Annotated in this window: 76 protein-coding genes and 1 tRNA gene; 55 read left to right on the top strand and 22 right to left on the bottom strand. The window is 71.9% G+C overall.

Annotated elements, in window-relative coordinates; genetic code table 11:
- Positions 1-530: 530 nt before the first annotated feature.
- The 8 genes from HMPREF2863_RS07435 (at position 531) to xerD (ending at position 9,325) form a co-directional block, all read left to right on the top strand.
- Positions 531-1,373, top strand: a complete 843-nt coding sequence (locus tag HMPREF2863_RS07435; RefSeq protein WP_070639169.1) for a tetratricopeptide repeat protein — start codon at positions 531-533, stop codon at positions 1,371-1,373.
- Positions 1,373-2,179 (top strand): HAD-IIA family hydrolase, encoded by an 807-nt coding sequence (locus HMPREF2863_RS07440; protein ID WP_067191105.1) that lies wholly within the window; start codon positions 1,373-1,375, stop codon positions 2,177-2,179. The genes HMPREF2863_RS07435 and HMPREF2863_RS07440 overlap by 1 nt, the downstream gene beginning before the upstream one ends.
- Positions 2,176-2,970 carry a TlyA family RNA methyltransferase gene (locus HMPREF2863_RS07445; protein WP_070639171.1) on the top strand — a complete coding sequence of 265 codons (795 nt, stop codon included), beginning with the start codon at positions 2,176-2,178 and terminating at the stop codon, positions 2,968-2,970. Before HMPREF2863_RS07440 ends, HMPREF2863_RS07445 begins: the two co-directional genes overlap by 4 nt.
- A gap of 81 nt (positions 2,971-3,051) precedes the next feature.
- Complete coding sequence (locus tag HMPREF2863_RS07450; protein WP_070639173.1) at positions 3,052-4,131, top strand: NAD kinase; 1,080 nt, start codon at positions 3,052-3,054, stop codon at positions 4,129-4,131.
- Positions 4,128-5,882, top strand: a complete 1,755-nt coding sequence (gene recN / locus HMPREF2863_RS07455) for a DNA repair protein RecN (protein ID WP_070639174.1) — start codon at positions 4,128-4,130, stop codon at positions 5,880-5,882. Before HMPREF2863_RS07450 ends, recN begins: the two co-directional genes overlap by 4 nt.
- A gap of 14 nt (positions 5,883-5,896) precedes the next feature.
- On the top strand, positions 5,897-7,594 hold the full coding sequence (locus HMPREF2863_RS07460; protein ID WP_070639293.1) for a CTP synthase: 1,698 nt from the start codon (positions 5,897-5,899) through the stop codon (positions 7,592-7,594).
- Position 7,595: 1 nt separating this feature from the next.
- Positions 7,596-8,321 (top strand): NUDIX domain-containing protein, encoded by a 726-nt coding sequence (locus HMPREF2863_RS07465; protein ID WP_083315305.1) that lies wholly within the window; start codon positions 7,596-7,598, stop codon positions 8,319-8,321.
- A complete protein-coding gene (gene xerD / locus HMPREF2863_RS07470; protein ID WP_070639176.1) occupies positions 8,318-9,325 on the top strand; it encodes a site-specific tyrosine recombinase XerD in 1,008 nt (335 codons plus the stop codon). The genes HMPREF2863_RS07465 and xerD overlap by 4 nt, the downstream gene beginning before the upstream one ends.
- 305 nt (positions 9,326-9,630) lie before the next feature.
- Here the strand turns inward: xerD and HMPREF2863_RS07480 are convergent, their stop codons facing one another.
- The 4 genes from HMPREF2863_RS07480 to HMPREF2863_RS07495 form a co-directional block, all read right to left on the bottom strand.
- Entirely contained in the window at positions 9,631-10,773 is a 1,143-nt protein-coding gene (locus tag HMPREF2863_RS07480; RefSeq protein ID WP_070639180.1) for a bifunctional 2-methylcitrate synthase/citrate synthase, read from the bottom strand.
- A 67-nt stretch (positions 10,774-10,840) separates the two neighbouring features.
- Positions 10,841-11,779 (bottom strand): methylisocitrate lyase, encoded by a 939-nt coding sequence (gene prpB, locus HMPREF2863_RS07485; protein ID WP_070639182.1) that lies wholly within the window; start codon positions 11,777-11,779, stop codon positions 10,841-10,843.
- A complete protein-coding gene (locus HMPREF2863_RS07490) occupies positions 11,779-13,305 on the bottom strand; it encodes an MmgE/PrpD family protein (RefSeq protein WP_070639184.1) in 1,527 nt (508 codons plus the stop codon). Before HMPREF2863_RS07490 ends, prpB begins: the two co-directional genes overlap by 1 nt.
- Positions 13,302-13,991 (bottom strand): GntR family transcriptional regulator, encoded by a 690-nt coding sequence (locus HMPREF2863_RS07495; RefSeq protein WP_067191123.1) that lies wholly within the window; start codon positions 13,989-13,991, stop codon positions 13,302-13,304. Before HMPREF2863_RS07495 ends, HMPREF2863_RS07490 begins: the two co-directional genes overlap by 4 nt.
- A 123-nt stretch (positions 13,992-14,114) precedes the next feature.
- On the opposite strand from HMPREF2863_RS07495, the gene HMPREF2863_RS07500 reads away from it, so the two are divergent.
- The 8 genes from HMPREF2863_RS07500 (at position 14,115) to HMPREF2863_RS07535 (ending at position 22,620) form a co-directional block, all read left to right on the top strand.
- On the top strand, positions 14,115-16,067 hold the full coding sequence (locus tag HMPREF2863_RS07500) for an AMP-binding protein (protein WP_070639186.1): 1,953 nt from the start codon (positions 14,115-14,117) through the stop codon (positions 16,065-16,067).
- Positions 16,068-16,327: 260 nt separating this feature from the next.
- A complete protein-coding gene (locus HMPREF2863_RS07505) occupies positions 16,328-17,188 on the top strand; it encodes a ParA family protein (RefSeq protein ID WP_067191142.1) in 861 nt (286 codons plus the stop codon).
- 235 nt (positions 17,189-17,423) lie between these two features.
- Positions 17,424-18,401 carry a pseudouridine synthase gene (locus HMPREF2863_RS07510; RefSeq protein ID WP_067191127.1) on the top strand — a complete coding sequence of 326 codons (978 nt, stop codon included), beginning with the start codon at positions 17,424-17,426 and terminating at the stop codon, positions 18,399-18,401.
- Positions 18,398-19,552, top strand: a complete 1,155-nt coding sequence (locus tag HMPREF2863_RS07515) for a prephenate dehydrogenase (RefSeq protein WP_067191128.1) — start codon at positions 18,398-18,400, stop codon at positions 19,550-19,552. Before HMPREF2863_RS07510 ends, HMPREF2863_RS07515 begins: the two co-directional genes overlap by 4 nt.
- 1 nt (position 19,553) lies before the next feature.
- Positions 19,554-20,342: a (d)CMP kinase gene (gene cmk / locus HMPREF2863_RS07520; protein ID WP_082739981.1), complete on the top strand. Its 789-nt coding sequence runs from the start codon at positions 19,554-19,556 to the stop codon at positions 20,340-20,342.
- 83 nt (positions 20,343-20,425) lie between these two features.
- A complete protein-coding gene (gene der / locus HMPREF2863_RS07525) occupies positions 20,426-21,877 on the top strand; it encodes a ribosome biogenesis GTPase Der (protein ID WP_082739983.1) in 1,452 nt (483 codons plus the stop codon).
- A gap of 73 nt (positions 21,878-21,950) precedes the next feature.
- Positions 21,951-22,406, top strand: a complete 456-nt coding sequence (locus HMPREF2863_RS07530) for a DUF4825 domain-containing protein (RefSeq protein WP_141756390.1) — start codon at positions 21,951-21,953, stop codon at positions 22,404-22,406.
- A gap of 140 nt (positions 22,407-22,546) precedes the next feature.
- Positions 22,547-22,620, top strand: a tRNA-Pro gene (locus HMPREF2863_RS07535).
- Between the two features lie 95 nt (positions 22,621-22,715).
- Here the strand turns inward: HMPREF2863_RS07535 and HMPREF2863_RS07540 are convergent.
- Positions 22,716-23,237, bottom strand: a complete 522-nt coding sequence (locus HMPREF2863_RS07540; RefSeq protein WP_070639191.1) for an adenine phosphoribosyltransferase — start codon at positions 23,235-23,237, stop codon at positions 22,716-22,718.
- Positions 23,238-23,362: 125 nt separating this feature from the next.
- Between HMPREF2863_RS07540 and HMPREF2863_RS07545 the strand changes: the two genes are divergently transcribed.
- From HMPREF2863_RS07545 to HMPREF2863_RS07580, 8 genes are all read left to right on the top strand, one after another.
- On the top strand, positions 23,363-24,856 hold the full coding sequence (locus HMPREF2863_RS07545; RefSeq protein ID WP_070639193.1) for a peptide MFS transporter: 1,494 nt from the start codon (positions 23,363-23,365) through the stop codon (positions 24,854-24,856).
- A gap of 173 nt (positions 24,857-25,029) precedes the next feature.
- Positions 25,030-25,416: a glycine cleavage system protein GcvH gene (gcvH, locus tag HMPREF2863_RS07550; RefSeq protein ID WP_070639195.1), complete on the top strand. Its 387-nt coding sequence runs from the start codon at positions 25,030-25,032 to the stop codon at positions 25,414-25,416.
- 84 nt (positions 25,417-25,500) lie between these two features.
- Positions 25,501-25,944 carry an FHA domain-containing protein gene (locus HMPREF2863_RS07555; RefSeq protein ID WP_067188717.1) on the top strand — a complete coding sequence of 148 codons (444 nt, stop codon included), beginning with the start codon at positions 25,501-25,503 and terminating at the stop codon, positions 25,942-25,944.
- A 94-nt stretch (positions 25,945-26,038) separates the two neighbouring features.
- Complete coding sequence (locus HMPREF2863_RS07560) at positions 26,039-26,716, top strand: transcriptional regulator FtsR (protein WP_245232090.1); 678 nt, start codon at positions 26,039-26,041, stop codon at positions 26,714-26,716.
- Positions 26,713-27,189, top strand: a complete 477-nt coding sequence (locus HMPREF2863_RS07565) for a bifunctional nuclease family protein (RefSeq protein ID WP_067188715.1) — start codon at positions 26,713-26,715, stop codon at positions 27,187-27,189. The genes HMPREF2863_RS07560 and HMPREF2863_RS07565 overlap by 4 nt, the downstream gene beginning before the upstream one ends.
- 260 nt (positions 27,190-27,449) lie before the next feature.
- Positions 27,450-28,031: a MerR family transcriptional regulator gene (locus HMPREF2863_RS07570; RefSeq protein ID WP_067188714.1), complete on the top strand. Its 582-nt coding sequence runs from the start codon at positions 27,450-27,452 to the stop codon at positions 28,029-28,031.
- A gap of 130 nt (positions 28,032-28,161) precedes the next feature.
- Positions 28,162-31,686 (top strand): pyruvate carboxylase, encoded by a 3,525-nt coding sequence (locus HMPREF2863_RS07575; protein ID WP_070639298.1) that lies wholly within the window; start codon positions 28,162-28,164, stop codon positions 31,684-31,686.
- 96 nt (positions 31,687-31,782) lie between these two features.
- On the top strand, positions 31,783-33,306 hold the full coding sequence (locus tag HMPREF2863_RS07580; protein WP_070639197.1) for a mycothione reductase: 1,524 nt from the start codon (positions 31,783-31,785) through the stop codon (positions 33,304-33,306).
- A 79-nt stretch (positions 33,307-33,385) separates the two neighbouring features.
- On the opposite strand, the gene HMPREF2863_RS07585 is transcribed toward HMPREF2863_RS07580, so the two are convergent.
- The 3 genes from HMPREF2863_RS07585 to HMPREF2863_RS07595 form a co-directional block, all read right to left on the bottom strand.
- Complete coding sequence (locus tag HMPREF2863_RS07585; protein WP_070639199.1) at positions 33,386-35,212, bottom strand: AMP-dependent synthetase/ligase; 1,827 nt, start codon at positions 35,210-35,212, stop codon at positions 33,386-33,388.
- 162 nt (positions 35,213-35,374) lie between these two features.
- Positions 35,375-35,878, bottom strand: coding sequence for a hypothetical protein (locus HMPREF2863_RS07590; RefSeq protein WP_141756391.1), 504 nt, complete (start codon positions 35,876-35,878; stop codon positions 35,375-35,377).
- Positions 35,875-36,690, bottom strand: a complete 816-nt coding sequence (locus tag HMPREF2863_RS07595; RefSeq protein WP_083315307.1) for an alpha/beta hydrolase — start codon at positions 36,688-36,690, stop codon at positions 35,875-35,877. Before HMPREF2863_RS07595 ends, HMPREF2863_RS07590 begins: the two co-directional genes overlap by 4 nt.
- A gap of 74 nt (positions 36,691-36,764) precedes the next feature.
- Between HMPREF2863_RS07595 and HMPREF2863_RS07600 the strand changes: the two genes are divergently transcribed.
- Together HMPREF2863_RS07600 and HMPREF2863_RS07605 are read left to right on the top strand one after the other, a co-directional pair.
- Positions 36,765-37,475 carry a lysophospholipid acyltransferase family protein gene (locus HMPREF2863_RS07600; protein WP_070639205.1) on the top strand — a complete coding sequence of 237 codons (711 nt, stop codon included), beginning with the start codon at positions 36,765-36,767 and terminating at the stop codon, positions 37,473-37,475.
- A 207-nt stretch (positions 37,476-37,682) separates the two neighbouring features.
- On the top strand, positions 37,683-39,086 hold the full coding sequence (locus HMPREF2863_RS07605) for a class II 3-deoxy-7-phosphoheptulonate synthase (protein WP_070639206.1): 1,404 nt from the start codon (positions 37,683-37,685) through the stop codon (positions 39,084-39,086).
- 67 nt (positions 39,087-39,153) lie between these two features.
- Here HMPREF2863_RS07605 and HMPREF2863_RS07610 read toward each other — a convergent pair whose 3' ends face one another.
- Both HMPREF2863_RS07610 and HMPREF2863_RS07615 read right to left on the bottom strand, forming a co-directional pair.
- Entirely contained in the window at positions 39,154-41,172 is a 2,019-nt protein-coding gene (locus HMPREF2863_RS07610) for a protein kinase domain-containing protein (RefSeq protein ID WP_070639208.1), read from the bottom strand.
- 46 nt (positions 41,173-41,218) lie between these two features.
- On the bottom strand, positions 41,219-42,547 hold the full coding sequence (locus HMPREF2863_RS07615; protein ID WP_083315308.1) for a LysM peptidoglycan-binding domain-containing protein: 1,329 nt from the start codon (positions 42,545-42,547) through the stop codon (positions 41,219-41,221).
- A gap of 329 nt (positions 42,548-42,876) precedes the next feature.
- Here HMPREF2863_RS07615 and HMPREF2863_RS07620 point away from each other — a divergent pair, with 329 nt between their 5' ends.
- Positions 42,877-43,260 (top strand): Rv2175c family DNA-binding protein, encoded by a 384-nt coding sequence (locus tag HMPREF2863_RS07620; RefSeq protein WP_070639210.1) that lies wholly within the window; start codon positions 42,877-42,879, stop codon positions 43,258-43,260.
- Positions 43,261-43,439: 179 nt separating this feature from the next.
- Here the strand turns inward: HMPREF2863_RS07620 and HMPREF2863_RS07625 are convergent, their stop codons facing one another.
- Complete coding sequence (locus HMPREF2863_RS07625) at positions 43,440-44,546, bottom strand: polyprenyl synthetase family protein (protein ID WP_070639212.1); 1,107 nt, start codon at positions 44,544-44,546, stop codon at positions 43,440-43,442.
- 43 nt (positions 44,547-44,589) lie between these two features.
- Here HMPREF2863_RS07625 and dinB point away from each other — a divergent pair, with 43 nt between their 5' ends.
- From dinB to nrdR, 23 genes are all read left to right on the top strand, one after another.
- On the top strand, positions 44,590-45,831 hold the full coding sequence (gene dinB, locus HMPREF2863_RS07630) for a DNA polymerase IV (protein ID WP_070639214.1): 1,242 nt from the start codon (positions 44,590-44,592) through the stop codon (positions 45,829-45,831).
- A gap of 222 nt (positions 45,832-46,053) precedes the next feature.
- On the top strand, positions 46,054-46,443 hold the full coding sequence (locus tag HMPREF2863_RS07635; protein ID WP_070639216.1) for a DUF3040 domain-containing protein: 390 nt from the start codon (positions 46,054-46,056) through the stop codon (positions 46,441-46,443).
- A gap of 432 nt (positions 46,444-46,875) precedes the next feature.
- The gene (gene mraZ / locus HMPREF2863_RS07640; protein ID WP_067188692.1) at positions 46,876-47,307 is read left to right on the top strand and encodes a division/cell wall cluster transcriptional repressor MraZ; all 432 of its coding nucleotides are present in this window, start codon (positions 46,876-46,878) and stop codon (positions 47,305-47,307) included.
- A gap of 246 nt (positions 47,308-47,553) precedes the next feature.
- Positions 47,554-48,564, top strand: a complete 1,011-nt coding sequence (gene rsmH / locus HMPREF2863_RS07645) for a 16S rRNA (cytosine(1402)-N(4))-methyltransferase RsmH (RefSeq protein WP_070639218.1) — start codon at positions 47,554-47,556, stop codon at positions 48,562-48,564.
- A 20-nt stretch (positions 48,565-48,584) separates the two neighbouring features.
- On the top strand, positions 48,585-49,259 hold the full coding sequence (locus HMPREF2863_RS07650; RefSeq protein ID WP_141756392.1) for a cell division protein FtsL: 675 nt from the start codon (positions 48,585-48,587) through the stop codon (positions 49,257-49,259).
- Positions 49,259-51,061 carry a peptidoglycan D,D-transpeptidase FtsI family protein gene (locus HMPREF2863_RS07655; protein WP_070639221.1) on the top strand — a complete coding sequence of 601 codons (1,803 nt, stop codon included), beginning with the start codon at positions 49,259-49,261 and terminating at the stop codon, positions 51,059-51,061. The genes HMPREF2863_RS07650 and HMPREF2863_RS07655 overlap by 1 nt, the downstream gene beginning before the upstream one ends.
- Positions 51,062-51,122: 61 nt before the next feature.
- The gene (locus HMPREF2863_RS07660) at positions 51,123-52,844 is read left to right on the top strand and encodes a Mur ligase family protein (RefSeq protein ID WP_070639223.1); all 1,722 of its coding nucleotides are present in this window, start codon (positions 51,123-51,125) and stop codon (positions 52,842-52,844) included.
- A gap of 12 nt (positions 52,845-52,856) precedes the next feature.
- The gene (gene murF, locus HMPREF2863_RS07665) at positions 52,857-54,374 is read left to right on the top strand and encodes a UDP-N-acetylmuramoyl-tripeptide--D-alanyl-D-alanine ligase (protein ID WP_070639225.1); all 1,518 of its coding nucleotides are present in this window, start codon (positions 52,857-52,859) and stop codon (positions 54,372-54,374) included.
- Positions 54,371-55,498 (top strand): phospho-N-acetylmuramoyl-pentapeptide-transferase, encoded by a 1,128-nt coding sequence (mraY, locus tag HMPREF2863_RS07670; protein WP_070639227.1) that lies wholly within the window; start codon positions 54,371-54,373, stop codon positions 55,496-55,498. The genes murF and mraY overlap by 4 nt, the downstream gene beginning before the upstream one ends.
- Positions 55,495-57,075: a UDP-N-acetylmuramoyl-L-alanine--D-glutamate ligase gene (gene murD / locus HMPREF2863_RS07675; RefSeq protein ID WP_070639228.1), complete on the top strand. Its 1,581-nt coding sequence runs from the start codon at positions 55,495-55,497 to the stop codon at positions 57,073-57,075. Before mraY ends, murD begins: the two co-directional genes overlap by 4 nt.
- Before the next feature lie 51 nt (positions 57,076-57,126).
- Positions 57,127-58,392 carry an FtsW/RodA/SpoVE family cell cycle protein gene (locus tag HMPREF2863_RS07680; protein WP_070639229.1) on the top strand — a complete coding sequence of 422 codons (1,266 nt, stop codon included), beginning with the start codon at positions 57,127-57,129 and terminating at the stop codon, positions 58,390-58,392.
- Between the two features lie 2 nt (positions 58,393-58,394).
- Positions 58,395-59,543, top strand: a complete 1,149-nt coding sequence (gene murG / locus HMPREF2863_RS07685; RefSeq protein WP_070639235.1) for an undecaprenyldiphospho-muramoylpentapeptide beta-N-acetylglucosaminyltransferase — start codon at positions 58,395-58,397, stop codon at positions 59,541-59,543.
- The gene (gene murC / locus HMPREF2863_RS07690; RefSeq protein WP_070639237.1) at positions 59,540-61,006 is read left to right on the top strand and encodes a UDP-N-acetylmuramate--L-alanine ligase; all 1,467 of its coding nucleotides are present in this window, start codon (positions 59,540-59,542) and stop codon (positions 61,004-61,006) included. The genes murG and murC overlap by 4 nt, the downstream gene beginning before the upstream one ends.
- A 68-nt stretch (positions 61,007-61,074) precedes the next feature.
- Positions 61,075-61,809, top strand: coding sequence for a cell division protein FtsQ/DivIB (locus HMPREF2863_RS07695; protein ID WP_168165773.1), 735 nt, complete (start codon positions 61,075-61,077; stop codon positions 61,807-61,809).
- Positions 61,810-62,183: 374 nt separating this feature from the next.
- On the top strand, positions 62,184-63,491 hold the full coding sequence (gene ftsZ, locus HMPREF2863_RS07700) for a cell division protein FtsZ (protein ID WP_070639241.1): 1,308 nt from the start codon (positions 62,184-62,186) through the stop codon (positions 63,489-63,491).
- 8 nt (positions 63,492-63,499) lie between these two features.
- Positions 63,500-64,303: a purine nucleoside phosphorylase YfiH/LACC1 family protein gene (locus HMPREF2863_RS07705; protein ID WP_083315309.1), complete on the top strand. Its 804-nt coding sequence runs from the start codon at positions 63,500-63,502 to the stop codon at positions 64,301-64,303.
- Positions 64,300-65,094, top strand: coding sequence for a YggS family pyridoxal phosphate-dependent enzyme (locus tag HMPREF2863_RS07710; RefSeq protein WP_067188671.1), 795 nt, complete (start codon positions 64,300-64,302; stop codon positions 65,092-65,094). The genes HMPREF2863_RS07705 and HMPREF2863_RS07710 overlap by 4 nt, the downstream gene beginning before the upstream one ends.
- Before the next feature lie 132 nt (positions 65,095-65,226).
- The gene (locus HMPREF2863_RS07715) at positions 65,227-65,862 is read left to right on the top strand and encodes a cell division protein SepF (protein WP_070639243.1); all 636 of its coding nucleotides are present in this window, start codon (positions 65,227-65,229) and stop codon (positions 65,860-65,862) included.
- 9 nt (positions 65,863-65,871) lie between these two features.
- Positions 65,872-66,159, top strand: coding sequence for a YggT family protein (locus HMPREF2863_RS07720; protein ID WP_067188667.1), 288 nt, complete (start codon positions 65,872-65,874; stop codon positions 66,157-66,159).
- A 235-nt stretch (positions 66,160-66,394) separates the two neighbouring features.
- Positions 66,395-66,913, top strand: coding sequence for a signal peptidase II (gene lspA, locus HMPREF2863_RS07725; protein WP_070639244.1), 519 nt, complete (start codon positions 66,395-66,397; stop codon positions 66,911-66,913).
- A gap of 2 nt (positions 66,914-66,915) precedes the next feature.
- Positions 66,916-67,875: an RluA family pseudouridine synthase gene (locus HMPREF2863_RS07730; RefSeq protein ID WP_067188664.1), complete on the top strand. Its 960-nt coding sequence runs from the start codon at positions 66,916-66,918 to the stop codon at positions 67,873-67,875.
- Between the two features lie 129 nt (positions 67,876-68,004).
- Entirely contained in the window at positions 68,005-71,601 is a 3,597-nt protein-coding gene (dnaE, locus tag HMPREF2863_RS07735; RefSeq protein WP_070639246.1) for a DNA polymerase III subunit alpha, read from the top strand.
- A 51-nt stretch (positions 71,602-71,652) separates the two neighbouring features.
- Complete coding sequence (gene nrdR / locus HMPREF2863_RS07740) at positions 71,653-72,144, top strand: transcriptional regulator NrdR (protein ID WP_067188660.1); 492 nt, start codon at positions 71,653-71,655, stop codon at positions 72,142-72,144.
- 179 nt (positions 72,145-72,323) lie between these two features.
- On the opposite strand, the gene HMPREF2863_RS07745 is transcribed toward nrdR, so the two are convergent.
- The 3 genes from HMPREF2863_RS07745 to map all read right to left on the bottom strand — a co-directional run bounded on the left by HMPREF2863_RS07745 (position 72,324) and on the right by map (position 75,415).
- Positions 72,324-73,577, bottom strand: a complete 1,254-nt coding sequence (locus HMPREF2863_RS07745) for an ATP-grasp fold amidoligase family protein (RefSeq protein WP_067188658.1) — start codon at positions 73,575-73,577, stop codon at positions 72,324-72,326.
- An 18-nt stretch (positions 73,578-73,595) separates the two neighbouring features.
- Positions 73,596-74,405 carry a polyphosphate--glucose phosphotransferase gene (gene ppgK, locus HMPREF2863_RS07750; RefSeq protein ID WP_067188656.1) on the bottom strand — a complete coding sequence of 270 codons (810 nt, stop codon included), beginning with the start codon at positions 74,403-74,405 and terminating at the stop codon, positions 73,596-73,598.
- A 68-nt stretch (positions 74,406-74,473) separates the two neighbouring features.
- Positions 74,474-75,415 (bottom strand): type I methionyl aminopeptidase, encoded by a 942-nt coding sequence (gene map / locus HMPREF2863_RS07755; RefSeq protein ID WP_082739510.1) that lies wholly within the window; start codon positions 75,413-75,415, stop codon positions 74,474-74,476.
- Positions 75,416-75,450: 35 nt separating this feature from the next.
- Here map and HMPREF2863_RS07760 point away from each other — a divergent pair, with 35 nt between their 5' ends.
- The gene (locus tag HMPREF2863_RS07760; RefSeq protein ID WP_070639247.1) at positions 75,451-75,660 is read left to right on the top strand and encodes a hypothetical protein; all 210 of its coding nucleotides are present in this window, start codon (positions 75,451-75,453) and stop codon (positions 75,658-75,660) included.
- A gap of 64 nt (positions 75,661-75,724) precedes the next feature.
- Here the strand turns inward: HMPREF2863_RS07760 and panB are convergent, their stop codons facing one another.
- Entirely contained in the window at positions 75,725-76,621 is an 897-nt protein-coding gene (gene panB, locus HMPREF2863_RS07765; protein ID WP_082739509.1) for a 3-methyl-2-oxobutanoate hydroxymethyltransferase, read from the bottom strand.
- A 50-nt stretch (positions 76,622-76,671) separates the two neighbouring features.
- On the opposite strand from panB, the gene glnA (HMPREF2863_RS07770) reads away from it, so the two are divergent.
- Both glnA (HMPREF2863_RS07770) and HMPREF2863_RS07775 read left to right on the top strand, forming a co-directional pair.
- A complete protein-coding gene (gene glnA, locus HMPREF2863_RS07770) occupies positions 76,672-78,012 on the top strand; it encodes a type I glutamate--ammonia ligase (RefSeq protein ID WP_067188652.1) in 1,341 nt (446 codons plus the stop codon).
- Positions 78,013-78,028: 16 nt separating this feature from the next.
- Entirely contained in the window at positions 78,029-81,124 is a 3,096-nt protein-coding gene (locus HMPREF2863_RS07775; protein WP_070639249.1) for a bifunctional [glutamine synthetase] adenylyltransferase/[glutamine synthetase]-adenylyl-L-tyrosine phosphorylase, read from the top strand.
- Positions 81,125-81,190: 66 nt separating this feature from the next.
- Here HMPREF2863_RS07775 and HMPREF2863_RS07780 read toward each other — a convergent pair whose 3' ends face one another.
- Positions 81,191-82,177, bottom strand: coding sequence for an LLM class flavin-dependent oxidoreductase (locus HMPREF2863_RS07780; RefSeq protein ID WP_070639251.1), 987 nt, complete (start codon positions 82,175-82,177; stop codon positions 81,191-81,193).
- 181 nt (positions 82,178-82,358) lie between these two features.
- Positions 82,359-83,783, bottom strand: coding sequence for a type I glutamate--ammonia ligase (glnA, locus tag HMPREF2863_RS07785; RefSeq protein ID WP_070639254.1), 1,425 nt, complete (start codon positions 83,781-83,783; stop codon positions 82,359-82,361).
- Positions 83,784-83,946: 163 nt separating this feature from the next.
- On the opposite strand from glnA (HMPREF2863_RS07785), the gene HMPREF2863_RS07790 reads away from it, so the two are divergent.
- Positions 83,947-84,450: an RDD family protein gene (locus tag HMPREF2863_RS07790; protein WP_067188645.1), complete on the top strand. Its 504-nt coding sequence runs from the start codon at positions 83,947-83,949 to the stop codon at positions 84,448-84,450.
- A gap of 135 nt (positions 84,451-84,585) precedes the next feature.
- Here the strand turns inward: HMPREF2863_RS07790 and HMPREF2863_RS07795 are convergent, their stop codons facing one another.
- The 3 genes from HMPREF2863_RS07795 to lipB are packed head-to-tail and all read right to left on the bottom strand — an operon-like array spanning position 84,586 to position 87,129.
- Positions 84,586-85,398, bottom strand: coding sequence for a DUF4191 domain-containing protein (locus HMPREF2863_RS07795; protein ID WP_067188643.1), 813 nt, complete (start codon positions 85,396-85,398; stop codon positions 84,586-84,588).
- Positions 85,399-85,423: 25 nt separating this feature from the next.
- Positions 85,424-86,431: a lipoyl synthase gene (lipA, locus tag HMPREF2863_RS07800; RefSeq protein WP_067188640.1), complete on the bottom strand. Its 1,008-nt coding sequence runs from the start codon at positions 86,429-86,431 to the stop codon at positions 85,424-85,426.
- On the bottom strand, positions 86,428-87,129 hold the full coding sequence (lipB, locus tag HMPREF2863_RS07805; RefSeq protein WP_070639256.1) for a lipoyl(octanoyl) transferase LipB: 702 nt from the start codon (positions 87,127-87,129) through the stop codon (positions 86,428-86,430). Before lipB ends, lipA begins: the two co-directional genes overlap by 4 nt.
- Positions 87,130-87,370: 241 nt before the next feature.
- Between lipB and HMPREF2863_RS07810 the strand changes: the two genes are divergently transcribed.
- On the top strand, positions 87,371-88,924 hold the full coding sequence (locus HMPREF2863_RS07810) for a serine/threonine-protein kinase (protein ID WP_070639258.1): 1,554 nt from the start codon (positions 87,371-87,373) through the stop codon (positions 88,922-88,924).
- A 152-nt stretch (positions 88,925-89,076) separates the two neighbouring features.
- Here HMPREF2863_RS07810 and HMPREF2863_RS07815 read toward each other — a convergent pair whose 3' ends face one another.
- The gene (locus HMPREF2863_RS07815) at positions 89,077-89,430 is read right to left on the bottom strand and encodes a hypothetical protein (protein ID WP_067188633.1); all 354 of its coding nucleotides are present in this window, start codon (positions 89,428-89,430) and stop codon (positions 89,077-89,079) included.
- Between the two features lie 22 nt (positions 89,431-89,452).
- A partial coding sequence (gene sucB, locus HMPREF2863_RS07820) for a 2-oxoglutarate dehydrogenase, E2 component, dihydrolipoamide succinyltransferase (protein ID WP_246828855.1) occupies positions 89,453-90,784 on the bottom strand: 1,332 nt, incomplete at its 5' end.

Genomic DNA, 90,784 nt, shown 5'->3' on the forward strand with positions numbered 1-90,784 from the left:
CTCTTGTCGGTGCCGGCTGGACCAGTGCCCAGCGCTGTCTCTGGCGGAGGCTGCCCTGGCCTTCTCGTCGTACGATGGGAAGTCGATCCGCTGTGTTCGTGGGCGGCTCCAGCATTCTTCCCTCGAGTAGTAAGGACCCCTGTATGAGCGACTCCCGTGACCGGGACCACCGATCCGAGCACCGTCATGAGGATCGTGACGGGGGAGGGGCCCAGAACGGGCGGCGCCGTGGTTCGGGCCAGGGCCGTCCCCTGCGTTCGGGTCGTCCTCATCGTGGTGGTCGCGGGCAGGGCGGTGAGGGTCGTCTCGACGGCGATGGCGGCCCCCGCCGCGGATCAGGTGCCCGTGCCGGCGGAGAGCGTCGTCGTGACGACGAGCGCCGTGGGGGACGTCCTGGGCGCCACGGTCGCGCCGGCGCAGGGAGGGACCGTGTTGAGAAGTCCACGTCCGGCAAGCCGCCGCACAATCCCAAGGACCTGCGCGCCTCCAACCGTGTGGACCAGGGGCGTTCTCCTGACATCGACGAGGATGTGACCGGCAAGGAACTCGACCGAGCCACGCTCAAGCAGGTCCAGGGTCTTGACGAGAAGCAGGCAGCCTGGGTCTCCAAGCACCTCGTGATGGCCGGCCGTCTCATGTACGACGACCCTGCCCAGGCCTTCCAGCATGCGCTGGCCGCCAGCCGCCGCGGCGGTCGGCTGGCCTGTGTCCGCGAGGCGGTCGCACTGACCGCGTATGCCGCCGGCGAATGGCACGAAGCGCTCCGTGAGTTCCGGACCTACCGCCGCATCACCGGCGACGAGACCCACATCGCTGCGCAGCTCGACTGCGAGCGCGCCCTCGGCCGCTCCGAGAAGGCCGTGAAGCTGGCGTCCGAGATCGACATGGCCACGCTGGACCGGGACGCCCGCGTCGAACTGGTCATGGTGCTCTCCGGAGCCTACGAGGACATCGGCGACCTCGACGCCGCGCGCAAGGCGCTGGAGATTCCTGAGCTCGACCGTCGCCGCGGGTACCCCTTCTCTCCGCGCCTGTTCCAGCGCTACGCTGACGTGCTCTCCGCCCTCGGCCAGGAGAAGGAGTCCCGTCAGTGGCAGCACTACGTGCGCGTCGCAGAGAAGGCCCTCGGCATGGGAAGCTTTGCCGACCCTGACATCGTGGACATCGACACCGGCCCGTCCGAGGAGGAGCGAGCCGAGCGCCGTGCCGCCCGGGACGCCGAGCGCGCCGCCCGTGCAGAACCCGTGGCGGCAGGCAAGGAAGCCGTCTCAGACACCGACGCGGACGTCGCTGAGGATGGCACCGACGCGGACGCCGCTGAGGATGCCGTGCCCGCGCAGGACGGCGCCGTGGACCCGTCGGAGCGTGACTGATGTCCACTGCGCGGTTCTTCCACGGTCACGACGGCCTGCTCTGCGACCTCGACGGCGTGGTCTACGCCGGCGCCGGTGCCATCCCCGGGGCCGTCGAGTCCCTGGCCGCGCTCATCGAGGCAGGCATCCCGGTCGCCTTCGTCACGAACAACGCCTCGCGGTCCCCGCAGACCGTGGCGGACCACCTGCGAGACCTCGGCGTCCCCACCGACGCCGAGCACGTCTTCGGCTCGGCCCAGGCCGGTGTCGCGCTGCTGCGGCAGCACGTGGCGGCCGGCGCGAGCGTGCTGGCGGTCGGCTCGGACTACCTGGCCGGCCTGCTCGGGGAGTCGGGATACCGCGTCGTCTGCTCGGCATCCGACCGTCCCGACGCGGTCGTCCAGGGGTTCGACCCGTCGGTCGGATGGGCACAGCTGGCGGAAGCCGCCTACGCCGTCAACGCCGGGGCCGTGTGGATCGCCACGAACCTGGACCTGTCCATCCCGCGCGCCGAAGGCGTGGCACCCGGCAACGGCGCCCTCGTCGGAGCGGTCTCCCACGCGACGGGCACCTGCCCGGTGGCGGCCGGCAAGCCGGAGCCCCACCTGTTCCAGACCGCTGCCCGTGAGCTCGGGCTGGTGAATCCGCTGGTCGTGGGGGACCGCCTGGACACGGACATCCGCGGCGGAAACGCCGCGGGCTTCGACACGGTCATGGTGCTCACCGGCATCGACACCCGCCAGTCGGCGGAACAGGCCCGGGAGGCCGACCGCCCCGGCTGGATCGTCGACGACATGACGGCACTGGCCGCCGAGATCGACCGGTGAGGGTCCGCGCAGACGTGGCGCTGGCCGAGCGCGGTCTCGCCCGATCCCGCACCGAGGCGGCCGCCCTCATCAAGTCCGGCCTCGTCCTCGCCGATGGCAGACCCGTCGCCCGGGCCTCCCAGCGCGTCCTGCCGACGACGGCACTCACCGTGGCCGACGACGGTCCACGGTACGTCTCCCGGGCCGCGCACAAGCTCGTCAGCGCCCTGGACGCCTTTCCGGACGTCGCCGTGGCCGGGCGCCGCTGTCTCGACGCCGGCGCCTGCACCGGCGGCTTCACCCACGTCCTCCTGGAACGGGACGCCGCCCACGTCGCGGCGGTGGACGTCGGCCACGGCCAGCTCCATGAGGTGCTGCGCACCGATGACCGCGTCCTCGTCCGGGAAGGGCTGAACGTGCGCACCCTCGTGCCGGAGGACGTCGACGGTCCCGTGGAGCTGGTCGTCTCCGATCTGTCGTTCATCTCCCTGCGCCTGGTGGTGGACGCCCTTGCCGGCGTCTGCGTCGACGGCGCGGACCTGCTGCTCATGGTCAAGCCGCAGTTCGAGGTGGGCAAGGCCGCCCTGCCGAAGTCGGGCGTCGTGACGAACCCGGCCGACCGTCGTCGTGCGGTGGCGGGGGTGCTGGAGGCGGCCGCGGCCGCCGGACTGGCCCCGCGGGGACTGGCCCGCTCCGGGCTGCCCGGGCAGGACGGCAACGTCGAGTTCTTCCTGCACCTGCGGCGCACGGACGCGCCCGCCTCCGCCGTCCTCGAAGACGTCCCGGGTCATGCCGATGTGGACTGGGCCTGAGGGGTCAGCCCCGCTGACTATGCTGGGACGACCGCGCCGTCGGCCCGCCGGCCGTCGGTGAGACACGTCCGGGAGGAACCCATGTCCGCCACCGCGCCGCGCCGCGCCCTCGTGCTCGCCCACACCGGCCGCCAGGACGCGATCGCCGCCGCCCTGCAGGCCGTCGACATGCTGGAGGGCGCCGGGCTGCGCGCCGTCCTCCTCGACACCGACGAGGCCGCCGTCCGCGAGCTCGCCCCCGGCGCCGAGGACTTCGCCCCCGAGATCCTCGGGCGGGACTGCACCCTCGCGGACATCAGCATCGGCCTCGTTTTGGGCGGCGACGGCTCCGTGCTCCGCGCCGCCGAGCTCGTGCGCGGCTCGCAGGTTCCGCTGGTCGCGGTGAACCTCGGGCACGTCGGCTTCCTGGCCGAGGCCGAGCGCACCGACCTGCAGCACACCGTCGAGGCCGTCGCGGCCGAGCGGTACACCGTGGACGAACGCATGGCCCTGGACGTGGTCGTCAAGGTCGCAGGGCGCCAGGTCGCCCGCACCTGGGCCCTCAACGAGGCCTCCGTGGAGAAGTCCAGCCGCGAGCGCATGCTCGAGGTGGTGGTCTCCGTGGACGATCACGCGCTGTCCTCCTACGGCTGTGACGGCGTCGTCATGGCCACGCCCACCGGCTCCACCGCCTACGCCTTCTCCGGCGGCGGGCCCGTCGTCTGGCCCGGAGTGGAGGCCCTGCTCTGCGTGCCGATCAGCGCCCACACGCTCTTCTCCCGCCCACTTGTGGTGGGTCCGGCGTCCACGCTCACCGTGGACGTGCTCACACGGACGAACGAGAACGGCGTCCTCTGGTGCGACGGCCGCCGCACGGTCGAGCTGCCGCCGGAGGCGCGCATCGAGGTCTCCCGCTCCGCTGAACCGGTGCGCCTGGCCCGTCTGTCCCTGACCCCGTTCTCCGAACGCCTCGTGCGCAAGTTCCAGCTGCCCACCGAGGGCTGGCGCGGTCCCGTCACCGGTGAGGACCGTGCGGAGGCGACCCGCACCGCCGTCGAGACCGTCGAGCCACGTCACGCGGCCCCCCGTCCGGTCGTCGTGCCGCCGGCCACCGCGGCGCTGCCGGTGGTCGACCTGCGCGGGCAGAGGGGGCCGTCGTCATCCACGGAGGACCGCCCGTGATCGAGTACCTGCGCATCGCCGACCTCGGCGTCATCTCCGCCGCGGACGTGGAGCTGGACCCCGGCTTCACCGTCGTCACGGGGGAGACCGGCGCCGGCAAGACGATGGTCGTCACCGCCCTCGGCCTGCTGCTGGGCCGCCGCGCCGACGCGGGCACCGTCCGCCACGGCGCTCGGCGCGCCGTCGTGGACGCAGGCCTGCGCGTGTCCGCCGACAGCCGTGCGCTCAGCCTCGCCGAGGCGGCCGGCGCCGTGGTGGAGGCGGAGGACGACGACGGCCCGGTGGACCTGGTCCTGAACCGCACCGTGGCCACGACCTCCGACGGGGGCGGCACCCGCTCCCGGGCGGCCGTCGGCGGCCGTTCGGCCCCCGTGAGCCTGCTCAGCGAGGTGGGCGCCCACCTGGTGGCCGTGCACGGCCAGGCCGACCAGCTGCGTCTGCGGTCCGCCGGAGCCCAGCGCCGGGCCCTGGACGCGTTCGCGGGGGAGGAGCTCGCCGCCGAGCTTGCCGCCTACCGCACCGCGCACGCGCGCTGGAAGGGCGCGACCGCGGAGCACGCCGAGCTCACCGCGGCCCTCCAGGAACGCGCCCGTCAGGCGGACGCCCTGCAGCGCAGCCTCGAGGAGATCGACGAGGCCGCCGTGGAACCGGGAGAGGACGAGGCCGTCCGTGCCAGGATCCGCCGGCTGGAGGACCACGAGCAGCTGCGGGCCACCGCCGCCGGTGCCTACGGCCGCCTCTCCGGCGCCGACCCGGACGCGGGGCAGGAGGTGCCCGGGGCGATCGCCCTCGTGGAGTCCGCCCGCCAGGAGCTGCTGGCCGCCCCCGGCGAGGAGGCGGAGCTGGACGAGGCCGCCCGCCGGCTCGGCGAGGCAGCCGTGGTGCTCAACGACATCGCCGGCGACATCGCCCGGTACCAGGCCGACCTGGACGCGGATGCCGAAGGCGACCTCGACGCGGCCCAGGCGCGCCTGGCCGAGCTCACCCGGCTGCAGCGACTCTACGGCCCGGAGCTGTCCGACGTGATCGCCTGGGCCGAGCGGGAGCGTCCGCGCCTCGACGAGCTGCAGGGGGACACCGACCGCCTGGACGGGCTCGCCGCGCTCATCGAGTCCTCCGGCGCCGAGGTCGCCGAACGTGCCGCCGCCCTGCGGCGGTTGCGCAGCCAGGCCGCCGCGCGCCTGGAGGAACAGGTCACCGAGGAGCTGCACGCGCTGTTCATGCCGGACGCCTCCTTCCATGTGGGGCTCATCCCGCTGCCGGAGGGGGAGTACGGCCCGCACGGCGCGGACGAGGTGGCCCTGCTGCTGCGCCCCCATGCCGGCGCCGAGCCGCGACCCCTGGGCAAGGGCGCCTCCGGAGGCGAGCTCTCCCGCGTGATGCTCGCCCTCGAGGTGGTCCTGGCCGCCACCGACCCCGTCCCGACCTTCGTCTTCGACGAGGTGGACGCCGGCGTGGGCGGCGAGGCCGCCGTGGCCATCGGCGCCCGGCTGGCCCGGCTCGCCGAACACGTGCAGGTCATCTGCGTCACCCACCTGCCGCAGGTCGCCGCCTGCGCGGACCGCCACGTGCACGTGCGCAAGAACTCGGACCCGGACGCCGGCGTCACCACCTCGGACGTGGCGGTCCTGGACACTCAGGGGCGGATCGAGGAGCTGGCGCGCATGCTGGCCGGGCACGCGGACTCCACCGCCGCCCGCGCGCACGCCCGGGAGCTGCTGGCCCAGGGTCCACAGGGACACCAGAGGTGAACGGGCCGCGCCCGGTGGTACGCTCGAATTCCGTGGTGCAACGTCATTCTCGTCTTCAGAAGTCCAGCCCGGTCACCCGCCAGATCTTCGTCACCGGTGGCGTGGCGTCCTCTCTCGGCAAGGGCCTCACCGCGTCGTCGCTCGGCCACCTGCTCCGCGCTCGCGGCCTCCGCGTGGTGATGCAGAAGCTCGACCCGTACCTCAACGTCGATCCCGGGACCATGAACCCGTTCCAGCACGGCGAGGTGTTCGTCACCGAGGACGGGGCCGAGACGGACCTCGACATCGGCCACTACGAGCGCTTCCTCGACGAGGACCTCGACGGTGTCAACAACGTCACCACCGGCCAGGTCTACTCCACCGTGATCGCCAAGGAGCGCCGCGGCGAGTACCTCGGCGACACCGTCCAGGTCATCCCGCACATCACGGACGAGATCTGCCGCCGGATGCGCCTTCCCGCCGCCCCGGCGGAGGGGAAGCAGGCACCGGATGTGATCATCACCGAGATCGGCGGCACCGTCGGCGACATCGAATCCCAGCCGTTCCTCGAGGCCGCCCGCCAGGTCCGCCAGGACATCGGCCGGGAGAACGTCTTCTTCCTGCACGTGTCCCTGGTGCCGTACATCGGCCCGTCGCACGAGCTGAAGACCAAGCCGACCCAGCACTCCGTGGCCTCCCTGCGCAGCATCGGCATCCAGCCGGACGCGATCGTCCTCCGCTCGGACCGCGAGGTCCCGGAGGATGTACGCGGCAAGATCGCTCGCATGTGCGACGTGCCCGCCGACGCCGTCATCAACTGCCCCGACGCGCCGTCGATCTACGACATCCCGAAGACCATCCACGCCCAGGGCCTGGACGCCTACGCCGTGCAGGCCCTGGACATGAAGTTCAAGGACGTGGACTGGACCCAGTGGGACGTTCTCATGCAGGCCGTCCACGAGCCCAGGCACCAGGTCGAGATCGCCCTGGTCGGCAAGTACATCGACCTGCCGGACGCGTACCTGTCCGTCACCGAGGCCCTGCGTGCCGGCGGCTTCGCCCACCAGGCCCGCGTCACCATCCGCTGGGTCCCCTCGGACGAGTGCGAGACCGCGGAGGGCGCCGCCCAGGCGCTGGCCGGTGTGGACGCGATCTGCGTCCCCGGCGGCTTCGGCATCCGCGGCGTGGACGGCAAGGTCGGCGCCCTGCGACACGCCCGCGAGCACGGCCTGCCGGCCCTCGGCCTCTGCCTCGGCCTGCAGGCCATGGTGATCGAGTACGCCCGCACCGTGCTCGGCTGGGCCGACGCACAGTCCACCGAGTTCGACCAGGACACCGACCACCCCGTGATCGCCACCATGGCCGAGCAGAAGGACATCGTGGCCGGCGAGGGCGACCTCGGCGGCACCATGCGCCTGGGCTCCTACCCGGCGACCCTGGTCCCCGGCTCCGTCGCCGCCGAGGCCTACGGCACCAGCGAGGTCACCGAACGCCACCGCCACCGCTACGAGGTGAACAACCGCTACCGCGGGGAGCTCGAGGAGGCCGGGCTGGTCTTCTCCGGCACCTCCCCGGACGGCTCCCTCGTGGAGTTCGTGGAGCTGCCCAGGGACCAGCACCCGTACTACATCGCCACCCAGGCGCATCCGGAGTTCAAGTCTCGCCCGACGAACGCCCACCCGCTGTTCGCCGGACTGGTCCAGGCCGTCCTCGACAACCGGCAGGACGCCTGAGATGGCACCGAAGCCGCAGCCGGACGCGGCCGCTGACGAGAACCGCCGCCGCGGGCGCGCGCCGCTGCGCGACGTCCACGCACCGCGCAGGGTCAAGAAGGCCAAGACCGTCTTCGAGGGCAGGGTGTGGGACGTGGAGCGGGAGACGTTCCGCATGGACCCCAAGGACAAGGACGCCGATCCGATCGTCCGCGAGGTCCTGATCCATCCCGGTGCCGTCGCCGTCCTGGCCACCCGCACCGCCATGACCTCCGCCGGTCCGCAGGAGCAGGTCGCGCTTCTCCGCCAGTACCGCCACCCGGTCGGCATGGAGCTCTGGGAGATCCCCGCCGGGCTGCGGGACAAGAAGGGCGAAGACCTGCACCAGGTGGCCGTCCGCGAGCTGTGGGAGGAGGCCGACCTGCGCGCCCGAGAATGGCACACCCTGGTCGACTTCTTCACCACCCCCGGCGGCTCCACCGAGGCCATCCGCGTCTTCCTGGCCCGCCAGGTGGAGGAGGTCCCGGAGGGCGAGCGGTTCACCCGCACGGAGGAGGAGGCCCATATGCCGCTGGCCTGGATCGCCGTGGACGAGGTGACCGACGCCGTCCTGGACGGGCGCATCCACAACCCGCAGGCCGTCGTCGCGGTCCTGGCCCTGCACGCCCACCGCGCCCGCGGCTGGCGGCGGCTGCGTCCCGCCGACGCGCCCTTCGTGCCCGGCCGCCAGGACGACCCACTGGGATGAGCACCGAGGACGCCGCGGCACCCTCCGCCGAGCTGACCGACGCCGTCCGGAGGTTCCTCGACCACCTCACGGTCGAGAAGGGCAGGTCCGCGAACACCCTCGCCGCCTACCGCCGTGACCTGGACCGCTACCTGCGCTGGCTGACGGCCTCCGGAGTGACCGCGCCGGAGGACGTGGCCACCGGCCACGTCACCGGCTTCCTGCAGGCGCTGTCCACCGGCGGGGACGGCGGCGCCGCGCTGGCCGTCCGCTCCGCCGCCCGGGTGCTCGTGGCCGTCCGCGGCCTCCATCGGTTCTGGGCCCTCGAGGGCCTTGCCGCGGACGACCCCGCCCGCGCCGTCTCCCCGCCGAAGCCCGGCCGCCGGCTGCCCAAGGCGCTGAGCATCGAGGAGACCACCGCGCTGCTCGAGGCCTGCTCCGTGGACACCCCCACGGGCCTGCGGGACCGCGCGCTGCTGGAGTTCCTCTACGGCACCGGCGCCCGCGTCTCCGAGGCCGTGGGCCTGGACGTGGACGACGTCGTGGGCATCACCGCCGCCCTGTCCGAGAGCACCGGATCCGCCCACCACGACGACGGCCCCGCGCCGGGCCAGCCCGTCGTCCGTCTGTTCGGCAAGGGCTCGAAGGAGCGCGTGGTCCCGGTCGGCCGCTACGCCGCGTCCGCCCTGGACGCCTACCTCGTCCGTGGCCGCCCCGCACTGCTGGCCGGGGCGACGACGTCCACGCCGGCCCTGTTCCTGAATACCCGCGGCGGCCGGCTGTCCCGGCAGTCCGCCTGGGCCGTCATCCGCAGCGCCGCCGAGCGCGCCGGGATCACCGCCGAGGTCTCCCCGCACACCCTGCGCCACTGCTTCGCCACCCACCTGCTCTCCGGCGGCGCCGATGTCCGGGTGGTCCAGGAGCTGCTCGGCCACGCCTCGGTGACCACCACGCAGGTCTACACGCTCGTCACCGTGGACACCCTTCGGGAGGTCTACGCCTCGGCCCACCCGCGGGCCCGGTGAGCCGGATGGGGCGTCGGGCGATGACGGGGCACGACGGGCACGTCCTGCTCGCGGTGTTCGCCGTGCACAACGTGGAGGAACTGGTCACGGGCAGCAGGATCCCACTCGTCGAGGAGACACTGCTGCGCCGGACGGGGCAAGGGCGGCCAGGAGCCTGTGTCCTGGCCGCCCTCACCGGCGCTGCGGCGTCAGTGCCGGCAACCGTCCTCGCACTCCGCGCCGCCCGCGCCGTGCGTCCCTGACGACGAACCGCCCGCAGTCGGCGCTCCAGGGGGCCGACCGCGGGCGGTCCGAGATGCGAGCGGTCAGCCGTTCGGCAGCTCGCGCTGGTCCGGACCGTTGTACTCGGACAGGGGGCGGATCAGGGCGTTGGAGGCACGCTGCTCCATGATGTGCGCGGTCCAGCCGGTGATGCGGGAGGCGATGAAGATCGGCGTGAACATCTCGGTGTCGAAGCCCATCAGGTGATAGGTCGGACCGGCCGGATAGTCCAGGTTCGGCTTGATGTCCTTGGCCTCGCCCATGGCGGCCTCGAGGCCGTCGTACAGGCCGAGCATCTCGTCGCGGCCGTAGTGGGCGATCATGCGGTCCAGGGCGGCCTTCATGGTCGGTACACGGGAGTCGCCGTTCTTGTAGACGCGGTGGCCGAAGCCCATGATCTTCTTCTTCTGGGCCAGGGCGTCCTCCATCCAGGCCTTCGCGCGGCCGGCGGCGTCCTCGCGGGACTCCTCCTTGCGGATGCCGATCTCGTCGAAGGTGTGCATGACCGCCTCGTTCGCGCCGCCGTGCAGCGGGCCCTTGAGGGCGCCGATGGCGCCGGTCACGGCCGAGTGCAGGTCGGACAGGGTCGAGGTGATCACACGGGCGGTGAAGGTCGACGCGTTGAAGGAGTGCTCCGCGTAGAGGACCATCGACACGCGGAACGCGTCGACGACCTCCTCCGGCTGCTCCTCACCGAAGGTCATCCACAGGAAGTTCGCGGAGTAGTCCAGATCCGCGTTCGGCTCCACGACGTCCTGGCCGCGGCGCCGGCGCTGGTCGTAGGCAACGACCGCCGGGAACGCGGCGAAGAGGGCCTTGGCCTTCTCCAGCTCGGCCTCCGGGGAGGAGTCCTCCGCCTTCGGATGGTTCGCGCCCAGCACGGAGACCGCGGTGCGGCCCACGTCCATCGGGTGGCAGTCGGTCGGCAGCAGGTCGATGGCCTGCTTCACGTTCGGGTCCAGGGCGCGGTGTGCGCGCTCGAACTCCTGGAACTGCTTGAGCTCTTCCTCGGTGGGCAGGTCACCGGTCCACAGCAGCAGGGCGACGGCCTCGAACGGCAGGTTCGCGGCGAGGTCCTGCACCGGGTAGCCGCGGTAGAGCAGGGAGTTGGTCTCCGGGTTCACCTTGGAGATCGCCGTGTAGTCCACGACGACGCCGGCAAGGCCCTTCTTGATCTCGTCAGACATGGTGTCCCTCCTTGGGGGAACGGCCGGCGGCGCGGCGTGGGGGTGCTGCGCCGCCGGCGGGGGTGGTTCAGAGGTTGGCGTTGTTGGACTCGATGTCGAGCGTCGGGACCTCGAAGTTGAAGATCCCGGTGTCGAACTGGTTGTACGCCTCGTAGTCCACGAGCTCGTAGAGACGCGCACGGGTGAGCATCTGGTCCACCTGCGACTGCTGGGTGCCCTCGGTGCGGATCGCGTCGAGCACGCGCTCGGAGGCGCCCATCGAGGAACGCAGCAGGGTCACGGGGTAGATCACCATGGCCACGCCGACGCCGGCGAGCTGGTCACGGGTGAACAGCTCCGACTTGCCGAACTCGGTCATGTTCGCCAGGACCGGGACGCCGAGGGGCTTCAGCTCCCTGCAGACGGTCTCGAACTCGCCGAGGTCCTTGAGGGCCTCGGGGAAGATCGCGTCGGCGCCGGCTTCCACAAGGGCCTTCATGCGGGCGATGGCCGCGTCCAGGCCCTCCACGGCGCGCAGGTCGGTGCGCGCCATGATGAGGAAGTTCGGATCACGGCGGGCATCCACGGCGGCGCGGATGCGCTTGACCGCGGTCTCCAGGTCCACCATGTTCTTGCCGTCCAGGTGGCCGCAGCGCTTCGGATTGAACTGGTCCTCGATGTGGCAGCCGGCCAGGCCGGCGTCCTCGAGCTCCTGGACGGTGCGCGCCACGTTCATCGGCTCGCCGAACCCGGTGTCCGCATCGATGATGCAGGGCAGGTCCGTGAGGCGGGCGATCTGGCCGCCGCGGGCGGCGACCTCGGTGAGGGTGGTCAGGCCGACGTCCGGCAGGCCCAGCTCGTTCGCCAGGACGGCACCGGAGATGTAGACACCGGGGAAGCCCTTCTCCTCGATCAGCCGCGCGGTGAGCGGGGTGAACGCGCCCGGGAACTGGGCGGCGCCGCCCTCGGCGAGCGTCGCGCGCAGGTTCTTGCGCTTCTGCTCGGCGGTGAGCGTGGAGTACAGCATCAGAACAGTCCCTTCGGGGCGTCGGCCAGGTCCTGCTCCGTCAGCCAGGCCGGGTCGGCCTTGACGTTGAGCTGGTCCAGCTCGCCGGCCTTGAGCTCGGACAGGCGCTGCACGGCGTCCAGGAACCGGTCCTGCTCCTCCGGGGTCACGATGCCCTCGGCCAGGGTGCGGAACTTCTGGATGTACTGCTCACGGGCGAACGGACGGGCGCCCAGCGGGTGGGCGTCGGCCACGGCGATCTCGTCGGTGATGACGGTGCCGTCGGCGAGCGTGATCTCCACGGCGCCGCCGAAGGCCTTCTCGTCCAGGTCCATCGAGTGGTAGCGGCGGGTCCACTCCGGGTCCTCCACGGTGGTCACCTTGTGCCACAGGGCGACGGTGTCCTCGCGGCCGGCGCGCTCCGGGGCGTAGGAGTCCACGTGGTGCCAGGTGCCGTCCTGCAGGGCCACGGTGAAGATGTACGGGATCGAGTGGTCGAGGGTCTCGCGGGAGGCCGTCGGGTCGTACTTCTGCGGATCGTTCGCGCCCGAGCCGATCACATAGTGGGTGTGGTGCGAGGTCTTGATGAGCACCGACTCCACGTTCTTCGGGTCGGTGGCCTCCGGGTGCTCCTTGTGGAGCTTGCGGGCCAGATCGATCCAGGCCTGGGCCTGGTACTCGGCGGAGTGCTCCTTGGTGTAGGTGTCCAGGATGCCGCGCTTGGGCTCGCCCTTCTCCGGCAGCGGGACCTCGTAGCGGGCGTCCGGGCCGTCGAGCATCCAGGCGATGACGCCGTCCTCGCCCTCGTAGATCGGGACCGGGGAGGTCTGGCCGCGCATGGCGCGGTCGGCGGCCTCGACGGCCATCTTTCCGGCGAACGCCGGGGCGTGGGCCTTCCACGTCGAGATCTCGCCCTTGCGCGACTGGCGGGGGGCGGTGGTGGTGTGCAGGCCCTGGCCGATCGCCTGGAAGATGGTCTCGGTGTCCAGGCCGAGCAGGGTGCCGATGCCGGCGGAGGCCGACGGGCCGATGTGGGCCACGTGGTCGATCTTGTGCTTGTGCAGGCAGATCGACTTGACGAGGTCGACCTGGACCTCGTAGCCCGTGGCGATGCCGCGGACCAGGTCCTTGCCGGAGCGGCCGGCGTGCTGGGCGACGGCCAGGATCGGCGGGATGTTGTCGCCCGGGTGCGAGTACTCGGCGGCGAGGAAGGTGTCGTGGTAGTCCAGCTCGCGGACGGCGACCCCGTTGGCCCAGGCGGCCCACTCCGGGGAGACCTTCTGGCCGATGCCGAAGACGGTGGCGCCCTCGCCGTTGGCGGACACCGGGTGGCACATGGCCTGCGCCCGGGCGGCAACGATCGGGCCGCGCTTCAGGGAGGCGACGGCGACGGAGGCGTTGTCGATGATGCGGTTGATGATCATCTCCTCCACCTCGGCCTCCACCTCGACGGGGTCGACGGCGACCTCGGCGAGCTTCCAGGCGAGCTGGTCCTCACGGGGGAGGTTCTCCTCCGAGCGGTAGACGCGGACTTCGTGGTTCTTCATCGGTTCTCCTTCGACGACGCGGTCAAGAGTGTGTCGGTGTGGTCGGGGGTCGTGTGGCTGGTCAGGTGGCGGAAGGCGTGGTGCAGGTGCACCCGCGTGGTGGCCTCGGCCAGGTCCCCGGCGCCGGAGGCGACCGCGGAGGCGATGTCCGCGTGTTCGGCCGCGGAGGCGGCCAGACGGGCCGGGTCGTTGGCGGAGAGTCGGCGCAGTCGGGCCAGGTGCAGCCTCAGGGTGCGCAGCGCCGAGACGAGGTAGGGATTGGCCGCCGCTTCGTCGAGGGCGACGTCCAGGTCGCCGGCCATGTCGTAGTAGTCCGAGGGGTCGGCCCCGGCGTCGAGGGCGTCGGCCACCGTGGCGAAGCGCTCGGCCAGGGCGCGGAAGCGGTCGGCGGTCTCGCCCCGGGCGCGCTCGGCGGCGCGGCGGGCGAGCAGGGACTCGAGGGCGATGCGCAGGTCGAACAGCTGGTCGGCCTGTTCGAGAGAGAGGTCTGCGACGAGGACGCCGCGGCCGCCGCCCTGCTCGGCCAGACCGTCGGCGACCAGCTTGGAGAGGGCCTCCCGCACAGGCGTGCGGGAGATGCCGAGGCGCTCGGCCTGCTCCACCTCTCCGAGCACGGTGCCGGGCGGCAGCGTCCAGTCCAGGATCTCGGACCGGAGCGTGTGGTACGCCCTCTCACTTGCTCGCATGACTCCAGTGTATACAGAACGAACGGAAGTAAGGGAGGCCACCGGGGTCATTTCCCTGTCGCATGGAGAAAATGTATACATCGAACCTTGTTCGTGTGTGAGTGGGGACACTACGATCAGGGTATGGCGACTCATGATGCTTCCACCACCCCCACGGCCGGCGCGTACGCCGAGGCGCACGCCCGGTCTCTGTCCGATCCGGACGGCTTCTGGCTGGAGGCCGCCCAGGCCATCGACTGGACGACCCCGCCCACCTCGGCCGTCGACGACTCCGACGCGCCCCTGTACCGCTGGTTCCCCGACGGCGTGATGAACACCGCCTACAACTGCCTGGACCGCCACGTCGCAGCCGGCCGCGGGGACGCCGTCGCGCTCGTCCACGACTCCGCCATGACCGGCGAGGTCACCGAGTACACCTACGCGCAGCTCACCGAGAAGGTCGCCGCGGTCGCCGGTGCGCTGGCCGCCGAGGGGGTCGGCAAGGGGGACCGCGTCCTGGTCTATCTGCCGATGATCGCCGAGGCTCCCATCGCCATGCTGGCCTGTGCCCGCCTGGGCGCCGTCCATTCCGTGGTGTTCGGCGGCTTCGCCCCCAAGGAGCTGGCCGCCCGCATCGACGACGCCGCCCCGGACGTGGTCCTCACCTGCTCCGGCGGCATCGAGCCCCGCCGCCGTGTGGAGTACCTGCCGGCCGTGGCCGAGGCCCTCGAGGAGGCGGGGCACACCGTCCGCACCGTGCTGGTGCACCACCGCGACGGCTTCCAGACCGCTCTGGCCGACGTCGCCGACCGCGGCGGCGCCGCCTGGAAGGACTGGGGCGAGGCCGTGGACGCCGCCGAGCCGGCCGCCCCCGTGGACGTGAAGGCCACCGACCCGCTCTACGTGCTCTACACCTCCGGCACCACCGGCAAGCCCAAGGGCGTCGTCCGGGACAACGGCGGCCACGCCGTGGCGCTGCGCTGGACCATGGAGAACATCTACGACGTGGGCCCGGGCGAGGTCATGTTCACGGCCTCGGACGTGGGCTGGGTCGTGGGCCACTCGTACATCGTGTACGCCCCGCTGCTGGCCGGTGCCACCACCGTCCTCTACGAGGGCAAGCCGGTGGGCACCCCGGACGCCGGCGCGTTCTGGCGCGTGATCTCCCAGCACGGGGTGAAGTCCTTCTTCACCGCCCCCACCGCTCTGCGCGCCATCCGCCGCGCGGACCCGGACGGCGAGCTGAAGGACCAGTACGACATCTCCTGCCTGAAGACCCTCTACGCGGCGGGCGAGCGGCTGGACCCCGAGACCCAGAAGTGGGCGGAAGGGCTGCTGCAGATCCCGGTGGTCGACCACTGGTGGCAGACCGAGACGGGCTGGGCCATCGCCGCCAACCCGGTGGGCCTTGAGCTGCTGCCGGTGAAGACCGGTTCGGCCTCGGTCCCGTCACCGGGCTACGACCTGGTCGTGCTGGACGGCATGGGCGAACCGGTGGAGGCAGGGGTGGAGGGCAACATCGCCGTCCGCCTGCCGATGCCCCCGGGCGCCCTGCAGAGCCTGTGGGGCGACGACCAGCGCTTCATCGACTCCTACCTGTCCGCGTTCGAAGGCCACTACGCCACCGGTGACTCCGGCATCGTGGACGACGACGGCTACGTGTTCGTCCTGGGCCGCACGGACGACGTCATCAACGTCTCCGGCCACCGTCTGTCCACCGGCGTGCTCGAAGCCGCACTCGCCACGCACCCGGCGGTCGCCGAGTGCTGCGTGATCGGTGTTGCCGACGACTTCAAGGGACAGCGTCCCTCCGGCTACGTGGTCCTCAAGTCCGGCGTGGCAGCTCCCGACCCCGGATCACAGGAGGAGACCAGGCTCTTCGACGAGCTCACAGCGGCCGTCCGCCGCGGCGTGGGCCCCGTGGCCGACTTCCGCGACGTGGCGATCGTGGATGCCCTGCCGAAGACCCGCTCCGGCAAGATCCTGCGCAAGACCATGCGGCAGATGGCCGACGGCGAGGAGTACACCGTGCCCTCGACCATCGAGGACGCCTCGGTGCTCGAGGACCTGAAGTCGTTGCTCTCTCCGCGCGGCTGACAGGCCACCGGCTCGTCGGGGAGCGTGGGGGACGCGGCCGGCGGAGGCGAGGGTCGTCGTCGTGGCCTGCGGCTTCGGCACGATCCGCGAGCAGGGTCTACTGTGGAGTCCGAGCAGAACGGCTCCGACCGCCCCCGGCACCGCACCGGTGCAGGAGGTGCGGAGGACGCCGCCCCAGCCACCCGCCCCGGACCGCGGCCGCGCGCCGTTCCGGGCAGAAGGAGTCGCAGCCCGTGTCGACGTACGACCCGATCCCCGTGATGACCATCAAGGGCGAGCCGGTCCTGGGCCCCACCGGACGGCCCAAGCACGACTTCCCCGAGCCGCGCCCGCTCGAGGGCCATGGTCCGGCCCGCATCATCTCGATGGTGAACCAGAAGGGCGGCGTCGGGAAGACGACCTCCACCATCAACCTCGGTGCGGCCCTGGCCGGCTACGGCCGCCGCGTGCTCATGGTGGACTTCGACCCCCAGGGAGCCCTCTCCGCAGGGCTCGGCACCAGCCCCCACGAGCTCGACGTCACCGTCTACAACGTGCTCATGGAGCGGAAGACCTCGGCCAAGGATGCGATCCTCGAGACCGAGTTCGAGAACATGGACCTGCTGCCGGCGAACATCGACCTGTCCGCCGCCGAGGTGCAGCTCGTCAACGAGGTCGCCCGCGAGCAGGTGCTCGAGCGAGCCCTGCGCCAGGTGCGGGACGAGTACGACGTCATCCTCATCGACTGCCAGCCGTCCCTCGGCCTGCTCACCGTCAACGCCCTGACCGCCTCCCACGGCGTGATCATCCCGCTGACCGCCGAGTTCTTCGCCCTGCGCGCCGTGGCGCTGCTGGTGGAGACCATCGAGAAGGTCCAGGACCGCCTCAACCCGGACCTGGAGATCGACGGCGTGCTGGCCACCATGTTCGACCAGCGCACCCTCCACTCCAAGGAAGTCGTGGGCTCGCTCGTGGCCGGCTTCGGGGACAAGGTCTTCGAGACCGTCATCAAGCGCTCCATCAAGTTCGCCGACGCCACCGTGGCCGCCGCCCCGATCACGCAGTTCGCCGAGAACCACGACGGCGCCAAGGCCTACCGGCAGCTCGCCCGCGAGCTCATCTGCCGCGGCGGGGCGCCGTGACCGGCTGAGCCGCCGCCGGGCGGGCCGAAGCTCACACCGGCGAGACCGCGACGGGCGCGCGACGATCTGCGAGAATGGCAGTTCGACGTGCGCCCGACGCGCGTCCGGGGCCCGGCGGCCGACGCCGCGGCGCCCCCACCGACACCACCGCCCGCAGCCTGTGCCCACGGCCGACGAGACCGGCCGACTGCGCCGCGCCGAGCGAGCGGACGAACCAGGAAGGACCACGACTCCCATGAACTCCCGCAAGCCGCGAGGCTCCGGACGAACCCCTGCCGTCGGCAAGCGCGGCGGCCCGTTCCAGGAGCGTGACTTCCAGCGTCAGATCGGCGCCCGCAAGGGCGCGGGGAGGAAGGGCGGTCCCCGTCGCCGCGACGAGCCGACCCCGGACTTCTACGACGAGGCTCCGCGCACCCGCCGCACCCGCCGCGGCAAGGGCGCCGGCGCCGCCCGCGCGGCGGAGCAGAACCTCGGCCGCATCCACCACGAGGACGGGGAGCGCCTGCAGAAGGTCATGGCGGCCGCCGGAGTCGCCTCCCGCCGCGTCTGCGAGGACCTCATCGCCGAGGGCCGCGTGGAGGTGGACGGCGTCATCGTCACCGAACCCGGCCTGCGCGTGGACCCCAAGACCTCCGTGATCCGCGTGGACGGCATCTCCGTGCAGACCGACGTGGCCAAGCAGTACCTCGTCTTCAACAAGCCGCGCGGCGTCATCTCCACCATGGTGGACCCGGACGGCCGGCCGTCCATCGCCACCTACCTCAAGTCCGGCCAGGAGCACCTCTTCCACGTGGGACGCCTGGACAACGACACCGAGGGCCTGCTGGTCCTCACCAACGACGGCGAGCTCGCCAACCGCCTGCTGCACCCCTCCTACGAGGTGCCGAAGACCTACCTGGTCCAGGTCAAGGGGCCGCTGCCCAAGGGCGTCTCCAACCAGCTGCGGGCCGGAGTGGAGCTGGAGGACGGACCGGCCAAGGTCGACTCGTTCAAGCTCGTGGACTCCACCCCGGGCCACGTGCTCGTGGAGGTCGTCCTGCACTCCGGCAAGAACCGCATCGTCCGCCGCATGTTCGACGCCGTCGGCCACCCGGTCGAGCGCCTCGTGCGTGTGAAGATCGGCCCGATCCTGCTCGGCGACCAGAAGCAGGGCTCCGTCCGCGTCATGAACGCCCAGGAGCTCGGCCACCTCAAGGCGATGGTGGGCCTGTGAGCACGGCCGGTCCTGCGGCGCTGCCGCAGCCGGTGCTGGTGCGCGGCACCGGCCTGCTCGGCACCTCGATCGGCCTCGCCCTGCGCGGCAGCGGCGTCGAGGTGCTCCTGCACGACCCGTCCCCGTCCGCGCTCGCCGTGGCCCGGGACATCGGCGCCGGTCGGGCCGTGGAGCTCGAGGGGGACGTCGCCGGGGCCGGTGCTGGCGAGGGCACGGACGTGACGACGCCGGGCACGGTCGTCGTCGCCGCGCCGCCGGACGTGGCCGGCCGTGTGGCCGTGGACTCGCTGCTCCGCTGGCCCGAGGCCGTGGTCATGGACATCGCGTCCGTGAAGGCGAGCGTGCAGACGGACGTGCGTGCCGCCGTCGAGAAGGGGCTGCTCTCCGCGGAGTCGGCGAGCCGCTACGTGGGCACCCACCCGATGGCCGGACGAGAGCGGTCCGGCCCCGTCGCCGCCCGCGGCACCCTGTTCACCGCCGCGCCCTGGGTCGTCTGCGCCGAACCGGACACCGCTGCCGAGGCGGTCGCGGCCGCTGAGGCGCTCGCGGCCTTGACCGGCGCCACGGTGCACACGATGGACGCGGGGGAGCACGACGCCTCCGTCGCCCTGATCTCGCACCTGCCCCAGGTGGCGGCCTCGCTCGTGGCCTCCCGGCTGCAGCAGACCCCGGCCGCCTCGCTGGCCCTGGCGGGCAACGGCCTGCGGGACACCACGCGCATCGCGGCCTCCGACCCGCAGCTGTGGGTGCAGATCCTCGCCGGCAACGCCACGCGCCTGGTGGAGATCCTCCACGGGGTCCGCGCGGACCTGGACCGGCTGATCGGCACCCTCGAGGCCCCGGACGCCCCCGGTGCGCGGCTCGACATCGCCCAGCTGATCGCCGAGGGCAACGCGGGCCAGGCCCGGATCCCCGGCAAGCACGGCGCCCCTCCGCAGGCCTTCGCCGTGGTGACGGTCGTCGTGGACGACACCCCCGGACAGATCGCCGCGGTCCTGCAGGCCACCGGCGACGCCGGAGTCAACGTGGAGGACCTGCGCATGGACCACGCCTCGGGACACGAGGTGGGCATGCTGGAGATCTCCGTGCTGCCCGGCCGCCGCGAGGAGCTGACGGCCGCCCTGACCGAACGCGGATGGAAGGTGGTCTGAGATGACCGAGAACCCGAACCCCACCCCGAGCCCGGCCGTGGACGGCGTCGTCGACGTCACCGGGACTCCGACCGACGTCGCGCCCGTGGCCTCCGGCCGCCTGGTGGTGGCCGTGGACGGCCCGTCCGGCTCCGGCAAGTCCTCGGTGTCCAAGCAGGTGGCCCGCTCCCTCGGGGCCGTCTACCTGGACACCGGCGCCATGTACCGCGCCGCAGCCTGGCACTGCGTCAACGAGGGCGTGGACCTCGACGACGCCGACGCCGTCACCGAGGCCGTGCGCGGCATGGAGCTGACCCAGTCCACCGATCCGGACTCCGAGCACATCGCCGTCGGCGGCCACGACGTCACCGAGGCCATCCGCACCCCCGAGGTCACCGCCGTCGTGTCCCGCGTCGCCGGCGTCATCCCCGTGCGCGAGATCCTGCAGGGCCGCCAGCGCGCGGAGATCGAGCGCGCCGGCCGCATCGTGGCCGAGGGCCGCGACGTCACCACGGTGGTGGCCCCGGACGCCGAGGCCCGCGTGCTGCTGACCGCCTCCGAACAGGTCCGCATGGCCCGCCGCTCCGGACAGCTCGCCGCAGCCGCCTCCGGCGTGGACGCTGAGACCCTCAAGGCGCAGGTCGCCGGACGCGACCGCACCGACTCCGCCCACTCCAGCTTCGAGCGCCCCGCCGACGGTGTGACCCTTGTGGACTCCTCGGAGCTGGACTTCGACCAGACCGTCGCGGCCGTCCTGGCCGCCGTGCAGCTGCAGGCCGGAGCCCCGGCCGTGGAAGGACACCGCCCGTGAGAGAGAACGACAGGACCCTGCCCGACGAGGGCCAGGACTACATCCCCGAGCACGAGGACCAGGTCGCCGAGCGCCTGGCCTCCATGACCGAGGAGGAGACCGACGCCCGCGCCGCCTCCCTGCGCGCCGGCCTCGAGGACTACGACCTGGACGAGGACGACGCCTCCCTCCTCACCGGCTGGGACGACGAGACCGACGACGTCACGGACGCGCCGGTTCCGCCGGTCCTGGCGATCGTGGGCCGCCCGAACGTCGGCAAGTCCACGCTGGTCAACCGCATCATCGGCCGCCGCGAGGCCGTGGTGGAGGACGTCCCCGGCGTCACCCGTGACCGCGTCTCCTACGAGGCCGAGTGGAACGGCCGCGTGTTCACCGTGGTGGACACCGGTGGCTGGGAGCACGACGCCAAGGGCATCCACAAGCGCGTGGCCGAGCAGGCCGAGCTCGCCGTGGACGTCGCCGACGCCGTGGTCTTCGTCGTGGACGCCACGGTGGGCATGACCGCCACCGACGAGGCCGTGGTGACCATGCTCCGCCGCAAGGCACGCCCGGTGATCGTGGCCGCCAACAAGGTGGACGACGCCATGCAGGAGGCCGACGCCGCCGAGCTGTGGTCCCTGGGCTTCGGCTACCCGTACCCGGTGTCGGCCATCCACGGCCGCGGCACCGCAGACCTGCTGGACGCCGCCCTGGAGGAGCTTCCGGAGCAGTCCGCCTACGGTGGCCTCGTGCCGCGCGGCGGCCCACGCCGGATCGCGCTGATCGGCCGTCCGAACGTGGGCAAGTCCTCCCTGCTGAACAAGCTGGCAGGCTCCGATCGCGTGGTGGTGGACGACCTGGCCGGCACCACCCGCGACCCGGTGGACGAGCTCGTGGAGCTCGGCGGCCGCCTGTGGCGCTTCGTTGACACCGCGGGCATCCGCCGCCGCCAGCACATGGCCCACGGCTCGGACTACTACGCCTCCCTGCGCACCGCGTCCGCCCTGGACCGCGCCGAGGTGGCCGTGGTGCTCCTCGAGGCGAACCAGGTGATCTCCGAGCAGGACGTGCGCATCGTCCAGATGGCGCTGGAGTCCGGCCGTGCCCTTGTGCTGGCCTACAACAAGTGGGACCAGGTGGACGAGGACCGCCGCCACGACCTCGAGCGGGAGATCGAGCGGGACCTGGCCCACGTGGCCTGGGCCCCGCGCGTGAACATCTCGGCGAAGACCGGCTGGCACAAGGACCGCCTGGTCCCGGCGCTGGAGACCGCCCTGGAGTCCTGGGAGACCCGCATTCCGACCGGCAAGCTCAACGCTTTCCTCGGTGAGCTGGTGGCGGCCCACCCGCATCCGCTGCGCGGCGGCAAGCAGCCCCGCATCCTGTTCGCCACCCAGGTCTCCTCCCGCCCGCCGAAGTTCGTGCTCTTCACCACCGGCTTCCTGGACCCGGGCTACCGCCGCTTCATCATCCGCCGCCTGCGCGAGACCTTCGGCTTCGAGGGCACCCCGGTCGAGATCGGCATGCGCGTGCGGGAGAAGCGCGGCCGCCGCTGAGCCGGCGCCGGACCGGGCCCGAAGGCCCGGTGGCTTCCCGACGACGGCCAGGATGTCCGCCTACGATGTCGCCATGACCGCTGCCCACCGCCGACACCGTCCCGCCGTCCTCCTCGCCGCTGCGGCGCTCGCCGTGGGCGGCGGGCTGACCGGCTGCGCCCAGATCGATCAGCTGACCGACAGGGCGGACGAGGCCCGGGCCTCGCTGCAGGGCCTGGAGGAGATGAGCCGGCAGACGCTGGAGCAGTTCGACTGGTCGAGCCTGGACGAGTACAGGGGCACCTGGCTGGGAGACGCCAGCGAGGTCACCGAGATGTTCCGTCGGATGCCCGGTGCCGAGGACATCCAGGACTTCCATATCAAGGGCGACCAGGGCGTCCTCGAGGTCCGGTACAAGGACGAGGCGTTGAAGGCCGACCCGGCCGTGCTGGAGCAGACGCTGCGCGAGCAGGCGGAGCAGGCGAGGCAGCGCATCAGGAACCTGGAACAGGTCGAGTTCAAGGTCGGGGACGAGACGTACACGTTCTGAGCCCGGCCCGAGGCTGCGCCGCGGGCGACGCCTCTTCCCGGCGGGCGACGGGCAGTGGCCTGAACGTGATTCCTGGGACGGCGCGCTCATGCTGTATGGTGTTCCAGTGCCGTTCCGGCAGCGATGCCGGTACGACATCTCGGGCATTGGCGCAGCTTGGTAGCGCGCTTGACTGGGGGTCAAGAGGTCGTGGGTTCAAATCCCGCATGCCCGACCCGCTGAAACCCGCGAGATCATCATGATCTCGCGGGTTTCGTCGTCTCGGAGGCGGTGCGGCGCGACCGCCGGGCGCGGCCAACCGTGCCGGTCTCAGCCGGCGAAGACGGCGTGCACGTCTGGCACGCGGGACCGGCCGCCGAGGGAGGGGATCTCCAGCAGCACGGCGCTGCCGGCCACCTCGCAGCCGATCGAGCGCAGCACCTCGTGGGCGGCGCTGAGGGTGCCGCCGGTGGCGAGCACGTCGTCCAGGACGAGCACCCGGCTGCCGGGGGCCACGTCCGCCTGGACCTCGACGGTCGCCTGCCCGTACTCGAGGTCGTAGGAGGCCTCGGCGGCCGGGCGGGGGAGCTTGCCGGCCTTCCGGATCGGGACCATGCCGACGTCGGCGACCATCGCGGCCGCGCCGGCGAGCAGGAAGCCGCGGGCCTCGAGCCCGGCGACCACGTCGAACCGGCCCATGAACGGCGCGAGCATCTCCTTCACGCAGGAGCGCAGGGCCACCGGGTCGGTGAGCAGCGGCATGACGTCCTGGAACACGACCCCCTCTTCGGGAAAGTCCGGGACAGGGGCGATCAGGCTGCGGGCGCGGGTGAGGTCTCGGTACTGCGGCACTCGGACACCCTACGTGCGCGGGCGCGGACCCTGAACGGAGTGTGGGAATTCTCACCGACGGATCTGCGACACTCCGGCCGAGGCCGTTGCCCCGGAACGTGAAGGAGAGCACACTGCGGCCGGTGATGACACCGAACGACAGTGCGACGACCCCGTCGCCAGAGTCCCCGACCGCCGCCGGCACGACCGGCGAGACCAAGACCTTCCTCGGCCAGCCGCGCCAGCTGGCCAACCTGTTCTCCGTGGAGATGTGGGAGCGTTTCTCCTTCTACGGCATGCAGGTCATGCTCGTGTACTACATGAGCTGGGAGTTCACCCGCGGCGGCCTGGGCATGGACGAGGCCGTCGCCACCGGCATCGTGGGCGCCTACGGCGGCCTCGTGTACGTGTTCTGCATCCTCGGCGGCTGGGTGGCCGACCGCCTGCTGGGCTCCGAGCGGACCATGTTCTACTCCGCCGTGCTCATCATGTTCGGCCACATCGCCCTGGCCCTCGTGCCGGGCTACGCCGGACTGGCGCTCGGCCTGGCCCTCGTGGCCGTCGGCTCCGGCGGCCTGAAGGCGAACGCCGCCAACCTGGTGGGCGCCCTGTACTCCCGTGAGGACCCGCGCCGCGACGCCGGCTTCTCCATCTTCTACATGGGTGTGAACGTCGGCGCCCTCATCGGCCCGCTCGTCACCGGCGCCGCCCGCGAGGCCTGGGGCTTCCACGTCGGCTTCGGCCTGGCCGCCGTCGGCATGGCGATCGGCCTGGTCCAGTACGCCGTCGCCCGCCGCTCCCTGCCGCGCGAGGTGCACGCCGTCCCGGACCGCCTGCCCCGCTCCGCCTACGGCCGCACCGCCCTGGTCGCGGTGATCGCCCTGGCCGTGGTGGCCGTCCTCTTCGCCACCGGTGTGCTGAACATCGGGAACCTCGCCGACGCCGTGGTCGTGGTGGCCGCCGTCGCCGCCGTGGCGATCTTCGCGGTGATGCTGCGCTCGGACAAGGTCAGCGCGGCCGAGCGCTCCCGCGTGAAGGCGTTCATCCCGCTGTTCATCGGCTCCGCCGTCTTCTTCGCCCTGTTCCAGCAGCAGTTCACTGTGATCGCCATCTATTCGGAGCAGCGCCTGGACCGCAGCGTGTTCGGCTGGGACATCCCGATGGAGTGGGTGAACTCGATCAACCCGATCTTCATCATCGTGTTCGCCCCGCTGTTCGCCGCCCTGTGGACGAAGCTGGGCCGCCGCCAGCCGGTCACCCCGGCCAAGTTCGGCCTGGGCCTGATCGCCATCGGCGTGGCCTTCCTGCTGTTCATCCCGATGGCCCCGGTGGCCGCGGTCCCGCTGCTGTGGCTGACCCTGATCCTGTTCGTGGCCACGGTCGGCGAGCTGCTGGTCTCCCCGGTGGGCCTGTCCCTGTCCACGAAGCTGGCCCCGGCCGCGTTCCCGGTGCTCATGGTGGCCCTCTACAACCTCTCCGTGGCGCTCGGCACCGCCGCGGCCGGCTCGCTGGCCGGCTCCTACTCGCCGGACAACGAGGCCGCCTACTTCGGCGTCATCGGCGCCGTGACCGTGGGTGTGGGCGTGCTGATGCTCCTGGTGGTCAAGCCGGTCCACCGCGCCATGCGCGGCATCGACTGACCCGGTCGGAGCCGTCTTCCGTCCGTCCTTCCCGACGACGGCCCCGTGCCCCCGGTGCGCCGCGCACCGGGGGCGCGGTGCGTCCGGGGGAGACCGAGGCGTGGAACGCGTCACATCTCCGTTAGTATGTGCAGTGACATCGCCGTCCGTCGACTGAGACAGGAGACACCGCCATGACCGCCATTCCCGAGGGCCTGAAGTACTCCGCCGAGCACGAGTGGATCGCCGAGGCCTCAGCCACCGGCACCGTGCGCATCGGCATCACCGACTTCGCGCAGGACGCCCTGGGCGACGTCGTCTACGTCGACCTGCCGGAGGTCGGCTCGGACGTGGAGTCCGGGTCCGCCGTGGGGGAGGTCGAGTCCACCAAGTCCGTCTCGGACATCTTCGCCCCGGTGTCCGGCAAGGTCACCGCCGTCAACGAGGATCTCGACGGCGAGCCGGGCCTGGTCAACACCGCCCCGTATGAGGGCGGCTGGCTGTTCGAGGTCGAGCTGTCCGACGCGTCCGAGATGGACGCCCTCATGGACGCCGCCGCCTACACCGCACAGGTCGGCTGACGACGGCGACCACGTCATCCGCCGCAGGAAGCGGCCGTCCCGCCCCGAGCGACTCGGGGCCTTCATCAGGAGTCGAGACACACCATGCAGGAGCACCACTCTCCGGCCGGGGCCGGCCGCGAGCCTGAGGCCCACACCACGAGCATCAGCCTCCCGGACCTGGCTCCGGTGACCGATCACAGCCTGTCCGGTGAGGAGCGCGAGGCGATCGCCGCGCTGCCCATGGACTCGGCGCTGCTGGTCGCCCACGAGGGCCCGGACCACGGGGCACGCTTCCTGCTGGACGAAGACGTCGTGCGGGTCGGCCGCCATCCGGATGCCGACATCTTCCTGGACGACGTCACCGTGTCCCGACGCCACGCGGAATTCCGCCGCTCCGAGCAGGGCTACGAGCTGGTGGACAGCAATTCGCTGAACGGCACGTTCGTGAACCAGGACCGTGTGGACCAGGTGCAGATGCGCACTGGAATGCAGGTCCAGATCGGCAAGTTCCGGATGACCTACTACACGGCCCCCGGCCGCGCCTGAGGCCACGGACGCCGTGCAGGCAGACGTCCCGCGCACGTCACGACGCCCCCGAGAGGACTCGGGGGCGTCGCCGTCCACGCTCACGATCGGCGAGGTGCTGACGGAGCTGCAGGACGAGTTCCCCCGGGTGGCGGCCTCCAAGCTGCGCTTCCTCGAGGAGCGCGGCCTGGTCCACCCGGCGCGCACCCCGGCCGGGTACCGTAAGTTCACGGCAGACGACGTGGCGCGGCTCCGCTTCGTCCTCACCGTCCAGAGGGACCAGTTCCTCCCGCTGAAGGTGATCCGCGAACACCTGGACGCCCTGGACCGGGGCGAGCGGCCGGAGCCGCTGCCCGGCGGGCACACCCTGGACGCCCGGCGAGCCGGCGCCACACCCTCCGAGCCGACCGCCCGCCGGCTCACCGGGGACGAGCTCTGCGCCGCCCACGGGCTGACCCCGGCCGCCCTGGCCGAGATGGAGCGGTACGCGCTGCTCCCGGCGCCGGATGCCGAGGGCCGCTACCCGGAGAACGCCTCGGACGTGGTGGCCGCCGTGGCCACCCTCGCCGAGCACGGCCTGGAACCGCGCCACCTCCGGCCCGTCCGTGCCGCCGCAGACCGCGAGCTCGGCCTCGTGCAGCAGGTCGTGGCCCCGCTGGCCACGCGCCGGGACGAGGACTCCCGCGCCCGCACCGCAGAGACGGCCCGCCGGCTCGGCGAGGCCATGCTCTCCCTGCACTCCGCGCTCGTGGAGGACGGGGTCTCCGCCCTCGCCGAGGGGCCGCGCCGATGAGTGCTCCCGACGACGTCCCCCTCACTGTCCTGGGAGTCCGGGTGGACCTGCCCGCCCAGAACCACGCCCTGCTGCTGCTCACTCCGGCGGGGGACCGGGTGGTCCCCGTGTGGGTGGGAGCCGCTGAGGCCACCGCGGTGGCGCTCGTCCTGGACGACGTCCCCCCGCCGCGTCCGCTCACCCACGACCTGTTGCTGTCCGCCGTGCGGGCACTGGGCGGCACCGTCTCCTGCGCCCGCCTCACCGGAACCGAGGGCGAAACCGTGCTCGGCGAGCTCGTGCTCGCCGACGGCACCGTGCTGGACGCGCGCCCCTCGGACGCCGTGGCCGTGGCGCTGCGGGCCGAGGCCCCCGTGCTCGCCCCGCCGGCCGTGGTCGAGGAGCTGGGCGTGCCCGCGCAGGAGCATGACACCGACGACCTGGAGTCCTTCCGCCGCTTCCTCGACGACGTGGACCCGGAGGACTTCGCCTGAGCCGAGCCCGTGTGCACAGGGCGGGGACGGCGGAGGCACGGGCCGTCGTCGTGCCCCTGCGGGCGGCCGCCGGCCGGCGACACGCCGGTTCGTGCGGGCGGCAGGTCTTTGACCGGGGACGCCCGGGACCGTACCTTCATGGAGAAGGGTTCCGCGCCGCCGGCGGCCCACCCTGTCCCTCCACGGTCACCGGAGGGCGGGGCCCGAGACGTCGGCACCCACTTCCCCCGAAGCGGAACCGAGACCAGGAGGGCTCACTCGTGACACCCCATGCAGGTTCTGGTCGGCCCGCACCGGTCGGCTCCCACCAAGGCATCCTCTTCACCGACGACATGCCGCAGCTGGACGAAGAGGCCGGCTACCGCGGCCCGACCGCGTGCAAGGCCGCCGGCATCACCTACCGGCAGCTCGACTACTGGGCGCGCACCGACCTCGTCGTGCCCACGGTGCGCACGGCCGCCGGCTCCGGCTCCCAACGCCTCTACTCGTTCCGCGACATCCTCGTGCTCAAGGTCGTCAAGCGGCTGCTGGACACCGGCGTCTCGCTGCAGCAGATCCGCACCGCCGTCGGCCACCTGCGCGAGCGCGGTGTGGAGGACCTCGCCCAGATCACCCTGATGAGCGACGGTGCCTCCGTGTACGAGTGCACCTCCGCCGACGAGGTCATCGACCTGGTCCAGGGCGGTCAGGGCGTCTTCGGCATCGCCGTGGGCCGGGTGTGGCGCGAGGTCGAGGGCACCCTCGCCGAGCTGCCCAGCGAGCACCTCCCGCAGGCCGAGCAGTTCCCCGGCGACGAGCTCTCCGCCCGCCGTCGCGCACGCCGCCAGCAGAGCGCCTCCTGACCCGCTGAGGCCGGGTGCGTCCGGCCCTGTCGCCCACGTCACCGCGCGAACGTGACGGGGCAGTCTCATGCCCGCGTGAACCCAGCGAGACATGCAGATGCACGTCCAGATGTTGTGGCACACTGCCAGCATGAGCGACTCTGCCGAGAACACCTCCGGCCGCAACGACGCGGCCCCCACAGCCGACACCGCACCCGTCTTCTCGAAGGTCCTCGTCGCCAACCGCGGCGAGATCGCCGTCCGCGCCTTCCGCGCCTGCTACGAGCTGGGCGCCAAGACCGTGGGCGTCTTCCCCTACGAGGACCGCAACTCGATCCACCGTCAGAAGGCCGACGAAGCCTACCGCATCGGCGAGGAGGGGCACCCGGTCCGCGCCTACCTGGACGTGGACGAGATCATCCGCGTCGCCAAAGACGCCGGCGCAGAGGCCATCTACCCGGGCTACGGCTTCCTCTCCGAGAACGCGGACCTGGCCCGCGCCGCCGCGGACAACGGCATCACCTTCGTGGGCCCGCCGGCCGACGTGCTCGAGCTGACCGGCAACAAGGTGGAGGCCCTGCGTGCCGCCAAGCGCGCCGGCATCCCGACCTTGGCCTCCTCGGAGCCCTCCGCGGACGTGGACTGGCTCCTGGAACAGGCCGAGGAGATCGGCTTCCCGATCTTCGTCAAGGCCGTGGCCGGCGGTGGCGGACGCGGCATGCGCCGCGTGGAGAGGCGTGAGGACCTCAAGGGGTCCCTCGAAGCCGCCATGCGTGAGGCCGACACCGCCTTCGGCGACCCCACCGTCTTCCTCGAGCAGGCCGTGTTGCGCCCGCGCCACATCGAGGTCCAGGTCCTCGCCGACGGCGCCGGCAACGTGGTCCACCTCTTCGAGCGCGACTGCTCCCTGCAGCGTCGCCACCAGAAGGTCGTGGAGATGGCCCCGGCCCCGCATCTGGACGAGGAGATCCCCGAGGCGCTCTACCGGGATGCCGTGGCCTTCGCCAAGGAGATGGGCTACGTCAACGCCGGCACCGTGGAGTTCCTCGTGGACACTGCGGGCGAGCGCGCCGGCCAGCACGTGTTCATCGAGATGAACCCGCGCATCCAGGTGGAGCACACCGTGACCGAGGAGGTCACCGACGTGGACCTGGTGGGCGCCCAGCTGCGCATCGCCGCCGGCGCCACCCTCCCGGAGCTCGGAATCACCCAGGAGTCCCTGCGCCTGCGCGGCTTCGCCATGCAGTGCCGCATCACCACCGAGGACCCGGCCAACGGCTTCCGCCCGGACACCGGGACCATCACCGCGTACCGCTCCGCCGGCGGCTCCGGCGTGCGCCTGGACGGCGGCACGATCTACGCCGGCGCCGAAGTCTCCCCGCACTTCGACTCCATGCTGGTGAAGCTCACCTGCCGCGGTCGCGACTACCTCACCGCCGTGCACCGTGCCCGCCGTGCGCTGGCGGAGTTCCGCATCCGCGGCGTGGCCACCAACATCCCGTTCCTGATGAACGTGCTGGACGACCCGCAGTTCCTCGCCGGCGACGTGGCCACGGACTTCATCGACACCCACCCGGAGCTGGTCCAGGTCAACCGGTCCCGGGACCGCGGCACCAAGGTGCTGCAGTACCTGGCCGACGTCACCGTGAACAGGCCCCACGGCGATCGCATCGACGGCATCGACCCGCGCGACCGCCTGCCGGCCCACCCGGGCGACAAGTCCCAGGAGCCGGACCGTTCGCCGTTCGACGGCCCGTCCCGCAACCCGGACGCCGTGCCGCCGACAGGCTGGCGCCAGGTGCTCCAGGAGAAGGGCCCCGAGGGCTTCGCCACGGCGCTGCGTGAGCAGACCGCGCTGGCCGTCACGGACACCACGTTCCGCGACGCCCACCAGTCCCTGCTGGCCACCCGCGTCCGCACCCGTGACCTGCTGGCCGCCGCGCCGGCGGTCGCCCACACCCTGCCGGGGCTGTTCTCCGTCGAGGCCTGGGGCGGCGCCACCTACGACGTGGCCCTGCGCTTCCTTTCCGAGGACCCGTGGAAGCGCCTCGAGCTGCTCCGCGCCGAGATGCCGAACATCCCGATCCAGATGCTGCTGCGCGGCCGCAACACCGTGGGCTACACCCCGTACCCGACCGAGGTGACCGACGCCTTCGTGGCCGAGGCCGCCGAGGCCGGCGTGGACATCTTCCGCATCTTCGACGCGCTGAACGACGTCTCGCAGATCACCCCGGCGATCGAGGCCGTCCGCGCCACCGGCACCGCCGTGGCCGAGGCCGCCCTCTGCTACACCGGAAACATGTCCGACCCGGACGAGAAGCTGTACACCCTCGACTACTACATGGGCCTGGCCCGCCAGATGGTCGACGCCGGTGCGCACATCCTCGCCATCAAGGACATGGCCGGCCTGCTGCGTCCGGCCGCCGCCCGCGAGCTCGTCACCGCCCTGCGCGCCGAGTTCGACCTGCCCGTGCACCTGCACACCCACGACACCGCCGGCGGCCAGCTGGCAGCCCTCCTCGCCGCCGCCGAGGCCGGGGTGGACGCCGTGGACGTGGCGACCGCCTCCATGGCGGGCACCACCAGCCAGGTGCCGATGTCCGCCCTCGTCGCCGCGCTCGAGCACACCGAGCGGGACACCGGCCTCACCCTGGACGCCGCCGCGGCCATGGAGCCCTACTGGGAGTCCGTGCGCTCGATCTACGCGCCGTTCGAGGCCGGCCTCAAGGCCCCCACCGGCCGGGTGTACCAGCACGAGATCCCGGGCGGTCAGCTGTCCAACCTGCGCACGCAGGCGATCGCCCTCGGCCTGGGCGAGCGCTTCGAGCAGATCGAGTCCATGTACGCCGCCGCGGACGACATGCTCGGCCACCTGGTGAAGGTGACCCCGTCCTCCAAGGTCGTCGGCGACCTCGCCCTGCAGCTCGTGGGCCGGGACGTGGACCCGAAGGAGTTCGCCGAGCGCCCGCAGGACTTCGACATCCCGGACTCGGTGGTCGGCTTCCTCCGCGGCGAGCTGGGCGACCCGCCCGGCGGCTGGCCGGAGCCGTTCCGCACGAAGGCCCTGCAGGGCCGCCGTGAGGGCACCGGCATGACCGAGATCCCCGAGGAGGACAAGGCCGTGCTGGCCGAGTCCGGCGAGCAGCGCCGCGCCACGTTGAACCGCCTGCTCTTCCCGGCCCCGACCAAGGAGTACGAGGCCCACCGCGATGAGTTCGGCGACACCTCGACGCTGCACACCCGCGACTTCCTCTACGGCCTCGTGCCGGGCCGCGAGCACGTCATCTCCCTGGGCCGCGGCGTCCGCCTCCTGGCGGTCCTGCAGTCCGTGTCCGAGCCGGACGAGAAGGGCATGCGCACCGTCATGCTCACCCTCAACGGCCAGATGCGCCACGTGATGGTCCGCGACCGCTCGGTGGAGTCCTCCGTCCGCACCGCGGAGAAGGCCGACTCGTCCGTGGCCGGCCAGATCCCGGCACCGTTCGCCGGCTCCGTGACCGTCCAGGTCGCCGAGGGCGACACGGTGGAGGCCGGCGACCCGGTCGCCACCATCGAGGCGATGAAGATGGAGGCGGCGATCACCACGCCGGTGGGCGGCACCGTCAAGCGAGTCGTCCTCGAGGGCGTCACCCCGGTCAACGGCGGCGACCTCATCGTGGTCATCGACGAGGCCTGACCTTCCCTGCCCCGCGCAGGGGCGCAGCGTCCGCTGGGGCGGGCACCGCAGCTGCGGTGCCCGCCCCAGCGCTGCGTCCGGCCTATGCTGGCTGGCATGTCGACCAGCACCTCCACCTTCGACCACCCCGGGACTGCGGCCGCCGAGCACTTCGACCTGATCATCATCGGCTCCGGCTCCGGCAACTCCCTGATCAGTGAGGCCTGGGAGGGCCGCCGGGTCGCCGTCGTGGACGGTGGGACCTTCGGCGGCACCTGCCTCAACGTGGGCTGCATCCCCACGAAGATGTACGCCTACCCCGCCTCGCTGGGCGGCTCCGAGCAGGAGGCGGCCCGGGTGAACGTGGACCTGCGCCGCGAGGGTGTGGACTTCCCGGCGCTGCGGGACCGCATCTTCGGCCGCATCGACGCCATCAGCGACAGCGGGCTGCGGTACCGTCGCGACGAGCTGGACTACACCACCGTGGTCGAGGAACGTGTGCGCTTCACCGGCCCCAAGCAGCTCACCACGGATTCCGGGCGGGTGCTCACCGCGGACCAGATCGTGGTGGCCGCCGGCTCCCGGCCGTCGCTGCCGGACATTCCCGGCGTGGACCTGCCCGCCGTGCACACCTCGGACACCGTCATGCGACTGCCTGAGCTGCCGCGCCGCGTGGTGGTGGTCGGCGGAGGGTTCATCGCCGTGGAGTTCGCCGCCGTGTTCGACGGCCTCGGCTCCGAGGTGGTCCAGGTGATCCGCGGCGAACGGCTGCTGACCTCCCACGACGACTCCGTCTCCGCCCGCTTCACCGAGATCGCCTCCCGCACATGGGACGTGCGCACCGGCTGGGAGCCGCGAAAGATCGTCCCCGGGCACGACGACGGCCCCGTCACCGTCCGCTTCGCCCGCAGCTGGCGCGGTGCCGCGCAGGAGGGCACGGCCGCCGGGATGGGGGAGCAGGCCGCCGGGACGGCCGAGGCGTTCCTCGAGCTCGAGGCCGACGTGGTGCTCATGGCGACCGGCCGCACCCCGAACGTGGACACCCTGGACGTGGCGGCGGCCGGCCTGGACGTCACCCACCGCGGCGTCCTTGCCGTGGACGCCTACCAGCGGCTGCTCTCCGGCGGAGAGCCGGTCGAGGGGATGTGGGGCCTGGGAGACGTGGTCAACTCCTGGCAGCTCAAGCACGTGGCGAACCACGAGGCGCGTGTGGTGGCGCACAACCTGGTGCATCCGGAGGACCTGCGCGAGAACCGACTGGCCCCGGTGCCGTCCGCTGTGTTCTCCCGCCCGCAGGTGGCCTCCGCCGGACTGACCGAGCAGCAGGCGGTGGACCAGATCGGCGCCGAGAACGTGACGGTGAAGGAGCAGGAGTTCGGCGATGTCGCCTACGGCTGGGCGATGAACGACGCCGTCGGCCTGTGCAAGCTGGTCGCGGACCGCCGCACCGGGCGACTCCTGGGCGCGCACCTGGTGGGCCACGAGGCGGCGAATCTCATCCAGCCGCTGGTGCAGGCCATGTCCTTCGGCCTGGATGCGCACACCGTGGCCCGCGGGCAGTACTGGATCCATCCGGCCCTGTCCGAGGTGGTGGAGAACGCCCTGCTCGGCCTCGACGTCCCGGACTCCGGCCTGCTCTGAGCCGGACGCACGCGGGCCCCGGACCTGGGGTGGTCCGGGGCCCGCAGGCGCCTGCGGCGGCCGGTGCCGCCGGCGCGGATCAGCCGCCGTTGTAGATCGAGTCGATCTCCGTCTGGAAGTCCTTCATGATCGCTGCGCGCCGCATCTTCAGGGACGGGGTCATGTGGCCGTCCTCGAGGGTGAAGTCGCGGTCGAGGATGCGGAACTCGCGGATCGACTCGGCGCGGGACACGGTCTGGTTGGTGCGCTCGACGATCTCGGCGATGTGGGCGCGGACCTTCTCGTTCTTCGCGGCCTCCGGCACGGACATGCCCGAGTCCAGGCCGTGGGCGGAGAGCCAGCCGGGGAGGGTGTCCGCGTCGAGCGTGACGACCGCGGCGACGAACGGCTTGCCGTCGCCCACGACCATGACCTGGGAGACCACCGCGTCGGAGCGGATGAGGTCCTCCATCTGCGCCGGGGCGACGTTCTTGCCGCCGGCGGTCACGAGGAGCTCCTTCTTGCGGCCGGTGATCTTGAGGAATCCGTCCTCGTCCAGGGAGCCGAGGTCTCCGGTGCGGAACCAGCCCTCGGCGTCGAAGGCCTCGGCGTTGGCGTCGTCGCGCTGGTGGTACCCGGCCATCACGCAGACGCCCTTGGCGAGGATCTCGCCGTCCTCGGCGATCTTCACCGCGTTGCCGCCCAGGGGCAGGCCCACGGTGCCGATCTTCAGGTCGTCCGGGGTGTTCACGGTGATCGGCGCGGTGGTCTCGGTCAGGCCGTAGCCCTCGAGGACGGTCAGGCCGATGCCGCGGAAGAAGTGGGCCAGCTCGGTGGACAGCGGGCCGCCGCCGGAGACGGCGTACTGCAGCTCGCCGCCCATGGCTGCGCGGATCTTGCCGTAGAGCAGCCTGGAGAACAGGGCGCGCTTGGCCTTGAGGGCCAGCGGCACCTTCCCGGTGTCCAGGGCCTTGGAGTAGGCGATAGCGACCTGTGCGCCCTTCTCGAAGATCTCGCCCTTGCCGCCGTCCTGGGCCTTGAGCAGGGCGGCGTTGTAGACCTTCTCGAACACGCGGGGGACGGCCAGGAGGAACGAGGGTTTGAAGGACTGCAGGGCCGTGGTGAGCTTGGTGAGGTCCGAGGTGTGGCCGCAGCGGGCGCCGGCGGCGACCGTCAGCACGGACACGAAGCGGGCGAACACGTGCGCCAGCGGGATGAAGAGCACGGTGGACTCGCGCTCGTTCACGATGTCCCCGAGCGAGCTCTCGAGGGCCTGGTGGCACAGCTCGGCGAAGTTGCCGTGGGTGAGCCGGCAGCCCTTGGGCTTGCCGGTGGTGCCAGAGGTGTAGATGATCGTCGCGGGGTCCTCGAGCCCGGCGTGCGAGCGGCGGGCCTCGACGTCCTCGTCGGCGACGTCGCGGCCGGCCGCGGCGAGCTCGTCCAGGCCGGTGCCCGGCAGGCCGGAGTCCGGATCGATGACCCACAGGCCCTTGAGCTCGGGCAGGGACTCGCGGTGAACGGCGTCGGTGACCGTCTTGCGCCGGTCGGCGTTCTCCACCACGACCGCCTTGATCGCGGCGTCCTCGACGATCCAGGCGGCCTGGGAGGCCGAGGAGGTCTCATAGATCGGCACGGTCACGGCGCCGGCGTACCAGATGGCGAAGTCGACGAGGGTCCACTCGTAGCGGGTGGCGGCCATGAGGCCGACGCGGTCGCCCTGGCCGATGCCGGAGGCGATGAGGCCCTTGGCCAGCTCGACGGCGCGGTCACGGAACTCCTTGGCGGTGACGTCGCGCCACGAGGTCTCGCCCACCGGCACCGAGAAGAGGATGCCGTGGCTGCGCTCGCGCACCTGGCGCTCGAGCAGGTCCGTGATGTTGGACTCGGCGGGCAGCGCCGGTGCGGGCGGGGTGCTGATCTGCTGCATAGAGGCTCCTGGTGCACGTGAGGGGACCAGATCCGCCGCCGAGTCCGTGGCGGGGATCACATTGCTGAAGTCTACGATACCCGCAGTCTCGGATTTTTCCGTATCCGTCCAGGCGGCAGCGTGGTGGTCGGGTCCGGGCCCGGGAGGGCAGGTGCCCGACGGTCAGACCTGGGCCCCGCGGTCGAGGCGGTCTCCGCGGCCGTCGCCGCGTCGGGGCAGCTGCAGGAACAGGCCCACGCCGCCGCCGGAGGCGACCAGGACGAGGGCGAACAGCGCCCAGCCGGGCAGGGACACCACCGGCAGGACCGCCAGGATCAGGAGGGCGAGGATCGGCAGCAGCAGGGCGCTTGCGGCGAGCACGAGGGAGGGGCGCCCGCTGAGCACCGGCGGCGGCTCCGGCGGCACGAACTCGCCGGGCAGCTCCTCGTCCTCGTCGGGCTCGGGGTGCAGCACCGGCCACGGCGCAGCCGGCGCGGCAGGCTCGTGCGGCGGCGCGGGACGGCCGCCCTCGGCTGAGGTCCGACGCCCCTCCTCGGCCGGCGGGGCCGCGGGCATGTCCGGGCGGAGGCGGGCGACGATGTCGTCCCACACCTGGTCGTCCGAGGGGTGACGGCGCTCGGAGCCCTCGTGGTCCTCGGGGCCGTCCGGGAAGCGGTCCGGCGTCATCGGCGGGCCGCCTTCCGGCACACGCTGTCCACGAAGGCGGCGCTGTGCTCCACGATCAGCGGCAGGTCGCGGTCCATGGTGGCCACGTGGTAGCTGCGCTCCAGGCGCACCTGCTCGAAGGCGGCCGCACGCAGCCCGGCCCGCAGACGATCCTGGGAGGACGGCGGCACCACATGGTCCTGCGGGGACCAGTACGAGACGACGTCTGCGGTGATCCGGGGCAGCCCGCGGACTGCGGCTCGCTGGATGCGGCCGAGCGCGGCGACGCCGCCGACCGGGGTGCGCTCGTACGCGTGCTCGCTGACCGGGGCCGCGACGTCGTCGGCCACCGGGGCCGTGGACGCGACCACCCAGCGCAGCAGGGGAGCGGCATGGGCGAGCGGCTGTCCGAAGGACAGGGCCGGGTTCACCACGGCCACCCCCGCCACCGGGCGGTGTGCCGCCGCGTCCAGGGCGAGCGCCCCGCCCATGGACAGGCCGGCCACCACCACGTGGCGGTGCTCGGTCAGGGCGCGGTCCACGTGTGCGCGCACGGCGCTGCGCAGGTCATCGGCGCTGACCCTGTTGAGGTCCTGCCAACAGGTGCCGTGTCCCGGCAGCAGCGGCACGATCACCCTGCTGCCGCGTTCGGCCAGGGCGTGGGCCCAGTCCTTGACCGAGTGCGGGCCGGAGGTGAAGCCGTGCACCATCACGACGGCGCGGTCGCCGGCGCCGCGTGCCGGCGGCAGGTCCAGCGGGCGATGAACAGGGTCGACCGGGACGGTCCCGGCCGCAGTCGGCGGCACAGGGCAGGTGCGTCGCGTGTGGGGCATGGCCACCACCCTAGCGGCGCCGCTCGGACTACGATGGAGCCACAGCACCGTCCGTCCGCCGTCCCAGGAGAGGCATGTCCACCTTCTACCGGTCCGCCCGCACGTTCGTGGTCCGCCCCGTGGTGAGGGCGCTGTTCAGCCCCTGGGTGAAGGGCCGTGCCCATGTGCCCGAGACCGGCGGGGCGATCCTCGCCAGCAACCACCTCTCCGTCTCGGACTCCGTGTTCATGCCGGCGAGCCTGGACCGCCAGGTCCACTTCCTCGCCAAGATGGAGTACTTCACCGGCACCGGCCTGAAGGGCTGGATCACCAGGAAGTTCTTCGTGGCGATCAACCAGCTGCCGATGGACCGCTCCGGTGGCGCCGCCTCCCTGCGCTCCCTGCAGGCGGGCCTGGAGGCCCTCCAGGAGGGCAAGCTGCTCGGCATCTACCCGGAGGGCACCCGAAGCCCCGACGGTCGCCTGCACCGCGGCAAGATCGGCGTGGCCAAGCTCGCGCTCGCCGCGGACGTGCCGGTGGTGCCGATCGCCATGATCGGCACGGACAAGGTCCAGCCCATCGGCCAGTCGCTCCCGCGTCCGGGCCGCGTGGGGGTCATCTTCGGCGAGCCGCTCACGTTCTCCCACCTGAAGGACCGCAAGGACGAGATCGCCGTCCTGCGCCAGGTGACCGACGAGATCATGGAGGCCATCCGCCGCCTCTCCGGCCAGGAGTACGTGGACGTCTACGCGGCGGACGTGAAGTCCGGCCACGTCCAGGCCCCGTCGCACGCTGCGCGCACCTGACCTCGCCCCGTCTGTCGGGCCGGTCGCCGGCGGCGGGCTGCCGCATGCACGTCCCACGACGACGGCCGCCCGCTTCGGTCTGCCGTCGCGCCTGCGGCGTCCGCCCGCTCCCGTGAAGAGGCGCTCTGTGAGACGTGCATGTCCACATGTCGGCCACCGGCCGTGTGCTCGCCCCTGGCCGAGGATCGCGCACCTAGGGTGGAGCGCATGACTGCACACTCCCGCGACGAGATCCTGGCCTTCGGCACCGCCACCTCCGAGGGTGCCGCCACCACTGCCGGCCTGGACCACTGGCGCAGCCTGCCCATCAGCCAGGCGCCGCAGTGGGCGGACCAGGAGGACTATGAGGCCGCCGTCGCCGAGCTGAGCCAGGTGCCGCCGCTCGTGTTCGCCGGCGAGGTGGACGTGCTGCGCACCCGGCTGGCGGAAGCCGCCCGCGGCGAGGCCTTCGTCCTGCAGGGAGGTGACTGCGCCGAGACCTTCGCCGGATCCACCGCGAACCGCATCAGCGCCCGGGTGAAGACGATCCTGCAGATGGCGGCCGTGCTCACCTACGGCGCGTCGGTGCCCGTGGTGAAGATGGGCCGCATCGCCGGACAGTTCGCCAAGCCCCGCTCCTCGGACACCGAGACCCGTGACGGGGTGACCCTGCCGTCCTTCCGCGGGGAGATCGTCAACGGCTACGAGTTCACCGAAGAGGCCCGTCGGCACGACGCCCGCCGCATGGTGCAGGCGTACCACACCTCCGCCTCCACCCTGAACCTGGTCCGTGCCTTCACCCAGGGAGGCTTCGCCGACCTGCGCAGCGTCCACGCCTGGAACCAGGGCTTCCTCGCCAATCCGGCGTACGCGAAGTACGAGGAGATGGCCGCCGAGATCGACCGCGCGGTCCGCTTCATGGGGGCGGCCGGCGTGGACTTCGAGGCGATGCGCCGCACCGAGTTCTACTCCGCCCACGAGGCGCTGCTGCTCGACTACGAGCGCGCCCTCACCCGTGAGGACTCGCGTACCGGGAACCCCTACGCCACCTCTGCGCACTTCCTCTGGATCGGTGAGCGCACCCGCCAGGTGGACGGGGCCCATGTGGACTTCCTCTCCCGCGTGCGCAACCCGATCGGCGTCAAGCTGGGCCCGTCCACGAAGGTCGACGACGTGCTGGCCCTGGCAGAGAAGATCGACCCGACACGCGAGCCGGGCCGCCTGACCTTCATCACCCGCATGGGCGCCGGCGTCATCCGCGACGTCCTGCCGGACATCGTCTCCGGGGTGAAGGATGCGGGCCTGGAGCCGGTCTGGGTCACCGACCCGATGCACGGCAACACCGTCACGGCCAAGAACGGCTACAAGACGCGCCGCTTCGAGGACGTCATGGACGAGGTCGCCGGATTCTTCGACGTGCACCGCGAGCTCGGCTCCCACCCGGGCGGCATGCACGTCGAGCTCACCGGAGACGACGTGGCCGAGTGCCTCGGCGGCGCCAACCTCGTGGACGAGTCCGCCTTCGAGGAGCACTACGAGTCGCTCTGCGACCCTCGGCTGAACCACGAGCAGTCCCTCGAGATGGCCTTCCTGGTCACGGAGGCGCTGACGCACCCGGACCGCCGCGCCTGAGGGCACGGGGGCCGCACGCAGGACGGGGCCGGACCCTCCACCGCGGAGGATCCGGCCCCGTCAGCCCTCAAAAAGCACGGGCGCGGAAGATCGAGCCCTCATCGAGCTGGGCGCCGCCGCGGGGCTGCTGCTCCGCGATGCGCGGTTCACGCAGACCGAAGATGCCGCCGCCCGGGGTGGTCTCGACCTCCAGCCGCAGGCCGGCCTCGGCGGCCCGGTCCCGGGCCTGTTGGACGGTCAGACCGGACACGTCCGGCACCGCGACTCGGCGGGGTCCCTCGGAGACGGTCAGGCGCACCAGAGCGTTGCGGCTCGTGGTCGAGCCCGGCGCGGGCACCTGGGAGATGACCTGACCTTCGGGGACGTCGGGATCGTGGCGCGTGTGCTCGACCTTGACGAGCAGGCCGGCGTCCTGGGCGGCCAGCCGGGCGTCGGCGGCGTCGCGGCCCACGAGGTCCGGGGCCAGCACGGGGGCCGGGCCGGAGGAGACGGTGAGCTCGATCCGGTCCCCGGTGCGCACCTCGGTGCCGGCCGCCGGGGCGGAGGCCACCACGGCGCCGGCGGAGTAGACCTCGTCGTGTCTGCTGGAGACGTCGACCTGCAGACCTGCCTCGTGCAGGCGCGCCACGGCGGTCTCACGATCCGTGCCGCCGAGGTCCGGGACGGTGGAGGACGCCCCGGAGAACGGGACGTTGCCGGCGCCGAGCGTCCAGCCCAGCAGCAGGGCCATGCCGGTGAGCAGCAGGGTCACCGCGATGCCGGTGGCCAGGGTGCGCCCGTTGCCCTGCCCGACGTCCAGGGTCGGGCGCTGGGCGGCGCGGCGGCGCTGACGCTTCGAGACCGGGCGGGGGCCTGGAGCGGCGGAGCCTGCCGGGGGTCCGGAGGGCCGGTCCGCCGAGAGGCGGCCCGCCGATCCACGGTCCAGCACCCGGGTCTGGTCCGAGGACGCGGTCGGGCCGGGTGCGGCCGCAGGGGTGTCCGGGGCGCGGTCCGGGACGTCACGACCGTCCGGCTGCGGCTCCGTGCGGTGGTCGCCGTGCCGGCCCCGGCCCGCGGGGGAGGCGACGTCCCCCGTGCCGGGTGAGGGACCGTCGTCGGGAACGGACGGATACGGCACCACGGAGGTCGGCTGGTGCCCGGCTCCGCCCGGCTCGATGACGACGGCGGCGTTCTCGAGGCTCTCCTCCTCGGCCGCCGTCGAGTGCGGCTCGCGGTCCAGCAGGGAGTCCGGGGTGGAGGAGAGCAGGCGGCGCACCTCGGCGGCCACCTCGGCCGCGTCCTCGGGGCGGTCTGCAGGGACGGGCTCGGTGCACCACAGCACCAGGTCGCTCACCGCGTCCGGCACCTCCGGCACCACGACGGTCGGCGCCGGCACCCGGCTGCGGATGTGCTCGTAGGCCACCTGCACCGGGCTGTCCGCGGTGTACGGCTGACGGCCGGTGAGCAGTTCGAAGAGCATGATGCCGGCCGCATAGACGTCCGAACGCGCGTCCGCCTCCTCGCCGGAGACGAGCTCGGGCGAGAGGTAGGCGACCGTGCCCACCAGGGCCTTGCCGCCCGAGGTGTGGGACGTGGTGGCACGGGAGAGGCCGAAGTCGGCGACGCGGATGCGGCCGTCCTCTCCGACGAGCACGTTCTCCGGCTTCACGTCCCGGTGCATCAGCCCGGCCTCGTGCGCGGCGGCGAGGCCGTCCAGCACCGGAAGGAGCAGGGTCAGCGCGCGGCGGGAGGTCAGCGGGGCCTCGTCCCGGACGATCCGACGCAGCGTGCAGCCGGGGACGTACTCCATGACCAGATAGGCGACGACCTCGCCGTCCGGGCCGTCCGCATGTCCCTGGTCCAGCACCCCCACCACATGGGGATGCGCCAGCCGGGCGGCCGTCTTGGCCTCGCCCTCGAAGCGCGCCACGAGGGCGGGGTCCTCCGCCAGGTGCGGAAGCATCGCCTTGACGGCGACCTGTCGGTCCAGGCGCGTGTCCACGGCCAGGTACACGGTGGACATGCCGCCGCGGGCCAGGCGCGCGCGGATGAGGTAGCGGCCGTCGAGGGTCGCTCCCACCAGGGGGTCCGTGCGCGGGGACGTCATTCCACCAGGGTAGATCACGCCCCGGAAAGGACACGGGCGGAGAAGATCAGAACATGGCCATCGCTGCCTTCACGCGGGCGACGTAGGCGGCGGTGTCGGGCTTCAGGCCGTGGCGCATCACGCCGCTGTGCCCCTGGTAGTAGGCGCCGATGCCCAAGTCACGGGTGGGAGTGTTCTGCTGCATGTAGCGGATGATGGCGACGCCCGCGGTCACGTTGTCCTGCGGATCCAGCAGGTTCAGCTCCCGGCCCACCAGCTGGGACGCGAACTCGCCGGCCACCGGGATGACCTGCATGGTGCCGATCGCGTTCGCGGGGGAGACGGAGCGGTGCTGGAAGCGGGACTCGGTGTACGCGTGCGCCAGGGCCAGGCGTGGGTCCACGCCCATGCTGCGGGCGGTCTCGCGGATCAGCTGCTGCGTCTCGGCCGGCGACGGGGCCGGCGCGGCCTGCAGGCGGGCGTAGTTCTCGTTCGCCGAGGCGGTCACGTGCTCCGGGTAGGTGTAGTGGAGGAACGTGTTGCCGATCGGGCGGTTCTGCGGGGCCGGGGCGGAGGACTTCGGGCTGCCGTCGTCTACGACCAGCACGTCGCCGACGTACATCGGCGAGTCCACGCTCAGGCCGTTCAGGTCGCGCAGCCTCTTCACGGAGATGCCGAACTTCTGGGCCACCCGCCACGGGGAGTCGCCGGCGACGACGGTGTACCGGACGGCTTCCCCGGAGGTCGAGCCGGTGCGCTCGAGCGCAGTGGACCGGCCTGCGGACCGCGTCGGGGCCGGGTCGGCCTGCTCCGCCGGTGCGGAGGAGGCGGCACCGGGGACCTTCAGCACCATGCCCGGATGGAGCGTGGTGGTGGCGGACATGCCGTTGGCCTTCTGGAGCGCCGCCATGGTGCTGCCGGTGCGCTGGGCGATGATCCACCAGCCGTCGTTGCGGCGGACGGTGTAGGTGGAGGCGGCCTGGCCGGAACGCTTCGAGGAGGTCGAGGCCTTGCGCTCGCCGGAGGACGTCGGCGCTGCGGTGCCGGTGGGCAGGGTGATCTTCTGGCCGGCGTAGATGACCGTGCTGTAGTCCATGCCGTTGAGGCGGAACACCTCCTTGAGCGGCACCCTGTGGGCCCAGGCGATCTCGGAGAGCGTGTCGCCGCGCCGGACGGTGTAGGTGCTGGTGGCGGGCGCGACGGTGCCGTCGGAGCCGGAGCCGGAGCCGGAGCCCGTGGGCCGCTGCTCGGCCGGGCGTGTGGCCTCCTCGGCCTGGGCCGCCGGAGCGGTGCCGAGGAGCATCAGAGGGAGCACGGAGGTGGTCAGGGCCGAGCGGACGAGACGCTGACCGGAAGCGCGCGGCGCGGGGGCCGTCTGCTGCTGGGAAGCGGACATGGAACGGGTACCTCACGAGGAGTCGTCGACGGTGATGACAAGCCGCGGCGGCCACCCGCCGCGTGATCACACAACGATCTCGTCAACAGCGGCGTGTCGCGTTGACGAGATCGTTCTGTGACCTTCGTGAGCCTAGTGCGGGGAGGGGGTGAGGGCCAGCCGGGACCAATGAATGCGCTGTGAGTACGGGGCGATGCAGGTCAGTGCGGCGTGTCGCACGCAGGACAAGGTTGTCACGTGGGGAAAGGTGCGGGCCGTGCCGGTCGTGATGTCACCGTGACCGCACCCGTGAGGGAACGACCAGTCCGCCGGGGAACTATCGTGGAGCCGTGAACACCAGCGACGCCTCCGATCAGATCCCCGCCGACCTCGACGCCCTCGTGGGCCAGTGGCTGACCCTTCCCGAGGTCGCCGAGCGCCTCGACGTCGTCGTCTCCCGTGTCCACAACCTCGTGAAGGACCGGAGGCTCGTGGCCGTCCGCCGCGGCGAGCGCGCCGTGCGCAGCGTCCCGGCCCTGTTCCTCTCCGCGACCGAGGTCGTCGAGCCCGTGCACGGCACGCTGGTCCTCCTCAACGACGCTGGCTTCTCCGACGAGGAGGCCCTGCGCTGGCTCTTCACCGAGGACGAGTCCCTGCCGGGGCGTCCGATCGACGCACTGCGCGACGGCCGCAAGACGGAGGTCCGCCGCCGCGCCCAGGCCCTCGCCTGGTGAGCCCGGCCCGGCGCTCGCCGGATGCCTCCCGACGACGTCCCCTCGCCTGACACGGCCCGGTCCGCCCGGGTCGGGGCGGACCGGGCCGTGTCCCGGGCGCCCCCGTGACCGTCAGGTAGCCCTCCGTGCCCGTCGGATCACCCACCGCGTCTGACGGGTCACCCACCCTGCCCGTCGGGTCAGGCGGTGCGGTGCAGAAGCGTGTCCATCAGGCCGCGCAGGTCCGCCAGCGCCGACGGCTCGGCGCCCGAGCCCTCGAGGCGGCCGGCGGCCTCCTGGGCCTGGGCGACCAGGTCGTCGATCTCGGCGCGGACGCGCTTCTCGGCGCCGCACTTGCGCAGGGCCTGCTGCCAGTGGGCCACGCGCTGCGCGCTCAGGTCGGCCCGGCCCAGCTCGTCCTCGAGTGCGGCCGCAGTGTCCGCCTCCAGCAGGTCGAGGGCGTGGGCGATCAGCACGGTCCGCTTGCCCTCGCGCAGGTCGTCGCCGGCAGGCTTGCCGGTCAGCTCCGGGTCGCCGAAGACGCCCAGCAGGTCGTCCTGGTACTGGAAGGCGAGTCCGAAGGGGAGGGTGACGGGCTCGAAGGAGGCGACGAGGCCGTCGTCGCCGCCGGCCAGGACGGCGCCGAGGGCCATCGGGTGCACGGCGGAGTAGCGCGCGGACTTGTACTCCACCACCGTCTCCGCCCGCTGCGCGGCCACGGCGGGGTCCTCCGCCGGCGGGGCCATCTCGGCGAGGACGTCCAGGTACTGGCCGAGCATCACCTCGAAGCGCATGGTCTCCATCTCCTGGCGGGCACGGTCCGCCCGCGGCGAGCCTGCGAACGCGTCGTGGAAGGCGGCGTCGGACAGGGAGAGGCAGACGTCTCCGGCGAGGATCGCGGCGGAGACGCCGAAGTGCTCCGGGTCGTGGCGCCATCCTGACGAGCGGTGCATGGCCTCGAAGGCGCGGTGGACCGCAGGCATGCCCCGGCGGGTGTCCGAGCGGTCGAGGATGTCATCGTGGATCAGGGCCGCCGCCTGGAACAGCTCGAAGGCCGCTCCCGCCGTGATGATCCTCGGGTCGTCCGCAGCGCCTCCGGCCGCGCGCCAGCCGAGCCAGCAGAGGGTGGCACGCAGGCGCTTGCCGCCCGCGGTCAGCCGGGAGATCGCGTCCACGACCGCCGCCGCCTCCGGGTGGACCTGCTCGGCGCGGGCGCGGTGGGAGCCCAGCAGCTCGGTCAGACGGTCCGCCACGGCGGCGCGGAACTGCTCCGGGGCCAGGCGGTCATGCGGGATGTTCTGCGACATGCGCCCACCCTATGCCGTCCGTGCCGTGGGTAGGGTCGAAGACATGCAGCAGCCGGCGCCCGTGGACCCCGGGGACGACGCCACCGTCCTCCATGTGGACATGGACGCGTTCTTCCTCTCCGTGGAGCTGCGCGAGCGGCCGGACCTACGGGGCGTCCCCGCCGCGGTGGCCGGCCGGTCGCTGCGCTCGGTCATCCTCTCCGCCTCCTATGAGGCCAGGGCGTTCGGGGTGCGCTCGGCGATGCCCGTGGGACAGGCGCTGCGCCTGTGCCCCCAGCTGCGCCTCGTGGAGCCGCGGCAGAGCGTCTACCGTTCCGTGTCCGCCGAGGTCATGGCCCTGCTCGACCGGGTCACCCCGGTGCGCGAGCAGCTCAGCGTGGACGAGGCGTTCCTGGACGTGGCCGGCTCCCGGCGTCGTCTGGGCCCGCCGGCCCGGATCGGTGCCGCGATCCGCGAACGCGTGCGTGCCGAGCTCGGCCTGCCCTGCTCCGTGGGTGCGGCGCCCGTGAAGTTCGTGGCCAAGATGGCCTCCACGGCCGCCAAGCCCGACGGCCTGGTGGTCGTCCCCGGGGAGCGGCTCCTCGAGTTCCTGCATCCCCGCCCCATCGACCACCTGTGGGGCGTCGGCCCCGTGCTGGCCCTGCGGCTGCGCACCCGCGGCATCGACACGATCGGTGACGCCGCCGCTCTGCCGGAGGGGCGCCTGCGCCAGTGGTTCGGCGAGGTCGGGGCACGCGTCGAGGACCTGTCCCGAGGCCTCGACCCCCGTCCGGTGCACCAGGAGACAGGGCACCAGAGCATCGGCGCGGATCACACGTTCGACGACGACCCGACCGACCCGGAGGAGATCGACCGCCACGTGCTCCGGCTCTGCCACCACGTCGCCGGACGGTTGCGCGCCGAGGGTGTGCTCGCCGGCGGCGTCACCGTCCGGGTGAAGTCCCCGGAGGCCCGGGTCCGTTCGCGGGCCGCCCGGCTGCCGGACCCCACGGACTCCGGCCACGACCTCTTCGCTCCGGCGCGCCGTGCCGTCAGGGAGCTGCTCGCGGACAGGCCCCATCCGCTGCGTCTGGTCGGGGTGCGGGCCGAACGGCTGACGGACGAGCAGGCGCCGCGGCAGCAGAGCCTCTTCGACGACGAGGCAGGCGGCCGGGCCGCCGACTGGGGCGCAGCCGAGCGTGCGGTGGACGCCGTCCGCCGTCGCTTTCCGGGCCTCGGACCCGCCCCGGCCTCGCTGCTCGGCGACGCCGACCCTGCGGCCGACGGCCGCGACCGCCGGCAGTGACGGTCTGCTCCGACGCCGGCTGAACGGCGTGCCGCGGCGATGTCCGGACCGGGGCGGCGAGCCGTCTCCTGGGAGGTTGCCGTGCGCGGCCGTCACCCACTGGCCCGGCGGCGTCGCCGTCACTAGACTGATAGGTCAGACGACCTGTACGGCGTCGCAGGTCGGGAACGGATCCGACGCACCGGAAGATAGCACGGACCGGAAGAAAGCAGAGGTGCGGCCATGCCGCTGTCAGAGCGCGAGCAGCGCATGCTCGACGAGCTCGAGGCCCAGCTGCGCACGGAGGACCCCCGGCTCGACACCCACCTCAGGGACAGCCGCCCCGGCGGCGTCTCCGTCCGGCGCGTCGTCCTCGGTGTCGCGATCGCCGTCGCCGGCCTCGCGGTCGTGCTCCTCGGCGTCTCCCTCCAGAACGTGATCGTGGGCGTCGTGGGCGTCGCCGTCATGGGCGCCGGCGTCTACGTGCTCACCAGCCGCGGCTCCGGCGACTCCTCCGAGGCCGGCCGTGCCGACGCCGGCGCCCGCGCGGCAGCCGGCGGGAAGAAGAAGGAGAGCGACTTCATGTCCCGCCTCGAACAGCAGTGGGACGAACGCCGAGGCCAGGGGCGCTGAGCCCCCGGAGGGCACCGCCGGCCACCCACCACTCCACGAAGGCCCCGACCGCGATGCGGTCGGGGCCTTCGTCATGTGCGCCCTCGGACGGTGAGGGGGCGCCCTGAGGGAGGCGGCCGCCGTCGGGGTGGGCGGCCGAGGCCCCCACTTCCCTCCACCGGTCCCTCCACACCCCTCCCCGAGCCCCTCCACCGGGACTGCCCTGCCCTCCACCGGGCCTTCGGCGAGGGGTGTCGCGGGGGCGGGCGGCCGGCCCCTCCACTGTCCTCCACTGTGAAGCATCCGCATGAATCCGCGGATTCTGGCGAGTGCCGGGGCGTCGTCGTGAATGTGGTGGTTGGAGAGTGGGGGGAAGTGGGGTAAAGTGGAGTCCAGAAGAGAGCAGAGGCGATGCATCGGCCGGTGCGGAGCTCGGCGAGACAGGGGGTGCCCGTGTTCCTCGGGACCTACACCCCGCGTCTGGACGACAAGTTCCGGCTGATCCTCCCGGCGAAGTTCCGTGAGGAGCTGTCGGACGGACTGGTCCTGACCCGCGGTCAGGAGCGATGCATCTACGTCTTCTCTGAGCGTGAGTTCGCAAGGGTCCACGAGCAGATGAGGTCGGCTCCGCTCTCCTCGAAGCAGGCGCGCGACTACATCCGCGTGTTCCTGTCCGGAGCCTCGGACGAGACGCCGGACAAGCAGGGCCGCATCACCGTGCCCGCTCCGCTGCGGCAGTACGCCGGGCTGGAGAGGGAGGTCGCGGTGATCGGCGCGGGGACACGAGCGGAGATCTGGGACCTCGAGTCCTGGAACGCGTACCTGCAGGAGCAGGAGACCTCCTTCTCCGACACCGACGAGGACGTCCTGCCGGGCATCTTCTGACCCGTCCCCGGGCGGGTCCACAACAGAACATCCACGGATCCCTGAGCGTGGCCTCCAGCCGACGCGAGCCACCTGACCTGACTTCCCCTGGGCCAGGCGGAACGCGGTCGGATGGGGATCAGGCCCAGGGATCCGTGTCGTCTCCGGGGGAACCGCCCCCGGCGTGACACGCTGAAGCGCGACGGCGTCGCTCCGAGCCCGGGGCGCCCCGACGCGGCCCACCCACAGCAGGGGAGGAGGACCCCGATGCAGCACAGCGAGAGCGGACAGACGCCGCTGCGCCCCGAGGACCGTCACCTGCCCGTCATGCGGGACCGCGTCATCGACCTCCTCGCCCCCGCCGTGCAGGCGGCCCGGGACGCCGGTCGCACTCCGATCGCCGTCGACGGCACCCTCGGGATGGGCGGGCACACCCAGCAGATGCTGCGCCGTTTCGAGGACCTCGTGGTGGTGGGCATCGACCGTGACCCGCACGCCCTGCGGATGGCGGGCGAACGGCTGGAGGGCCTCGCGGACAGGCTCATCCCCTTCCACGGCACCTACGACCAGGTCCCCGAGGCCCTCGCGGCCGCCGGCGTGAACCTCATGGACGCCGCGCTCTACGACCTCGGCGTCTCCTCCTATCAGCTGGACGCACGGGAGCGCGGCTTCGCCTACTCCTACGACGCCCCGCTGGACATGCGCATGGACACCGACGCCGCGTACACCGCCGCCGACCTCGTGGCGGAGGCCGAGGAGTCCGAGCTGCGCAGCCTCATCCGCCGCTACGGCGAGGAGAAGTTCGCCGGCCCCATCGCACGGGCGATCGTCCGGGCCCGTGCCGAGCGCGCCCTGACCACCACCGGCCAGCTGGTCGACGTCATCCGCTCGGCCGTCCCCGCCGCGGCCGGCGCGAAGGGCGGCCACCCTGCCAAGCGCACCTTCCAGGCGCTGCGCATCGCGGTCAACGACGAGCTCGACCTACTCGAGGCCGCCGTGCCCGCCGTGCTGGACCGCCTGCACGTCGGCGGCCGCGTCGTCGTCATGAGCTACCACTCGCTCGAGGACCGCATCGCCAAGCGGCACCTGGGGGAGTGGGCGACATCGACGGCGCCGCCGAACTTCCCGGTGGTGCTCGAGGAGCACGAACCCGTGGTGAAGATCCTGACCCGCGGCACGGAGAAGCCGACTTCCGGGGAAATCGCTGAGAACCCGCGCGCCTCCTCCGTAAAGGTGCGCGCAGCAGAGAAGATCAGGAAGTCACGAGGAACCCGATGACGGCACTGGAGGACCATCGCATGGCCGCAACCGCAGAGGCACGGAGCGTCGAGCCCCGTCCCGAGCGCGCCCTCGAGCACGTCGCAGGCGCCTCCGAGCGCGTCCGCACCCCGCTGTCCGTGGTGCCCGCCCCGCTGCCCCGCACCGGCCGCGGCATCACCGTGCTCTGCCTGGGCATCCTGATGGTCGCCCTCGCCGTCGTCCTCGTCGCCAACATCACCGTCTCCAACCGTCAGTACCAGATGTTGGAACTGCGCGCCCAGCAGACCGAGCTGTCCGAGGCCAACGAGCTGCTGTCCCAGCGCGTCGGCTACCTCGAGGCTCCGCAGAACCTGGCCGCCCGCGCCGACGCGCTGGGCATGGTCGACCCGGCCGGCAGCGCCACCGTCGACGTCGCCACCGGCCGCGTTTCGGGCGAGGCCGTCGCGGCCGACGAGGGTGAGCGGGGCGCGTCCTACGTCAACCCGCCCTCCTCCCTGGACCAGCCTCTGGGCGTGAACAGCCTCGAGGGCGACGCCCTCCCGCCGGGCCACATCGCCGGGCCGGAGCTGAAGGACCCCGCGGAGGAGAAGAAGGCGGCCGAGGAGCGGACGGCCGAGCGCAAGGCCGAGGAGCGCGCGGCGTCCGAGGACGCCGAGGACGCGGCCGATGCCGAGAACGGCTCCGCCGACGACGCGGAATCCGGCCGGGACTGATGTCCGCGACCTCCGACCCCACCGGAGCCGAGGCGGGCACGGGGGCGCGGCGTCGCGCACGCACCCTCCTGCTCGTCTGCCTCGTCCTGCTCGCCGCCGTCGCCCTGCGGCTGCTCTACGTGCAGGGCATCGACCCGACCGACCAGGCCTCCGCCGCCCTCGACGAGCGGCTCCGCAGCCAAGTGCTGACCCCGGAGCGCGGTGCGATCAAGGACCGCAACGGCGAGGTGCTCGCCACCAGCGTGCGCCGCTACGACCTGGTGGTCGACCAGCGGCTGGTCAAGGACTTCAAGGAGTGGAACTCCGAGACGGAGCAGAACGAGATGGTCTCGATCGACGACCGCATCGCGCAGCTGTCCACCGTGATCGGCGTCTCCGTCGACGACCTGGACGACCGGATGAAGGGCGACCGCCCGTACTCGGTGGTCAAGCGCTCGGTCACACCCCAGGTCCGCGACCTCGCCATGGACCTGCGCGTGCCCGGACTCATCGCCGAGCCCGTCGACCGCCGCAGCTACCCGAACGGCCCCGTGGCCGGCTCCGTCCTCGGGTTCGTCTCCGCGGACGGCACCGCCCGCGAGGGACTCGAGCTGAGCCAGAACGAGGCCCTGGCCGGCAAGGCCGGCCGCCGCGAGTACGAGGTCGCCGCCAACGGCCTGCGCATCCCCAACGCCGTGTACAACGAGACCCCCGCCGTGGACGGCTCGGACGTGGAGCTGACGATCGACCGGGACATCCAGTGGTACGCGCAGGAGCTCATCGCCGCCAAGGCCGCCGACTACGACGCCGAATGGGCCAACATCGTGGTCCTCGACGCCAAGACCGGCGAGATCCTGGCGATGGCCGACTCCACCACCGTCGACCCCGCCGACCCGAACGCCACCGACCAGCTGTTCTGGCGCCCGACCGCCATGACCCAGGCGGTCGAGCCGGGCTCCACCGGCAAGGCCGTCACCATGGCCGCCGCGCTCGACGCCACCGACCTGACCCCGCTCAGCGAGTTCACCGTGCCCAGCAGCGAAGAGTTCCACGGGCAGAGGATCAACGACGCCAACGCGCACGCCGAGTACGACATGACCCTCGCCGGCATCTTCGCCCGTTCCTACAACGTCGGCACCGTCAAGGCGGCCGAGGAGATGTCCCTGCAGGAGCGCTTCGAGTACATGAAGTCCTTCGGCATCGGCGAGGCCAACGACATCGGCCTTCCCGCCGCGGCCGCGGGCACCCTCGTGCCGCCGGAGGAATGGGACAACCGTCAGAGGTCGACCACGACCTTCGGCCAGGCCTACACGCAGACGACCCTCCACACCGCGCAGATCTACCAGGCCCTCGCCAACGGCGGAGAGATGGTCCCCGCCTCGGTCATCAAGTCGATCGTCGACCCGGACGGCGCCGAGCACGCCTACCCCCACCGCGAGAAGCACCGGGTCGTGTCCGAGCAGACCGCCGCGGAGATGATCCGCATGATGGAGACCGTGGTCACCCGGGGCACCTCCAAGCGCGCGGCCGTCGAGGGGTACCGCGTCGGCGGCAAGTCCTCCACCGCCCAGGCCGCCGGCCCCTCCGGCCGCTACGACGGCTACAACATCGGCTTCACCTCGGTGGCGCCGCTGGACGACCCGCGATTCGTCGTCTCCGTCTCCATGCACCGGCCCGCGGAGAACTACCAGGGAGCGCACCTGGACGCCCTGTCCGCCGATCTGATGGAGCACCTGCTGCGCAAGTACAACGTCCCGGCCACCGGCGACAAGCCCGACGACTACAAGGTCTTCGCCGAGGACCCGCAGGACCGTCCCTGGTGACGGCCGCCTGCCCGCAGCCCCCGAACCCGCACTCCGAACCGAAAGACCAGGAGCACCCGTCATGACCGAGTCCTCGACCCTGACCCCCGCGGAGCAGGACCGCGCCTTCCGCCCGGACCGGGTGGACGGGGTCGCCTGGTCCACGCTGGTGGAGGTGCTCCACGGCGCCGGCATCGAGGCGGTCGAGTCCGGGACGGCACCGCGCGGCCGGGTCACCGGTGCCTGCCTGAACTCCCGTGTGGTGCAGCCGGGCGACCTGTACGTCGCCCTGCCCGGAGCCCGTGTCCACGGCGCCTCCTTCGCCTCCGAGGCCGTCGCGGCGGGAGCGGTCGGCGTGCTCACCGACGCCGAGGGCGCGGCCCTCGTCGCCGAGCAGGGCCTGGCCGACCTCGCCGTCCTGAAGACCGGCACCCCGCGCACGGCGGCGGGTGCGGCGGCCGCTGCCGTCTACGGCGAGGGACTGGACGCCGGACCCCGGCTGATCGGCGTGACCGGCACCAACGGCAAGACCACCACCAGCTTCTTGGCCTGCTCGCTGCTCGAGGCGATCGGCCGCCGGACCGGCGTCATCGGCACGATCCTCACACGGGCGGCAGAGCGCACCGTGCCCTCCTCGCTCACCACGCCGGAGTCCACGCAGCTGCACGCACTGATGGCCCTGATGCGCCAGGAGGACGTGGACACCGCCGTGATGGAGGTCTCCTCCCACGCGGTATCCTTCGAGCGCATCGCCGGCCTGCGCTACGCCGTCGCCGGATTCACCAACCTGACCCAGGACCACCTGGACCTCCACGGCTCCATGGAGGAGTACTTCGAGGCCAAGCTCGGCCTGTTCGACGCCGCACGCACCGGCCGCGCCGTGATCGTGCTCGACGGGGGAGAGGGCCCCGAGTGGGGCGTCGCCATGGCGGAGCGTTCGGGCGCACCGACCACCACCCTCGCCCTCGGACCGGCGGCGTCCGTGCCGGGCGCCCTCGCCGCACGCCACCCGGACGTCGTGCCGGACTGGGAGCTCACCGCCCTCACCCCGGACGGCCTCGGCCATCGATTCGAGCTCACCGAGGCGGCCACCGGGCGGGTGCTCAAGGCCTCGGTCGGGCTGCCGGGCCGCTTCAACGCGGCCAACGCGGCCCTGGCCGCCCTCATCGTCCTCGAGGCCCTGGGCGAGGAGACCTTCGAGCTGCTCCAGGACGTGCTGGACGTGCCGGCCGGCGCCGGACCCTTCGCTGCCGCCGTGCCCGGCCGCATGGAGGTCGTCGGCCGTGAGCCGGACGGCGTGGTCGACTTCGCCCACAACCCGGACGGCATGGTCCAGGCCCTCGAGTCGCTCACGCAGGCCCGTGCCGCCACCGGCCGCGACGGGCGCACCATCCTCGTCTTCGGCGCCACCGGGGAGCGGGACACCACCAAGCGTCCGCTGATGGGACGCATCGCGGCCCGCTACGCGGACGTGGTGATCGTCTCGGACGACGACCCGCACGGCGAGGACCCCGCCGGGATCCGCGCCCAGGTCCTCGAGGGCGTGCGGGCCGAGGCGGCGGAGCAGGCCGAGCAGGGCCGCACCGTCGAGGTCCACGAGTCGGCGCCGCGCGCCGAGGCCATCCGGCTCGCCGCCGCCCTGGCTTCGGACGAGGACAGCATCCTGCTGGCGGGCCGCGGCCATGAGACCGTGCAGGACGTGGCGGGCGTGGACGTGGAGCTGGACGACCGCGTCGAGCTGCGCGCTGCCCTGGCCGACCGGCGCGAGGGCCGCCTCACGGATCTGTCATCCACGGCGCGGTAAAGTCGAGACCAAATGATCGCTCTCACCGCTTCCCAGATCGCCGCGGCCGTCGGCGGCACCCTCTCCGAGTCGCTCGACCCGGAGACCGTGCTGACCGCTGTGACCCCGGACTCCCGTGAGGTCGCTGGTCAGGACGGCGTCCTGTACGTGGCCAAGCCCGGCGAGCACGCCGACGGGCACGACTACATCGACGCCGCGCTGTCCGCCGGCGCCTCCGCCGTGCTGGCCGAGCGCGCCACCACGGCTCCGGACGGCTCCGCGCACCCGTCGATCCTCGTGGAGGACGCGGTGATGGCCATGGGCGCCCTCGCCCGTGACGTGGTGGCCCGCGTGCGGGCCCACTCCGAGACCACCGTCATCGGCATCACCGGCTCGGCCGGCAAGACCACCACGAAGGACCTGCTGGCGGCGATCCTCGCCGAGCAGGGGCCGACCGTGGCCCCGCAGGGCTCGTTCAACGGCGAGGTCGGCGTGCCGCTCACCGTGTTCCGCGCATCCCTGGACACCCGCTACCTTGTGGTGGAGATGGGCGCGGACCACGTCGGCAACATCGCGTACCTCTGCGACATCGTGAAGCCGGACATCGGCGTCGTCCTCATGGTCGGCACCGCCCACGCCGGCAGCTTCGGCGGCGTGGCGAACATCGCCAAGACCAAGGGCGAGCTCGTGGAGGCCATCGGCCCCGAGGGCGTCGTCCTGCTCAACCGCGACGACTCCCAGGTCGCCGCCATGGCCGAGCGCACCACGGCCCCGGTCGTCTGGTTCTCCACCGATGAGGACACCGTGCCGCTGATCGCCGAGGACGTGGCCGCGGGCCGCGCTGCCGGCGTGGCCCTCGCTAGGAACCTGACCACCGACGTCGAGGGTCGGCCGGTGTTCGACCTGCAGCTCGGCGCCGACACCGAGGCTCCGACCGTGCCTGTCACCTCCGGGCTCATCGGCGTCCACCACGCCCACAACGTCGTCGCCGCGGCCGGTGCCGCCGCGGCGGCCGGCGTCCGCCCGGCGGACATCGCCGGCGTGCTGGACGGTCTCGGCCCGACCAGCCGGTTCCGCATGGAGCGTACGGAGCGTCCCGACGGCGTCACCGTCATCAACGACGCCTACAACGCGAATCCGGAGTCCATGCGCGCCGCGCTGAAGACCCTCGCTCAGCTCGGCCGCGCCACCGGCCGCCGCACCTGGGCGGTGCTCGGCGAGATGCTGGAGCTCGGCGACGAACACATCAGGGAGCACACGCTCGTCGGCGAGACCGTCGTGCGCCTGAACATCGCACAGCTGCTCGTCGTCGGAGCCGGTGCCCGCCCCCTGTACATCGGCGCCCTCAATGAGGGCAGCTGGGGAGAGGAGGCGCACTTCGCCGCCGACCTCGACGAGGCCTTCGACCTTCTCTCGAAGCTCCTCGCCCCCGGAGACATCGTCCTGGTGAAGTCCTCCAACGGCTCGCGGCTCGCCCAGCTCGGCGAGCGTCTCGCCGCCGTCGGCGCCGAGGACTCCGCGTCGTCCACCCCCAAGGAGGAGCGTCCGTGATCGGCCTGCTCATCGGCGGTGTCCTCGGCCTCGTCTTCGCGGCCGCGGGCACGCCCCTGTTCATCCGGTTCCTGGTGAAGAAGGGGTACGGCCAGTTCGTCCGCGACGACGGCCCCACGAGCCACAAGACCAAACGCGGCACCCCGACCATGGGCGGCCTCGTCTTCGTGGTCGTGCTCGTGGTGGTCTACTTCCTGACCCACGCCATCCTGGCGATGCTCGATTCCGAGCTCGCCGGGCCGACGGCGTCCGGTGTGCTGCTGCTCTTCCTCACGGTCGGCATGGCGTTCGTCGGCTTCGTCGACGACTTCACCAAGATCACGAAGAAGCAGTCCCTCGGCCTGACCCCCATGGGGAAGATCGTCCTGCAGGGCCTCATCGGCACCGTCTTCGCGGTGCTGGCGCTGAACTTCCCGAACAGCGACGGCCTGACCCCGGCCTCGACGGCCATCTCCTTCGTCCGTGACATCCCGTGGCTCGAGATGGCCTTCGCCGGTCCCGTGCTCGCCTACGTGCTGTTCGTGATCTGGTCCAACCTCATCACCACGGCCACCACCAACGCCGTGAACCTCACCGACGGCCTGGACGGTCTGGCCACCGGCGCCACCGCCATGATCACCGGCGCCTACGTCCTGATGTCGATCTTCCAGGCGAGCCAGGCCTGCGGCACCATCACCGGCCCGGGCTGCTACGAGGTCCGCGACCCCATGGACCTGGCCCTGCTCGCCGCGATCCTCACCGGCTCGCTGCTCGGCTTCCTCTGGTGGAACACCTCCCCGGCGAAGATCTTCATGGGAGACACGGGCTCCCTGGCCCTCGGCGGCGCCCTTGCCGGCTTCGCCATCTTCACCCGCACCGAGATCCTCGTGGTCATCCTGGCCGGCCTCATGGTCGCCATCACCCTGTCCGTGATCATCCAGGTGGGCTACTTCAAGCTCTCCGGCGGCAAGCGAGTGTTCCTCATGGCCCCGCTGCAGCACCACTTCGAGCTCAAGGGCTGGGCCGAGGTGACCGTCGTGGTCCGCTTCTGGCTCATCAGCCTGGTCTGCGTGATCGTCGGCCTGTTCGTGTTCTACGGCGAGTGGCTCCTCGCCGGCGGCGGCACCGCGGCGGTGACCCCATGAGCGAGGCCATGGTGACCCCCGTCCTCGAGCCGATCGCCTCGACTCCCCGCACCGACCCGCTCACCTCCTGGGACGCCCCCCAGTGGCAGGGGCTGCGCGTGGTTGTCGCCGGCCTGGGCGTCACCGGGTTCTCCGTGGCGGACACGCTGGTGGAGCTCGGTGCCGACGTGCTCGTCGTGGACGGGAACGCGTCCGAGGAGAACGTCCGGCGTGCCGAGACCCTCAGGATCGTGGGTGTGCGCGACGTGGTGCTGGAGAAGGAGGCGACCACCGCACTGCCGCGCTTCGACGCACAGCCGCCGGACGTCGTCGTGACCTCCCCGGGCTGGCGTCCGGACCAGCCGCTGCTGATGCAGGCCCACGCCGCGGGCCTGCCGATCTGGTCGGACATCGAGCTGGCCTGGCGGGTCCGTGAGCGTGCGGGCCGCAAGGTCGCCGACTGGATCTGCCTGACCGGCACCAACGGCAAGACCACCACCGTGAGCATGGTGGAGGCCATCCTGCGCGCAGACGGCCGCCGGGCGATCGCCTGCGGCAACGTCGGCACCCCGGTGCTGGACGCCGTCCGCGATCCGGAGGGCTTCGACGTCCTGGCGCTGGAGCTCTCCAGCTTCCAGCTGCACTGGACCCACCACATCGAGCCGGCCTCCTCGGCAGTGCTGAACATCGCCGAGGACCACGTGGACTGGCACGGCTCCATGGACGGGTACGTCCGGGACAAGGGCTCCGTGTACGAGAACACCCGCATCGCGTGCGTGTTCAACGAGGCGGCCCCGATCACCCGCCGCCTCGTGGAGCAGGCCGACGTGCAGGAGGGATGCCGTGCGGTGTCCTTCTCCACGGACACCCCGGGCCTGTCCACCGTCGGCCTCGTGGACGGCATCCTCGTGGACCGCGCGTTCACCGAGAACCGGGCCCATGAGGCCGTGGCCCTCGCCGAGCGCTCGGACCTGGGCGCCGTGGCTCCGCAGCACACCGTGTCCAACGCGGCCGCGGCCGCGGCGCTGACCCGTGCTGTGGGCGTCTCGCCCACTGCGGTCCGGGACGGCCTGCGCGGCTACGACCGCGGAGAGCACCGCATCCAGCTGGTGGCGACCTCGCGGGACGTCATGTGGATCAACGACTCCAAGGCGACCAACCCGCATGCCGCGGACGCCTCCCTGGCGGCGTTCTCCTCGATCGTGTGGATCGCCGGAGGCCTGCCGAAGGGCGTCACCTACGACGAGCTCGTCAGGGCGCACGGACACCGTCTCCGTGCCGTCCTGCTGATCGGCGCCGACTCCTCCGCGCTGCGTAAGGCCCTTGCCGAGCACGCCCCGGACGTCCCGGTCGAGAGCCCGCTCACCGATCCGTCCGGCCGGGGCACCGAGGACGGCCACGCCGCCATGACCGCCGCCGTGCAGCGTGCCGACGAGCTGGCCGAGGCCGGCGACGTGGTCCTCATGGCTCCGGCCGCCGCCTCCATGGACCAGTTCCGGTCCTATGCGGACCGCGGCGACGCGTTCATCGAGGCCGTCACCGCCGTCATGCGGCAGCACGGCTGGAACGTCGACGACGACGGCCCCGTCTCCGGCTGAAGGCCCGCCGTTCCCCCTGACCCCACCGTCCCCGTCCGCTGAAGGAGCACCATGCCGACGAAGACCTCCGGCGGCCTGAGCCCCGTCAAGCACGGGCTGGACCGCATGTGGGCCGCCCTCGAGGGCCGTCGCATGCTCGACATGACGGTCCTGATGATCGCGGGCAGCACCGCGGTGCTGACCGTGCTGGGCCTGGTGATGGTGCTGTCCTCGTCCTCGGTCGAGGCGATCGGCTCCGGGGGCTCGTACTCCCTGTTCCTGCGCCAGGCGCTCTGGGCGTGCGTGGGCATGGTGATGCTGACCGCCGCGACCTTCACCCCGGTGCCCTGGATCCGGCGGATGGCCTGGCCTGCGCTGGCCGTGTCCGTGGTCCTGCTCGGCCTGGTCGCGTTCACGCCGCTGGGCGTGAACGTCGGCGGCAACACGAACTGGCTGCGCATCGGCTCGTTCACGGCGCAGCCGTCCGAGCTCGCGAAGCTCTCCCTGGCCCTATGGGGCGGCGCCGTGATCGCGCGCAAGGGGCGCCTGGTGAACCAGGTCAAGCATGCCCTCGTGCCCGTGGTGTTCCCCGGCGGCGTGCTCGTCCTCGGCCTGATCATGTGGGGCAGGGACCTGGGCACCGCGATCATCGTCGCGCTCGTGCTCGCCGCCGTGCTCTGGGTCGGCGGGGCCCACCGCATCGTGTTCATGGTCACCGCGGGGCTGGCCGCCCTCCTGACGATCGGCCTGACGCTGTTCGCCTCCCACCGCATGCTCCGCGTCCAGGCCTGGCTCGGCGTCGAGGCCGCGTGTGATGACCCCTCGGACCCCTGCTTCCAGCCCGCCCACGGCCTCTATGCGCTGGCCTCCGGCGGCTGGTGGGGCGTCGGCCTGGGCCAGTCCCGCCAGAAGTGGAGCTACATCCCGGAGGCGGAGAACGACTTCATCTTCACCATCCTCGGCGAGGAGCTCGGGCTGCTCGGCACCCTGCTCGTGATCGGCCTGTTCGCGATCCTCGCCCTGGGCATGTACCGGGTGGCCGCCCAGACGCGCTCGACCTTCATCCGCGTGGCCACGTGGGGCATCATCACCTGGTTCGTGGGCCAGACCTTCCTCAACGCCGGCATGGTGTCCGGCCTGCTGCCGGTGGTGGGTGTCCCGCTGCCGTTCATCTCGTACGGCGGCTCCGCGCTGACCCTGGCCATGACGGCTGTGGGCGTCGTGCTGTCCTTCGCACGCCATGAGCGTCGCCTGGCACACCTGGCGGCCCAACAGGCCCACGCCGCCTCGTTCAGACCGATCGATCCGACGCCCGCTCCCCAGACCCAGGAGGCCTGATCATGACCGTCCCCTCCACCGAACGACCTCTGCGCGTGGTCCTGGCCGGCGGCGGCACCGCCGGGCACATCTCCCCGATGCTGTCGATCGCCCGCGCCCTCCAGGAGCCGCAGCCGGGCCCGGACGGCACCGTCCCGGTGCCGGCGGTCTGCACCATGGTCGGCACGGAGTCCGGCATGGAGACCCGTCTGGTCCCCGACGCCGGCTTCGAGCTCGACACGATCGGGCGCGTCCCCTTCCCGCGCCGTCCCTCGATGGACGTGCTGCGGTTCCCCGGCCGGTTCCGTGCCGCGATCGACCAGGCGCAGGCCATCCTGCGCCGCCGGGAGGCCGACGTCGTGGTCGGCGTGGGCGGCTATGTGTCGACTCCCATGTACCGGGCGGCGAAGTCCCTCGGCATCCCCACGGTGGTGCACGAGGCGAACGCGCGGCCGGGAATGGCCAATCGCTGGGGCGCCCGTTCCGCCGCCCGGGTCGCCGTGGCGCTCAAGGGGACCCCGCTGAAGGGCTCCGAGTGGGTCGGAATGCCGATGCGTCCGGAGGTGTCGTCCCTGGACCGGGCCGAGGCCCGGGGCGCAGCCGCCGCCGAGCTCGGCCTGGACCCCGAGCGCACCACCGTCGTCGTCACCGGCGGCAGCTCCGGCGCGCTGTCCGTGAACCGCACCGTCCAGGGCGCCCTGGACGACCTGCTGGGCGCCGGTGTGCAGGTGCTGCACCTGACCGGACGCGGCAAGGAGGTCACCGACTCCGCCGGGCAGCGCGTGGTCCGTGACGGCTACCACCAGCGCGAGTACCTCGACCGCATGGAGCAGGCCTATGCCGTGGCCGACCTCATCGTCGCCCGCTCCGGTGCCGGCACCGTCTGCGAGGTCTGCGCCGTGGGGCTGCCCGCCGTCTTCGTCCCGCTGCCGATCGGCAACGGCGAACAGGCCCTCAACGCCGAGCAGGTCGTCGCCGACGGGGGAGCCCTGCTCGTCCGTGACGACGCCTTCAGCCCCGAGTGGGTCCGCCGCGAGCTCATCCCGCTGGCGACCTCGCCCGAGCGCCTGTCCGCCATGGCCGCCGCCTCCGCCGCCCACGGTGTGCGGGACGCCGACCAGAAGATGGCCCGACTGACCCGGGCCGCCGCCGCCGAAGGAGCACGTCGATGACCGCCGCCACCGCACACCCCGAGGACTTCCCGGCCGAGGGCCGCGTCCACTTCCTGGGCATCGGCGGAGTCGGCGTCTCCGGCGTCGCCCGCATCCTCCAGGACCAGGGCGTGCCCGTGTCCGGCACCGACGCCAAGGACCTGCCGGTGATGCACCAGCTGGCCCAGGGCGGTGCCCGGATCACGGTCGGCTACGCCCCGGAGAACGTCGGCGACGACGTCGCCTGCGTCATCGCCTCCTCGATCGCCGGACCGGGCAATCCCGAGTACGACGCGGCGGCCGCCCGCGGGCTGCCCATGATGCACCGGTCGGAGGGCCTGGCCATGGCCATGCGCGGCCACCGCGTCCTGGCCGTTGCCGGCACCCATGGCAAGACCACCACCTCGTCCATGGCTGCCATGGCCTTCACCGAGGCCGGCTGGAAGCCCACCTTCGCGGTGGGGGCCGCCGTCGCAGGGCTCGGCACGAACGCCGCCCACGGCGAGGGCGACTGGTTCGTGGCCGAGGCCGACGAATCCGACGGCACGCTGGTGAACTACCCGTCCACCGTCGCGATCGTGACCACGGTGGAGGCCGACCACCTGGACCACTACGGCACGGAGGAGGCCGTCCATGAGGTGTTCCGCACCTTCGCCGGACAGCTCCCGGCCGCCGCGGACGGCGGTGCACTGGTGGCCTGTCTCGACGACGACGGCGCCGCCGCCCTGGCCGCCTGGGCCCGGGACGAGGCCCGCTGCCGGGTGGTGACCTACGGCACCGCCGAGCGCGATGGCGTCCGTCCCGACCTGCTCGTCGCCGAGACCCTCGTGGACGCACGGGAGTCGGGCGTGGGCCAGCGCGTGCGCTACGAGCTCGCCGACGGCACTGCGGTGTCCGTGCGCCTGCAGGTGCCGGGCACCCACAACGCGCTCAACGCCGCGGCCGTCCTCCTGGCCGCCGTGCAGGCGGGCATGGAGCCGGAGGCCGCGGCCGCGGGCCTGGAGGCCTTCCGCGGCACGGCGCGCCGCTTCGAATTCCGCGGCGCAGGCCGCGGCGTACGCGTCTTCGACGACTACGCCCACCATCCGACCGAGGTGGCGGCCGCCGTCTCCGCCGGTCGGGCGGTGGCCGGCACGGGCCGGGTGCACGTGCTGTTCCAGCCGCACCTGTTCTCCCGCACCCATGACTTCGCCGCAGAGTTCGCCCAGGCGCTCTCGACGGCCGACCGCGTGCGTGTGCTCGAGGTCTACGCCGCGCGCGAGGAGCCGATGGAGGGGGTGGACTCCAGCCTGATCTCCTCCCGCCTCACCACGCCGGACGAGACCGACCGTGCGGTCGCCGCCGACCCTGAGCGGGCTGTCGCCGACCTCGTGGCGGGGGCCGAGCCGGGCGACGTCGTGATCACCATGGGCGCCGGAGACGTGACTGCGCTGGGGCCGACCATCGTCGCCGCGCTGTCGGACGACGCCACGGCCGCGCAGTGAGGATGCCACGGCTGCGACGCCGCGGCGACACCGCGGCGACACGGCGCCGGGACTCCTCGTCCCAGCCTGTGGGCCAGAACGTCGTCGCGTTCCCGGAGCCTGCACGCAGGCCCCGCCGCTGGCTGCGGTGGACGATGGCCGCGTTCGCCCTGGTCGCGCTGGTGGCCGGCGCCCTGGTGCTCTACTTCTCGCCGGTGCTGGCCGTGGACCGCGTGGAGGTCGACGGCACCCGTCTCGTGGACCGCGCCGACGTCGAAGAGCGTCTCCGGCCCCTTCACGGCGTTCCGCTGCCGCAGGTCGGCCGAGGACGCGTCCAGGACCTCGCCGGCGACCTGCCCGGGGTCGAGTCGTTGGACATGATCGCAGCCCCGCCCACGGGCCTCCAGGTGACCGTGCACGAGCGCCGTCCGGTGGCGGCCCACGTCTCCGACGGCACCGCCCGTGTGCTGATGGACGACGGGGCCGTGCTGTCGGGTGTCGATCCACGGGTGTTCGAGGGCGAGACGCCCGTGCCGGTCGCCCCGGGGGTGCTGCACGCCGACGAGCGCACCCGTGCCGCCGTGGCGGCCGTCGTCGACGCGCTGCCGTCCGCCCTGCGCGAGCGGGTGGAGGAGGTCCGCGCCGCCGGTCCGGACTCCGTCGAGCTGCGCCTGGAGGACGGCCCGTCCGTCCAGTGGGGTGGCACGGACCAGCCCCGGGTCAAGGCCGCCGTGGTGGAATCGCTTCTCGGGCAGGGCGAGGAGTCCCGGGCGGGTGTCGAGGAGCTCGACGTCTCCGTCCCGGACCGCCCGGTCACCCGGTGACGAGGTCGCCGCAACCTCACAGCATTCAACTCGAAGGTGAAGGTGAAGGCGATGGGTGCGGCCAGATCGTGCCCCTCGGGCGTCGCGCGGAGAGCGCGTGTGCTTCAAGCGTCGAGTGAAGGTTGAGGTCTGTGGCGAGAAATCAGCGTCCATGCGGGCCTGGGCGCTTTGCGCGGCGGTCCGCCGTGACGCTACCGTTGCCCTGAACGTTGGGTGTCGCCGCGTTCTCCTCCGCCCCTCCGGGCAGCCTTCAACCCCGTGTTGAGGGTCCGGGGATGGGAGGGCGGCGCGGCGGCATCCGCCCGACTCGGTCGCCCATGGCCCCGCGTCGGCACCGGCTCACATCGAGACTGAAGACAAGGGAACTGAACACCGTGGCTGCACCCCAGAACTACCTGGCCGTCATCAAGGTCGTCGGCATCGGCGGCGGCGGCGTGAACGCCGTCAACCGCATGATCGAGGTCGGCCTGCGCGGCGTCGAATTCATCGCGATCAACACTGACGCGCAGGCTCTGCTGATGTCGGACGCCGACGTCAAGCTCGACGTGGGCCGCGAGCTCACGCGCGGCCTCGGCGCCGGCGCGAACCCCGAGGTCGGCCGTCAGGCCGCCGAGGACCACGCCGAGGAGATCGAGGAGGTCCTCCGCGGTGCGGACATGGTCTTCGTGACCGCCGGCGAGGGCGGCGGCACCGGCACCGGCGGCGCCCCGGTCGTGGCCCGCATCGCCCGTTCCCTGGGCGCCCTGACCATCGGCGTCGTCACCCGCCCGTTCACCTTCGAGGGCCGTCGCCGCGCCGACTCCGCCGAGAACGGCATCGACGCCCTGCGCGACGAGGTCGACACCCTCATCGTCATCCCGAACGACCGCCTGCTCTCCATCTCGGACCGCAACGTCTCCGTCATGGACGCCTTCCGCCAGGCCGACCAGGTGCTCCTGTCCGGCGTGCAGGGCATCACCGACCTGATCACCACCCCGGGCCTGATCAACCTGGACTTCGCCGACGTGAAGTCCGTGATGCAGGGTGCCGGGTCCGCGCTCATGGGCATCGGCCACGCCCAGGGCGAGGACCGCGCCGTCAAGGCCGCCGAGCTGGCCATCGCCTCCCCGCTGCTGGAGGCCTCCATCGACGGTGCCCACGGCGTGCTGCTCTCCATCCAGGGCGGTTCGGACCTGGGCCTGTTCGAGATCAACGAGGCCGCCCGCCTCGTCCAGGAGGTCGCGCACCCGGAGGCCAAGATCATCTTCGGCACCGTCATCGACGACGCCCTGGGCGACGAGGTGCGCGTCACCGTCATCGCCGCGGGCTTCGACAAGGTGGACGTCACCTCCGCCCCCACCTCCTACGGCTCCGGTCAGCAGCCCGTTCCGGGCCAGTCCGCTGCCGGCCAGCAGGGCTCCGCGCAGTCCGGAGGCCAGCAGGGCGGCCAGGGCGGCCAGCAGTCCGAGCAGCAGTCCCGCCCGTCCGTGCCGGGCACCATGCCCCTGAACCAGGGCTCGCAGGGCGGCGTCGCGGGTACGTCGCAGTTCGGCGGCCAGGCCCCGTCCCACGGTCAGCAGGACGGCGGCCGGCAGTCGCAGCAGCAGGCCCCGCGCCGTGCGCAGGAGGACCTGCCGACCGTCGTGGAGCCGGACCTCGGCTCCGGCGGCTCGGACCTGGACGTGCCGGACTTCCTGAAGTGATCTGACACGTGCTCGACCACTCGCCCGGGTCGGGGGACGCCGCCGCGTCCTCCGACCCGTTCGTGTTCCATGAGGTGACCGACGCCGGCGGACGCGCGGTCCACGTGGCCTTCACCTCGGTGCAGGCCGGCAACCTGGCCTTCCACGTCCTTCCGGACGGCTCCGGCCACCAGCGCGAGCGGGCCCGCCAGGGCGTCGCGGCGGCCCGCACCCGACTCGAGGAGCGGATGGGCGTGGACGCCGGGTCGACGGCCTTCGTGGACCAGATCCACTCGGCCGACGTCGTGGACGCCGACGGCGCAGGCTGGGGCGACGGCCCCGTCCGGGTCGGCGACGCCATCGTCTCCGCCGGCGGCTCCCAGGCCCTGGCGATCATGGTGGCCGACTGCCTCCCCGTGGTGTTCGTCGACCCCGTCACCGGGGCCACGGCCGTCGCCCACGCAGGACGGCGAGGTCTTCTGGACGGCGTCCTGCAGAACACCCTCGACCGGCTGGCGGCGCTGCGCCCGGCCGACGCGGGTGCGGGCGAGCCGGTGCGCGCCTGGATCGGCCCGGGCGTCTGCGGCGCCTGCTATGAGGTGCCGGAGCAGATGCGGGCGGAGTCCGCGACGGTGCTCCCGGTGGCCTCCGCCACCACATCCTGGGGAACGCCCTCCCTGGACCTGCCCGCCGGTGCTGAGGCCGTGCTGGCCGCCCGCGGCGTGGACGTGCACCGCGTGCAGCTGTGCACCGTGGAGGACGAACGCCTCTTCTCCCATCGTCGCGCCCCCGGGCGCGGCCGCTTCGCCGGACTCGTCTGGAGGACCCCGTGACCGAGCAGCACCCCGCCGCCGACCGCTCCGCAGAGATCGCGGCCGGCCTGGAGCACGTCCATGGTCGGATCGAGGCGGCGTGCGCCGCCGCAGGCCGTACGGACCGGCCCCGTCTGATCGTGGTGACCAAGACGCATCCGGCCGAGGACGTCCTCTCCCTCGCCCGCCTGGGCGTCACGGACGTGGGGGAGAACCGGGACCAGGAGGCCCGCCCCAAGGCCGAGGCGACCGCCGGGCTCTGCGCGGAGGCCTCGGTCACCGCGCCGGCCTGGCACTTCATCGGTCAGCTCCAGTCCAACAAGGCCAAGCACGTCATCCGCTACGCCGCGGCCGTGCACTCGGTGGACCGCGAGTCCCTCGTCGACGCCCTCGCCCGGGCGATGCAGGTGCGCGCCGAGCGTGCGGCGTCGGGCGAGGTGCCTGCCCGCGAGGACCTCGACTGCCTCATCCAGGTGGACGTGGACCCGCGTGAGCCCGAGGACCGTCCGACCGACGGCATCGGCGGCCGCGGCGGGGCGGCACCCGAGGACGTCCCCGCGCTGGCGGCCCGCATCGCCGCCGCGCCGCGGCTGCGCCTGCGCGGCCTGATGTGCGTCGCCCCGCGCGGGATCGACCCGGCGGAGTCGTTCGCACGCGCGGCAGACCTGTCCGCACGGCTGCGCGACGGGCACCCCGAGGCGGACCGGCTCTCCATGGGCATGACCGCCGACCTCGAGGAGGCGGTCGCCGCCGGGGCGACACACCTGCGCATCGGCTCGGACATCCTCGGACGCCGTGCGCACCTGGGATAGCGTTGCTGTGACAGCGCGTCGACCGCGCCGACCCCGGATCCCGGGTGTCGGACCTCGACGTCACCGACCGAATGGCCACGGCGGCGCGGCCCCTCTCCGCTGCGAGCCGCCCCTCCCCGAAGGAACTGACGCATGTCCGGTGCCCTGAAGAAGACGATGATCTACCTCGGCCTGGCCGACGGTGAGGACTACGACGAGATCCCGCGCCAGGAATCCCGTGAGCGCCGGCCGGCCGCCGCCGAGGACCGTCCGGCCGCGGCGGCCTCCAGCCCGGCCGAGCACGAGCAGCGTGCCGCCGCAGAGCCGGCCTCCGCCGCTGCGGCCCCGGCCGAGCGCGAGCAGCGCCCCGCCCGCGCCGAGGGCTCCCGTCCGGCCGCCTCGGACCAGACCTCGCGCCCGTCCCGCGCGGAGAGCTCCGAGCAGGAGTACCGTGCCCCCGTCACCCCGATCAAGCGTGCCGCCGCGTCGGCCAGCGAAGGAGCCCCCGTGCGAACCCTGACCACCGTGCACCCGCGGTCCTACAACGACGCCAAGTCGATCGGCGAGGCGTTCCGCTCCGGCATGCCGGTGATCATGAACGTGACCGAGCTGGGGGACAACGAGGCCAAGCGCCTCGTGGACTTCTCCGCCGGCCTCGTCTTCGGCCTGCACGGCTCGATCTCCCGCATCACCAACAAGGTCTTCCTGCTGACCCCGTCGACCGTCGAGGTCATGGGAGACGAGAACCAGGACGGCGGCGAGCACGCCGCCCTGTTCACCGAGGACTGATCGCTCGCGATGGCGCTGCTGCTCGCCTGCCTGTACATCCTGCTCACGGTCTTCCAGGCCGTGCTGATCGTCCGGATCGTCTTCGACGTCGTGACGTCGTTCGTCCCGCACTGGCGTCCCTCGGGGATCGTGCTGGTGGTGGCGAGCGCGATCTACGGTGTCACCGACCGCCCGCTGCGTGCGATCCGGCAGAAGCTGCCGCCGCTGAACCTCGGCGGCGTCCAGCTGGACTTGGCGTTCCTCGTCCTGTTCATCGCCGTGGTGATCCTGAAGCTTCTCGTCCGCGCCCTGGTCTGACCCGCCGTCTCCGGCGGTGTCCGTGTCAGCCCCGGTGATAGCCTGACGGAGGCCTCCGGACCGCGGCTGCGGACCGCACCGGGCCGCCATGTCCGCCGCCTTCGGACCCCAGCGCCGGGGTCTGCCCCCGACCCTGGAGGAGTGTCCCGATGTCGCTGTTGAGGGAGGACCTCGTCACCGAGCGGTTCCGTCGGACCCCACTCACGCGGGGCCGCGCCGTCGAGCAGGCTGAGCGGTGACCTCCACGGCCGTCGTCCGCCCCCGCCGCCGCACGCTCCTCGCGGCGGCGGTGCTCGTTGTCGCCTACCTGCTGGACCAGGGCACCAAGTACTGGGTCGAGCAGTCCATGACGCTCGGCCAGACCATCGACGTGATCCCGGGCCTGCTGCACTGGCACTACATCCTGAACCCGGGCGCCGCCTTCTCGATCGGCGAGGAGATGACCTGGGTCTTCACCGTGATCCAGTCGGTCGTCGCCGTGGTCGCGCTGGTGCTGATCCTGCGCGTGCGCTCCCTGCCCTGGGCCCTGGCGCTCGGCGGCCTGGCCGGCGGAGTCCTCGGGAACCTCACCGACCGCCTGTTCCGGCCGCCGTCGTTCGGCCAGGGCCATGTGGTGGACATGATCTGGGTGCCGAACTTCGCCGTCTTCAACGTCGCGGACTCGTTCATCTGCTGCGCCATGGTCGCCGTGTGCCTCCTGGTCTTCCTGGGCCGTCGGGTGGACGGTGCCCACGACGACGGGCGGCGGAGCTGAGCATGGGCATGCACCCGGGATGCACGGAGACGCTCGAGGTGACGGACGAGCACGCGGGGCGACGGGCCGACGTCGTGCTCTCGGAGGCCTTCGGGGTCTCCCGCTCACAGCTGGCCGACTGGTTCTCCCGCGGGCTGGTCCGCGCCGAGACCCGCAACGGCCGACGCGACCGCACCCTGAGCAAGTCCGCGAAGGCCGTGCCGGGGGAACGGCTCGTGGTGGACGTGCCGGACGACGGCGACCCGCTGGAAGTGAGGATCGAACCCGTGGACGAGATGCGCATCCTGTTCGAGGACGAGCACATGGTGGCGGTGGACAAGCCCACGGGCGTGGCCGCCCACCCCTCGCCCGGCTGGGTCGGGCCCACGGTGGTCGGCGGCCTGGCCGCGCTGGGCTACCGGATCTCGACCTCGGGAGCCCCGGAACGCCAGGGCATCGTGCACCGGCTCGACGTCGGCACCACCGGCGTGATGGTGGTGGCGAAGACGGAGCAGGCGTACACGGCGCTCAAGGACCAGTTCCGCGACCGGGTGCCGACCAAGGTGTACCACGCCGTCGTGCAGGGCCTGCCGGAGCCGCTGTCCGGGACGATCGACGCGCCGATCGGCCGGCACCCCGGCCACGAGTGGAAGTTCACCGTGATCGACGGGGGCCGGGCCTCGGTGACCCACTACGAGACGCTCGAGGCCTTCGGTCCGGCCACCCTCGTCCAGGTGCACCTGGAGACCGGACGCACCCACCAGATCCGCGTGCACTTCTCCGCGCTGCGGCATCCGTGCGTGGGTGACCTGACCTACGGGGCGAACCCGAAGCTCGCCGCCGAGCTGGGGCTGACGCGGCAGTGGCTGCACGCCCATCGGCTCGAGCTGCCGCATCCGGTCACGGGGGAGTCCGTGACGATCGTCTCGCCGTACCCGGACGACCTCGACCACGCCCTGGCCGCCCTGCGCGGGGAGGCCTGAGCGCAGTAGGCTGGAGCCTCGCCGCCCAGCCCTCGCCGTCGCCCGGACACCGTCCGACCCGTCGGCCGAACCACCCCGGCGCCCCGGTCCCCTCCGGTGCGCCCCGTGCCCAGGAGGAAGTGCGCACCGATGTCCGCGACCGCCGAGACCGCCGCAGAGGCCACGAAGGACGGTGGCTTCGTCCACCTGCACACCCACACCGAGTACTCGATGCTGGACGGCGCCGCGAAGCTCGACGAGCTCTTCGCCGAGGCCAACCGCCTGGGCATGGACTCACTGGCGATCACGGACCACGGGTACCTCTTCGGCGCCTTCGACTTCTGGAACAAGGCCAAGCAGGCCGGTGTGAAGCCGATCATCGGCCTCGAGGCCTACCTGACACCGGGGAACCAGCACCGCACGGACAAGGAGAAGACCCGCTGGGGTGAGCCCCACCAGCGCGGGGACGACGTCTCCGGCGGCGGCGCGTACACGCACATGACCCTGCTGTCCGAGGACAACACGGGCATGCACAACCTGTTCAAGATGGGCTCGATCGCCTCGCTGGACTCCGTGTACGCGAAGTGGCCGCGCATCGACCGGGAGCTGCTCAGCCAGTACTCCAAGGGCATCATCGCCACCACCGGCTGCCCCTCGGGCGAGGTGCAGACCCGCCTGCGCCTGGGGCAGTACCGTGAGGCGCTGCAGGCAGCCTCGGACTTCCGGGACATCTTCGGCAAGGACAACTTCTACTGCGAGGTCATGCACCACGGCCTCGACATCGAGCGCCGCGTCATGACGGACCTGCGCCGGCTCGCCAAGGAGCTGGACCTTCCGTTCGTGGCCACGAACGACCTGCACTACACCCACGAGCACGACTCGAAGGCCCATGAGGCGCTGCTGGCCATCCAGTCCGGCTCCAAGCTCAACGAGCCGACCTATGACCAGGGCGGCTCCCGCTTCGCGTTCTCCGGCACCGAGTACTACCTGAAGTCCCCGCGGCAGATGCGGGACCTGTTCAAGGAGCTTCCGGAGGCCTGCGACAACACCCTGGTGATCGCCGAGCGGTGCGAGGTCTCCTTCGACACGGACGCGAACTACATGCCGCTGTTCCCCACCCCGGACGGGGAGGACGAGACCAGCTGGCTGATCAAGGAGGTCGCCGCCGGCCTCGACTACCGCTACCCGGACGGCGTGCCGGACCACGTCCGCAAGCAGGCGGACTACGAGCTGGACGTCATCATCTCGATGGGCTTCCCCGGCTACTTCCTGGTGGTGGCGGACTTCATCAACTGGGCCAAGGACCACGGCATCCGCGTGGGCCCCGGCCGCGGCTCCGGCGCGGGCTCGATGGTCGCGTACGCGCTGCGCATCACGGACCTGGACCCGCTCAAGCACGGTCTGATCTTCGAGCGCTTCCTCAACCCGGACCGTGTGTCCATGCCGGACTTCGACGTCGACTTCGACGATCGCCGCCGCTCCGAGGTGATCGACTACGTCACCCGCAAGTACGGGGACGAGCGCGTCACCATGATCGTCACCTACGGCACCATCAAGACGAAGCAGGCGCTCAAGGACTCCGCCCGCGTGATGGACCAGCCGTTCTCCATGGGCGAGGCCCTCACCAAGGCGCTGCCGCCGGCGGTGATGGCCAAGGACATCCCGCTGAAGGACATCGAGGACCCGGAGGCCAAGCGCTACGCGGAGGCCGGTGACTTCCGCGAGCTGATCGCCACGGACCCGGTGGCCAAGGAGGTCTTCGAGACGGCGAAGGGCCTGGAGGGCCTGAAGCGGCAGTGGGGCGTGCACGCCGCGGGCGTCATCATGTCCTCGCACCCGGTGATCGACGTCATCCCGATCATGCGCCGGCTGCAGGACGGCCAGGTCATCACCCAGTTCGACTATCCCACCGCGGAGGGGCTCGGACTGATCAAGATGGACTTCCTGGGCCTGCGCAACCTCACGATCATCTCGGACGCGATCGAGAACGTGAAGGCCAACCAGGGCGTGGACCTGGACCTGGAGACCCTCGACGTGGACGACCGGGCGTCCTACGAGCTGCTCGCCCGCGGCGACACCCTCGGCGTGTTCCAGCTCGACGGCGGGCCCATGCGCTCGCTGCTGAAGATGATGCGGCCGGACAACTTCGAGGACATCTCGGCGACCATCGCGCTGTACCGTCCGGGCCCGATGGGAGCGAACTCGCACACCAACTACGCGCTGCGCAAGAACGGGCTCCAGGAGATCACCCCGATCCACCCGGAGCTGGAGGAGCCGCTCAAGGACATCCTGGACACGACCTACGGCCTGATCGTGTACCAGGAGCAGGTCATGGCGATCGCGCAGAAGGTCGCCGGCTACTCGCTCGGACAGGCGGACATCCTCCGCCGTGCGATGGGCAAGAAGAAGAAGGCCGAGCTGGACAAGCAGTACGAGGCCTTCCACGGCGGCATGATCGACCGCGGCTTCTCGGAGGCCGCCGTCAAGGCGCTGTGGGACATCCTGCTGCCGTTCTCGGACTACGCGTTCAACAAGGCGCATTCGGCCGCGTACGGGCTGGTGTCCTACTGGACCGCGTACCTGAAGGCCCACTATCCGGCGGAGTACATGGCCGCGCTGCTCACCTCGGTGGGGGATGACAAGGACAAGCTGGCGATGTACCTCAACGAGTGCCGCCACATGGGCATCACGGTGCTGCCGCCGGACGTCAACGAGTCCTTCCAGAACTTCACCCCGGTCGGCAACGACATCCGCTTCGGCATGGGCGCGGTCCGCAACGTCGGTGCGAACGTCGTGCGCGGCATGGTCCAGAGCCGTGAGGAGAAGGGCAACTACACGTCCTTCGGCGACTTCCTGGCGAAGGTGCCGCTGGTGGTCTGCAACAAGCGGACCATCGAGTCCATGATCAAGGCCGGCGCCTTCGACTCCCTCGGCTACGCCCGCCGCGCGCTGCTCGCCGTCCACGAAGAGGCCGTGGACGCCACCGTGCAGCAGAAGCGCAAGGAGGACCACGGCGAGTTCACGTTCGACATCTTCGCGCTCGGCGGCGGGCAGGACACGCAGGAGGAGAAGTCCGACTCCGTGGTGGTCCCGGACCTGCCGGAGTGGCCGAAGAAGGACAAGCTCACCTTCGAACGCGAGATGCTCGGCCTCTACGTGTCGGACCATCCGCTGCAGGGGTTGGACGGCGTCCTCAACCAGTTCGCGGACACGCAGATCACCCGCGTGCTGGACGACGACGGTCCGGCCGACGGCCAGTCCGTGACGATCGCGGGCCTGATCACGACGCTCGAGCGGCGCATCGCGAAGTCCTCCGGCAACGCCTATGCCCGGTGCGAGATCGAGGACCTCGGCGGCTCGATGGACGTGATGTTCTTCGGCCAGGTCTACGCCCCGATCGCGATGATGCTGGCGGAGGACCTGGTGGTGGCGGTCAAGGGCCGCGTGCAGCGCCGGGACGACGGCTCCGTGGTCCTCTCCGCCCAGGAGCTGACCATCCCGGAGCTGAAGGACACGGACGGCGGGCCGGTGACCATCACCATCCCGGCGTTCCGTGCCACGGAGGACCTGATGGGCCAGCTCGCGGACACCCTCCGCAACCACGACGGCTCCACCGAGGTGCGCCTGCACCTGTCCGGCCAGCGGTCCACGGAGGTCTACCAGCTGGGCCCGCAGTTCCGGGTGAACCCGAACCCGGCGCTGTTCGGCGACCTCAAGGTGCTGCTCGGCTCCCACTGCCTGGGCTGAGCGCGCGGTACGCTCACCACAGACGCCCCCGCGTGATCGGAAGGAGCAGACGTGCACTGTCCGTACTGCCGGCATGAGGCCTCCCGTGTGGTGGACTCGCGCTCGTTGGACGACGGCTCGGCGATCCGCCGGCGCCGCCAGTGCCAGGACTGCGGCAAGCGGTTCACCACCATGGAGACCACGTCGCTGACCGTGGTGAAGCGCTCCGGCGTGGCCGAGCCCTTCGACCGCTCGAAGGTGATCAACGGTGTGCGCAAGGCCTGCCAGGGTCGCCCCGTGAGCGCGGACGACCTGGCGATGCTGGCACAGGAGGTCGAGGAGTCGATCCGCGCCACCGGCCATGCGGAGGTGGACGCGCATGACGTCGGCCTGGCGATCCTGGACCCGCTGCGCCGGCTGGACAAGGTGGCGTATCTGCGGTTCGCGTCCGTCTACCAGGACTTCGAGTCGCTGCAGGACTTCGAGACCGCGATCGCGGACCTGCGGGAGATGGGGGACGAACGACGTTCCCCGGCTTTACAACCACGACTGTTCACCCGGTAGAGTGGTGCCCGGTTCCGGCAGTGCCGGGACCACGAGTCTGCCGAGGGCGGTTCCGGAGGGGAAGCCGGAACCGCCCTCGGTGCATTCCGGGTCCGTCGGCCCCGCGCGTGCAGAGGCATCGAGGTCCCGACGACGGCCGCTCGCCGTCCGTCGGGACCTCGCCTCGTCTGGGGGTCGGGTCAGGCCTGGGGTGCGTCGAACCCGGGGATGTCGTCGATCATCGACAGGTCCGCGTGCGGTCCCCACAGGGGACGACCCGAGCGCCCCTGGTGCATGTCCTCGAACAGGCGCGCCTCCGCCTTGGTCCACTCGGTGCCGAGGAACAGGTCGTGGTCTTCACGGTAGAAGTGCGGTGCGCCGGGAGTGCGGGTGATCTCGCCGAGCACCGGTCCGTCGGGCGTCTCGTACATGTCGACGCGGCACAGCGGCATCGGCAGGGACAGGGAGAGCCGCACGGCGACGGCCAGCATCTGGTCGAGCTGCTCGGGGACCGGGATGTCCTCGGAGTGCTGGCCCCACAGCGCCACCTTGCCGAGGCTGACGCCCTTGTCGTCCACATAGCGCGTGGTGGTGACCGGGCGGCCGTCGATGATCTGCGGTCGGCGCAGGAGGACGTGCAGGACCTTGCCGTAGGCGACGTAGATCTTCACGTCGTCGGGCAGGCCCTCGCCGTGCAGCGGGCGGAGCAGCTGCTCGGCGAAGACGGGGCCGTAGGAGGCACCGGCGGCACGTGCGGCCTGGAAGTGCTCGACGACCTCGGTCGTGGAGAGCGTACGGGGCGGGTCATGGCTGATCCACTCGTAGCGGTCCTCGCCCACTCGGCGCAGCGGCAGGACCGCCTTGCTGGCCGTGCCGCCGTCGGACTTCACGACGAATTCGTCCGGCAGTCGAGACAGGTCGACGTCCTCGGGACGCTCGGCCAGTGCATAGATCGTGGGCAGGGCGACGCCGTGGCTGGCCGCGTAGGCATGGACCCACAGCTTGCGGTTGAGCTCGCCGATGCGCTCCTTCGCAGGGCTGGGATCCTGACGGTAGTGCTTGCCGAGGTCGACCCAGGCGTGGTGGTGGCGCAGGAACGAAGGGGACTTGATGCGCCTCTGCCAGATCGCCACGTGGTTGCGCAGCCGCCTCACCTCCTTGCGGGCCGCGTCGCGCTCCGCGACGGCGTCGGCCAGCTGCGCCTGTGCCTCCGCCAGCGTGCCCTCGTGCTGCGCGGCACGGGCCTGTGCATCGGTCAGCAGTTCCAGCAGCTCCTTCGTGCGGGCCTCGTAACGGCGCAGACGTTCGTCGGCCGACGGGCCGGAGTCACGGACGGCGGAGGCCGGGGCGTTCGCAGCGGACGTGTCCCGGTAGCGCCGGAGCGCCGACGTCACGGGCGTCGGCACGGTTCGGCGCAGGAGCCGGGACAGGGCCGTGCGGGGACGGGGTGTCATGTCGACTCTCCTGTGACGTCAGTTCGCGTCGGCCGGGTCGTCGTGAGCGGCCAGGGCGGCGCCGACGATGCCCGCGTTGTTCACCAGCTGGGCGGGGACGATGGGGGCGTTCAGCCGCAGCAGCGGCAGGTAGTCGTCCGGGCGTTTGGAGATGCCGCCTCCGACGATGAACAGGTCGGGGGAGAAGATCCGCTCGAGGTGGCCGAAGAAGCGCTGCAGCCGCTCGGCGTATTCGGGCCAGGACAGGTTCTCACGTTCGCGGGCCTTGGCGGAGGCGCGCTGCTCGGCCATGACGCCGTCCAGCTCCATGGTGCCGACCTCGAAGTTCGGGACGAGGCGGCCGTCGTGGATCATGGCGCCGCCGATGCCGGTGCCGAGGGTGATGACCATGACCAGTCCCTGGGCACCGCGGCCGGCGCCGTAGCGGGCCTCGGCGAGGCCGGCGGCGTCGGCGTCGTTGAGCACACGCACCGGACGCTTGAGGGTCTCGGAGAAGAGGGCGGCGATGTCGGTGCCGATCCAGGAGGTGTCGATGTTGTTCGCGGACAGGCAGACGCCGTCGCGGACGATCGAGGGGAAGCAGACGCCCAGGGTCGCGTCGGCCGGGGCGGCCTTCGGGCGGGCGTCGAGCTCCTCGGCGATCGCCGCGAGGGTCTGGGCGACGGAGTCCGGGACGGCGGGCTGCGGGGTCGGGATGCGGAAGCGGTCGCCGCGCAGAGTGCCGGCCTTCTTGCCGGTGCCGAGGCGGACCTGACCGCCCTTGATGCCGGTGCCGCCCACATCGATGCCGACGGCCGTGGGGTACTTGGAGGTGCTCGAAGTGCTCACGGGCGCCAGTCTACGGACAGGCCCGAGGGCTGTCCGCGCACCGGCGCCCGTGGCGCGACTCACACGTGTCAGACGGCGGTGAGGATCTCCGCGCCGTCCTCGGTGACCACGATCGTGTGCTCGAACTGTGCCGTGCGCTTCCGGTCCCGGGTGACCACGGTCCAGCCGTCGTCCCACATGTCCCACTCGTGGGTGCCGAGGGTGATCATCGGCTCGATGGTGAAGACCATGCCGGGAACGAGCAGGGTGTCGTGCAGCGGGGCCGTGTCGTAGTGGGGGATCACGAGGCCGGAGTGGAATTCCACGCCGACGCCGTGGCCGATGAAGTCGCGGACCACGCCGTAGCCGAAGCGCTTGGCGTAGGACTCGATGGCGCGGCCGATGATGTTGACCTGGCGGCCGGGCTTGACGGCACGGATGCCCCGCATCATGGCCTCGTGGGTGCGCTCGACGAGCAGGCGGGACTCCTCGTCCACGTCGCCGACCAGGAAGGTGCGGTTGTGGTCCCCGTGGACGCCGTCGTAGTAGGCGGTGATGTCCAGGTTGAGGATGTCCCCGTCCTCGAGGACGGTCGAGTCCGGGATGCCGTGGCAGATGACCTCGTTCAGGGAGGTGCAGATCGAGCGCGGGAACTCGCGGTAGCCGAGGCAGGACGGGTAGGCGCCGCGCTCGACGAGGTACTGGTGGGCGATCCGGTCGAGCTCGTCCGTGGTGACGCCGGGACGGATGTGGGCGGCGGTGTGCTCCATGGCCTCGGCGGCGAGGCGGCCGGCCTCGCGGATCCGGGCGATGCCGGCGGCGTCGTAGACGTCCGAGGCGTTGCCCTCGTCCGCGGTCTTCTTGCCCACGTACTCGGGGCGCGGGATCGAGGCGGGCACGGACGGGGCGGGGGAGAGGACGCCCGGGGTCAGGGTGCCGATCGGGGCACGCGAGCCCTCCTGGGGCGCGGGCGGGCCCTCCGGACGGGGGCCGTTGTGGCTGGACGGTGCTGCAGGACGCGATTCGGGCATGGTGTCCAGCCTACTCGGGGGCTACGCTCGCCCCCATGAGCGAGAAAGAGTTCTGGTACAACACCCGCACCGGCCAGGTCGAGCAGGGCGCCCAGTCGGACTGGTCGCAGCTGCTGGGCCCCTACGGCTCCCGCGAGGAGGCCGAGGGGGCGATGGCGAAGGTCGCGGCCAACAACGAGGTCGCGGACGCCGCGGACGACGAGGACAGCAAGTGGGACAACCGTCCCGGCAACGACGCGGACTGACCTCGGGCCCCGCCGTCGTGCTCCCGGCCGCCTGCGGCGACGGGCGCGCGGCAGCGGGAGGCCGTCAGGACTCGAACTGGTGTTCCGGGGCCGGGAAGGCGCCGGTGATCACGTCCCGGCGGTAGGCGGCCACGGCGTCGGTGATCACGGAGTGCAGGTCCGCGTACTGCTTCACGAAGCGGGGCTTCCTGCCGTCGGAGAGGCCGAGCATGTCCTGCCAGACGAGGACCTGTCCGGTGGTGCTGTCGCCGGCGCCGATGCCGATGGTCGGGACGGTGAGGGCCTCGTCCACGGCACGGGCGACCTCGGCGGGGACCATCTCCATGAGCACGCAGAACGCGCCGGCCGCCTCGAGGGCGCGGGCGGAGGCGATCATCCGGTCGGCCGCGCCGTCGCCGCGGCCCTGCACCCGGTAGCCGCCGAGCACGTGCTCGGACTGCGGGGTGAACCCGATGTGGGCCACCACGGCGATGCCGGCGGCGGTCATGGCCTCCACATGGGGGACGAAGCGTTCGTCACCCTCCATCTTCACGGCGTGCACCCCGGCCTCCTTGACCAGGCGCATGGCGGAGCGGACGGCCTGCTCGGGGGACTCCTCGTAGGAGCCGAAGGGCAGGTCCGCCACCACGAAGGCCCGCTGTACGCCGCGGACGACGGCGGCGGAGAAGGTCACCATGTCCTCCACGGTGACCGGCAGGGTCGAGGAGTGGCCCAGCACGGTGTTGCCGACCGAGTCGCCGACCAGCAGCGCCTCGACGCCCGCGGCGTCGAACAGGGCGGCCGTCATGGCGTCGTAGACGGTGAGCATCGCGAACCGCCGTCCCTCGTCCTTGGCCCTCTGCAGGTGCACGGTGCGGTAGCGGGACGGGGCGGGCGGCCCGTACACAGCGGTCTCGTCGGCGGTGTCTGCGGAAGCGGGTGCGACCGCGCTGTCGGCGGCCTGGGGATGCTGGGTCGACATGTGCCCGAGTCTACGCAGTGGCGTGCACCACGCCGACTACAGTGACGTGCATGGATCGACAGCAGGATTTCGTGCTCCGCACCATCGAGGACCGGGACGTGCGCTTCGTCCGCCTCTGGTTCACCGACGTCATCGGCACCCTCAAGTCCGTGGCGCTGGCCCCGGCCGAAGTGGAGGGCGCGTTCACCGAGGGGCTGGGCTTCGACGGCTCCTCGATCGACGGCTACACCCGCATCTTCGAGTCCGACATGCTCCTGCAGCCGGATCCGTCCACCTTCCAGATCCTCCCGTGGCGCGGTGAGCAGGAGCGCACCTCACGCATGTTCTGCGACGTGCTCACCCCGGAGGGCGAGCCCTCCCCGGCCGATCCCCGCCACGTGCTGCGCCGCGTCCTGAACAGGGCCGCGGACATGGGCTTCAGCTGCTACACGCACCCGGAGATCGAGTTCTACCTGCTGCAGTCCTCCCAGCCCGGACCGGACGGCAAGCCGGTCCCGGTGGACTCCGCCGGCTACTTCGACCACGTCCCCGGCGGCGTGGCCCAGGACTTCCGCCGCCACGCCGTGACGCTGCTGGAGGACATGGGCATCTCCGTGGAGTTCAGCCATCACGAGGGCGGCCCCGGACAGAACGAGATCGACCTGCGCGCGGCCGACGCACTGACCACCGCGGACAACATCATGACGTTCCGCACGGTGATCAAGGAGGTGGCCTCGCTCAACGACCACTACGCCACCTTCATGCCCAAGCCCTTCTCCGAGCACCCGGGCTCTGGCATGCACACCCACTTCTCCCTCTTCGAGGGCGACTCCAACGCGTTCTACGACCCCTCGGACGAGTACCGGCTCTCCACCACGGCGCGGCAGTTCATCGCCGGCCTGCTGCACCACTCGGTGGAGATCACCGCGGTGACCCACCAGTTCGTGAACTCCTACAAGCGCCTGTGGGGCGGCGGCGAGGCGCCCGCCTACGTGTCCTGGGGCCACAACAACCGCTCCGCCCTCGTGCGCGTGCCGCTCTACAAGCCGGACAAGGCGGGCTCTGCCCGCATCGAGTACCGCGGCCTGGACGCCGGGGTGAACCCCTACCTCGCCTACGCCCTGCTGCTGGCCGCCGGCCTCAAGGGCATCGAGGAGGGCTACGAGCTGCCCGAGGCCGCCGCCGAGGACATCTCGGCGCTGACCACCATGGAACGTCGCGCCCTCGGCCACCAGCCGCTGCCGGGCACCCTGCACGACGCCCTGCGCATCATGGAGGACTCCGAGTTCGTGGCCGAAGTCCTCGGCGAGCACGTCTTCGAGACCTTGCTGCGGAACAAGGCCCAGGAGTGGGACGACTACCGGGTCCAGGTCACCGAGTACGAGATCAAGCGCTACCTCAGCGGCCTCTGAGCGGAGGGAGACGCCGATGACCTCGCTGCCCGGGGCCGACGCCGAGTCCCTCCAGCGCCGCGCCCTGACGGCCGCCGGATTCACGGACCTGGACCGTGCCCGTTCCCTCATGGGCCAGAGGGAATTCGAGGGCGTGGACCTCGAGGCCCTCGTGGCCGCACTGTCCCACGCCCCGGACCCGGAACAGGCGCTGCTGCTCTGGCTGCGCCTGATCGAGCGTGAGCCCGACGCGAAGGGGATCGTGGCGGACGAGGAGCAGGCAGCGCGGCTGGCCCGCCTGCTGGGCGCGTCCGAGGCCCTCGGCGAGTTCCTCATCCGGCGCCCGGAGCACCTGGACCTCGTCTCCGATCCCGAGCGGGCCGCCGCCACCGCTCCCGCCCTGACCCAGCGCGACCCGGCCGCGACCGGCCGGGACTGGCAGGACGAGTCCGCTGCCCTGCGTCGCCTGCTGCTCGAGTCGGTCGGCGCAGACCCGGAGGCCGAGCGACCCGTGGCCGGCCGGACCGGTGCGGAGGCCGCCGTGGCCCTGCGTCGGGCCTACCGCCGGCAGATCACCGCGATCGCCCTGCAGGACCTCGGCTCGGCCGACCCCACCCTGATCGAACCGTCCGTCTCCGCCTGGCTGGCCGACCTGGCCGGTGCCGCGATCGACGCCGCGCTCGCCGTGGCCCGGGCCGCCGCCGTCGAACGTCACGGCGAGGCCGCCGAGACCCTCGACCTCGCCGTGATCGGCATGGGCAAGTGCGGCGCCCGCGAGCTCAACTACATCTCCGACGTGGACGTGGTGTTCGTCCACGCCGCCGGCGAGGGCCAGGACGAGACGACGGCCGCCGTGGTGGCTGCCGAGATGGCCGGCGGCATCGGCAAGGTCGTCTACGGCGCCGCCCCCGAGCCGAACCTCTGGGAGGTGGACGCCAACCTGCGGCCCGAGGGCAGGGACGGGGCGCTGTCCCGCACGGTGGACTCCCACGCGCAGTACTACCGGCGGTGGGCCCACGGCTGGGAGTTCCAGGCGCTGCTCAAGGCCCGCCCGATCGCCGGCTCCACCGCCCTCGGCGCGGAGTACATGGACCGCATGTGGCCGCTGGTGTGGAAGTCCTCCGCCCAGGAGGGCTTCGTGGAGAGCGTGCAGAAGATGCGCGGCCGGGTCATGGACACCATCGCCCACGCGGACCGGGACCGGGAGATCAAGCTCGGCAGCGGCGGCCTGCGGGACGTGGAGTTCACGGCGCAGCTGCTGCAGCTCGTCCACGGGCGTGCGGACGAGACCGTGCGCGTCCGCTCCACCCTCGAGGCCATCGACCGGCTGTGCGAGGCCTCCTACATCTCCACCCGTGACGCCGAGGCGTTCGCCGCCCGCTACCGCTGGCTGCGCACCCTCGAGCACCGCATCCAGCTCGTCCACCTGCGGCGCACGCATCTGATGCCCACGAAGGAGGAGGCGCTGCGCGTGGTCGCCCGCTCCATGCAGGCGCAGGGCGAGCAGCGCCATGCCGGCGGCGAGGAGCTCTCCGAGGCCTTCCGCACCGTGCGCCGTGAGGTCCGTCAGCTGCACGAGCGGATCTTCTACCGGCCGCTGCTGTCCACCACGGCGGCCCTGTCCGACGACGAGGTCAAGCTCACCGCCGAGGCGGTCCAGGAGCGCCTGGCCGCCCTGGGCTACCGCGACCCGAAGGGAGCCCTGGGGCACATCGAGTCCCTCACCCGGGGCGTGTCCCGCCGCGCCGCGATGCAGCGCCAGCTGCTGCCGGTCATGCTCGGCTGGTTCGCGGACGGACCGGACCCGGACGGCGGTCTGCTCGCCTTCCGTCGGCTCTCCGAGTCCCTCGGGGCGAGCTCCTGGTTCCTGCGCATGCTCCGCGATTCCAACGCGGCCGCCCAGCGCCTGTGCGGCGTGCTCTCCAGCTCCCGGTTCATCGGGGACCTGCTGGAGCACTCCCCGGAGTCGACCGCCTGGCTCGGCGACGACCGCCAGCTCGAGCCGATGGAGCCGGAGGCCCTGTGGAAGCAGGCCCGCGCCGTCCTGTCCCGCCGAGACCGGTCCGAGGAGCCGGCCAAGGTGGTCCGCCATGTGCGACACGCCCGCCGCCGCGAGATCCTCCGCGTCGCCCTGGCCGACGCCTCCGGTCACATCGACCTCGAGCAGACCGTCAGGGCGCTCTCCGACGTGGACCACGTGGCCGTGCTCGGAGCCCTGCACGTGTGCCTGGCCGCGGTCGAGCAGGAGGAGGAGCTGCTCACCGACGTCGCCGTCGTGGCGATGGGCCGTCAGGGCGGCCGCGAGATCACCTACGGCTCGGACCTGGACGCCATGTTCGTCCACCGCCCGCGCGAGGGCGCGGACCCGGAGGCCGCCCAGCACCAGGCCGTGGCGATCGCCAAGCAGCTCACCGCCCTGCTCAAGCAGCCGGCGAAGCCCGCCCTGCCGGGGGAACCCGCCCTCGTGGTGGACGCGGATCTGCGCCCGGAGGGACGTCAGGGACCACTCGTGCGCTCGATGGACTCATACCGCGAGTACTACCAGCGCTGGGCCGAGGTGTGGGAGCGCCAGGCGCTGCTGCGTGCCCGTCCGCTCGCCGGCGAGCCCTCGCTGCTCGAGGAGATCGGGGACTGGGCGGACTCCGTCCGCTACAGCGGCGGACTCTCCGCCGGGGAGCTGCGGGAGATCCGCCGCATCAAGGCCCGCGTGGAGTCCGAGCGGCTGCCGCGCGGTGTGCAGCCCTCCCGCCATGTGAAGCTCGGCCCCGGCGGCCTCTCGGACGTCGAGTGGCTCGTGCAGACCCTGCAGCTGCGCCATGCCGGCGAACACTCCTCGCTGCGCACCACGTCCACCCTTCCGGCGCTGCGCGCGCTGGTGTCCCTGGACCTGCTCCCGGCCGCGGACGCCGAGGCCCTCGAGAAGGCCTGGCTGCTGTGCAGCCGCATCCGTGCAGCCGGCTACCTCTGGTCCGGCAAGGCCTCGGACGTGCTGCCCTCCCATACCCGGGACGTGGCTGCGCTCGCCCGCTGGTGCGCCGGACCCGGGCACCACGCCGGCGACGTCGAGGAGCACGTCAAGCGCACCATGCGCCATGCCCGCCAGGTGTTCGAGAAGCACTTCTACGGGCTCTGACCCCATGCCGGTGGCCGGCCTGCGCCGGAGACTCCCTCGGAGGGACGGCCGCGTGCCACCGGTCCGTCAGCCGCGCACCACGTGCTCGCCGAGCAGCTCGACCGTGCGCCGGCGCACCGTCAGGCTCGGGGCCATGGCGGTCACCATCACCTCGTCCGCACCGCTCTGTGCCGCGAAGTCGCGGACGTGGGCGGCGGCCTGCTCGCCGGTGCCCACGGCGGTGTGCCGCACCATGCGGATCACCTGCGCGGCGGCGGGCGAGTCCATGAGCAGGTCGAGCTCCTGGTCGGTGTAGTCCCGTCCGCGGCCGACCAGCATCTGCACACGCAGGCGCAGCGCGTGCTCGTACTCGGCACGGGCCTGCTCCTCGGTGTCCGCGGCCACCACGTTCATCGCCGCCATGAAGTGGGGCTCGGCCAGCTGCTCGGACGGCTGGAAGGTCTCGCGGTAGATCCGCGCGGCGTGCTCGAGCATGTCCGGGGCGAAGTGGCTGGCGAAGGCGTAGGGCAGGCCGAGGCGGGCGGCCAGCTGTGCGCCGAAGGCGGAGGAGCCGAGGATGTGCAGCGGCACGTCCGTCCCCTTGCCGGGGTACGCGTCCACGCCGTGCAGGCGGGACTCACCGCGCAGGTAGCCCTGAAGTTCCAGGACGTCCTGGGGGAAGTCCTCGGCGGCGTCGGGGGAGCGGCGCAGGGCCTGCAGGGTGCGCTGGTCGGTGCCCGGGGCACGGCCCAGTCCGAGGTCGATGCGTCCCGGATGGAGCTCGGCGAGCGTGCCGAACTGCTCGGCGATCACCAGCGGGGAGTGGTTGGGCAGCATGACGCCGCCGGAGCCCAGCCGGATGGTGGAGGTCTGCGTGGCCACGTGGGCCAGGAGCACGGCGGTGGCGGAGGAGGCGATGCCCGGCATGTTGTGGTGCTCGGCGAACCACACGCGCGTGAAGCCCTGCTCCTCGGCGGCCTGCGTGAGCTGCACGGACTCGGACAGGGCCTCGGCCACCGTCCGTCCCGGCTTCACGGTGGCCAGGTCGAGCATCGAGATCGGCAGCGCGGTCATGGTGGTCCTCCGGTGGGCAGACGACGGTGGGTCGTCAGTGCCAGCGCCCGGGCCGTCGTCGTTATTCCGCGCCGCCGGCGCGTGCCGGCCACCACGACGACGGCCCCGCACCCTCCGGAGAGAGGCTGCGGGGCTGCGCGGACTCCTCGCGGACTACGCCCGCGGAATCCCTGCTATGACGTCAGCAGGAGTAGTACAGCTCGAACTCGTAGGGGTTCGGGCGGGCGGCGAGCGGGGCGATCTCGGTCTCGCGCTTGTAGTCGATCCAGGCCTGGATGAGGTCCTCGGTGAAGACGTCGCCGGCGAGCAGGAACTCGTGGTCCTCCTCGAGGGCGCTCAGCGCCTCCTCCAGCGAGGCAGGGGCCTTCTGGATGTCCTTGGCCTCCTCCGGCGGGAGCTCGTAGAGGTCCTTGTCGATCGGCTCGGCCGGCTCGATGCGGTTGCGGATGCCGTCCAGACCGGCCATCAGCTGGGCCGCGAAGGCCAGGTACGGGTTGCCGGAGGCGTCCGGGGCGCGGAACTCGATGCGCTTGGCCTTCGGGTTGGAACCGGTGATCGGGATGCGGATGCCGGCGGAGCGGTTGCCCTGGGAGTAGACCATCGAGACCGGCGCCTCGAAGCCCGGGATGAGGCGGCGGTAGGAGTTCACGGTCGGGTTGGTGAACGCCAGGACGGCGGAGGCGTGCTTGAGCAGGCCGCCGATGTACCAGCGGGCCGTGTCCGAGAGGTTGGCATAGCCCTTCTCGTCGTAGAACAGCGGCTCGCCGTCGGTCCACAGGGACTGGTGGCAGTGCATGCCGGAGCCGCCGTCGTCGAACACCGGCTTGGGCATGAAGGTGGCGGTCTTGCCGAACTGCTCGGCGACGTTCTTGACGACGTACTTGAACTTCTGCAGGTCGTCCGCCGAGTGCGTGAGGGTGTTGAACCGGTAGTTGATCTCGGCCTGGCCGGGCGCGCCCACCTCGTGGTGCGAGCGCTCCACCTCGAGGCCGACCTCGCCGAGGACGGCGCACATCTCGTCGCGCAGGTCCGCCTGCTTGTCGATGGGGGAGACGGGGAAGTAGCCGCCGCCCTGACGGATCTTGTTGCCCAGGTTGCCGCCTGCCTCCTCTCGGCTCGAGTTCCACCAGGCCTCCTCGGAGTCCACCGCGTAGAAGGACCCTCGCGGAGAGGACTCGTAGCGGACATCGTCGAAGACGAAGAACTCGGCCTCGGGGGCGAAGAACGCGGTGTCTGCGATGCCGGAGGCGGTCAGGTACTCCTCGGCACGCTGGGCGACACCGCGCGGATCGCGGTGGTACGGCTCGCCGGTGCGCGGGTTCACGATGGAGAAGTTCATCGCCAGGGTCTTGCGGATGCGGAACGGGTCCACGTAGGCGGTGGCGATGTCCGGGATCAGCTGCATGTCAGACTCGGCGATGCCGGCGAAGCCACGGATGGAGGAGCCGTCGAAGAGCTGGCCGTCCCGGAAGAAGTCCTCGTCCACGGTCGTGGCCGGCACGTTGAAGTGCTGCTGGACGCCCGGCAGGTCGGTGAAGCGGATGTCCACGAACTCGACGCCCTCCTCCTTGATGAACGTGAGGGCTTCCTCGACAGAGCTGAACATTGTTCTCGCCTGGCCTTCCTTGTGTGGCAGTGGGGGGCGTCCGCGGCAGGAGTTCTTCCGCCGTGGAGCTTCCTTCACACTACGTGAGCGGCGTGACGCGGTCATGCCGTGGGTGTTTCCGGCGTGTAACGCGCCGCCGGCGGACCCCGACTACGCTGGTGGGGTGGCCAGAGACGAGAAGACCCCGCGGCAGCAGCGACCCCAGGGCGGCCGGAGCGAGCCGCTGATCACCCGCCGGGAGATGGCCGGCTGGGTGGACGGGCCCGGCGGCAACATCCATGCCGGCCGGTGGCCCGGCGACCGGCTCGGCCTGCCGGAGTCCGGGCCGAGCTCGTTGGCTCGCCCCCTGCGCCGGATCGGCGCGCTCTGCATCGACTGGGCCATCGCCCTGGTGATCTCCAACGTCTTCTTCGGCGGCAACGCCCTGGCCACCCTCATCGCCCTGGCCGTCATGCACGTACTCGGCCTGTCCCTGCTCGCCACCACGGTGGGCAAGGCCCTCGTCCGCATCCAGGTGGTGCCCCTGGGCGGCGGCTCCACCGCGCCCGTGCACAGGATCCTGCTGCGCACCGTCCTGCTGTGCCTGGTGCTGCCGCTGATGATCGTGGACCCGGACGGCCGCAGCCTCCACGACAAGGCCGCCGGCACCGTGGAGCTCGTCATGTGAGACCGAGGCGCCTGCGTGCGGGGCCTTCGGCGCCGGGCGCCGGACGGTGTCGCGGGCGGGACAACGACGACGGACCGTCACCTCGCGAGGTGACGGTCCGTCATCGTCTGGTCCGCGGTGCGGGAAGCGGGCCGGTCAGCGTCCGCGCATGCTCCGGCGGTCCGGGCGGGCCTTCATGGGGTCGACGCCCTTCGGGATCGGGAGCTTGGCGGAGCCGATGGCGGACAGGCGCTTGTCCACCGCGTTGACCTCGTGCTTGGTCAGCTTCTTCTCCATGGCCTTGAGGGTCTTGACGACCTTGTGCAGCGGGACCTGCCCCTCGCCATGACCGGTCTCCACGACGCGCACCGGCACGTTCGGCAGGAAGCGCTTCATGGCGCGCTCCTCCTTGTTCACGAGCTTCGCGATGCGGTTGGACGGGCCCTCGGTCACCAGGACGACGCCCGGGCGGCCGATCGCACGGTAGACGACGTCCTGGGTGCGCGGGTTCACGGCGACCGGCTCCTGGGAGACGATCCAGCCGCGCTTCAGCGTGGACAGGGCGGCGCCGGAGGCACCCGGGCGGCCGTCGATCTGGGCGAACATCGCGCGTTCGGCGAAGCGGTTCATCACGATGATCGCCGCCAGGACGCCGAACGGGATGGAGATCAGCAGCCAGGTGATCCAGTTGTGCAGCAGCAGGCCGATGAGCAGTCCGACCAGCAGGGTCGCCACGAAGGCGAGCACCATCCACAGCACCAGCTTCGGGTAGTGCTGGCGGGTCATGCTGAAGACCTGCTTCAGCTGCGTGATGATGCCGGGCTTGCGGCTGCGCTCGGCGCGCTTGGCCGCGCGGTCGGACTTCTTGTCTGCCTTCATCTGGCGACGGCGGTCGCGCTGCATCGCCTTGACCTCCTTGAGGGAGGGCGACGGCGAGCCGGGCTGAGAGGATGCGGAGTTCTTGGCCATAGCCTTTCCAGTCTACCTGCGCTGATCAGCCCATCCGGGCGACGACGGCGGCGGCCTCCTGGCGCGCCGTGGACTCGCCGGCCAGCTGGGACAGGTGCTCCGGGAGGGTCCGGCCGAGCTTCTCCAGCGCCGAGGCGTAGAGCTTGCCGGCACGGTAGGAGGAGCGCACCAGCGGCCCGGCCATGACGCCGGCGAAGCCGATCTCCTCGGCGCGCTTGGACCAGTCCACGAACTCCTGCGGCTTCACCCAGCGGTCGATCGGGTGGTGCAGCTTCGACGGACGCACGTACTGGGTGATGGTGATGATGTCGCAGCCGGCCTCGTGCAAGTCCACGAGGGCCTGGTCGATCTCGTGGTCCTCCTCGCCCATGCCGAGGATGAGGTTCGACTTGGTGACGAGCTCGTCCTCCTTGGCCATGGACAGGACCTTGAGGGACTTCTCGTAGGTGAAGGCCGGGCGGATCTTGCGGAAGATGCGCGGCACGGTCTCCAGGTTGTGGGCGAACACCTCCGGGCGGGCGTCGAACACCTGCTGGACGAGTTCCGGCACGGCCCCGAAGTCCGGCGGCAGGATCTCCAGGCCGGTGTTCGGGTTCAGCTCGTGGACCTTGCGGATGGTCTCCGCGTACAGCCAGGCCGCGCCGTCCTTCTGGTCGTCTCGGGCCACGCCGGTGACGGTGGCGTAGCGCAGGCCCATCTCGCGGATGTTCTCGGCGACCTTCTGCGGCTCCTCCATGTCCAGCGGACGCGGCTTGCCGGTGGCGATGTCGCAGAAGTCGCAGCGGCGCGTGCAGATGTCGCCGCCGATGAGGAAGGTGGCCTCGCGGTCCTCCCAGCACTCGTAGATGTTGGGGCAGCCCGCCTCCTCGCAGACGGTGTGCAGGCCCGAGCGCTTCACTTTGTTCTTCAGACCGATGTACTCCGGGCCCATGTGGACTTTGGCCTTGATCCACTCCGGTTTGCGCTCGACCGGGACCTCGGCGTTGCGCGCCTCGACGCGGAGCAGGCGGCGGCCTTCGGGTGCGGGGCTCATGCGGGGTGTCCTTCCGGGTCGGCGGTGGAGATGTACTGCGGGGCGAGCTCGGCGAGGTGGCGTTCGAGCACAGGACGGACGTCGGCCGGGGTGACCGTGCGTCCGATCTCCGCGGAGAGGGTGGTGGTGGAGGCGTCGGCGATGCCGCACGCGATGATCGTGGAGAACGGCTCCAGCGAGTTGGAGCAGTTCAGGGCCCATCCGTGCATCGAGACGCCCTCGTGGATGGACAGGCCGATGGCGCCGAGCTTGCGGTCGGGGCGCTGGGCGCCGTCCGGGGCCCGGTCTGCCAGGCACCAGATGCCGGCACGGCCGTCCACGCGGACGGCGGTGACCCCGTACTCGGCCGCGGTGCGGATGAGCAGCTCCTCGATGAACCAGACGAAGTCCTTCACGTGGGCGCGGTCCCGCAGCCGGACGATCGGGTAGCCCACGAGCTGGCCCGGTCCGTGCCAGGTGATCTTCCCGCCGCGGTCCACGTCGATCACTTCGGCGCCGTCCCTGGGGCGCTCGGCGTCCTCGGTGCGGCGGCCGGCCGTGTAGACGGGGGAGTGCTCGAGCAGGAGGATCTGTCCCTCGGACGCGCCGGAGACGACCTGAGCGTGCAGCGATCGCTGCAGGTCCCACGCCTCGCGGTAGTCGACGAAGTCGGGATCGAAGCCGAGGACGCGCACCGGGGGCACAGAGAGCTCAGACATGCCCGCCACTCTATCGGTTCAGGCAGGGTGTGGATAACTTCAGAGGGGCACGGCGTGGTGCGTCCAGAATGGCCGTGGCGGGACCGCACCGGTCACGCCGAGCCGGACGCGAGGGAGCTCAAAGATGCAGGCTTCGCAGGAGAGCGGGGACACGCCCCGGGGAGGCCCCGGGGCAGAGGGAGGCGGCGAGCGTGGGCGGGAGCACGCGCCGCAGGAGACGGAGCCGCCGGGCAGGCCCCGGGTGCCCGGGTGGACCGTGGGGCGCCGGCTGGGCGCCGGCGCCGACGCGGAGGTCTGGGAGGTCCGCGGGCCGGGCGGGGAGCAGGCGGCGCTCAAGGTGCCGCTGCCCGGCGGGGCGGAGGGCCTGGCCCAGGAGGCGGCCGCGCTGCGGCACCACCGCCACCGCCACCTCGTGGCGCCGCTCGGTGAGGTCGAGACCGACCGCGGCACCGGTCTGCTCACCGAGCTGCTGGCAGGTGGGAGCCTGGCCGCGCTCGTGCGTGCCGGCGGTCCGCTCCCGGTGGCCCGGATGCGGACGGCCGTGGTGCCGATCGCCCAAGCCCTGCAGTCCCTGCATGAGGAGGGCATCGTGCACGGGGACGTCTCCCCGGCCAACATCCTGTTCGACGTCGACGGCCGGCCTGCCCTGTCCGACCTGGGTGCCTCGCGGCTGCTGGGCGGGCAGGACCGTGCAGGCGGCACCCCCGGGTTCGCCGCGCCGGAGACAGTGGATGGGGCGCACGGGGACGGGGCCCCAGGCGCCGCGGCGGATGTGTTCGCCCTCGGCGCCGTCGCCTGGTTCTGCCTCACCGGGCGGGCGCCGGCCGGGTTCGACGACCGGGCGCCGCTGCCGGTGCTGGTCCCGGACGCCGGAGCAGAGCTCGCCGACCTGCTGGACGCCTGCCTCGACCCCGTGCCCGAACACAGGCCGAGCGCGGAGGAGTTCGCCCATGCGCTGTATGCCACGGGGGAGTGCGAGCCCGTCCTCCTGCACGCATCGGCCTCCCCGGAGGTGGCGCTCGTCCTGCCGACGGTGCGGCCGGCGCCCACGGCACCGGGACGCTCGGGGCGCGCTCGACCGAGCCGGAGGCGGGGCCGGATGCTGCCGGCCGCCGGAGGACTCGCGGCGGCCGCTGCAGCCATGACGACAGCGCTGATGCTCTTCGCACCGGCTGACACGCACGACTTGCGGGAGCAGGGCGGGACAGAGCCGACACGGCCGAGGCAGGCCGCCGCAGCTACGGATTCGACAGCAACGGCTGATCCGCGCCAAAGACCGTCCGGAGGACAGGGTGATGCCCCGCCGTCCGGAGAACAGGGCGACGCCCCGCCGTCCGGAGCGGGGCCGGACACTGCTGCCTCGCAGACGGCCGGAACCGACGGTCGCAGGCCGGAGGCGGACCCCGCGCTTCCCGACGCGCACGTGCTCGAACGGGTGGCCACAGAGCGTGCGAGGGCCCTCGCCCACGCCGACGCCGCCGCCGTGGCGGCCTACGCGGTCCCCGACTCGGACGCGGGCATGGCGGACCGCACGGTGATCGAACGCCTCCGGGCAGAAGACACGCGGTTCGACGGCCTGGAGCTGTCCGTGACACCGGACGGTGAGGCTGACGCTGGATCGGGGCAGCGGCCGACCGTGGCGGCCGTCCCCGTGGTGCTGGAGACCTCGGCTCACCGGCTCGTGGACGGCAACGGCGAGGTGCTCACCGCGGAGGTCGCGCGACGTGACGCCGCGACCCTTGTGATGGAGCGGACGGAGGACGGCTGGAAGGTGAGCGAGGTGCGCCCGAGGTGAGCGGCCGTCGTCGTGACGACGGCGCAGCCGGAGGGGGCGGACCGCCGGGGAGGGCGTGGGCCGCCGGTTCCCCGGACACGGAGAAGGGGCCGGCCCGGCGAGCGATGCTCACCGGGCCGACCCCTGCTGCTGACGGCGTGTGCCGCCGACGATCAGATGAAGACCGCCACCAGGATGTTGATCAGCGCCATGCCGCCGACGGCGTGGGCGAGGCCCGTGCCGACCGACTCACCGGAATTGATCTTGCGGCGTCCGATCAGGGCCGCCACGAAGACGATCACTCCGACGAGCAGCTTGATGCCGAGCTTCATGTGGTTCGCATCTCCCACGATCGAGACGATCGCGGCCAGAGCGATGCCGGAGACCAGCATGCCGATCGCACCCCACCACTGCGAGGTGGTGACGGTCGGACGCTTGAAGTTGGCGAACCAGCCTCCCAGCACCGCTGCCACCGAGATGAAGTGGAGGGCGAGGAAGATCAGGCGGAGGACGTCGGTGAAGTCCATGGTGTGCGGGGGATTCCTTTCGTCAGAGACCCAGCTCGTGACCGAACTCGCCCGCCTCGAGACGCTGGCGCAGCGTCATCAGGAAGCGGCCGGCGTCCGCGCCGTCCACCAGACGGTGGTCGTAGGTCAGGGACAGGTACATCATGTGGCGGATGCCGATCGAGTCGTTGCCGTCGGCGTCGGTGACCACCATCGGACGCTTCACGATCGCACCGGTGCCGAGGATGGCCACCTGCGGCTGGTTGATGATCGGGGTGTCGAACAGGGCGCCGACCGAGCCGATGTTGGTGATCGAGAAGGTGCCGCCGGACAGCTCGTCCGCACCGATCTTGTTGGTGCGGGCACGGTCCGCCACATCGGCGATCTTCTGCGCAAGGCCCGAGAGGTTCAGCGAGCCGGCGTCCTTGATCACCGGGACGAGCAGGCCCCTGTCGGTGTCGACGGCGATCGCCAGGTCCTCGGAGGCGTGGTAGGTGATCTCCTTGTTGTCCTCGGAGAACGAGGCGTTGAGCTTCGGGTGCTGCTTCAGCGCCTCGGCCACGGCCTGGGCGATGAACGGCAGGTAGGTGAGCTTCACGCCGTTGCGCTCCTGGAAGGAGGCCTTGGCCTGGGCACGCAGGTTCACGATGCGGGTGAGGTCGACCTCGTGCACCTGGGTGAGCTGCGTGGACAGGTCCAGGGACTCGCGCATGCGCTGGGCGATGACCTGGCGGATGCGCGGGGCCTTCTCCGTGTTGCCGCGGACCGACGGGTCCACGGAGGACTCGGCGGCGGCGGCCGGAGCGGAGGCGGCAGCGGCCGGGGCCTGGGTCTCGGCGGCCGTCTTCTCGGTGCCGGAGGCAGCCTCGCCCGCGGCCAGGGAGGCGGCCAGCACGTCCTGCTTGCGGATGCGACCGCCCACACCGGTGCCGCGCACGGTGGACAGGTCCACGTTGTGCTGCTTGGCCAGGCGACGCACCAGCGGAGTGACGTAGCCCTGGCCCGGCTCGGAGGCCGTCGGGGTGTCGGCGTCCTGACGCTCGCGGTCGGCGCGCTTGGCGTCCTCCTCGGACGCCGAGGTCTCCTCGGGCTTGGCGCCGCCCTTGTCCTGGCCGGCGTCCTCGTCCGCGGCTTCCTCGACCGCCTCCTCGGTCTTCTCGGGAGCTTCGGCCTGGGTGGCCTTCTCCTCGATCTGTTCGGCCGAGGCGTCGGACTCGTCCTCGGTGTCCGCGTCGTCGGTGGAGCCGCCGTCGGAGTCGGAGGAGCCGGAGCCGTCGCCGACCAGGGCCAGGACGGCGCCGACCTCGACGGTCTCGTCCTCCTCGGCCTTGATCTCGACCAGGGTGCCGGCGACCGGGGACGGGATCTCGGTGTC

The organism is Micrococcus sp. HMSC067E09 (assembly GCF_001812555.1).
In the GTDB taxonomy this organism is placed as follows: Bacteria; Actinomycetota; Actinomycetes; order Actinomycetales; family Micrococcaceae; genus Micrococcus; species Micrococcus lylae.

Excerpts from the sequence above, each read along its gene's own strand:
- HMPREF2863_RS07440 (WP_067191105.1), top strand. The coding sequence starts at position 1,373 with ATGTCCACTGCGCGGTTCTTCCACGGTCACGACGGCCTGCTCTGCGAC.
- HMPREF2863_RS07450 (WP_070639173.1), top strand. The coding sequence starts at position 3,052 with ATGTCCGCCACCGCGCCGCGCCGCGCCCTCGTGCTCGCCCACACCGGC.
- HMPREF2863_RS07465 (WP_083315305.1), top strand. The coding sequence starts at position 7,596 with ATGGCACCGAAGCCGCAGCCGGACGCGGCCGCTGACGAGAACCGCCGC.
- xerD (WP_070639176.1), top strand. The coding sequence starts at position 8,318 with ATGAGCACCGAGGACGCCGCGGCACCCTCCGCCGAGCTGACCGACGCC.
- HMPREF2863_RS07480 (WP_070639180.1), bottom strand. The coding sequence starts at position 10,773 with ATGTCTGACGAGATCAAGAAGGGCCTTGCCGGCGTCGTCGTGGACTAC.
- prpB (WP_070639182.1), bottom strand. The coding sequence starts at position 11,779 with ATGCTGTACTCCACGCTCACCGCCGAGCAGAAGCGCAAGAACCTGCGC.
- HMPREF2863_RS07490 (WP_070639184.1), bottom strand. The coding sequence starts at position 13,305 with ATGAAGAACCACGAAGTCCGCGTCTACCGCTCGGAGGAGAACCTCCCC.
- HMPREF2863_RS07495 (WP_067191123.1), bottom strand. The coding sequence starts at position 13,991 with ATGCGAGCAAGTGAGAGGGCGTACCACACGCTCCGGTCCGAGATCCTG.
- HMPREF2863_RS07500 (WP_070639186.1), top strand. The coding sequence starts at position 14,115 with ATGGCGACTCATGATGCTTCCACCACCCCCACGGCCGGCGCGTACGCC.
- HMPREF2863_RS07505 (WP_067191142.1), top strand. The coding sequence starts at position 16,328 with ATGACCATCAAGGGCGAGCCGGTCCTGGGCCCCACCGGACGGCCCAAG.
- HMPREF2863_RS07510 (WP_067191127.1), top strand. The coding sequence starts at position 17,424 with ATGAACTCCCGCAAGCCGCGAGGCTCCGGACGAACCCCTGCCGTCGGC.
- cmk (WP_082739981.1), top strand. The coding sequence starts at position 19,554 with ATGACCGAGAACCCGAACCCCACCCCGAGCCCGGCCGTGGACGGCGTC.
- der (WP_082739983.1), top strand. The coding sequence starts at position 20,426 with ATGACCGAGGAGGAGACCGACGCCCGCGCCGCCTCCCTGCGCGCCGGC.
- HMPREF2863_RS07530 (WP_141756390.1), top strand. The coding sequence starts at position 21,951 with ATGACCGCTGCCCACCGCCGACACCGTCCCGCCGTCCTCCTCGCCGCT.
- HMPREF2863_RS07545 (WP_070639193.1), top strand. The coding sequence starts at position 23,363 with ATGACACCGAACGACAGTGCGACGACCCCGTCGCCAGAGTCCCCGACC.
- gcvH (WP_070639195.1), top strand. The coding sequence starts at position 25,030 with ATGACCGCCATTCCCGAGGGCCTGAAGTACTCCGCCGAGCACGAGTGG.
- HMPREF2863_RS07555 (WP_067188717.1), top strand. The coding sequence starts at position 25,501 with ATGCAGGAGCACCACTCTCCGGCCGGGGCCGGCCGCGAGCCTGAGGCC.
- HMPREF2863_RS07565 (WP_067188715.1), top strand. The coding sequence starts at position 26,713 with ATGAGTGCTCCCGACGACGTCCCCCTCACTGTCCTGGGAGTCCGGGTG.
- HMPREF2863_RS07575 (WP_070639298.1), top strand. The coding sequence starts at position 28,162 with ATGAGCGACTCTGCCGAGAACACCTCCGGCCGCAACGACGCGGCCCCC.
- HMPREF2863_RS07580 (WP_070639197.1), top strand. The coding sequence starts at position 31,783 with ATGTCGACCAGCACCTCCACCTTCGACCACCCCGGGACTGCGGCCGCC.
- HMPREF2863_RS07585 (WP_070639199.1), bottom strand. The coding sequence starts at position 35,212 with ATGCAGCAGATCAGCACCCCGCCCGCACCGGCGCTGCCCGCCGAGTCC.
- HMPREF2863_RS07590 (WP_141756391.1), bottom strand. The coding sequence starts at position 35,878 with ATGACGCCGGACCGCTTCCCGGACGGCCCCGAGGACCACGAGGGCTCC.
- HMPREF2863_RS07595 (WP_083315307.1), bottom strand. The coding sequence starts at position 36,690 with ATGCCCCACACGCGACGCACCTGCCCTGTGCCGCCGACTGCGGCCGGG.
- HMPREF2863_RS07600 (WP_070639205.1), top strand. The coding sequence starts at position 36,765 with ATGTCCACCTTCTACCGGTCCGCCCGCACGTTCGTGGTCCGCCCCGTG.
- HMPREF2863_RS07605 (WP_070639206.1), top strand. The coding sequence starts at position 37,683 with ATGACTGCACACTCCCGCGACGAGATCCTGGCCTTCGGCACCGCCACC.
- HMPREF2863_RS07610 (WP_070639208.1), bottom strand. The coding sequence starts at position 41,172 with ATGACGTCCCCGCGCACGGACCCCCTGGTGGGAGCGACCCTCGACGGC.
- HMPREF2863_RS07615 (WP_083315308.1), bottom strand. The coding sequence starts at position 42,547 with ATGTCCGCTTCCCAGCAGCAGACGGCCCCCGCGCCGCGCGCTTCCGGT.
- HMPREF2863_RS07625 (WP_070639212.1), bottom strand. The coding sequence starts at position 44,546 with ATGTCGCAGAACATCCCGCATGACCGCCTGGCCCCGGAGCAGTTCCGC.
- dinB (WP_070639214.1), top strand. The coding sequence starts at position 44,590 with ATGCAGCAGCCGGCGCCCGTGGACCCCGGGGACGACGCCACCGTCCTC.
- HMPREF2863_RS07635 (WP_070639216.1), top strand. The coding sequence starts at position 46,054 with ATGCCGCTGTCAGAGCGCGAGCAGCGCATGCTCGACGAGCTCGAGGCC.
- rsmH (WP_070639218.1), top strand. The coding sequence starts at position 47,554 with ATGCAGCACAGCGAGAGCGGACAGACGCCGCTGCGCCCCGAGGACCGT.
- HMPREF2863_RS07650 (WP_141756392.1), top strand. The coding sequence starts at position 48,585 with ATGGCCGCAACCGCAGAGGCACGGAGCGTCGAGCCCCGTCCCGAGCGC.
- HMPREF2863_RS07655 (WP_070639221.1), top strand. The coding sequence starts at position 49,259 with ATGTCCGCGACCTCCGACCCCACCGGAGCCGAGGCGGGCACGGGGGCG.
- HMPREF2863_RS07660 (WP_070639223.1), top strand. The coding sequence starts at position 51,123 with ATGACCGAGTCCTCGACCCTGACCCCCGCGGAGCAGGACCGCGCCTTC.
- murF (WP_070639225.1), top strand. The coding sequence starts at position 52,857 with ATGATCGCTCTCACCGCTTCCCAGATCGCCGCGGCCGTCGGCGGCACC.
- murD (WP_070639228.1), top strand. The coding sequence starts at position 55,495 with ATGAGCGAGGCCATGGTGACCCCCGTCCTCGAGCCGATCGCCTCGACT.
- HMPREF2863_RS07680 (WP_070639229.1), top strand. The coding sequence starts at position 57,127 with ATGCCGACGAAGACCTCCGGCGGCCTGAGCCCCGTCAAGCACGGGCTG.
- murG (WP_070639235.1), top strand. The coding sequence starts at position 58,395 with ATGACCGTCCCCTCCACCGAACGACCTCTGCGCGTGGTCCTGGCCGGC.
- murC (WP_070639237.1), top strand. The coding sequence starts at position 59,540 with ATGACCGCCGCCACCGCACACCCCGAGGACTTCCCGGCCGAGGGCCGC.
- HMPREF2863_RS07715 (WP_070639243.1), top strand. The coding sequence starts at position 65,227 with ATGTCCGGTGCCCTGAAGAAGACGATGATCTACCTCGGCCTGGCCGAC.
- HMPREF2863_RS07720 (WP_067188667.1), top strand. The coding sequence starts at position 65,872 with ATGGCGCTGCTGCTCGCCTGCCTGTACATCCTGCTCACGGTCTTCCAG.
- HMPREF2863_RS07730 (WP_067188664.1), top strand. The coding sequence starts at position 66,916 with ATGGGCATGCACCCGGGATGCACGGAGACGCTCGAGGTGACGGACGAG.
- dnaE (WP_070639246.1), top strand. The coding sequence starts at position 68,005 with ATGTCCGCGACCGCCGAGACCGCCGCAGAGGCCACGAAGGACGGTGGC.
- HMPREF2863_RS07745 (WP_067188658.1), bottom strand. The coding sequence starts at position 73,577 with ATGACACCCCGTCCCCGCACGGCCCTGTCCCGGCTCCTGCGCCGAACC.
- map (WP_082739510.1), bottom strand. The coding sequence starts at position 75,415 with ATGCCCGAATCGCGTCCTGCAGCACCGTCCAGCCACAACGGCCCCCGT.
- HMPREF2863_RS07760 (WP_070639247.1), top strand. The coding sequence starts at position 75,451 with ATGAGCGAGAAAGAGTTCTGGTACAACACCCGCACCGGCCAGGTCGAG.
- panB (WP_082739509.1), bottom strand. The coding sequence starts at position 76,621 with ATGTCGACCCAGCATCCCCAGGCCGCCGACAGCGCGGTCGCACCCGCT.
- glnA (WP_067188652.1), top strand. The coding sequence starts at position 76,672 with ATGGATCGACAGCAGGATTTCGTGCTCCGCACCATCGAGGACCGGGAC.
- HMPREF2863_RS07775 (WP_070639249.1), top strand. The coding sequence starts at position 78,029 with ATGACCTCGCTGCCCGGGGCCGACGCCGAGTCCCTCCAGCGCCGCGCC.
- HMPREF2863_RS07780 (WP_070639251.1), bottom strand. The coding sequence starts at position 82,177 with ATGACCGCGCTGCCGATCTCGATGCTCGACCTGGCCACCGTGAAGCCG.
- glnA (WP_070639254.1), bottom strand. The coding sequence starts at position 83,783 with ATGTTCAGCTCTGTCGAGGAAGCCCTCACGTTCATCAAGGAGGAGGGC.
- HMPREF2863_RS07795 (WP_067188643.1), bottom strand. The coding sequence starts at position 85,398 with ATGGCCAAGAACTCCGCATCCTCTCAGCCCGGCTCGCCGTCGCCCTCC.
- lipA (WP_067188640.1), bottom strand. The coding sequence starts at position 86,431 with ATGAGCCCCGCACCCGAAGGCCGCCGCCTGCTCCGCGTCGAGGCGCGC.
- lipB (WP_070639256.1), bottom strand. The coding sequence starts at position 87,129 with ATGTCTGAGCTCTCTGTGCCCCCGGTGCGCGTCCTCGGCTTCGATCCC.
- HMPREF2863_RS07815 (WP_067188633.1), bottom strand. The coding sequence starts at position 89,430 with ATGGACTTCACCGACGTCCTCCGCCTGATCTTCCTCGCCCTCCACTTC.